Origin of the sequence: Bradyrhizobium sp. B097 (assembly GCF_038957035.1) — a bacterium.
Taxonomy (GTDB): Bacteria; Pseudomonadota; Alphaproteobacteria; order Rhizobiales; family Xanthobacteraceae; genus Bradyrhizobium.
Window position 1 is genome coordinate 4,771,918 of record NZ_CP152412.1, and the last position, 111,080, is coordinate 4,882,997.

Sequence of the window (111,080 nt, forward strand, 5' to 3'; positions counted from 1 at the left end):
CTGCCAGGGCGACGGCGTCATCAAGATCGAGATGCATTTCCTGCCCGACGTCTACGTCACCTGCGACACCTGCAAGGGCAAGCGCTACAACCGCGAGACGCTGGAGGTGCTGTTCAAGGGCAAGAGCATCGCCGACGTGCTCGACATGACCGTCGAGGAGGCCGCCGAATTCTTCAAGGCGGTGCCGCGGGTGCGCGAGACCTTCCAGACCCTGCACCGGGTCGGCCTCGACTACATCCATGTCGGCCAGCAGGCCACCACGCTGTCCGGCGGCGAAGCCCAGCGCGTCAAGCTGGCAAAGGAGCTGTCAAAGCGCGCCACCGGCCGTACGCTCTACATCCTGGACGAGCCGACCACTGGCCTGCACTTCCACGACGTCGCCAAGCTGCTGGAGGTGCTGCACGAGCTGGTCGCCCAGGGCAACACGGTGGTGGTGATCGAGCACAATCTCGAGGTCATCAAGACCGCCGACTGGGTGATCGACCTCGGCCCCGAGGGCGGCGACGGCGGCGGCGAGATCGTCGCCTGGGGCCCGCCCGAGGACATCGTCAAGGCACCGCGCAGCTACACCGGCAAGTTTTTGGCGCCGGTGCTGAAGAAGGCGAACAGCAAGCCGAGGAAGAGCAGCAGCGCAAGCGAGGCGGCGGAGTAATCTGGGAAACCCCAAATCCGGGTCAATCGTGGATATCCTCCGTGCGCCGAAGCGTTTTTGACTGGTCTTAGAATGAGCGTCGACTGGTTTCGCAGGCAGTCTTGGTCGCAAGAGGATCAAACCGAATTTTGGCGGCGCTTGAACAGAGCGCGGGAGACAAATCGGGCGCAGTACGTCTTCATCCAAGGCTTCACTCTGATGGAGATCGGGCAGCGATACGATGCCGATGCGATAGCTCTCTTCAACCACGTGATCGATCGCTACCCTAATTCCATCACCCTCGTGCAAGCGCTCTCTGCAAAAGCCGACTGTCTTTTAAGGTCAAGAGACATCGAGGGCGCGCTGACTTACTATGAGCATGCGATCCAGAGGATGCGCGCCAAGCCGAGCGTCCAGACATGGGCGTGGCTTGAACTTGCGTGGGTCGTCGCGACTAACGAACTCTCGAATCACTATGAGACTGCGCTTGCGGTCCTTGATGAGTTCGGGAGTCGAGCAGGATTGTTTCCCATAGTAGTATTCCGCGTCTACGGAAGCCGTGCCCTTATCATGAGCGCCTGCGGATTGGCCGACCTTGCCGCGAGTAACGCACGTACAGCGCTTAGTGCGGCCAACAAGGAAGAGTCCGGAATTCGATACCATCCGAAGATCGGTGTTGTGGGACCAAGGTACGATGACATCCGGGCGCGTTTAGTGGCAATCGCGTCCGCGTGAAATCCGGTAAAGGGCAAGCTGGTGAGCAAGTAGCCCGGATGAGCGAAGCGATATCTGGGACCGCTCGAAGTCATCGACGTTTGTCCCGCATGTCCCTTCGCTCATGCGGGATACGATGACTGGAGCAGCCCACCTCCGCCCTACACCGCCCAATAATTCGGGTGCGTGTAGGCGTGCGAGCGGTCGCCCCAGTCAAATTCATCGCCGTCGAACTCGGACGGGCCGGTGCGCAGATCGTCCAGCGTCACCTCGGCCTCGAAGGCCTGGCGCGCGGGATCGAATTTCAAGGCTGTCCACCTGACCGGATAATGGTGGTGGCTGCTGAGCACGCCGCCGGTTTTGATCACGGCGTAGGCCACCGTTCCGCTCACCTTGTCGAGCATCAGCCGCTCGATCGAACCGAGTTTTGAGCCATCGCGCCCGAACACGCAGACATGCTCGACGCGGTCGCTGGGCACCAAGGTATGATGCATGGCATCCTCCCTGCTTTCCCTTGTTCGGCCGAGATTATAGCACCGGCGCATGCCGATGTGCAGAGGTCGTCGGGCGGATTGGCGAAGTGTAATCCGCCCTCCGTCACTACCCGAGAAACTGCGGCGGCACGTGGTCAGTCAGCCATACGCCGTTGTCCGCCCGGTAAAACTTGAATCCCTTCCCGTGCATGGCGCCGGCATCGACCTTGAAAATATGGGGCTTGCCGTGACGCTGACCGACGCGCAGGGCTGTCGCTTCATCGGCGGACAGATGCACTTGCTGGCGTGCCTGCGGCTTCAGGCCTTCCACCAGGATCACGTCGACAAACCGCGTCGCGGTCCCGTGATACAGGATCGACGGCGGCTGTTGCGGCGGCAAGCCAAGCTCTACCGATACCGAGTGCCCCTGCGCGGCACGGATCTCGCGGCCATCGGCCGAGATCGAAAACCGCTTCTTGTCGCTGGTCGCGACGACATCGAGCAGGTCGGCGCGGCTAAACCTCGTTCCAGCCGCGTTGGCTTTTTCAACCAGCTCGTCAATGTTGACCCAGCCGTCAGCACTGAGCGTCAAGCCGATCTCATCGGGCTTGTGCCGCAGCACGAAGCTCAAGAACTTGCTGAGCTGGATTTGATCGACCGGCATCGGGTGTTCCTGTCCGGCCGCCTTATACCCAAGGCCAATCGTGACGAGCAAGTCAGCCGGCAAGCGAAGCAATCGTAGGGTAGCCAGCCTACCCTACGCACTTGCTTCGCACCTACTCCGTCCTTCTCAGAAACGCCCCGAACGCCCGCGGGCCGTCGCCGACCTTGACCTCGCCGACCACCTTCAGCTCGGCGGCATCGATCACGCTGAGCGTATTGCTCTCCCAGTTCGCGACCACGATGCGCTTGCCGTCGGCCGTCGCCTCGATGCCCTCGGGGTACTCGCCGACCGTGATCCGCTTCACCGGCTGCAAGGTTGCGAGGTCGAACACGCTGACCTTGCCGTCATACTGGTCGGTGACGAAACCGCGGCCCTGCGCCAGCGCCACGGCATAGGGGCGCAGGCCGACATGGACGCGGCCGATCTCGCTGATGGTCGCGATGTCGATCACGGAGACGTCGTTGGAGCCGACATTGGCGGTGTAGGCACGTTTGCCTTCGGCATCGATGGTGACGCCGAACGGACGGGTCCCGACCTTCACGATCCCTCGCCGCTCGTGGGCGGAAATGTCTGTGATCGACACGCTGTCGTCGTCGCGGTCGGCCGAGAGCAGCAGCCGCCCGTCCGGCGTCACGGCAAGCCCGGACGGCGATGCGCCGACCGCCAGACTGGCGACGACCCGCTGCTCCCTGGCATCGATCACCCGCACCGCGGCGGCGTACCAGTCGGCGACATAGACGGTTGCGCCGTCGGGGGACACCGCGATGCCGAGCGGCCCGCCGCCGACCTCGATCCGGCCGACCACCTTGCGCGCCGACGCGTCGACCACCGTGACCGCCTTGGCATCGGGGCTGGTCACATAGGCGAAGCGGCCGTCATGGCTGACGGCGACGCCGGCGGGCTTGCCGCCGATCGCGATGGTCGCGACCGGCTTCGACGTCGCGAGATCGACCACCGTGAGATCGTCGCTGAGCTGGTTGGTGACGAACGCCTCCTCGGCGCGCGCGCCAGTGAGACCGGCGAGCAGCACCAGCAGCGCGATCACGCGCATGCTCAGCTTCCGCTCTCGATCTTCTTCTTCAGCGCCGCTAGCCCGCCTCGGTAGAGCTCGCTCACTGCTTTCACCGCGGCCTCGTCGTTCAGCTCCGGCGGCGGATCGTTGTTCGGAAAGCCGCGATAGAAGGCGCCGGCCCATTCCAGCTTCGCCTTGCCGCCAGGCGCCGGCGACACCGACAGCGTCGAGGAGTAATTGGTGACCGGCAGCACCTTCACGTCGACCGCCGTGATGCGGTACGAATAGCTCATCATCTCGGGCTCGTATTTGTAGAGCTCCTCGTCGATGGTAATGCCGGGCGCCAGTGTCAACCGCCGCGTGGCGCCGATCTCGTTGCCCTTCTCGCCCTCGGTCTTGGCGACACCGGCAAGCCAGCTCATGTCCTGGAAATTGCCGATCACCGCCCACACCTTGGCCTGTGGCGCATCGATCTCGATGGATTCCCGCACCTTCTGGCGGGTCGGCCCATGGGCCCAGGCGGCCCCAAATACGGCCAATGCCGCCACCACCACGCCAGCCTTCGCGATCGTCAATCTCATCCCTGGTCTCTCCCGATGTCTGTTGGTCATGCGCCGCCTGGCGCATGCCGCAGTCTATGGCTCGGGTTTAGACCGGATCGGGGACCCGCTTCTTGCACCAGAGCGAAGTCGCCGCTGGCGGCTTCCCCGGGAGGCAAGCCCGCCGGGATCGGCGTCACTCCTCGATCGCCGCCTCGACGAACCCCTTGGGGTCGTCGCAGAACTCGCGCATCAGCCGGTAGTGGTCGGTCTCCTGCAGGTTGACCGGCTCGAGCCCGTATTTGCTCAGCCGCAGCAGCGTCGCGTCGGGATAGGCCATCAGGACCGGCGCATGCGTCGCCATGATCACCTGGCAGTGGCCGGTGCCGTTCATCCGGTGCAGCAGCTTGAGGAATTCGATCTGGCGCGCCGGCGACAGCGCGGATTCCGGCTCGTCGAAGATGAAGATGCCCTGCCGCCGGCAGCGCTCCTCGAAGAAGCGCAGAAAGCCCTCGCCGTGGGAATGCGACAGGAAGTCCGGCGGCAACGCGCCGACGTCCTGCGCTGCCTCGTCCAGATATCGTGCAACCGAGAAGAAGCTTTCGGCGCGGAAGAACCAGCCATTGGTGACCTTGGGCAACCAGCTCGCGCGCAGCGCTGACGCCAGCGAACCGCCCATTTTCTCCAGCGCACGACCATGGTCGACCGCGCGATAGCCCTTGCCGCCGCCGGCGTCGTCATAGCCCGCCATCACGGCGATGCCTTCCAGCAGCGTCGACTTGCCGGTGCCGTTCTCGCCGACAATGATGGTGATCGCCTTGTCGAAGCTGAGTTCGAATTCGTCGCGCAGCAGCGGCAGCACGAAAGGATATGCATCGCGATTGGGAATGCGCCCAGGATCGAGCCAGACCCGCCTCAGATACGGCGCCGGCATGTTGATCGGGCGATGTCGTCCTCTGGCCATTCGTCCTGCTTCCGGCACGCCGCGGCGGCGCCAGCCACGATCCCAGATCGAGGCGAATCCGTCAAGAACACAACAAGAACGAGCGGACCAGGCTGGCGCGCACGTCGGCGTACAATGCTAGGTTCAACGTCCCGCGCATACGACGCGGAATCAGCAAGCCTTGTTGGGATTCCCGAAATGACAATCTCGCCTCCGGAAGGGTTCAAGCTCCTGCCGAGCCGCCCAGGGTTCATCGACCACAATGGTCCCTACTACTGTCGCGAGACCGGCGACGCCGCGCCTGAATGGGGGTTTCAGAGCGACGACCGGCACGGCAATCCCTACGGCTATATTCATGGCGGGGCGATCCTCGGCTTTCTCGATACCGCCCTTGGCAGTGCCGTGTTCATGGCAACGAAACGCAAATGCGCGACCGTTTCGCTGGACACCCGCTTCGTCGGCGGCGCCGCACCGGGTCCATGGATCATCGGCCGCACGACCGTGAAAAAGGTGACGCGGACCTTCGCCTTCGTCGATGCTGAGGCCTTCGCCGGCGACAGGCTGCTGGTGACGGCTGCGGCGGTCTTCCGTGTCTTCGACGAATGAGCGGATGCCAAGTCGCAGCTACATGCTTTTCCGCGAGGCGATCCTCACCGAGCAGCAAGTGGTCTGCAGCTATGACGATCGGCCGCGCGAGCTCTGCCCGCATATCATCGGCTACAACAAGAGCGGTGAAGAGGTCGTGCTGGCCTGGCAGTTCGCCGGCGAAAGTTCGGGCAAGCTGCCGGAATGGCGCTGCCTGCGCCTTGCCCAAGTCAGCGCGATCAGCTTGCGCAAGGGCCGCTGGCACGAGGGCGGTTCGCACCGCACCGAGCAGACCTGCGTCAGCGCGATCGACCTCGACATCAACATCCATGTCCGCAAGCGGCGGTGAGCGGCCCTTACCTGTCGCGAGGATGCGGATGTGTGCCCCACTGACCGCGCAGCATATTCGGTGTCGTCCCGGCGAAGGCCGGGACCCATAACCACCGATGTCGATTGATACGCAACGCTCGAACGACGAGTCCATTCAGCAACACCCGCCGCGGAGTATGGGTCCCTGCTTTCGCAGGGACGACGCTCAGAGAGACTGCGAGCCCGCCCCTACGGCCGCTCCGCCTCCTCCAGCACTTCCAGCACCAGCTCCATCGTCATCAGCACGGGATTGTCGCCGCGCACCAGGCGTCCCTCGGCGATGCCGCCGAGATAGTCGACCAGCGCGACGTCGAGACTGGCGCGCACTCGACGATTGGCGTCAGGCGCGATCTGCCCCGCGGTCACCGCGAGCTCGGTCGCGAACGGCACCACGCTGTGGCCATCGCTGAGCACCGCGCCGATGGTCGAGCCGACGCCGCCATGCAGCCGCGCGCGCAGGATGCCGTGCTGGCGGCAGAAGTCTTCCAACGCACAGGCAAAATCCTGGTTCGGGCGCAGCCGCAACGCGAAGGCATGGCTCGTGGCCTTCGCACCCGCCGGCGCGCTTTCGACCGGGCCAAAGAGCTTGAAATTGGTCTCGCTGTCGGGCTCGGCCACAAACGTCGCGCCATCAATCCCGAACGCGCTGACCTCGAACGGCTCGGCGACGATGGTCTCGTCCGGCAGCATGTGTCCGCCGTTGAAGCGGCCGTCGGCCTCGGTCCACAACCCGTGGCAATGGAAGAACGGTGCGCCGTCGCGTTCGCCGAAGGTCAGCGCCGCGAGCTTGAGCCGTGTCACGCCGTCGGGACGGAACGTGTCGCTGTAGAACGCGGCGTTGACGCCGTCCTTCGACAGCGCCGGCATCACATAGGCGAACGGCCCGAGCGCGCCGCCCGTGGCGCTCAGCACGCCGCCGGAAAATCCCTCTGCCGCAAAGCCGCGGCGCACAGCTTCGAGCAAGGGAATGCCGGCCTCCAGCATGAATGAAAATGCGCGGCCGCGCGCGGTGACCCATTGGATGCGCTCGGGTATGGGAGCACCGGGCTGGGCGATGCTGCGCATCGCCTCACGCGCCCGTCGATTTGGCGATCACCTCGAGCAGCCCGCGCGCCTCGAGCTCGTCGCGGATCAGCCGCTTCGGCACCTTGCCGTAGCCGGACTTCGGCAGCGCCTCCCAGAAGAAGAAGCGCTTCGGCATCTTGTAGCGCGGCACCTTCGGCGCAAGGTACGCCGCTAGCTCCGCCTCCGCGACCGCCTCGGTGCCCTCGCGCGCGACGCAGACGGCGACACCGACCTCGCCCCAGAACGGATCGGGCACGCCGAGCACGGCGACCTCGCCGACCGCGGGATGGGTCAAGAGCTTCTCCTCGATCTCGCGCGGATAGATGTTGGAGCCGCCGGAGATGTACATGTCGGAGGCGCGGCCGGTGATGTAGACAAAACCCTCCTCGTCCATGTGGCCGAGGTCGCCGGTACGAAACCAGCCGTCACGGAACGCCTTCGCATTGGCCTCGGGGTTGTCGTAGTAGCCGGCGAACACGCCGGGGCCAATCACGCAGATCTCGCCGGTCTCGTGCGCCTTCAGCTCGCGCCCGTCGTCGCTCTGGATCGAGACCTGCATCCCGGTGCGCTCAAAGCCGCAGGTGCCGATCCGCGCATGCGGTCCGTCCTCGGGATCGTGCAGGCCGGGCGGCAGCACGGTGATGTTGCCGGTGACCTCGCCGAGGCCGAAGTACTGCACCAGCACACCGCCGAGCTTGTGCAGCGCCGCCTTCTGGTCCTCGCGATACATCGGCGCGCCGGCATAGATGATGTAGCGCAGCGAGGAATGGTCGTGCTGCTCGGCGGCGGGGTGCTCGACCATCATCTTCAGGATGGTCGGCACCGTGAACATGTTGCTGACGCGATACCTGGCGATCAGGCGGAACGCCTCGGCGATGTCGAATTTCTCCGACGGCAGCAGGATGGTCGGCACGCCGCGCGCGGTCTGCACCAGCTGGTGCACGCCGGCGCCATGCGACAGCGGCGCCACCACCAGCGAGGCGTCGTCTTCGGTGGTGCCAGGCATCAGGTCGGCGAGATGGTTCGTGATCACGAAAGCCATCTGGCCGTGGGTCAAGACCGCGGCCTTGGAGCGCCCGGTGGTGCCGGAGGTGAAGAAGAACCAGCAGGGATCGTCATACTCGACCGATGTGTTCTCGACCGAGGCGCCGGCATGCTTGGCGATGACGTCGCCGACGGTGGCCTCGCCGAACGTGCCCTCCTCGCCGATCCGCCAGACGAATTCGAGCGCGGGATTGGCGGCCGCCTTGGCATGGTCGGGGAAGTCGGCGTGGCACAGAAACGCCTTGGCGCCGGAGGCCGCCGCCAGATAGGCGACCTCGTCCGGCATCAGGCGGAAATTGGTCGGCACCCAGACCGCGCCGAGCCGGAAGGCCGCGAACATCGACCAGAACATCTCGTCGCAGTTCTTGGAATGCACCAGGATGCGGTCGCCTTTGCCGATGCCGCGCGCGGCCAGCGCCGCCGCCAGCGCCGAGACGTTCTGGTCGATATGGCGCCAGGACCAGGCCTTCTCGTTCCAGATGAAGCCGGGACGATCGCCGTGGCGGCGAGCGTTCTGGGTCAGGATGTAGGCAAGGTTCATCACCCGACGCGACACCCGCGCGATCCCGCCGCGCGGCGCGGTCGCCTCGGTCCCGCTCATCGCCGCCCCGCCGATACGCACAACAGACAGGGCATGATCAGGACGGTCATCGGGTGTTTCCTCGGTCAGAACCGGGCGTCTTCAAGCGCCGCAAGGGATTGGTGCCACCCGGTTTATCGCCAAGCCGCTCGCCTCGGCAAGGCCCGCCGAACGCAGCGCGATGATACCGCGCCGGCGGCCGCCAACCCGACAATGCCTGGCCCGACAATACCTGGCCTGACAATACTTGGCCCGAGACCGCTATTGCGGATGCTTGGCCAGGTCCTGCTCGCTCAGGTTCCAGTCCTGCCAAAGCTGCAAGGCGCCGATCATGGCGACCAGCCCGCCGAGCAGGATGTGCCAGAGCTGCAGCGTCTGGTCTTCCGAATAGCCGAAGATGTTCGGCGACGCGACCAGCCAGAGGCCGAGCACGATGCTCGCCACCTCCTCCCAGCGATGCAGCGCGACATATTCGAGCTGGGCGAGGCCCAGCACCAACATGCCGACCACGAAGCTGTTGAGTACCAGGTGGCTGCGCTCGACATCGACGACGTCGCTGACCTGGATCGGAAACCAGGGCGAGACCATGATCAGCACGCCGAGCAGCATGCCGAGCCAGTCCTCCCAGGGGCGGTGTGTGCCGAAGAAACGATTGTCCGACATGACGAACCTCCTTGCGACAAGGGGCATACGTCAGCGGCCGGCCTCACCACTCGGTACCAGACGACCATTGGGCCGCATCCGGGGGCGTATGTCTGGCAACAAGCCTAATCGAATTGCATCGGCCCGCAAGGCCCGATCGGCGTATGTGCGATGCGGCAGGATCGACGGCTGCGGGCGCCGCGCGTCAGCGGACCCCACCGAGCCGCGCCAGCGCCTCCTTGGCGGACTTCAGATCGGGCTGCAGCTCGAGCGCCTTGCCGAAATCGGCCGCCGCGCCCTTCTTGTCGCCGAGCCGCAGCTTGGCCTGGCCGCGGTTATTCCAGGAATAGACGTCGGCGGGATCGTATTGCAGCGCCTTGTCGTAATCGGCGAGCCCGCCCTTGTTGTCACCCTGGAAGAGCCGGATCATGCCGCGGTTGCGCCAGCCGCGCGCATCGGTCGGCGCGATCTTCGCCGCCTCGCCGTAATCGGCAGCGGCACGATCGAGCTGCTCGGTCTCGCGATAGACATTGCCGCGGTTGAGATAGGCTAGCACGTTGGGCTCGAGCCTGATCTCGGTGGTGAAGTCGGCAATTGCATGCGCCGCATCGCGCTTGCGGTAGTAGACGAAGCCGCGATTGCCATAGGCCGTGGAGAGCTCTGGATTGTACTTGATGGCGAGGTTGAGATCAGCCAGCGCGCGGTCGAGATCGCCCTTGTTGAGCCAGGCATCGCCGCGATTGTTGTAGGCCATCGCAAACGCCGGATCGATCCGGATCGCCTCGTCGTAGTCGGCAATTGCATGATCGAGGTCCTGCTTGAAGGCGTAGACGCGGCCGCGATTGGTGTAGGCGCAGGCAAAGGCGGGATCGAGCTTGATCGCCTCGTTGAGGTCGGCGAGCGCGGCGTCGAGGTCGCGCTTTTCGGTCAGTCCGTGGCCGCGGTTGCAATAGGCCCCGGCCAGCCGCCTGCCGGTCTGGGTCTTGCCGTCGATCACCGCCGTGCAGGCGGTTACGCGGTCGCCTGGGGCCGTCGTGGCGCCGATGCAGGTCTGCCAGTTCGGATCGTCGCCGGCGGCGGCTTGCGGAGGATTTGGCAGCGTCAACGCGGCGCCGAGCAATGCGGCGGTGAGACAGGCCAAAATGCGCATATCGTCAATCCACAAATGTCAATTTGCGGGTTGGTCGCGGCTTTGCACCGGCGGGTTCACGGGCTTAGATCAAGGCCAGTGAATCAACCGGGATTTTGCGATGGCTGCCGTCCGCGACAACAAGGCCGAGAGGCGCTTCGAACTCGACACCGAGGGGGGCCTCGCCTTTGCGAATTACCGGCAGACGCCCCCGGCCGTCATCATCACCCATACCGAGACACCGCGCGCCCTGCGCGGCCGCGGCATCGCATCGCAGCTGGTCAAGGGCGCGCTGGAGCTGATCCGCGCCGACGGCCACAAGGTGATCGCCGGCTGCAGCTTCGTGGTGGACTACCTCGACAAGCATCCGGAATACGCGGATCTTGCGGATTAGCGCCGCGTTCGTCAGACGATCTTGATCGACATGTCGGGCAGGCCCTCGAGCTTGCAGAGCAGCACGTCGCCCTTGACGACCGGGCCGACATTCTCCGGCGTTCCGGAATAGATGATGTCGCCGGCCTTCAGCTCGAAGGCCTCGGACAGTTTTGCGATCTGCTCGGCGACGCTCCAGATCATGTTCTTCAGATCCGAGCTCTGCCGCACCGTGCCGTTGACCGCGAGCGAGATCGCGCCTTGCGTGAAATGGCCGGTCTTATCAGCCGGATGGATCGGCCCGAGTACCGCGGCGTGGTCAAAGCTCTTGCCGATCTCCCACGGCTTCTTCTCCGCGGCCATGCCGTTCTGCAAATCGCGCCGCGTCATGTCGAGGCCGAGCGCGTAGCCATAGACGTGATCGAGCGCCTTGTCGGCGGGGATGTTGGCACCGCCGGACTTCAGCGCGGCGACCAGCTCGACCTCATGGTGATAGTTCTTGGTCAGCGACGGATAGGGATGATCGGCGACCGTGCCGATCGCGACATTCTGGATCGCATCCGTCGGCTTCTGGAAGAAGAACGGCGGCTCGCGCGTCGGATCGGAGCCGCGCTCGATTGCATGCGCGGCGTAGTTGCGGCCGATGCAGTAGATGCGGCGGACCTGGAACACCTCGGTGGCGCCGACGATCGGGATCGTCACGGCCGGGACCGCAAACATCACCTTCGGCGCGGCCTCGGCGTGGGCCGGCACAGATTGCGCGGCGGCGCCGGCCAGTGCGAGGGCGCCGGTCGCAAGCATCGTCCGGCGATCGAGCTCAGTCGTCGGAGTTTTCGTGGGAGTTTTCATGGGCGTTCTCCTTCTTGTCCGCCGATCTATAGATGCTCGCCGGTCCACAAAAAAGGGCCCGCGCTGGCGCGGGCCCTGGCCGTGTGCGGGATGATGATCCCGTCAGTGCTTGATATCCGGGGGCAGCTTGCCGCCATTGGCGGCGAGCTTCGTCATCACCTGCTTGTGCAGCCAGATGTTCATGCTGGCGGAATCGTTGGTGTCGCCGGTGTAACCGAGCTCCTTGGCGAGCTCCTTGCGCGCCGACAGGCTGGAGTCGATGTCGAGCGCCTTCATCAGGTCGACGATCGAGGTCCGCCACTCGAGCTTCTCGCCCTTCGCGGCAACCGCCTTGTCGAGGATGGGGGCGACGTCGACGGACTGCGCGGGCGCCGCGCCGGCGGGCACCGCGGCCGGAGACGGCGATGCGCTACCGGATCCACCGGCGGGAGCTGCGCTTGTGGCCGTTCCGCCGGCGGGCGCGGCGCTGGCGCTACTGCCGAAGATCGCGCCCATGATTTTTCCGAAAATGCTCATCGTTCGCTCCCAAGAGAGTTGAGATGTGAAGGCCACGCGGCAATGCACCGGCTGACCGAGGTCGCAGTTCAAGTGTATCGCTCCCTCAATACCTTGCCAATGCGACATTCACCTAAGCGTGAGTGCTTTTGCCGCGGTTTGGGAGTACCCTCGCTGCACAGTTCGCGACACAGCCAGTTCCCTGCTTTGTCTTTCGCGTCTGGCTTGCTCGTGATCGCTTCGAGAGGCGGTATGTTTGTGCCCGCGCGCCGGGCGTAGAATGCGCCCGCCCAGAGGGAGACAACGACCATGGCCACTCCATACCAAGGCAATGTCACATCGATGACGCAGAGCGGACAAGGCCCCGCATCTGCGCCAGTTATCCGCACCATCGGCCTGTCCGATTTGCATCAAGCGCTGCGTCTCGGCTGGGAAGACTTCAAGGCAGTACCAAGCCACGCCATCATCCTGTGTCTGATCTATCCCGTGCTCGGCATCGTGCTTGCGCGCACCGTGCACGGTTATTCCGTGCTGCCCCTGCTGTTTCCGTTGGCCGCGGGCTTTGCCCTGCTCGGCCCGTTCGCCGCGATCGGCCTCTACGAGATGAGCCGGCGGCGCGAGGACGGCGGTGAGGCATCCGCATGGGACGCCATGCAGGTATTCCGCTCGCCGTCATTCGGCGCGATGCTCGGGGTCGGAACGTTGCTGTTCGCACTGTTCGTGACCTGGATCGCCACCGCGCAGGCGATCTACACTGCGGTATTCGGCTATCAGACCGCGGCTAACATTCCCGATTTTGCCGAGCGCGTGCTGACCACCCCGCAAGGCTGGTGGCTGATCGTGGTCGGTTGCAGCGTCGGCTTTCTGTTCGCGCTGGTCGCGCTGTGCATCAGCGTCGTCGCCTTCCCCATGATGCTCGACCGCCAGGCAAGCGCCGGCGAAGCCATGGTGACGTCGATGCGCGCCGTCGCACAGAACCCGGTGCCGATGGCGGCCTGGGGCCTGATCGTCGCGGTGCTGCTGGTGCTCGGCACGATCCCGTTCTTCCTCGGGCTTGCCGTCGTGATCCCCCTGCTCGGTCACGCCACCTGGCATCTCTATCGCGAGGTCATCGTCAAGGATCCGAACGCACGGCCGGTGATCCCCGAGCCGCGTGAGCGCAAGCCCGCCGCCGACTTCCCGGCCAACCTGTTCCCGTGGCGGCGCAGCGATCGCGGCTAAGCCCCAGTCACCCCGAACGCGTAAACGCCAAAGCAACCGCCGGCCGATTATATTCGGCCGGCGGTTTGTCGTTCCGGATCGTCAAATGGGTGTGAAGTTGGCGTGGCATTTGCAGCATTGCTTGAGATAAACGGCTCGGTCACGAGCCTTGTTTTGGCCGCTGTTGCCGCGAACATACCCGCCGGGTTTCGCGACCAATCGATGACATCGCAGACTCCGGAGTGAAATTGCCTATGACCTCGCGCTTTTCCTTTCACACGCTCGCGATCGGAGCGTGGCTGTTGACCTCGACCGCGTCTGGGCTCGCCGCCCAATGCGGCACGGGCACGTTCGAGTCTTGGCTCGACGACTTCAAGAAAGAGGCTGTGACGAAGGGCATTTCGCAGAACGCGATCCAGGCCGGTTTGAGTGGCGTCACGCAGGACAAGGCGATCCTGGCGCGCGACCATTCGCAGCAGGTGTTCAGCCAGACCTTCGAGCAATTCTCGGGTCGTATGGTGCCGCCGCGGCTCAATCGTGGCTCCGACATGATGAAGCGCTACGGCTCGGTGCTGTCGCGGATCGAGGAGGCCTACGGGGTGCCGGGCGAAATCCTGGTCGCGATCTGGGGGCTGGAGACCGATTTCGGCGTCAACACCGGCAAGTTTCAGACCATGCGCTCGCTGGCGACGCTGGCCTATGATTGCCGCCGCTCCGACATGTTCAAGGCCGAATTGATGGATGCGCTGCGCATCGTCGAGCGCGGTGATCTCGCGCCGCAGGAGATGCGCGGCGCCTGGGCCGGCGAGATCGGCCAGACCCAGTTCATGCCGTCGTCCTACATCAAGTTCGCGGTCGACTTCGACGGCAACGGCAAGCGCGACCTCTTGCACAACGTGCCTGACGTGCTGGCGTCGACGGCGAACTTCCTGAAGAGCTACGGCTGGAAGAAGGGCAAAGGCTGGGAGCCCGGCAGCGAGAATTTCGCGGTCATCCAGCAATGGAACAAGAGCGAGGTGTACGCCAAGACGATCGGCTACTTCGCCACCCAGCTCGCCAAGGCTCCGTAGCGCGGTGGAGGAGTTGCGTAGCGGCGAGAAGCCCGCACGTCGGCTCTGCGTCGATCAGCGCGGCTCCTGTTCGGGCTGAATCAAAAAGGGCCGATTGCCCCAGGCAATCGGCCCTTATGCCATGATCAAAAGCTTACTTCGCCATGCTCTCTTCGGCGGCCTTGCTGAGGTGCGCGCCGCATGCGCCCCACTTGTTGTTCAACATCGCGTCCTGCGCGAGCGAGACTTCCTTCTCCGCCGCGAATTTGACCTCATTGTCAGCCATAGCTTCGACGGCAGCTTCCGTCTTGCCGAGATTGGCGCCGCTGCAGCCGACGCCCATGTGATGACGATGAGCGGCTTGGGCGGGAGCAGCGACAGCATAAGCAACGGCAGCCATGCTGGCTGCGGCGATGAATGTTTTAATCATGGGATGATCCATCTCTTGTTCTTGGACAGATCCCTGCGTGATTGCGGAATCTGCAGCGCAATTATTCGCTGCTCCCGGCGCCGTTCAGAATGAACTTCGCGCGATACGAATGTGATGAGCGCTGCACGCGGATCGCGCATGCGTTGCATAGTGTTTCGATTACATGTCGGTAAGGAAGCGGCGCCGCATTAGCTTTGCTGCCAACGTTCACTTCAATCGAAATGCACTTCCGATAATCCTCAGCACATTCCGCGCGACACGCCGGACGCGACGGAGATCCGCACGACGGCGGAGGACCGAACTACCTCTCGCGTCAATGCGACTGATTGACGCTCCGTCCATTCAGAGGACGCCTGCACCAAATAATGAATTAATAATCATTTCAATGCCATCTTGTCGCATGCGAATCACGCATGGAACACATCGACGTGATCCGGTGAGCGAGGGCGCGAAAAACTTGATTGGACGGTCTTAAATTACCATATATCAAGCGTGATCCGGCCCACCACAGTTCATACAACAAATTGATTTCAATAATGTTTTTCTGATATTCGATGCGGAGACGGAACTTTCGTTTATGGACCCGCTGGGCAAGCGCGAAACGGTTAATCGAAACTTACCGCCGCCATGCGTTTTGGGTCTAGCTGCATCGCACCATTGGAACTACCGCGCTGCACCATATCATCTATATTCACTTCAACGATGAGGCTTTGGAAAAGCTGAATCTGAATTACTAGGAGACTACCATGTTGCTCTCGCTCATCCGCATGATCCAGGCTTTCCGGGATTATCAGCGCAATGTCAGCGAACTGTCCCAGCTCAGCGATCGCGAACTGGCCGATATCGGCCTCGACCGCTCGGACATTCCGCGCGTTGCCGCCGGTACCTACAACGGCTAATCGGCCGCAAGCCATCTGATGAACGGATAACGCCCGCTTCCACAGCGGGCGTTCTCGTTTTCAGAGCCCATCCCGTTCCGACAACATCGGAACGGGATGGGCTCTGATCCTAGGTTTGACATGTTTTCTTCACGCGAACCGGTACCCACTTCGCTTGAAAACGCTCTGCTGCGGTTTCAGATGCATATGGAATCAAAACGCGCTAACGCTGCGCGATGACACCGCATCAATCCTCTTCCCAACCCGTGCACATCGTGGGCGCGGGGCTCGCCGGCTCGGAAGCCGCCTGGCAGGTTGCCAATTCCGGCGTCCGTGCCGTCCTGCATGAAATGCGCCCGCACCGAATGACCGAGGCGCATCGGACCGAAGGCTGCGCCGAACTGGTCTGCTCGAATTCCTTCCGCTCCGACGATGCCGCCAACAACGCGGTCGGGCTGCTGCACGCCGAGATGCGGCGGCTGGGCTCCCTCATCATGCGCTCGGCCGATGCCAACCAGGTGCCCGCCGGCGGCGCGCTGGCGGTCGACCGCGATGGCTTCTCCGCTGCCGTCACCAAAGCGCTGAACGAACATCCGCTGATCGAGATCAACCGCGAGGAAGTCGCGGGCCTGCCACCGGCCGACTGGAGCAACGTGATCGTCGCCACCGGTCCCCTCACCTCGGCGCCGCTCGCCGACGCCATCAGGCAGCTCACCGACGAGAACGCGCTGGCGTTCTTCGATGCGATCGCACCGATCGTGCACAAGGATTCCATCGACATGTCGGTGGCCTGGTTTCAGTCGCGCTACGACAAGGTCGGTCCCGGCGGCACCGGCGCCGACTACATCAACTGCCCGATGACCAAGGAGCAATATGACGCCTTCGTCGCGGCGCTGCTCGACGGCGAGAAGGTCGACTTCAAGGATTGGGAGACCAACACGCCCTATTTCGACGGCTGCCTGCCGGTCGAGGTGATGGCCGAGCGCGGTCAGGAGACGCTGCGCCACGGGCCGATGAAGCCGGTCGGATTGACCAATCCGCACAATCCGACGGTCAAGGCGTATGCGATCGTCCAGCTGCGGCAGGACAACAAGCTCGGCACGCTCTACAACATCGTCGGTTTCCAGACCAAGCTGAAGCATGGCGCGCAGCAGCGCGTGTTCCGCACCATCCCGGGCCTTGAGAACGCGGAGTTCGCCCGCCTCGGCGGCCTGCATCGCAACACCTTCCTGAATTCACCGAAGCTGCTCGATAGCCAGCTGCGTCTGCGCGCACAGCCGCGGCTGCGTTTCGCCGGCCAGATGACGGGCTGTGAGGGCTACGTCGAGTCGGCCAGCGTCGGCCTGATCGCGGGTCTCTGCGCTGCCGCGGACATGCGCGGCACGGCGCTGACGCCACCACCCGCCACCACCGCGCTCGGCGCGCTGCTCGGCCACATCACCGGTGGCCATATCGAGACGATCGACGCGGGTTCGCGCTCCTTCCAGCCGATGAACATCAATTTCGGTCTGTTCCCGCCGCTGGCCAGCGCTCCGACCAAGAAGCCGGACGGCTCGCGGCTGCGCGGCAACGAGAAGACGGTCGCCAAGAAGCAGGCGATCAGCGCGCGGGCACTCACCGACCTCGACCACTGGATCGCAGAGCAACTGCGCGTTGCGGCAGCGGCCTGACAGTCATGAGCTTGCCGAAAGACGACGACGCCACCCTGTCGGCACGATGGAGCCAGGGCGTGCTGCTCAAGCGCGACGTATTCTCGACCGTCGAGCGCGGCCGCTTCCGGAGCGATGGCGGCGAGGTCGAGGGCGTGCTGCGCCGGCTCGATCAGGTGCCGTTCTGGTCGTTCGCCGTGGCGCTGCATCTGTTTTCGCGCGAACGCCGCGCGCTGACCCTGGCGCGCGATCTCGACGTCGGCCCCAAGCTGTTGTGGGCAGGCAGGCGCGCGCTGGTGCGCGGCTTCATCGACGGCGCGGCGCTGCATCTGGCGAAGCCGCATGGCGACGTCGCCTATTTCCGCTCCGCCAAGGTCGCGTTGCGCAAGCTGCATCGTGCCGGCATCTGCCACAACGACCTCGCCAAGGAGCAGAACTGGCTGGTCGGCCGCGACGGCCGCGCCTACCTCACCGACTTTCAGCTTGCTGCCTGCTTCAAGAGCCGAAGCCGGCTGTTCCGCATCGCGGCCTATGAGGATCTGCGGCATCTGTTGAAGCACAAGCGCAGCTACGCGCCGGAGGCGTTGACGCCGAAGGAGCGCAAGGTGCTCGCGAAAAAGTCCGCGGTCGCCAGCGTCTGGCTCAAGACCGGCAAGAAGGTCTATCAGGCGATCACCCGCGGCATCTTCAATTTCACCGACCGCGAGGGCGGCGGCCGGCGGCTGGTCAACGACGCGCCGGTGCTGGTCGATTTGATCCGCAGGAATCCTGACGTGCGCGACACCGCGATCGTCGCCTTTGCCGACCGGCGCGTCGGCGTCGGGCTCTATGCCTTCGTCGAGGCCGACCAGTCCGCGCTGGAAAAGACGCTGCGCAACGAGCTTGCCGCGGCCAAGGGCGTCAAGCCGCCCGAACACATCCAGATCGTGCATGCATTGCCGCGCGATGCGGCCGGCAAGCCGCGCACCGAAATCCTGCAGCTCGTCGCCATGAACCAGATCGACCTGATCGAGCCGATGATGCGCAGCGACGCCGATCGCGAGTTCCTCAAGGACATCCTCGAGCAACGCAAGAATCTGCGCGATCGCTTCAATTTCGAAGTTGCCGAGATGGATCGGCCGGCGGGCCAGGCGCGATGAGATCGGATTTGGTCGACGTCGCGCTTTGGGTTCTTGCTTGAGCGCGATCTCCGCATCGACGCTGCACACTTCCAGGCGCGCAGCTCTCGACAAACGCAGCGCGACGCGCCAATCTTGTGAGGGGGTATCGCGCTCAAGGGACTAGCTTAATGCCACTGACCCGTGGCCGTATCGGGGGATATGATGCCGAGCGGATGGCGTTCGGATTCACCATGATGTACGGCGACCAGGAAATTGAATGCCAGATCAGCGACGCTGCAATGGACGAATTGGCCGGCACGCGCGGAACGGCGAGCATCGCTCGCCAGGCCCAGTTCGTTGCGCTGCGCGACGCCGTCGAACGGATCGCATCCGACATCTTTGACAGCGGCCCGGTGGTCAAAGGCGCGACGATCCGGATCTTCACCAAGCACATCTCGAAAGAACAGAGCTAAAGCGCGATGAGATTGCGTTGAATCATCATCGCGCTTTAGATTCTTGTTTTAGCATGATCTTTTCGGAAAACCGCTTCGCACTTTTCCGGATCATGCTCTAGCGACCGAACTCTTCGGTGCGCGCAGCGCGCCACAACGTCCAGAGCGTGCGCAGGCGCGACACCGGCTTCGGCAGGAACGGATCGTAGTCGGCCCGCCTCGCCCGGTTCAACTCGCGTCTGACGTGCGCGAGCGGCAGGAAGATCGGCCTCACGCCGGACGGCACATCGGCCAGCAGCCCGAACGCGGTCTTGAGATGGCCCTGCGCCTCGTCCGCAAGCTGATCGATCGCGGCACGGATGTTCGGCGTCGGCTTGCCGGCAAACACCTCCTCCTTGCTGCTGCCGTGCTGTTGCAACAGCTGCACCGGCAGGAACAGCTGTTGCCGCGCGGCGTCGCGGCCCAGCGCCGCGATGACCTGCGCCATGCCCTGGGCGAGGCCGGCATGACGGGCCAGGTGATCGATCGCCTCCGACGGCCGCGCCACCACCCGCGTCGCCTGCGAGAACAGCGCCGACGCGGTGGCGTCGAGATAGCCCTCGAGGGCGGCCAGCGACGGCATCGGGTCGTTGTAGAGATCGAACTGATGCTCCTCGACCAGGAGCGAGAACGGCGAGACCGGCAGGCGGTGATTGCGGATCGCATACAGCAGCTCAGCTGCGACCGGATTGCCCTCGACGCCGCCATGTCCGGCCCCGGCCAGCATGTCGGTCCACCATTGCAGCCGCATCTCGCCGGGCAGCGGCTGGCTGACCTGCTCATGCACGCGCGAGACCTCGATGTTGAAGGCGTAGATCGCGAGCAGCGCCCGGCGCTCCGGACCCGGCATGAACAAGGTCGACGCGTAGCGCACGAAGTCATGGGTCCGCACCAGATCGGCGCAGAACGCCGCGCCGTCGGTCGGCGCCTCCGTCGTGCTCATGGCACCGCGATCAGCGCCGCCGCGACGCGACGCCGCTCGCCCAGCATGATGTTGTAGGTGCGGATCGCGGGGCCCGTCTGCATCGGGTCGAGCACCACCCGAACCGCGCGCAGGGCCTCGCGCAGGACCTTCGGCGGCACCCAGACCTCGGTACCGGTGCCGACGATCAGCGTATCGATCGCATTGGCGGCCGCGAATACCTTCTGCAGCGCGTATTCGTCGATCTCCTGCGGCCGGGTCACCGGCCAGGCCCAGATCCCATCGGGCAGGCACAGCAGCGAACCGCGGTGCGACATATCGGCGAACGCGAAGCCGCCCTTGCCGTAGGCCTCGATCGGCGCCGACCTCGGAAGATGGGGAGCGTCCGAGGAGTTGCTCATGACCGGCTACTTCTTGGCTGCCGCGTTCGGCTTCTTCTCCGATTCACCGTCGGCGGCGTCGCGCCTCGTGGTGCCGACGCCGAGATAGATCAGGATCGGTGCCGCGATGAAGATCGAGGTGTAGGTGCCGACCAGCACCACGCCGAACATCATCACGGCGGTGAAGCTGTGAATCGCCTGGCCGCCGAACAGCAGCAGCGCAAGCAGCGCCAGGGTCACGGTGACGTGGGTGATGATCGAGCGTGACAGCGTCGAGTTGATCGATTCGTTGAGCAGCTGCGGCATCGGCATCTTCTTGTAGCGCCGCAGCATCTCGCGGATACGGTCGTAGATGACGACGGTGTCGTTGAGCGAGTAGCCGAGAATCGTCAGCAGCGCCGCGATGCTGGTGAGATCGAAATCGACCTGGGTGATCGACATGAATCCGATCGTCAGCACGATGTCGTGGACGTTGGCGATCATGGCGCCGAGCGCGAACTGCCACTCGAACCGGAACCAGAGATAGATCAGGATGCCGACGATCGCGAGCATCAGGCCGAGCATGCCGTAGGCGAGCAATTCGCCGGAGACGCGCGGTCCCACCACTTCGACGCGGCGGTAGTCGACGGAATCGCCGAGCGCGCCGCGAACCTTCGTCACCGCGTCCTGTTGCGCCTGATCGCCGCCGGGTTGCTCGGCGACGCGGATCAGGACTTCGGCCGGACCTCCGAACTGCTGCAACTGCACCTCGCCGAGACCAAGGCCGTTTAAGGTCGTGCGCATCGCGGCGATGTCGGCGGTGCCGGACTTGGCCCGCACTTCCAGCAACGTGCCGCCCTTGAAGTCGATACCGAAATTCAGGCCATGGGTGAAGAACAGCGTGATCGCGACGATCGAGAGCAGCGCCGAGATCGGGAAGCTGATGCGGCGAAAGCGCGTGAAGTCGAAATGCGTGTCGTCGGGCACGATGCGCAGCGCCGGCATCAGCCCGAGCGCCGCGACCACGGTCAGCACGGCGATCAGGATGCCAAGGCCAATCAGAACGGTATGAGTCACAATAGGCCTCTCAGATCGGCACGGTTTGCGGCCGCTTCCACCGCACCCATGCCGCGACGATCAGGCGCGTCAAGGTAAAGGCGGTGAACACCGTGGTGATGATGCCGATGCCGAGCGTCACGGCAAAGCCGCGCACCGGTCCGGTGCCGATGTAGAACAGCACGGCGGCGGCGATGAAGGTGGTGATGTTGGAATCGAGGATGGTTGCCAGCGCCCGCTTGAACCCGGCGTCGATCGCCGAGATCGCGTTGCGGCCGCCGCGCAATTCCTCGCGGATGCGCTCATAGATCAGCACGTTGGAGTCGACCGCGATGCCGACCGTCAGCACGATGCCGGCGATGCCGGGCAAGGTCAGCGTGGCGTTGAGCAGCGACAGCAGCCCGAAGATCATGGCGACGTTGATCGCCACCGCGATGTTGGCGAACACCCCGAACAGCCGGTAGGTGATCAGCATGAACACGATGACCAGGACCGAGCCGACATAGGCCGCAAGCTCGCCCTTCTCGATCGAGTCCTGGCCGAGGCCGGGACCGACGGTGCGCTCCTCGACCACGGTCAGCGGTGCCGGCAGCGCGCCGGCGCGCATCAGGATCGCCAGATCGTTGGCCGACTGCACCGTGAAGCTGCCCGAGATCTGGCCCTGTCCGCCGGTGATCGGCTCGCGAATCACGGGTGCCGAGATCACCTTGTTGTCGAGCACGATCGCAAACGGCTGGCCGACATTGTCGGCGGTCGCCTGCGCGAATTTGCGCGCGCCCGAGGTATTGAACTTGAAGCTGACGATCGCCTCGCCGGTACGCTGATCAAAGCCGGGCTGGGCGTCGGAGAGTTCACTTCCGGAAACCAGCACCTGCTTCTTCACAATGTAAGGAACCGGTGGCGGCGACGCGCTCACGAGCCGCTCCGAGTCCGCCGGCACCGTGGCCTGATCGGGCGACGCCGTGGTGTCGACCATGCGGAATTCCATCTTCGCGGTCTTGCCCAGCAGCTCCTTCAGATGGGTCGGGTCCTGCAGGCCCGGCACCTGCACCAGGATGCGGTCGGTGCCCTGACGCTGGATCAAGGGCTCGACGGTGCCGAGCTCGTTGACGCGACGCTCGACGATCTGGATCGACTGCTCGATGGTCTTGCGCATCCGCTCGATCATCGCGGGCTGCGACACGGTCAGGCGGATCAAGCCGCCGCCCGCGTCCGTCACATCGACATCGCGCTGGCCGCCGGAGCCGAGCAAGCCGCCGATCGGCTGCGCGATCTCGCGAAGTTTCGCCAGCGCCGCCGGAACATCGGCTTCCTTCGCGATCCGGGCCTCGACGGCGTCGTTGCGGATCGTGATGCCTCCGGTGAAGCCGATCCGGGCATCACGCAGCGCCTTCCTTGTGTCGTCGCGAACCTGTTCGAGCTTTTCCTTCTTCACATAATTGGCGTCGACCTCGAGCAGCAGATACGAGCCGCCCTGCAAATCGAGGCCGAGGACGAGGCGTCGCTGCGCCCAGGCCGGCCAGGTCTTGACCTGCGCTTCGGGGAAGAAATTGGGCACGGCGCACAGGCAGACCACCAGCGCTGTCAGGATAATCCCCAGCGCTCGCCACCGCGTGAAATACAACATCGAATTGACCTGTCAGATTCGGCAAAGGGCTCCGCGGCAATCAGCTCGCGGACGCCTCGTCCTTGGCATCGCCCTTCGCCGGCTCACCCTTGGTCCGCACGCCCGAAATCATCTGGCGCATCTGCCGCACGCGAACGCCGTCCGAAATCTCGAACTCGATCTGGTCGTCGTCGACCACCTTGGTCACCTTGCCTACAAGGCCGCCCGTGGTCACCACGGTATCGCCGCGGCGGATGTTCTTCACGAGGTCCGCATGATCGCGCACCTTCCGCTGCTGCGGGCGCAGAATCAGGAAGTACATGATGACGAAGATCAGCGCGAATGGCAGCAGCGACATCAACATGCTGTTGGTATCAGTGCCAGCTCCAGCCTGAGCAAACGCAGGAGTAATCAGCATTCAGACGATCCTCGGATAAGACGGGAAAGGACCGGCAGCGCCCTCGGGTTCGGGGCGGTATGGCGGTCCGGACAAATTCGCGCGGACTATAGCGGCCGCGGTCCCAATTGCAACGTTAACGGACCGTCATTTAGGGCGCTTGCGGGACCGCCGCCAGCCCGATAAGGCTGCGCCGTCAGGAACTGGACAAATGCCGAAAAAAGCCAAGAAAACTACCAGTAAAACAGCCCGCAAAACCGTCCCTCAAGCTGCCGCCAAGCGTGCCGTAAACGCCGCGACAAAACGCCCAGTAATGCCGCTCGACGGCGCCACTGCCGAGCGGATCGCGAACGCCCTGGAGACCATTGCGAGCCGCCTTGTGGCCGCCTCCCCGGCCCCCGATCCGGCCGAGTCGTTCGGTGCCGCGGACGCGTTTGTCTGGCATCCGGACGGACGCCTCGCCCCGGTGCCGCGCGTCAGCCGCGTCGAGATCGGCCTGCTCAAGGGCGTCGACCGGATGCGCGATATCCTGATGGAGAATACCGAGCGCTTCGCCAACGGACTGCCCGCCAACAATGCGCTGCTGTGGGGCGCCCGCGGCATGGGCAAGTCGTCGCTGGTCAAGGCGACGCATGCCAGTCTCAATGTTGACCGCAAGCCGGCCGACCGGCTGAAGCTGATCGAGATCCACCGCGAGGACATCGAGAGCCTGCCCGGCCTGATGGAGCTGCTGCGCAGCTCCTCCTTCCGCTTCATCGTGTTCTGCGACGACCTCTCCTTCGACGGCAACGACGCCTCCTACAAATCGCTCAAGGCGGTGCTGGAAGGCGGTATCGAGGGACGCCCCGAGAACGTCATCCTCTATGCGACCTCGAACCGGCGGCATCTCCTGGCGCGCGAGATGATCGAGAACGAGCGCTCGACCGCGATCAATCCGGGCGAAGCGGTCGAAGAGAAAGTGTCGCTGTCGGACCGCTTCGGTCTCTGGCTCGGCTTCCACCGCTGCAGCCAGGACGAGTACCTCGCGATGGTGAAGGGCTATTGCGACCATTTCGGCATCAAGATCGCCGAGGACGAACTCGAGCGCGAGGCGCTCGAATGGTCGACCACCCGCGGATCACGCTCCGGCCGCGTCGCCTGGCAGTACACGCAGGAACTCGCCGGCCGGCTCGGCGTGCGGCTGAGCGGCACATAGCGCGAGCCGCACGACCGCTAGTCACAGCCCTTCTGGATTCGGTGCGGCATGGGTACACTCGACGCATGCCGGCCGAACCCAGCACGACTGCGAGACAATGTGGCGAGTGCACCGCGTGCTGCGATGGCTGGCTGAAAATCCGGATACGTGGCCATGACGTCCATCCGGGGCAGCCGTGCCCGTTCAGCAGTGCGGGCAAATGCACGATCTATGACGAGCGTCCGCTCGATCCGTGCCGGAAGTTCGTCTGCGGCTGGCTTACGCCGACAAGCCCGCTGCCCGACTGGATGCGTCCGGATAGATCCGATGTCATCTTTCTTCCGGCAAGCTTTGTCTGGCGCACAATTCCGGTCGACGTTGCGGTTGCCATCGGCGCTCATCCGAAAGCCAAGGCGCGCGCGTGGCTGGAGGCCTTCAGCCGCGACGCGCGCCGTCCGCTGCTGCTGCAATCGGACGGGGATTGGCACGCGTTTGGACCGCCGCAATTCCTGAGCGACATGGTCGAGCGTCTCTCAGACGAGCGAGCCCCCTGGCAGCCGGTCTAGGCCTCCGACCAGACGCGAATTCGCTTCGAACTCGGCAGAATCTGGCATCCATTATTCCAAATCAACCCTCTTTTCCGCACTGCAATATTCTATGTCAGCATTGCTGTCCTACTTTTGTGATTGAATTTCTGACCCGAAATTCAACCATATACATGTAAGTCAAATCTTATTCCAAAATCCAAGATGCGACAAATTGATGCAGCGCAATAGTATCATAGTACCATTTAAGTCACATCGGGTGTTTATCTGCCTTAGCTCACCCGCATCCATGTATCTGGTGTGTGGTATACATTAACGTTCCTCCACTTTGTGACCCTCAGCACACCGCTGAGGCGCTCTGACAAAGGGGGGATAGATGAAGAAGGGACTTCTCGCCGGAACCGCGCTCGCGGCAATCGGCCTGGCGCTCACGCAACAGCCGGTGCAGGCAGCAACGCTCGACGACGTGATGGCGCGTCTGGATGCGCTCGAACGAAACAATGCGAAGCTCGCGAAGGAGAATGCACAGCTCCGGGATCGCGTGAACAACATCGCAAGCCGCAGCGCCGCGCCCCCTGCGGCAACCACAACGCCAAAGGGCAACCCGGTGCAGCATGCCGGCGTCGCCCCCTCCCCGGCCCCCGCCCCGGAGCACGCCGTCGTCAGCATCGGAGGCGCGCCGCTCTACAGCAAGGCGCCGGGCGGCAACGCCTTCGTCGACAACACCACCGTCACGCTTTACGGCCACGTCGATCTATCCGGCGACGTCTTCAACGCCGGCGTGTTCGATCAGGGCACCAAGTTCGGTGTGGCAAGCAACCTCACCTTTTTCGGCGTCCACGCGCGTCACGATCTCGCACCGTATGGCTTCGCCGGGTGGGCCGCCGTCGCCCAGTTTGAATCCCTCGTCGAGGTCGCCGCGGTGCCGACCGAGCGTGCCGCGCTCGGAACGCGCGACAGCTTCATCGGGATGGCAACGCCGTGGGGCGCGATCAAGGCTGGCAAATCGGATACGCCCTACAAGAAAGCCACATCGAAGTTCGATCCGTTCTCGGCGACGCTCGGCGACTACAACTCGATCATGGGCAATACCGGCGGCGACCTGCGCGCGGAGTTCGATTGGCGTGCAGCCCATGCCCTCTGGTACGAATCGCCGGTCTGGAACGGCTTCCAGACCACGCTGATGATCTCGCCCGGGCAGAACACCGCAAAGGACAACAGCGATTTCGCGCTCGGCGACTTCAACTGCCCCGCCACGTCCGCGCGCGGCAGCGGCAGCGGCTTCCCGCTGACCTCGGCGCCCGAAGGCTGTACCGACGGATCGTACGGCAACCTCTACAGCGCGTCGCTGACCTACAATCAGGGGCCGTTCACGGCGGTCGCCGCCTACGAGCTGCATGAGGGCACCAACCGCACCGGCGATGAAGCCGTCACGCCGTTGAGCAACGGCGGCGTGCTGATCGTTCCGCCGGGGTCCGTCGGCATCGCCAACGAATGGGCCGCGAAGATCGGCGCCGGATATCGCCTCGACGACGGCATCGGCAAGCTGCAGCTCTACGGCATCTACGAGGTGATGCGGCGCGAGAACACCGTGGCCGACTTCAACGAGCGGTCGCGCGACGGCTACTTCCTCAGCGCCACCCAGAGCGTCGGCGCCTGGGACGTCAGCGCGTCATGGGCCCACGCCAACGCCTCTCCCGGCTCGCCCGGCACCGGCATATTCAACAACTACACCGTCGCTCCGGCACCGGGATCGGCCGACTTTGCGCTCAACTCGGTGGACAGCAGCGCCGATCAGTATGCGGCTGGCGTCAAGTACCACTTCAGCCCGTTTGCGACCTGGTATCTTGTCGGCAGTTACCTGCGCAACGGCCCCGGCGCGCATTACTGCCTCGGCGTGAGCGGTCATGGCTATGGCATATGCGGCCGCGACGCCAACAACAACGTGGTCGCCGGCAACAAGGCCTCGGCGGTCACAACTGGCATGACGTTCGACTTCTAGATCAAACAAAACGGGGGAGGCTTACGCCTCCCCCGCTGTCTTTGTTGTGAGACTTGGAAGTCCCGGCGCGCAACCTACGCGCCGTTGAGGAACTGGAGCGGATCGACCGGAGACGATCCCTTGCGAATTTCGAAGTGGAGCTGCGGTGAGCCCGCCTCACCCGACTGGCCCGACTTGGCGATCACCTGGCCGCGCTTGATGGTATCGCCGCGCTTCACCAGGATTTCGCTCGTGTGGGCATAGGCGGTGACGTAGCCGTTGGAGTGGCGAACCAGCACGAGATTGCCGTAGCCCTTCAGCTCATTGCCCGAATAGGCGACGACGCCGTCCTCGGCCGCCTTGACCGGAGTGCCTTCGGGCACCGCGACGTTGATGCCGTCATTGACCTTGCCGTTGGTCTTCGAGCCATAGGCGGTGATGACCTTGCCACGCACCGGCCAGCGGAACGTCGGCAATGCGCCGGTGGCTTCGCTCGACTTGGTGACAACGGGCGCTTCTGCGGCGGCCGCCGGCTGTTCGACGGTCGCGGTCGGCTGAACCAGCCGCGCGCTCTGCTGCGGCAGCGCAGTGGCGACGACCTTCGGGGCCACCATCGCCGGTGCCGGGGCAACCGCAACCGGTGCGGCAGCAACGCCTTGTGCAACCGGCGCCGGAGCCGCCATCGCAGTCTTGGCGCCCGGCACCACCAGCTTCATGCCGAGGCTGAGCCGTGCCGACTGATCGAGATTGTTGGCGCGGGCGAGCTCAGCCACGGGAATGTGGTGCTGGCGCGCGATGCTGTGCAGCGTGTCGCCGCGATTGACAAAGTGGACGCCGGCGGGCGCGGCCGCCACGGCAACGGGCCGCGTCGCCGGCGCTGCCATCGCCGGCGCTGCGGCGGCGGCCATCGGGCGCGGAATGACCAGTTGCTGGCCGGGCGACAGCGCGCGCGGTCCCTTGTAGCCATTGGCGCGCAGGATCTCGGCGGTCGAGACGTTGTAGCGGCGTGCCAGCACTTCGAGCGTATCGCTGGTGCCGACGATGATGGTGGTGCCGCTGTGTCCGGCGTGCGCAGCAGCGACCGATTGCGGAACGGTGCCGGTGGCCTCGATCTGCGGGCGTGCAGGCGGCGGCGTGTAGGACGAAAGCCCGCGCCCTCCTCCGGAGACGCCCGCGTTGGCGACCGGGTAGGACTGCGGCGCAGCAACCGGCGGCGGCAACGGCTGTGACTGATACTGTGAATATTGCGGCTGCGTTCGCGGCCGCGCGTATTGCGGCAGCTCGCGCGGCGGCTGTGCCTGCACGGTGCCGGTCGGCTGCGGATCAAACGCAAACGGATTTTGCGAGTAGGAGTTTTGCGAGAAGCGCGACGACATGTCGGCGCTGCAACCGGCAAAAGCCATGGACATCAGCGTCAGCACCGCAACCTGCGGTACGCGACGCGAGCGAAGCAACTCGACAACCCCAGACATGGTTACTCACTCGTACGCAACAAAAGACTGTTTTGAGTAAACACCTCGCGAGTAAATAACCGCTTAACCCTGCGAATAAGGCGTTGGCGCCAAGCGGCAAATCGCCGAATTACAATTCGCGGGCAATTCCCGGCAGCGCCGGCACAAAGCGGACGTCGACCAATTCCTTGCGCTCGAAGCCGCTCTGCGTCCGCACCACGCGGACTAGGGTCTGGGTACCCTGATGCGGCCCGACCGGGGCGATCAGAACGCCGCCGGGATCCAGCCGCTCCAGCAGCTTCTCGGGGATCTGCTCCATCGCCGCGGTGACGATGATGCGGTCGAAATCGCCAGCCCCGGCTGGAACGTCGAAGCCGTCGCCGAGCAGCACCTCGATGTTGTAATAGCCCAGCTTTTCGAGGCGCTTGCGGGCACCGTCGGCCAGCGTCCGGTAGCGCTCGATGGTCAGAACCTGCTTGCACAGCCGGGACAGCACGGCCGCCTGGTAACCTGAGCCGGTGCCGATCTCAAGCACGCGGTGGTCCTTCTGCAACTGCAGCTGCTCGGTCATGTAAGCGACGACGAAAGGCTGGCTGATGGTCTGCCCGCAGGCGATCCCAAGCGCACTGTCGCGGTAGGCCTCGTTGCGATCGCGCGGATCGACGAACACCTCGCGCGGCACCTCCTCCATGGTGCGCAACACCGCCTGATCGCTGACCCCTCGCCGCCGCAGGGTGAGCTGAAACATCATCTTCTCGGTCGGATCGGGCTTCACGGCCATGTTCATCAGCGTCTCTAGGCGGCAGCGCGGAATCTTGCCCTGGCTTGATGCCATTGAAATCCGAAATACCGCGTTAAGGAAAAATTTCCCGTCACCATTTGTTCCCAGTCAGGAACCAGCAGTCCGATTTCGTGTTGGCGCCAACACGGCAGCTTCCCATATAATCGACAGCGATGCGCGGCCAGCACCAGGCGCGCCGGGGCTCTGGTTGTACGGTTTGCACCCGGTCGGAGTCTGGACGAATCCTGCGCAACGAGACAGTCAGAACGATCCGGCGACGCAGCGTCGCGCGCTGGAAACCGACCAATTCCTAAACGTTTGCATTGCGCCTTATAGTGTTATTTGCGAGCCTATTTCAGGGACGGGCAAGGATTCCATCATGACAGCGATACGGCCGGCGGGCTGTTCAGTTTTCCTCGTGGAGGACGAGGTCATGATCCGGATGATGGTCGCCGATATGCTGGAAGAGCTCGGCCATAGCGTCGCGGCCGAGGCCGGCGAGATCGGCGAAGCGGTCAAGCTCGCGCAATCGATCGAATTCGACCTCGCGATCCTCGATGTCAACGTCAATGGCAAGGTGATCACCCCGGTCGCCGAGCTGATCAACGCCCGCAACCGCCCCTTCATCTTCGCAACCGGCTATGGCTCGTCCGGCCTGCCCCCGGAGTATCGCGATCGTCCGGCGCTGCAAAAGCCCTTCCAGCTGGAAACGCTGGCGCAGGTGATCTCCAGCGCGATGCGGAGCGCGCCGGTCTAGGTCTCACCCGCATTCGTAGCCCGGATGCAGCGAAGCGCAATCCGGGACCGCTCTCTATGCTCTAAAGATCCCCGGATTTCGCTGCGCTTCATCCGGGCTACAGATCTCACGGGATCACTTCAACGTCGCGGTCAGCGCTTCCGAAAACGCTTCATCGGTGCGGTCGAGCCGCAGCGGCGTCACCGAGACGTAGCGCGCGGCAAGCGCGGCAAGATCGGTGCCTTCGGCCGGCGCATCCATCATCGCCGCGCGCTCGAAGCCGATCCAGAAATACGGATTGCCGCGTCCGTCGTGACGGCGATCGATCTTCAGGAAACCCTGATTGCGCTTGCCCTGCCGTGTGATCCGGATGCCCTTGACGTCGTCGGGCATGCAGGACGGGAAGTTGACATTGATGACGGTGTTCCGGGGGACACCTGCGCCGATCACCTTACGGATGATGTCGGGTCCGAATTTCAGCGCGGTCTCCCACAGCGGCGCGTTGCGCGTCTCGATCGAGAACTCCTGCGACAGCGCAAATGACGGAAAGCCCAGGATGGTGCCTTCCAGCGCGCCGGCGATGGTGCCGGAATAGACCACGTCCTCGGCGACGTTGCGGCCCTTGTTGACGCCGCTCAGCACGAGATCGGGCAGCTTGTCTCCAAGGATGTGGCGCGCACCCATGATGACGCAATCGGTCGGCGTGCCGCGCACCGCGAAGTGACGCGGGCTGACTTCGCGCAGACGCAGCGGGTCGTTGAGCGAGAGCGAATGCGAGACGCCGGACTGGTCGAGCTCGGGGGCGACGATCCAGACGTCGTCGGACAATGAGCGTGCGATCTGCTCGACGACCTGCAGGCCGGGGGCGTGGATGCCGTCATCGTTGGTGCAGAGAATTCGCATCCGTCAAAGTGCCTCTTGTTCCGATACGACACGGATTTCTTGAATTGCGGTTTCTTGAGTTGCGGTGTCTTGAGTTGATTGCCGTCTTAACCGGCTAGGGCCGCGGAGGCAAACCCGGCCCGTGCCATCGTGCCGACGTGACGCGCCACGGATGCACGAATCTACCGCTGCCGGCGATCTTGCGGTCGAACACCGGCCAGGCCGGTCGGGCTGGCCGCCGAACAACCGCAACAATGGACGCCAGCGGCACTGCCTCGAGTTTTTGGGCCGGCGCCGCCTGACGCACTTCGGACTTGGGAGCTTCGGACTTGAGGGGCTCAGTCTTCGCAGGTTCAGCTTTGGCGGGTTCGACCTTGGCAGCTTCCGGCTTGGGAGCTTCAGGCTTGGGAGCTTGGGCCCTGGACGATTCAACCTTGGGCGGTTCACTCCTCCGAGCTTCGGGCCTGCGCGGCTCGACCGGCGCAGTCTGGCGAAGCTCCGCTTTGGAGACCTCAGCCCCGGTGGGTTCGATCTTGCCAGATGCAGACGTGAGTGCGTCCGGCCTGAGCGGCACCGGCTTCGCGGCCTCAGCCCTCGGGGCTTCGACCTTCCGGGATTCAGGCTTGAGCAGCTCGGGAGCCGAAACCGCCTGGAGAAGCTCCGGCCTCGGAGCCTTCGGAAGCTCCCCTTTGGGGAGCTCGGATCTGACGGGTTCAACCTTGCGAGGCTCAAGCTTCGGCACATCAGGCTTGGGCGTTTCGAGTCTGCGCGGTTCGGGTTTGAGCGGCGGTGCGGGCGCCCCCTCGGCCGGCTTTGCGACGGGCGCGGCCGCAACCGATTTCGATTTCAGCCTAGCCAGCAGCTCCTCGATCGAGGGCACCGATTCCGCGTCAAGCGGAGCCCGCGGCACGGCCGGCGGCGTCGCGCGGACCGGAGGTGGCGGTGGCGGCGCGGCCGCTGGTGACCAATCGGCCGGCGCCAATTCGATGAACCTTGCGCGCGCGAGATCCAGCGCCTTGTCGAAGTCCGGCCGGTCGATCCAGGCCTTCGTTTGCACCTCGGTCACGCGCGCGTCCCACAGGCGCGCGGCCTCGATGTCGTAATAGCCCATCTGCTTCTGATTGATCAGCTGCAGACCGTGGCCCGTGACGGCCCATTGTCGACCAAGCCAGTGGATGTCACGGTGCAGCGGCATCACACTGGCCCTCGCCTCACATGCCGTGCTCGATGACCTTGAGCCCGCCCATATAGGGCTGCAGCACATCGGGCACCGCGATCGAACCGTCCTGCTGCTGGTAGGTCTCCATCACGGCGATCAAGGCGCGCCCGACCGCCGTGCCGGAGCCGTTCAGCGTGTGCACGAAGCGCGGCTTGCCGTCGGGACCGCGATAGCGCGCGTCCATGCGACGCGCCTGGAAATCACCGCACACCGAGCAGCTCGAGATCTCGCGATAGGCGCCGCCATCGCCTTGCCCCGGCATCCAGACCTCGATGTCGTAGGTCTTCTGCGCGGAGAAGCCCATGTCGCCGGCACACAGCGTCATCACGCGGTAGTGCAAATCGAGCTTTTGCAGCACCTGCTCGGCGCAGGACAGCATGCGCTCGAGCTCATCCTTGCTGGCTTCCGGCGTCGTGATCGACACCAGCTCGACCTTGGTGAACTGGTGCTGGCGGATCATGCCGCGCGTGTCGCGGCCGGCCGCGCCGGCCTCGGCGCGGAAGCACGGCGTCAGCGCGGTGAGCCGCATCGGCAGCTCCTTTTCGTCGAGGATGGATTCGCGCGCGAGGTTGGTCAGCGAAACTTCCGCAGTCGGAATCAGGCCGAGGCGCTCGCTGCGCAGATCGGCATTCGGCGTCGACAGCAATTCGCCCTTGATCGCCCAGAACTGATCGTCCTCGAATTTCGGCAACTGGCCGGTGCCGAACATCACGGCGTCGCGCACCAGCAGCGGCGGATTGATCTCGGCATAGCCGTGCTCGCTGGTGTGCAAATCGAGCATGAACTGCCCGATCGCGCGCTCGAGCCGTGCCAATCCCTTCTTCAGCACCACGAAGCGCGCGCCGGACAATTTCGCCGCCGCCTCGAAATCCATAAAGCCGAGCGCGGTGCCGAGATCATCATGCAGCTTCGGCGCAAAGCCGTAATCGCGCTTCTTGCCGAACACATGGTGCTGGACGTTGCCGTGCTCGTCGGTGCCGTCGGGCACCTCGTCGAGCGGCAAGTTTGGAATGGACGACAGCTCTTTCGTCAGCTCGTCGTCAAACGATTTCGCCGCGGCCTCGAGCTCCGGCATCGTGGTCTTCAGCTCGGCGACCTCGGCCATTAGCTTGGCCGCGCGCGCCTCGTCCTTTGCCTTCTTGGCGTCGCCGATCTCCTTCGAGGCCGCATTGCGCCGCGCCTGGGCCTGCTCCGACGCCAGGATCGCAGCACGCCGCTTCTCGTCGATCGCCAGCAGCGACGGCGACAGCGCCCCAAGTCCGCGGCGCTTCAGGCCGGCGTCGAAGGCTGTCGGGTTGTCGCGGATCGCTTTGATATCGTGCATGGCGGGGAGTCCTAACGTCGCGCTTCAAGATAACGTTGCATGTCAACGTTTGCGGCGTGCCTCAACTAGCACAAGTGTCATCGCCCGCGAAGGCGGGCGATCCAGTATTCCGGAAACATCAGTGTGTCGCCGGGAAGCCGCGGCGTACCGGATACCCTGCTTTCGCGGGGTATGACGCCCGGATCTGTGACGAAATCACCCTACTCGGCCGGATTGGTCGCCGACGGCGCGCTCGAGGTCGTGGCCTTCTTCTCCACGATCCCGACCGCGATGATGGCGCCCTCGTAGAGCAAGAGCAGCGGGATCGCGAGCGAGGCCTGGCTCAGCACATCGGGCGGCGTCAGCACGGCGGCGATGATGAAGGCGATCACGATGAAATAGCGCCGCTTCTCCTTCAGCATCTTCGAGGTGACGATGCCGATGCGGCCGAGCAGCGTCAGGATCACCGGCAGCTGGAACGCGATGCCGAAGGCGAAGATCAGCGACATCATCAGCGAGAGATATTCGCCGACCTTGGGCAGCAACTGGATCTGCGCCGTCTCCGAGCCCGCCGACTGCTGCATGCCGAGCGAAAAGCGGGTCAGCATCGGGAAGACCACGAAATAGACCATCATCGCGCCAAGCACGAAGAACACCGGCGTCGCGATCAGATAAGGCAGGAACGCGTTGCGCTCATGCTTGTAGAGCCCGGGCGCCACGAACTTGTAGATCTGCGTCGCGACGATCGGAAACGAGATGAAGCCGGCGCCGAACAGCGCGAGCTTGAGCTGCGTCAGAAAATATTCCAGCAGCGCGGTATAGATGAATTTGGAATTTTCCGGCCCTGCCACCCAGATGAAGGGCCAGACCAGGACGTTGAATATCTGCTTGGCGAAGAAGAAGCAGATGATGAAGGCCACGCCGAAGCCGAGCAGCGCCTTGATCAGCCGCGAGCGCAGCTCGATCAGATGATCCATCAAGGGGGCCTTGCTGGCCTCGATATCTTCGGCGCTCATGACGCCCTCGCGTCCTTGAGCACGTCAGGCTGTGGCGGTGTCTCGTCCTGCGCAGGCACCGGCTCGGGCTTCACCTCGCCGGTGATCGCGAGCGGCTCGCCGGCGGTAGCGTGTGTCTCGGCCTCGACGAAAGTTTCAGGTGTCGGTGCTGCAGGTGTAGTGGGTGTCACCGGTGCGTCGCTTGACGTCACCGGCGCGTCGATTGCGGAGGCGACCTGCGCATCGACCGGCTTGTCGATCTGCAGAGCGTCACTGACATCCTTCTGCAGCGAGGTCATGATGTTGCCGCTGGCGATGCCGGTTGCGGCTTCCCTGACCTCGTCAAAACTCTTCTTGATGTCGGCCATCTCGGCCTCGCGCATGGCTTCCTGGAACTGGCCCTGGAATTCAGAGGCCATTTTCCGGGCCTTGCCCATCCATTGCCCGACCATGCGCAGCACGCCCGGCAGCTCTTTCGGGCCGATGGCGATCAGCGCGACGACCGCGATGACGACCAGTTCACTCCACCCGATATCGAACATGAATTGTTCCGCCTAAGCGCGCCGCCATCGGCCCCATTGGATGTGGGGCTGCCGGCGCCTTTTCTCAATCGGCGTCCATAGCGCTTCCGAGCGACGGCGTCACCGTTTCGCGCAAAGAAAAACGTCGAAATATGCGTCAGTACAAGCGCGTTAGACGGCCTTGCTGCCGACATCCTGGCGCGCGGCCGACGGCGCCGCATTGTGGTCGATCGCCTTGGTGGACTCCGGCTTGTCCGCGACCTTGTCGTCGTCCTGCATGCCTTTCTTGAAGGCCTTGATACCTTGGGCGACGTCACCCATCAGGTCCGAAATCTTGCCGCGTCCGAACAGCAGCAGGACCACTGCGATCACGACGATCCAGTGCCAAATGCTAAGCGAACCCATCCTGCAACCCTCCAGAAATGGCCGGCGGACCGGCCTGAACTTTGCCGGAAGTTAGGCCCGCGGGGTGTCAAAAACAAGGACCTCGGCCGCGGCAAATCGCTGTCGCGGCTACGTAATATTGCTAGGCTTAACCGGGAATATTCCGGGCTATTCGCCCTTCTCCTCGGCGCCCTCGTCGTCGATGCGCTCGTCCGGCTCATCAGCGTCAGGTTCGGCCACGTCAGCTTCGGCCGCGTCCACCTCGGCGGCAGCTTCCGCTCCGAGGTCGGTTTCGGCCTCGGCTGTCGTTTCGACCTCGGCAGTCCCAACCTCGGCAGCCTCGACCTCGGCAACCGCTTCACTCTCGGTCTTCGGTTCCTCGGCTTCCGGCTCGACCGCCGGCGCGAGCAGCAGTTCCAGCGTGTCGCCGGGCTCGAGCGGCTCCTCGTCCTCGCGCAACGTCGCATCATCCGATGGCGAGGGAACGGAAAAGCCGGTCGGCAGGCGCGAGTCGAGCAGACCGGTGCCCTTCAGCTCCTCGAGTCCCGGCAGGTCACCGAGCGCTTCCAGGCTGAACTGCGACAGGAAGGCATCGGTGGTTCCGAAGGTCAACGGACGGCCCGGCGTCTTGCGGCGGCCGCGCGGACGGATCCAGCCCGTCTCCAGCAGCACGTCGATCGTTCCCTTCGAGGTGACCACGCCGCGAATCTCTTCGATCTCGGCGCGGGTCACCGGCTGGTGATAGGCGACGATCGACAGCACCTCGATCGCTGCACGCGACAGCTTCCGGGTCTCGGTGCTCTCGCGCGTCATCAGCCACGACAGATCGCCGGCGGTGCGGAACGTCCACTTGTTGGCGACCCGAACCAGGTTGACGCCGCGCGGCGCATATTCCGCCTGCAACTGTGCGAGCGCCACCTTGATATCGACGCCGTCGGGCATCCGCTTTGCCAGCGTTGCCTGATCGATCGGCTCGGCCGATGCGAACAACAGGGCTTCAAGGAGCCGCAATTCCTCAGGACGCGCTACCGGATGATCCATAGGAGAAACCTCCTCCTCGGGCTCGTCTCTGCGCACTTCCGCCAAGCTTGCCATGGGCTTGCTCTCCCTCTTCCACTTACTCAACCGACAGGTCCGGCGCAGCCATTGCGGCCTGCGCTTGACGCTTTCGGAAATAGATCGGCGCGAACGCCTGCTTCTGGTTGATTTCCATCTCGCCCTCGCGAACCAGTTCGAGGGCAGCAGCGAAGCTCGATGCGAACACCGTGGCCTTCTGCTTGGGATCGGCGACGTAGTTCATCAGGTACTCGTCGAGGCAGCTCCAGTCCTCGGCGAGGCCGACCAGCCGCTCCAGCGAGGCGCGCGCTTCCGCCAGCGACCACACCGTCCGCTTCGCCAGATGCACAGAGGTCAGCACGCGCGACGCGCGCTGCGTGGCATAGGCCGACAGCAGGTCGTACAAGGTCGCGGTGAACTTCGGATGCTTGATCTCGGCGATCGATTCCGGATTGCCGCGCGGAAAGATATCTCGCTGGAACTGCGGCCGGTTCATCAGCCGGTTCGCCGCCTCGCGGATCGCTTCCAGACGGCGCAGCCGGTTGGCAAGCGCGGTCGCCATTTCCTCGGCGCTCGGCCCCTCCGCGCTCGGCGGTTCGGGCAGCAAGAGCCGCGACTTCAGGAAGGCAAGCCAGGCCGCCATCACCAGATAGTCGGCGGCAAGCTCGAGGCGGATTTTGCGCGCGGCCTCGATGAACGACAGATATTGGTCGGCGAGCGCAAGAATCGAAATCTTCGACAGGTCGACCTTCTGCTGCCGCGCCAGCGTCAACAGCAGGTCGAGCGGGCCCTCATAGCCCTCGACGTCGACCACCAGCGTCGGTTCGCCCTCGGCGAGGTCGGCCGGCCGCCCGGTCTCAAACGATAGAATTTCAGCGGTCATGCCGTCCCTACCCGATCCAACAACGCATCCAGTTCAGCCCGCACCGCCTGCCGGTCGAGTGGCTCAGGCTGTTTCCGCGCGGCGAGCGTCGCCTTGGCCCGCTCAAGCGCCTTGCCGGTCAGTTCCGGCGTCTCCCGCGCGACCTCGCGCATTTCGTCGATATTGCCGTTGCAGTGCAGAACCATGTCGCAACCGGCGTTGACGATGGCGCGGGTCCGTTCGGCAATTGATCCGGCCAGCGCATTCATCGACACGTCATCACTCATCAACAAACCCTGGAACCCGATCAGGCCGCGAATCACCTGTTCGATGATTGTCGCAGAAGTCGTCGCCGGATGGACGGGGTCCAGCGCGCTAAACACAACATGCGCAGTCATCGCCATCGGCAGGTCCGCCAGTGGCTGGAACGCGGCAAAATCGGTCCGTTCCAGCTCGTCTCTCGCGGTATCGACCGTCGGAAGCCGGAAATGGCTGTCCGCGGTGGCGCGGCCATGGCCGGGAATATGCTTGAGAACCGGCAGCACGCCGCCCTGTTCCAGCCCGTCCGTGACCGCACGGGCGATCGCCGCGACCTTGTCCGGCTCGGTTCCATAGGCCCGATTGCCGATCACCGCATCTGCGCCTGCCACCGGAACGTCGGCCAACGGCAGGCAATCGACGGTAATTCCGAGATCGATCAGGTCGGCCGCAATCAGCCGCGAGCTGAGCCGGGCCGCCGTCAGGCTGAGCTTCGGGTCGATGTCGTAGAGCGCGCTGAAGCTCGCGCCGGGCGGATAGACCGGCCAGTGCGGCGGTCCGAGCCGCTGCACCCGCCCGCCCTCTTGGTCGATCAGGACCGGCGCATCGGCCATGCCAGCCGCCGACCTGAGTTCCCCAACAAGAGCGGCCACTTGGGCAGGACTCTCGATGTTGCGCTTGAACAGGATGAAACCCCATGGCCGCTCGGCGCGAATGAATTCGCGTTCAGCGTCGTTGAGGATCAGCCCGGCTACGCCCGTGATGAATGCGCGGTTCGTCATTCGGCCGATTAGGCCGTATGCAGCTCACGGGTCAAGGAAACGGCCTTTAATTTCTTTGGATGAGGCACTGCGGCCCACCAGCCGACATCAGGCTCCGGCACAGTTGGTTCGCCTCTTCCGACGACGCGAACGGGCCGGCAAAGGCGCGGTAATAGACGCCCTTCTCGCCGAGATCGACGCGTTTCACTACCAAAGGCTGCGAACCGAGCACGTTGCGATACTTGCCCTGCAGCGTCCGATAGGACGATTGCGCGTCCGCCTCGTTCTTCTGCGACGATACCTGGACCAGATATCCGCCACCGCCGACAGAAGCGGTCGTGGTCGACGCCACTCGGGTCGGAGGCGCGGCCGGGGCCGTGGCTGCGTCAGCCTGTCCGGGAACCAGCGACATTGGCGCGTTCACGCTAGCATTGGCTGCGGCCGGGTTGCCGCGCGACACCGGAGGCTTCGCAGCGGCCGCAGGCTTGCCCGGCACGGCGGCCGCGGCCTGCGCGCCATCGGGCGAATCGCCCTTGACGGCGAGCGTGCGAACCCTGCGCGGCTCGTTGTTCGGCAGCGTCCCGTTTGCGGTGATCGGCGCCGGCGCGGGCTGCGCCGTCTGCACGGTTGATGCCGGCGGCGGATTCGCATTCGCGTTCAGCGGCGGAAACACGACGCGCGGTCCGGCGGTCTTCGAATTGACGTCGACCGGGGTCTCTTCACGCGACACGATCTTCTCGGTGCCGTCACCCGCTGCCATGCGATCCGGCGTCTTGGCCGGCGCATCGGCCTGGGCCGGGATCACCTTGGTCGGCGTGTTGTCGGCCTTGATGATCGGCGGCTCACCGCTGCGGGGCGAGCCGACATAGGTCCGGTAGGCGTACGCGCCACCGACGCCGAACACGCCAAGCGCGAGCACCGCGGCGACCGTCATCAGGCCGCTGCTCCGCCGGCGCGGTTCAGGCTCTTCCTCGTCGGCCTCATACGCATAGGGATCGTCCGGGTAGGATGGATCGCGCTGCAGATCCTGTTCGCCGGCTTCCAGCTGACCGTAAAGCGCATCGTCATAGCGCGACGGATCGTGGCCCTGATCGCCACTCTGATAGGTCGGCTCGTCGTCAAAGGCCTCAGGCTGCCGCGGAGGCTCGACCGGCCGATAGGTTGCGACCGGTTCGGGCGCAGGCGGCTGCGCCTGCTGGGCCGCATAGCGATGCAACGGATGCACCGGCTTCGGCTGGTAGTCCTGTTCGGGCTCTTCGTACTCGGTGTGCTGCACGGGCGGCGGAGCGACGGTCTCCTGCCGCGCGCGCTGCATCCAAGGCGGCGGGCCCGCGGGCGGCGCATCCTCGTCCTCGGCCTGCGGATCATATTGTTGCGGCCGCGCATTGGCGCGCGACTGCAGCGGACGCGGCGGCGGCTTGTTCGCGGAGCCGAATGGATCCGTCTGGCCGATCAGCCGGGCCAGCTCGGCGAGCGGATCGGTCTCGGCCTTGGGTGCCGCGTCGGTGGAAAAATGTCGGTCCTGATATCGATCAGCCATCGTGATGATGCATCCCCTTCGGGACAGCGCCAAGATCGCCGGCACAGCCGGTCCGAACGAGTTGGCCCCTGCCAGATGCCCTCACAAATCCCCACTCGTGAGGGCCTAATGCCCCTGCCTACCGCATCTCGGTTGGAGCGTGGACGCCTAGAACAGCTAAGCCCGATGCCAGAACCGAGACGACGCCCTGAACCATTGCCAGTCGCGCCCTCGTGATCTCTGCATCATTATTGATAATGAAGCGTAAATAGGGCAAATCGCGCCCCTTGGTCCACAGCGCATGAAATTCACTGGCCAAATCATATAGATAAAAAGCGATTCGGTGCGGCTCGTGGGCCACCGCGGCAGCTTCGATCATCCGCGGATAGAGCGCAAGCTGCTTGAGCAGGTTGAGCTCGGCCGGATCGGTCAGCCGCTCAACCGCAGCGTTCCGCAGATAGGCCAGTCGGGCCTCGTCGGTCTCGGGCAGATCGGGAACCGCCTCCTCCCGCGCATTGCGGAAGATCGAATGGCCGCGGGCGTGACCGTACTGGACGTAGAAGACGGCGTTGTCCTTTGACTGCTCGATCACCTTGGCGAGGTCGAAATCGAGCACCGCGTCGTTCTTGCGGAACAGCATCATGAACCGGACCGCGTCCGAGCCGACCTCGTCGACCACTTCGCGCAGCGTGACGAATTCGCCGGAGCGTTTCGACATCTTCACCGGCTCGCCGTCACGCAGCAGCTTGACGAGCTGCACGATCTTGACGTCGAGCGTGGCTTTGCCGGCGGTCACCGCCTTCACCGCCGCCTGCATCCGCTTGATGTAGCCGCCGTGGTCGGCGCCGAACACGTCGATCAGGTTGGTGAAGCCGCGCTCGAACTTGTTGCGGTGGTTGGCAATGTCGGACGCGAAATAGGTGTATGAGCCGTCCGACTTGATCAGCGGACGATCGACGTCGTCGCCGTAGGCGGTGGCGCGGAACAGCGACTGCTCGCGGTCTTCATAATCCTCGACCGGCTTGCCCTTCGGCGGCGGCAGGCGGCCCTCGTAGATGTCGCCCTTGGCGCGCAGGAAATCGATCGTCTCGGCGACCTTGTTGTTACCGGACGTGATCAGCGAGCGCTCGGAGAAGAACACATCGTGATGGATGTTGAGCGCGGCGAGATCGACCTTGATCATTTCCATCATCATGGCAATCGCCTTGTCGCGCACGATCGGCAGCCACGCGGCTTCGGTCATGTCGAGCAGCTTCTCGCTATATTCCTTTGCGAGCGCCGCGCCGACCGGCACGAGGTAGTCGCCCGGATAAAGGCCTTCCGGGATCGCGCCGATGTCCTGGCCGAGCGCCTCGCGGTAACGCAGGAACGCCGAGCGCGCGAGCACGTCGACCTGGGCGCCGGCGTCGTTGATGTAATATTCGCGGCAGACGTCGAATCCCGCGAATTGCAGCAGGCCGCACAGTGCGTCGCCGAACACGGCGCCGCGGCAGTGGCCGACATGCATCGGCCCGGTCGGGTTGGCCGAGACGTATTCGACATTGACCTTCTCGGCCTTGCCGATGTCGCTGCGTCCATAGGCCGAGCCGGCGCCCAGCACGGCGCGCAGCGCGTCCGCCCAGACCTGCGGCTTCAAGGTCAGGTTGATGAAGCCGGGCCCGGCGACATCCACGGACGCCACCAGCGCGTCGGCACGCAGCCGCTCGGCGATCTTGTCGGCGAGCTCGCGCGGCATGGCCTTGGCCTCCTTGGCGAGCACCATCGCGGCATTGGTCGCCATATCGCCATGGCTGGCATCGCGCGGCGGCTCGACCACGACGCGGGACAGATCGATGCCCGCGGGCCAGTTATCCTCGGCAGCGACAGCGGCACAGATCGCGTGCACGCGCGCCAGCATGTCAGCAAAAAGGTGTGGTGTCGCAGGGGTGTCGGCCATGGCAGGGCGCTAACGCAAATCCGGGGTCGAGTCAAAAAGCCTTTGGTGCTCGATCAGGGCGAAACGGTCGGTCATTCCGGCAATGAAATTGCCGATCCGCCTGTTCCGCGCGCTGCCGGTCTCCTGCACGCTTCCCTCGATCCATTCCGCCGGCAGGTCGCCTGGCGATTGCCGGTAGCGCTCATAGAGATTGCGCACCACCTGCTCCGCCTCCCGCATGACCAGCATCACCCGCCGGTGGCGATACATCCGCCGGAACAGGAACGCCTTGATCGCCGCCTCCTGCTCGGCCACCTCGGGCGGAAACGCGATCAGCGGCGCGCTGTGGTGGCGCACATCCTGGGCCGATTGCGGCTGCGCGACCGCAAGCCGCCGGGTCGCCTCGTTGAAGACAGCGCTGATGAAATGTGAGATCAGCTCACGCACCAGTTCGGCACCGCGGCGGACCTCGTCGAGCCCGGGATAATGGCGATCGATCTCGGCGATGATCGCTGATGTCAGCGGCATCTCCTTGAGGTCGTCGACCGCAAACAGGCCGGCGCGCAGGCCGTCGTCGATATCATGGGCGTCATAGGCGATGTCGTCGGCGAAGGCCGCGATCTGCGCCTCGAGCGAGGCATAGCTCCAGAGCTCGAGGTCGTAGGTCTGGTTGTAGTCGGCGATCCCGATCGGAAGGCCGCTGTCGAGGTAGCGGCCGGTGGGCGCGCCGTTGCGTTCGGTCAGCGGGCCGTTGTGCTTGACGATTCCTTCAAGCGATTCCCAGGTCAGGTTCAGCCCGCCGAATTCGGGGTAGCGATGCTCCAGCGAGGTCACGACCCGTAGCGCCTGCGCATTGTGGTCGAAGCCGCCATCACCCTTGAGGCAGTCGTCGAGCGCCCGCTCCCCGGCATGCCCGAACGGCGGATGGCCGAGGTCGTGCGCCAGGGCCAGCGTCTCGGTCAGATCCTCGTCGACCCCGAGCTGGCGCGCCAGCGCGCGGGCGATCTGGGCGACCTCCAGCGAATGGGTCAGCCTGGTGCGATAGTGATCGCCCTCATGGAAGACGAAGACCTGGGTCTTGTGCTTGAGGCGGCGGAACGCGGTCGAATGGATCACCCGGTCACAATCGCGCCTGAACGGGCTGCGGGTCCGGCTCGGCGGCTCCACGACCAGCCGGCCGCGGCTGCGGTCGGGGTCGCAGGCATAAGGCGCGCGGGGGGCAGCCATTCCGACCGACACGGTATTTTAGTCCTTATCCATTTGATTCCATGGTCCGACGCACTTAACTATGACTGAGGCGGCCGACCAAATGAATTGGGCATGACGCCGGGCATGATCCGATCAGATCGTGCGCAGATTGGGTTTCGGAGACCGACCATGACTGCTGCCATCACCGTCAGCGAACGGGCCGCCCGCCGGATCGGGCAGATCCTCAGCAAGGAAGGCGACGGCGCCAAGCTGCGCATTTCCGTCGAGGGCGGCGGCTGCTCCGGTTTCCAGTACAAATTCGACGTCGAGCGCACCCAGGCGGATGACGACCTCGTGATCGAGCGCGACAGCGCGGTGGTGCTGATCGACCCCGCCTCGGTCCCGTTCCTCGCGGGCTCGGAAGTCGACTTCGTCGACGACCTGATCGGCGCCTCGTTCCGCGTCGTCAATCCGAACGCCACCGCCTCCTGCGGCTGCGGCACCAGCTTCTCGATCTAACGCTTCCTTGCCCGACGCGGCTGCTCCGCGCGAACCGGTGACCGGTTCGCCGGAGACGCTACCTTATTCGGCCGCGACCACCTGCGGGCGCTCGACGTCGCCGCCCGCCTCCGCCTGCGGATCGAGCTTGCGGCGCAGCCTGCGGTCGATGCGGTCGAGATAGATGTAGATCACAGGCGTGATGAACAGCGTCAGCAGCTGCGACACGCAGAGGCCGCCGACCACCGCGACGCCGAGCGGCTGACGCAGTTCGGCGCCGGCGCCCGCGCCGAGCGCGATCGGCAGCGTGCCGAAGATCGCCGCGAACGTCGTCATCATGATCGGGCGGAAGCGCAGCAGCGCCGCCTCGCGGATCGCGTGCTCGGCGCTGAGGCCGACGCGGCGGCGCTCCAGCGCGAAGTCGACCATCATGATCGCGTTCTTCTTGACGATGCCGACCAGCATCACGATCCCGATCATCGCAATCACCGACAGCTCCATCCCGAACAGCATCAGCGTCAGGATCGCGCCGATTCCTGCCGACGGCAGGCCCGAGATGATGGTGATCGGGTGGATGAAGCTCTCGTAGAGAATGCCGAGGATCACGAAGGCCGCGAACACGGCGGCGAGGATCAGCACGCCCTGCCCGCGCAGCGAATCCTGGAACACCTGCGCGGTGCCGGAAAATCCGGTCGCGATCGTCGGCGGCAAATTCGCGGTCTGCTCGAGCTCGGTGATCTTGTCGACGGCATAGCCGAGCGAATTGCCGGGCGCGAGATTGAACGAGATCGTCACCGCCGGCTGCTGGCCCTGATGGTTGATCTGCAACGGTCCGACCGTCGGCACCAGCTTCGCGACCGCATCCAAGGGAATGGTCTGGCCGTTCGCGGTCTTCATGTAGAGCTTCGACAGATCGGACGGATCGACGCGGAACTGCGGCTGCACCTCCAGGATGATCTGGTAGTCGTTCGACGGCATGTAGATGGTGCCGACCTGCCGCGAACCGTAGGCGTTGTAGAGCTGGTTGCGCACCTGATCGACGGTGACGCCGTAGACCGCCGCCTTCTCGCGGTCGATGTCGACCGTCATCTGCGGGTTCTTGATGTAGAGGTCGGTGGTGACGTCGAGCAGGCCCGGAATCTTCTCGATCTTGTCGCGCATCTCCGGCGCCAGCCGGTACAGCGCCTCGGTATCGCCGCTCTGCATTACATACTGATACTGGCTCTTCGAGATGCGGCCGCCGATGTTGAGGTTCTGGACGCTCTGGAAGAACGCCTGCATGCCCGGGATCTCGCGCGCCTTCTGCCTGAGACGGCCGATCACCACGGCGGCGTTGTCGCGGGTCTTCTGCGGCTTCAGCGCGATGAACAAGCGGCCATAGTTGGTGGTTGGATTGGGACCGCCCGAGCCGACGGTGGAATTGATGTAATCGATCGCCGGATCGGTCCGCATCACCTCGACCAGCGCCTGCTGGCGGACCTTCATCGCCTCGAACGAGGTGTCGGTCGCAGCTTCCGTCACGCCGATCAGGAAGCCGGTGTCCTCCTGCGGGAAGAAGCCCTTCGGCACGATCATGTAGAGATAGACGGTGCCGCCGAGCGTCGCGAGCGTCACCAGCAGCATCAGCGCTTTCTTGGCCAGCACCCAGTCCAGCGCCCATTCATAGGCGCGTAGCCAGGCCTCGAACATCGCCTCGAACGCCCGCAGCACGATGTTCGGACGCTTGGTCGCATCATGGGCGCGCAGCACCCGGGCACACAGCATCGGCGTCAGGGTCAGCGACACGAAGCCGGAGACGATGATCGCGACCGAGATCGTGACGGCGAATTCGCGGAACACGCGGCCGACGATGCCGCCCATCAGCAGCACCGGGATGAACACGGCGATCAGCGAAAAGGTGATCGAGATGATGGTGAAGCCGATCTCGCGGGCGCCCTTCAGCGCCGCCTCGAACGGCTTCATGCCGTGCTCGATGTGGCGGACGATGTTCTCCAGCATGACGATGGCGTCGTCGACCACGAAGCCGACCGAGAGCGTCAGCGCCAGCAGCGTCATGTTGTTGATCGAGTAGTCCAGGGCGTACATCGCAGCGCACGTGCCGAACAGCGAGATCGGCACCGCGAGCGCCGGGATGAAGGTCGCCGACGCCGAGCGCAGGAACAGGAAGATCACGAGGATCACCAGCGCGATCGCGATCAGCAGGGTCTCCTCGACGTCGCTGACCGCCTGCCGGATCGAGACCGAGCGGTCCATCATGACCTGCATGGTCACGGAGGGCGGGATCGCAGCGCGCAGCGACGGCAATTTCGCCAGCACGGCATCGACGACGGCCACGGTGTTGGCGTCGGGCTGCTTCTGGATCGCGAGCACGATCGCCCGCTCATCGTTCATCCAGGTCGCGATCTTGTCGTTCTCGACGCTGTCATAGACCTTGGCGATCTCGTCGAGGCGAACCGGCGAGCCGTTGCGCCAGGCGACGTAGATCTGGCGGTAGTCGGCCGCCTTGTCCATCTGGCCGGAAGCCTGCAGCGCGACGTCCTGCTTGGGCCCGTTCAACGTGCCGACCGGAGTCGAGGAATTGGCGCGCGACACCGCGGCGCGGATGTCCTCCATCGAGACGCTGCGGGCAGCCGCGGCCTCCGGGTCGGCCTGGACGCGGATCGCGAACTTCTGCGCGCCGTAGATCAAGACCTGGGCGACACCCGGCAGCTGCGACAGCGCCTGCCCGATCGTGATGTCGCCGTACTCGTTGACCGCCGACAGCGGCAGCGTCGCCGACCCCAGCGAGACGAACAGCACCGGGAAATCGGCCGGGTTCACCTTCCGGAAGCTCGGCGGAATCGTCATCTCGATCGGCAGCCGGCGCTGGGCGATGGTCAATGCCGTCTGCACGTCGAGCGCGGCGGCATCGATGTTGCGGTTGAGGTCGAACTGGATGGTGATGACGCTCGTGCCCTGCGAGGAGTTCGAGTTCATCGAGGAGATGCCGGCAATGGTCGAGAGCTGGCGCTCGATGATGCCGGCGACCGAGGCGGCCATGGTGTCGGCGCTGGCGCCCGGCAGCGTCGCGGTGACCGCGATGGTCGGGAAATCCACCTTGGGCAGCGCCGAGACCGGCAGCAGGCGGAAGCCGAACACGCCGAATGCGATGATCGACGCCGTGATCAGCGTCGTCATGACCGGGCGGCGGATGCAGAGCTCGGAGAGCGTCATCGGTCAGGCTCCGGCCTTGCGTGCCCGCAGCTCGACCCGCGATCCCTCCGACAGCAGCAGCTGGCCATCGACGACGATGCTTTCATCGCCCGCCAATCCGTCAGAGATCACCGATGAGCCCTGGAATGTGCGATCGACCTTGACCGGCCGGACCTTGGCGACGCCGTCCTGGACGACGAAAACGAAATTGCCGTTCTGGCTGCGCTGCACCGCGACCGTCGGCACCACGACCGCGTCTTCGCTGCGGATGATCAGCTTGGTCTGCACGATGGTGCCGGGCCACAGCGTCTCGCTGGCATTGTTCATGATGCCGCGCACCGTGACCATGCCGGTGGTCGCATCGACGGCGTTCTCGACCATCGCGACCTTGCCGCTCTCGGAACGCTGATGGCCGGGAATGGTCGCGATCACCTTGGAATCGCCCTTCCCCATGGCGTCGCGCAGATCGACCAGCGCACGCTGGGGAATGGCGAAGGTGACATAGACCGGCGCCATCTGGTTGATGACGGCCAGCGGCAGGGTGTCGGCGGGGCGGACGAAGTTTCCGACCTTGACGTTGGCGGCGCTGATCCGGCCTGCGAACGGCGCGCGGATCACGGTGTAGCTCTTCTGGACGCGGAGGTTCTCCAGCGCGAACTGGTCGGCCTTGATCGTGCCTATCAGGACGTCGGACTGGGTCTTGGCGTTGTCGAGGTTGACCTGCGTGGTCGCGCCCTTGCCGACGAGTTCGGTATAGCGGCGGAGGTCGCGCTGCGCGCCCTCGAGCTGGGCCTGGTCGCGGGCCAGCACGCCCTCGGCCTGCTCGATCTGGGCATCGATCTGCCGCGCGTCGAGCATGAACAGCAGGTCGCCCTCATTGACCCGTGCGCCGTCCTCGAAATGCACCGAGACGATGGTGGTCTCCAGCCGCGACTTCAGCGCCACGCTGGAGATCGGCGTGACCTGTCCGATCGCGTCGACATCCACCGGCACCGATTTGCGTTCGGCCTTGGCGAGATCCACCGAGACCACGCGCGGCCGCGGCGTCCCCTGCGCGGTGGCGGCACCGCCACCCATCCATGAAGCGCGGGTCATGTAAGCCGCCCCGGCCGCAATGCCGAGAACAGCGACAGTCAGAACCAAATTCCGTTGTTTCATAAGTCTTGCACGTGCGCCGCCCGCTTCCCTTCAGGGCCGGGACGCTTCGCAACTCCCCCATCGGCAATTGTTACGCCTTGTTTCCGGAGAGGGTTAGCACAGGCGGATCGGCCATGGTATGCCGCCTAAGTAAAATCCCGCGGCTTCAATCCGGTCACTTGCATGCGCATCGCTACGTGGAACGTCAACTCGGTCCGGCAACGGATCGAACTTCTGGTCGCCTGGCTGAAGGAGTGTTCCCCCGACATCGTGTGCCTGCAGGAGATCAAATGCGTCGACGACGCGTTTCCGCGGCTGGAGGTCGAGGCGCTCGGGTATAACGTCGTCACCCACGGCCAGAAGACCTTCAACGGCGTTGCGCTGCTGTCCAAGCTGCCGTTCGACGAGACCAAATCGGGCCTCGCCGGCGACGACGAGGACGCCCACGCCCGCTTCCTGGAAGGTGTCGTCACGTTGAAGCAGGGCGTGGTGCGGGTCGCGTGTCTCTACCTGCCCAACGGCAACCCCGCCAACACCGACAAATATCCGTACAAGCTCAAATGGATGTCGCGGCTTCTTGAGTACACGCGGGAACGGCTTAAGGCCGAGGAGCCGCTGATCCTGGCCGGCGACTTCAACGTCATTCCGGCGGCCCGCGACGTCTACAATCCGGCCGCTTGGACCGACGATGCCCTGTTCCGCCCTGCGACCCGCGAGGCCTTCCAGTCGCTGCTCGGCCTCGGCCTCACCGATGCGCTGCGCGCGGTCAATGACGAGCCCGGCCAGTACACGTTCTGGGACTACCAGGCCGGCGCCTGGCAGAAGAACTGGGGCCTGCGCATCGACCATCTGCTGATGTCACCGCAGGCCAGCGACCGGCTGATCGACGTCGGGATCGATAGCTATGTCCGCGCCTGGGAGAAGCCGTCCGACCATGTCCCGGTCTGGGCCGATCTCGATTTCGCGACCGCCTGAGCCCGCCGGCCGCGGGGGATATCAATCCCGGCGGCCTCTAATCGCGACGACCCTGCACCCAGTGCTCGAGCATCTGCAGCGCCATCGCGCGGTCGTCCTCGGACGCCTTGGCGATCGCCCGGTTGTAGCTTTCCTTGATCCAGGCCTCTTCCGGCGTCGCGCTGTCGCGCGCCAGGGTCAGCCACATCAGGCCACGGGCCCGCTGCGGCGGCAGCCGGTCGCCGTTGAACAGCATCTGGCCGAGCAGCGCCTGCGCCTGATGCTGGCCCTTCTGGGCGGCAAGCCCGAGCCAGCGTGCGCCATAGCGGAAATCGTCCCGCGAGGCGTCCGGCGTCTTCAGGTAAAGCCGGGCAAGGTCGTACTGGGCGTCGGCATTGCCGAAATAGGACGCGGCATAGGAGAACATCTCCCGCGCCCGTTCGGTGTCCGCCTTCACCTTGGAATTGGGAATGCCGCTCAGATAATACCGGCCCAGCGCCACGAAGGCGTTGGCCACGATCGAGGCCTGCGGCGCCGACGGCGAATCCTCGGCATGCGCATTGGCGATCCGGCTGAAATACTCGAAGGCGCGCATGTCGTCCTGGATGACGCCATCGCCCTCGGCGTACATCTTGCCAAGCTTCCACTGCGCGACGGGGTGACCGCCCTCGGCCTGGTACTGCAACGTGCTGAAGGAGGAGGTCGGCGAGGTCGCCGCAGGGGCAACCGGGGTCGTGGCCCGCTTCAGCGCACCGGCCGTGCCGGGCTGCGGAGCGACCACCGGAAGAACGGTATCCTGGGGGCTGACCGGGGCGCCGTCGAATCCGAATCCGGGGCCCGCCACCGGAATGGCCCCTAACGCAAACGCAAATATCGCACGCTTAAACGTCCGCATAACACTGTTTCTCGTACGCGCCACCCGGATGGGTGACTGCGCCATCCACCGCCGGCCCCACTTGCTCGGCGTACTTCCACAGCGCACCAGATGTATGGTTCGTCGCGCGAGGGGCCCATTTGGTCTTACGATTTGCGAGTTCGGCGTCGCTCAATTTTACGTTAAGGGTGCCGGCGACCGCATCGATCTCGATGATGTCGCCGTCTTGCAACAACCCGATCGGCCCGCCGACGGCCGCTTCAGGTCCAATATGTCCAATGCAGAAGCCACGGGTGGCGCCGGAGAACCGGCCATCGGTGATCAGGGCAATCTTGCCGCCCATCCCCTGCCCGGTCAGCGCCGCCGTGGTCGCCAGCATCTCCCGCATCCCGGGACCGCCCTTCGGTCCCTCGTAGCGGATCACAATCACTTCGCCTTCCTTGTAGGTGCGCTTCTGCACCGCCTCGAAGGCGTCTTCCTCGCGGTCGAAGCACCGGGCCGGACCGGTAAACTTCAGGTTGGACATTCCCGCGACCTTCACGATCGCACCCTCCGGAGCGAGATTACCCTTCAGTCCGACAACGCCACCTGTCACGGTGATCGGATTGTCGGCGGGCCGCACCACGTCCTGGTGCGGATTCCATTTCACGCTTTTGAGGTTTTCGGCGATCGTTCGGCCAGTGACGGTCAGGCAATTCCCGTGCAGGTGGCCATTGTCGAGCAGCGTTTTCATCAGCAGCGGAATGCCGCCAACTTCAAACATGTCTTTGGCAACATAACGGCCGCCCGGCTTCAAATCCGCGACGTAAGGAGTCTTTTTGAAGATTTCGGCAACGTCGAACAAATTGAATTTAATACCGCACTCATGGGCGATCGCCGGCAGGTGCAGCGCAGCATTGGTCGAACCACCTGAGGCTGCAACCACGGCCGCAGCATTTTCAAGGGCTTCCCGGGTGACGATGTCGCGCGGCCGGATGTTTTTCTCGATCAGCTCCATCACCTTCTCGCCGGCGGCAGCGCAGAAGGCGTCACGGATCTCGTAAGGCGCCGGAGCCCCGGCCGAATACGGGAGTGCGAGGCCGATCGCCTCGGAGACGGTCGCCATGGTGTTGGCGGTGAACTGGGCGCCGCAGGCACCGGCCGACGGGCACGCCACCCGCTCGATTTCGTCGAGGTCCTCGTCCGACATGGCGCCGACCGAGTGCTTGCCGACCGCCTCGAACATGTCCTGCACGGTCACCGGCTGCCCGCGGAAGTTGCCGGGCAAAATCGAGCCGCCATAGATGAAGATCGACGGCACGTTGAGACGGACCATCGCCATCATCATGCCCGGCAGCGACTTGTCGCAGCCGGCGAGCCCGACCAGCGCATCATAGGAGTGACCGCGGACGGTGAGCTCGACCGAATCGGCGATGCATTCGCGCGACGGCAGCGACGAGCGCATGCCGTCATGGCCCATCGCGATGCCGTCGGTGACGGTGATCGTGCAGAACTCGCGCGGCGTGCCGCCAGCCGAAGCCACGCCCTTCTTCACCGCCTGCGCCTGGCGCATCAGCGAGATGTTGCAGGGGGCAGCTTCATTCCAACATGAAGCAACGCCGACAAACGGTTGATGAATCTGGGTTGTCGTCAGCCCCATCGCATAGAGATAGGACCGATGCGGTGCGCGCTGGGGCCCTTCCGTCACGTGACGGCTCGGCAGCCTGCCCTTGATGTTCGTCTTGGCGTCCATCGCGACCCTGTTCCCAGCGCTGTTTCCTCCAACAACGCCGGAACCGATCAAAAGTCCCGTCGTCGCGAGCGCTGGCTATTCAGCTACGTGAATATCCTTTCATGTCAGGGTGTGGCTAAAAAGCGGCGCGACTACGGACTGGCTGTGTTTAGGGTTAAATGGCGATTCACTGTTGCGACGACGCAACAATCGTGGCTCCCGGGCAACCATGTATTATCGCTCCTTATGGGAACCTGACACGTACCTGACCAAATAGCCGTGAAGTTGCCGTCTCGCGACGGAACTCGCTCGAGTTGCGGACTGATTGTCGCCCTCTCTTGAGCAGAGGGCGCGGGGAAAGCTGGGTGCCGGTCGGATGGCTATCGCTTCCGCCTTGCTGTTCGAGCTACGGCGCACGAGTCGCTCCACCCTTCCTGCAATCTACTCGGCCGCAAGCTTCGGTGGCGCCGGAGGCGCCCAGCACTCGACACGATTCCGGCCGTGCTCCTTGGCCTGGTAGAGCGCGGCATCGGCGGCCTTCATCAGCGCGTCGATCCCCGGCATGCTGGTGAGAGCCTCGGCAACGCCGACGCTCACAGTCAGTCGCACGGGACGACCATCCGCCGCCAATGCCAACCCTTCCGCCCTCTTGCGAATGCGCTCGGCGACGGTCCGAGCGCGCGACAATGTCGTTTCCGGCAGCAGAACCGCGAACTCCTCGCCTCCGACACGTCCAACGACGTCGGACTTGCGCTTGCCGCGAATGCAGATCCCGGCAACGGCCTTGATGGCCTCGTCACCGGCCGCATGACCGAGCCGGTCATTGATGCTCTTGAAGTAGTCGATATCGACCATCAGCACGGAGACGGAGCGATAGTAGCGCTGGAACCGGCTCCACTCCGCGTCCAACGTCGTCAGGAACTGCCTGCGGTTGAACAGTCCGGTGAGCGGATCGGTGGTCGCGAGCACCTCGAGCTGTCGCGCATTACCGACAAGATCGGTCACGTCGACAAAGGTCAGCATCCGGCCGCCGTTTGCCATCGTCGAGCAATGGATCCTGATGTTGCGGCCGTCGGGCGTCTGGACGTCGCGCTTGTGATCGCCCGCCTTGATCTCGGCGATCCGCTTCGCCGGAAAGGCTTTGATTTGCTCCGGGGTCGAGCCGGTCGGGACTGCCCGGCGGCCGCGCGTGAGAAGCGTGACGTATGCCGGATGCCGCGCCACCTCCTCCTCGCTCACCTCCCAGAATTCCCGCATTCTCCGGTTGAGGAAAATCACATTGAGATCGCAATCAAGCAGGACGACGCCGTCCTCCACGTTCTCGAGAGCGCCGGTCAGCACCTTCAACTTGTCCGATGCGCGCACGATGTCGGTCACGGGCGTGTAGCTCACCATCCGGCCGCCGTCGGGCAGCGGCGTGCACTGACAGCGAACCACATCGCCATTGCTGCGCCTGAGATCGATCGGATTTGCATCCCCCGCGCTCACGAGGCGCACCCGTTCGGCAACATAGGCTTGAAGCTGCTCAGCCGGCAGCTCATAGGCCATGGTCTTGCAGCCGTGAAGCATCAGATCGGTGAAAGTGGGATTGCGGTCGGCCACCGCGTCCGGAAGCTGCCACATGTTCCGGAACGCGCGGTTGATGAACAAGGCTTTCAGCTCCGCGCCCAGGAGCAGGATGCCAACCGGGATCTGATCGAGCGCTGAGCGCAGCGCCAGCATGTGCCCGCGCAGAATTTCGCCGCTGCGCCGCTCCGGAATGGCTGATGGCGCAGGGGCGGCAGGCACGGCAGCAACAGGCGCGGGAGCCGCCTGCTGCGCCTCAAACACCAGGCCGAGCTGGCGGTCCGATTGCCACAGCCGTTTGCATGGCCTCACCTGATTGGTGCCGACAATCAACAGCTGGACCTGGTCGGGAATGCCAACCACACTTTCGAGTTCCACGGTCGCTCCCGTATCGGTGAGCTGCCGGACCGTGCAATCGAAGGCCGACCGACCGAAATTGAAGACGATCTTTCCGGCCAAAAACGTTCGGCCGCGGGAAGCTGACACCTGTCCGGACATGGCGAGAGGCACCTGGAGCAATTGCGAGCCCCCTCACCTCAGCATGTTTGAGTCACCAAGCCATGAACGCTTTCGAGGGGTTTTGAGCGGGAGCAGAGAACGAAGGCGGTGTGCGCTGCGAAACCGGCCGGTTCCATCCTGCGGTTCCTGGAACCGTGCCGCTACGATCCGCTCAGCCGCTTCCGTTTCGCGTTCAGCGCGGAGGCGACGCGGCTGACCGGCGGACGGCCGAGCAAACCGGCGACCTCGTTGGTCGCAGCCAGCAGCTTCTCCATGTCGACACCGGTTTTCACGCCCATGCCCTCGAGCATGTAGACGACGTCCTCGGTCGCGACGTTGCCGGTGGCGCCGGGCGCATAGGGACAGCCGCCAAGGCCGCCGGCGGCGGCATCGATGACGCGCACGCCCTCCTCCATGCCGGCATAGAGATTGGCCAGCGCCTGGCCGTAGGTGTCATGGAAGTGCATCGCGAGGTTGGCGACCGGAAGCTCGGCGCCGACCGCGCGCAGCATCTGTTTGGCCTTGAGCGGCGTGCCGACGCCGATGGTGTCGCCGAGCGAGATCTCGTAGCAGCCGAGATCCCACAAGGTCACGGCGAGGTCGGCGACCGCCTTCGGCTTGATCTCGCCGTCGAACGGGCAGCCGAGAACGCAGGAGATATAGCCGCGCACCTTGACGCCATCGGCCTTGGCGCGCGCCAGCACCGGCCTGAAGCGCTCGATCGATTCCGCGATCGAGCAATTGATGTTGGCGCGCGAGAAGCCTTCGGAGGCCGCCGCGAACACCGAGACGACCTGGGCACCGGCCGCGCGCGCGGCATCATAGCCCTTCTCGTTCGGCACCAGCACGTGGAATTCGGCGTCCTTGATGTGGCTGACGCCGCGCAGCACCTGGTCGGAGCTTGCCATCTGCGGGATCGCCTTCGGCGACACGAAGGCGCCGACCTCGACGGTGTTAAGCCCCGCCGCCACCAGTGCCTCGACGAAGGCGATGCGCGCCTCGACGCTGACCGGCGTCTTCTCGTTCTGCAGGCCGTCGCGCGGCCCCATCTCGACGATGTGGATCTGATCGCTCATGACGCGGCCGTGGGCTCCACTTCGGCAAGCTCGACGCCCTCGCCGACGATGTCGCCGACCTTGCATTTGAGCTTCTTCAAAACGCCGGCATAGGGCGCGCGCAGGGTCTGCTCCATCTTCATCACTTCGAGGGTGAGGATCGGTGCGCCCTTCTCCAGCGTCGCGCCCTCCTCGGCCAGCAGCGCGACCACGGTGCCCGGCAGAGGTGCCACGATCTTGTCCTCACCGACCTGCTCCTCGCTCTCGCCGCCGAACGGATCGACCCAGTGCAGGTCGAAACGGCCGTTGCGGGTGCGCAAGTAAAGCTCGTGGCCCTCGATCACCGATGCGACGCGCGACTTGAGGCCGTCGAGCGTCAGGTCGAAGCCATCCTCGCGGGGCGACGAGATGGCAAACGCAAGCTCGCGCCCGCCGATCGAGAGCGTCGACGGTCCGTTGCCGTAGTGCAGCGTAATGGTGTGAGCGGGCTCGTGGCCCTGCCGGAACGAGAACACCCGCTGACGGCGGCCGACCGGCATCCAGCCGAACGCCTGCCAGGGTGAGTTCGCCTCGCGCCGCGCCGCTTTCTGTTCATCGTTGACGATCGCGGCCACCGCCGCGCAGAGTTCGAATTCACCGGCGGCACCGGTGCCTGATGTCAGGTTCTTCAGCTCGCGCTCGATGAAGCCGGTATCGATCGCATTGGCGCGCGTCTCCGGATGCGTCACCAGCGCCGACAGGAACGGGATGTTGGTGACGATGCCGCGGACGTCGGTTTGCTCCAGCCCGCGATTGAGCTTCTCGATCGCGTCCTCGCGCGTCGGCGCCCAGGCGATCACCTTGGCAAGCATCGCGTCGTAGTACGGCGAGACGTTGTCGCCGCTGCGATAGCCGGCATCGATGCGCAGGCCGTCGCCTTCCGGCGGCGTGCGCCAGGTCATGATGCGGCCGACCGAGGGCATGAAGTTCTTCTGCGGGTTTTCGGCGTAGACGCGCGCCTCGATGGCGTGTCCGTTCAGCCTGATCTCGTCCTGCTTCAGCGGCAGCGCCTCGCCGAACGCAACGCGCAGCTGCCACTCGACCAGATCGACGCCGGTGATCAGCTCGGTGACGGGATGCTCGACCTGCAGGCGCGTGTTCATCTCGATGAAGAACACGTCCCTGCCGTCGGAGACGAACTCGATCGTGCCGGCGCCGACATAGTTGACCGCGCCGGCCGCTTTTCGCGCGGCTTCGCACACCGCGTCGCGCTGCGCGGCGTTCAGCGTCGGCGACGGCGCCTCCTCGATCACCTTCTGGTGCCGGCGTTGCAGCGTGCATTCGCGCTCCCACAGCGAGAGCAGATTGCCGTGGCTGTCGCCGATGATCTGCACCTCGATATGGCGCGGGTTCTGCACGTACTTCTCGATCAGCATGCGGTCGTCGCCGAACGCCGCCTTCGCTTCGCGCTTGGCGCTGGTGATCGCGGCCGACAGCTCGCCCGCCGAATTGACCACGCGCATGCCGCGGCCGCCGCCACCGGCCGACGCCTTGACCAGCACCGGGAAGCCGATCCGGTTGGCGGCCTCCGCCAGGATCGCCTCGTCCTGCGCCTCGCCGTGATAGCCGGGCACCAGCGGCACGCCGGCCTTCTCCATCAAGGCCTTCGAGCCAGACTTGGAGCCCATCGCGGTCATCATTCCGGCGGTCGGGCCGACGAACACCAGGCCAGCATCAAGGCAGGCTTGTGCGAATTCGGCGTTCTCCGACAGGAAGCCGTAGCCGGGATGCACCGCTTCCGCGCCGATCGCGCGGGCGGCTGCGATGACGTGCTCGATGTTGAGATAGCTGTCGCGCGCCCGGGCGGGCCCGAGCAGCACGGCCTCGTCGGCGAGCGCGACGTGCATCGCGTCGCGGTCGGCCTCGGAGTAGACCGCGACGGTACGCAGCCCCATGGCGCGCGCCGAGCGGATGACGCGGCAGGCGATCTCGCCGCGGTTGGCGATCAGAAGCGTGCGGAAGCGCCGGTAGAGTTTTGAGCGGTCCATGATCAGATCCTGGGTCACATCCTGAACAGGCCGAATTTCGTCGGCTCGATCGGCGCATTGGCGGCGGCCGACAGGCCGAGCCCGAGCACCAGGCGGGTGTCGGCGGGATCGATCACGCCGTCGTCCCAGAGCCGGGCGGTCGCGTAATAGGGATTGCCCTGCTTCTCGTATTGCGCGCGGATCGGCTCGCGGAACTTGTCTTCCTCCTCCGCCGACCAGCTCTCGCCCTTGGCCTCGATGCCGTCGCGCCGCACCTGGCTCAGCACCATCGAGGCCTGCTCGCCGCCCATCACGGAGATGCGGGCGTTCGGCCACAGCCAGAGGAAGCGCGGGCTATAGGCGCGGCCGCACATGCCGTAATTGCCGGCGCCGTAGGAGCCGCCGATCACGACGGTGAATTTCGGCACGCCGGCGGTCGCAACCGCCGTCACCAGCTTGGCGCCGTCGCGCGCGATGCCGCCGGCCTCGTATTTCTTGCCGACCATGAAGCCGGTGATGTTCTGCAGGAACACCAGGGGAATGCCGCGCTGGCAGCACAGCTCGATGAAATGCGCGCCCTTGAGCGAGCTCTCGCTGAACAGAATGCCGTTGTTGGCGATGATGCCGACCGGATAGCCCCAGATATGGGCGAAGCCGCAGATCAGCGTGGTGCCGTAGAGCTTCTTGAATTCGTCGAATTCGGAGCCGTCGACGATCCGCGCGATGATGTCGTGCACGTCGAACGGCTTGCGGCCGTCGGCGGAGACCACGCCGTAGATTTCTTCGGCCGGAAACAGCGGTTCCTGCGGCGCCTTCATGTTGAGCGGCGCCTTCGCCGGCTGCTTCAGCGTGCCGACGATGCGCCGCGCGATCCCGATCGCATGCGCATCGTTCTGCGCGTAGTGATCGGTCACGCCCGACTGCCGGGAGTGGACGTCGGCGCCGCCGAGCTCTTCGGCGGTGACGACCTCGCCGGTTGCTGCCTTCACCAGCGGCGGACCGCCGAGGAAGATCGTGCCTTGATTGCGCACGATGATGCTCTCGTCCGACATCGCAGGCACATAGGCGCCGCCCGCCGTGCAGGAGCCCATCACGATCGCGATCTGCGGGATGCCCTGCGACGACATCTGGGCCTGATTGTAGAAGATGCGGCCGAAATGCCGCTCGTCGGGAAAGATCTCGTCCTGCAGCGGCAGGAAGGCGCCGCCGGAATCCACCATGTAGACGCAGGGCAGATTGTTCTGCCGCGCGATGTCCTGGGCGCGCAGATGTTTCTTCACCGTCAGCGGGTAGTAGGTGCCGCCCTTGATGGTGGCGTCGTTGGCGACGATGATGCATTCGCGCCCCGAGATGCGCCCGACGCCTGTGATGACGCTCGCCGAATGCACGTCGCCGCCGTACAGCCCGTTGGCGGCGAGCGGCGACAGCTCGAGGAATGCGGTGCCGGGGTCGACCAGGAGATCGACGCGATCGCGCGCCAGCATCTTGCCGCGCGAGGTGTGCCGCTTGCGCGAGGTCTCGCCCCCGCCGCCGGCGACCTGCTTGAGCTTGTCGCGGAGCTCCGCGACCAGGCTGCGCATCACATCGGCGTTGCGGGCGAATTCAGAGGATGTGGGATCGATCGTCGAATGAAGCGGCATCGCTGTTGCACGTTTCGTTGGAGTGGCCGACAGGATTTTTGGGAAAAGCGGGCCGCCGCGCCGGAGGCGCGACGGCGTGTGCGCAGCTCAGGCCGTCTTCGCGAACAGCTCGCGGCCGATCAGCATGCGGCGGATCTCGCTGGTGCCGGCGCCGATCTCGTAGAGCTTGGCATCGCGCAGCAGCCGGCCGGTCGGATAGTCGTTGATGTAGCCGTTGCCGCCCAAGAGCTGGATCGCATCCAGCGCGCATTGGGTGGCCTTCTCGGCGGCATAGAGGATGGCGCCGGCGGCATCCTCACGCGTGGTCTCGCCACGGTCGCAGGCCTTCGCTACCGCGTAAACATAGGCGCGCGAAGCGTTCATCGTGGTGTACATGTCGGCGATCTTGCCCTGCACCAACTGGAACGAGCCGATCGGCTCGCCGAACTGCTTGCGCTCGTGGACGTAAGGCAGCACGACATCCATGCAGGCCTGCATGATGCCGATCGGTCCCGCCGCCAGCACCGCGCGCTCATAGTCGAGACCGGACATCAAGACGTTGACGCCGCGGCCGACCTCGGAGAGCACGTTCTCCTCCGGCACCTCGCAATCCTCGAACACCAGCTCGCAGGTGTCGGAGCCGCGCATGCCGAGCTTGTCGAGCTTCTGCGCGGTGGAAAATCCCTTCATGCCCTTTTCAATGATGAAGGCGGTGATGCCGCGCGGGCCGGCATTCGCGTCGGTCCTGGCATAGACCACCAGCGTCTCGGCATGGGGACCGTTGGTGATCCACATCTTGCTGCCGTTGAGCACGAAGCGGTCGCCCTTCTTGTCGGCGCGGGTCTTCATCGAGACCACGTCCGAGCCGGCGGAGGGCTCCGACATCGCCAGCGATCCGACATGCTCGCCGGAGATCAGCTTGGGCAGATATTTGCGCTTCTGCGCCTCGTTGCCATTGCGGCGGATCTGGTTGACGCAGAGGTTGGAATGCGCGCCGTAAGCCAGCCCGATCGACGCCGACGCACGCGAGATCTCCTCGACCGCGATGCAGTGCTCGAGATAACCGAGGCCCGACCCGCCATACTCCTCCTCGACCGTGATGCCGTGCAGGCCGAGCGCGCCGATCTTCGGCCAAAGGTCGCGCGGAAAGGTGTTGGAGCGATCGATCTCGGCGGCGCGCGGCGCGATCTCGTTGGTCGAGAAATCATGCACCGTCTCGCGGATCGCATCCGCGGTCTCGCCAAGGTCGAAATTGAAGATTGCCGCCTGGTTCGAGGCCATGATCCCTCCCGTGAGATTCATCTTGCAATTAAACGATCATACGTTTTTTTCTTGGCTTCGCAAGCGACTGTGCTATGGTTTGCATGTGAAATCCGCAGTTCATTGAATTTACTGGGATTTCATGCGATATACATACGGTCGTTTGCTTGTTTCCGGCACTCCCTGGCAAGCCAACATCCCTCCGAGGCCCCGATGGCACGCACGATCGGCTCACATGGCCCCACGACGCTGGAGGCGATCCGCAAGGCCGGCGTGCGCCTGATCTTCGAGCGCGGCTACGAGGCGATGAGCCTCCGCCAGCTCGCCGCCGAGGTCGGCATCCAGGCAGGCTCACTCTACAACCATATCTCAACCAAGCAGGACCTGCTGTTCGATCTGGTGCAGGAGCATATCAACGATTTGCTGCGCGAGCTCGATCTCGCGCTGGAGGGCAAGGCCGATCCGGTCGAGCAGCTGCGCGCCTTCGTCGCCTTCCACGTCAGCTATCACATGACCCGCAAGCGCGAGGTCTTCATCGCCAATTCGGAGCTGCGCAGCCTCGAGGCCAAGAACTACGACGTCGTGGTGGCGTTGCGCGGCGCCTATGAGCAGCGGCTGGCGCAGATCCTCACCGAGGGGGTCTCGGACGGCGTGTTCGAGGTCGGCGACATCCAGGTCGCGACCTTCGCCATCATCGCGCTGCTGACCGGTCTTTGCACCTGGTACCGCCCCGGCGGCCGGCTGACCCGCGACGCCATCATCTCGGCGCATGAGAAGCTGGTGCTGTCGGGCGTCGCACCGCAGGCCGCGCTCGGTCGGGTCGGCAGCAGCAAGAGCCCGCGGACTGCGGTAGCGGGCTCGTGACGGTGACAGAGCGCCCACAGCTCGATGACATCGATTTGCGGATCCTGTCCGAATTGCAGCGGGACGGCCGGATCAGGATCAACGAGCTCGCCGAACGCGTCGGCATCACCGCCCCGCCCTGCCTGCGCCGGGTCCGCGCCTTGCGCAGCCGCGGCGTGGTGCAGGCGATCCGCGCCACGCTGGACGAACGGTTATTGGGCTATGAGGTGACGACCTTCGTCCTGATCCAGCTGGACAGCCAGAACCTGGTTGCGATCGAGGCGTTCGAGGCGGCGGTCGCCGCCGTGCCGCGCTTCCTGCAATGCTGGCGGATCTCGGGCGATGCCGATTTCATGTTGAGATGCGTCGCACCCAGCGTCGACGATATGCGTCAGCAGCTGCTGCAGTTCGCCGGCCTGCCCAACGTGCGTAAAATTCGAAGCTTTCCGGTGCTCGGCGTCTCCAAGGATGCGCCGCTGCCGATCCCGGGCGCCCTCGCCGCGCCCGCGGTGATCTGATCGGCCGGGACCCAATCCGCATGGACTTCAGTGAGTCCAGAACGAGGCCGTCAACTCATCAATCTGGAATGTGCAAAAGTCGGTCTTTCGGCAAGCGCGGCTGATAGGTCGCAGGGGGCGGAAAGCGATCTTGGCTGCCCCGCTCAACGGGAACGAGCTGACGGTTCAGGAGCAACCGAGGATGAGTCTTCCGCCGCCTTGGCTAACTCTGCCATTGCCTGCCTTACCGATCGAAGCCTTTTTTCGCCGAGGCGACGCGACAGTTCCCCTTTAGCCCAAGTCCATACCGGGAAGGCATCGACCATCAGGCGGCGACCGGAACTCGTCAAGCTTAGCCGCTTTCCTGCGCGGCCACGTCCGCCTTCGGCGCAGACCAAACCTCTCTCCTCGAGGTTCCGAACATTTCGGCTGAGCGTGGTCGTATCGACACCTGCGCTAACCGCGAGATCAACGAGCGTGGCCGGTTCGGACGCCCCAATCCCGACCAAGAGGCTGAACTGCTCGGCCGTTAGCCCAAGCGGCTTAAAGCAGGCATTGTAAAAGCGCGTGACTGCACGCGCCGTCGCGCGAGCCTGAAAGCCCGGGCACTCCGCGGCAACGGCCTTCAACGATTCTCGATCAAACCCACTCACGTCCGCACCCTTGACAGCCCGGTAGCGCACAATAATGTATATGCATTATTTGGAGATGATGTCATGCCAGCCTACGTGCATATCAATCTGCGCGTTATCGACCCAGCCAAGCAGGCCGCGCTCGCTCCTCGCTTTCAAGCGGCTCTACATGAGGCAGGTGGACGGGTTCTGCATTTCGGTCGTATTGCGGAAGTTCTTGAAGGGGATGAGGCGCCCCTGCCAATGGCTGGCGTATTTGAGTTTCCAACCCTGGCCCAAGCGCTAGCCTTCTACAATTCCGAAAGGTACGCACCGATCAAGGCCGAACGCCGGGAAGCGCAGCAAGCAAGGATGTTCGTTGTCGAAGCCGGCTGAGACGCCTACGCCAGACGCCGAAGCCTCACAACTTGCGCCCGCACGTCGGGTACAAGTCCATCGTTCAGGCCAGGTTCGCGCTATATCTGGTGAGCTCGATCACTGCGACTAGGCCTTGCTCCTGCTGCCGCGCCCCACCTTAGTGCGTCCACGGCTCCCAGCGGCGGAACGCGAAATTGTCGGCATAGGCGACCTGGCGGTGCGCCGAATCCTTCGGCTCGATCACCTGGTAGGCGATGCCCTTGCGCTCGCAATAGGCGACCGCCTCCTCCTTGGTCTCGAACTGCAGCGTGAGCTGCTGCTTCATGTCGGTGGACGAGGTCCAGCCCATCAAGGGCTCCACGGTGCGCGGCTGCTCCGGTTCGTAGTCCAGTTGCCACTCTTTGGTCTTGGCACGTCCCGATTGCATCGCGTTTTTGGCGGGCTTAAAAATGCGTGCGGTCATGGATGGTCGGCCCCGTGGGATGTGCGATATGGAAGCGATTTGAAGGAAACCGCCGGGATAGTATAGAGACACCGTTCAAGGAACTGATCGGTGATTCCTCGATCTCGGAGGGAGCCTTCGCCGGACCGGTATAGTCATTCTACCGCGCTGTGACAATCTGGCCTCGGGGGCTTCGGTTTGGAGCCCCTTGGGCCCGCGGCGCGGCCTTCTCGACAGCATCATCTCGAGGAAGCGGCGCCCCATGGAAATCCACGCTCACCTGCCCGACAAAGGACGTGACCTCCGGCTCGACCTGTTCCGCGGGATCGCGAACTGGGCGATCTATCTCGATCACATCCCCGACAATATCGTGAACTGGATCACGACCCGAAATTACGGCTTCAGCGATGCCGCGGACCTGTTCGTCTTCATCTCCGGCTACACCGCATCCTTCGTCTATGCCCGCATGATGCTGGAGCGGGGCTTCATCGTCGGCGCCACAAGGCTGACCAAGCGGGTCTGGCAGCTCTATGTCGCCCACATCATCCTGTTCGTGATCTACATCGCCTCGATCAGCTATCTGGCGCTGCGCTTCGGCGATTCCGAGATCATCAACGAGTTCAACGTCGCGGGCCTCGTCGACAACGCCACCGAGACGCTGCGCCAGGGCCTGTTTCTGAAGTTCAAGCCGGTCAATCTCGACGTGCTGCCGCTCTACATCGTGCTGATGGGGCTGTTCCCGCCGGTGCTGTGGTTCATGCTGCGGCAGCCGAACTGGACCATGCTGGCCTCGCTCGCGCTGTGGCTGGTGTCGCGGCACATGGGCTGGAACCTGCCCGCCTACCCGGCCGGAACCTGGTACTTCAACCCGTTCGCCTGGCAGGTGCTGTTCGTGTTCGGCTCGTGGTGCGCAATGGGTGGCGCGCGGCAAAACATGCACATCATCAATTCGCGCTACACGCTGTGGTTCTGCGTCGCCTACCTGATCTTCGCGCTGATCATGACGATGGCCGGCCGCTTCCCGGACCTCGGCGCGATGTTCCCGGACTGGCTGTATTCGACCTTCAACCCGAACGACAAGACCAACCTCGCGCCGTACCGCTTCCTGCACTTCGTGGTGATCACGGTGCTGGTGATCCGCTTCGTCCCGAAGGACTGGTCGGCGCTGGAGTGGAAGGTGTTCGATCCCCTGATCGTCTGCGGCCAGCAGTCGCTCGCGGTGTTCTGCGTCGGCGTGTTCCTGTCCTTTGTCGGACATTTCGAGCTCTCGATGAGCTCGGGCTCGCTGTTCGCGCAGATCTTCGTCAGCATCTCCGGCATCGCGATCATGACGATCGTGGCCTATTACATCTCGTGGTCGAAGCGGCAGGACAAGCCGATCAAGCCGCCGGCGCAGAAACCGGCGGCACCGGCAAAGGCGGCCTGATCCCCTTGTTGAGCATGGTCTTATCGGAAAACCGCTTCGCACTTTTCCGGACCATGCTCTAGGAGCCGCCCCGGCTGCCGTCCTGCGTGGTCGAGGAGACGATGGTGGCGACGTCGCCGAACGTCGTCATCACGGGCGTGACGACCTTGTGCATGGCGGTCTTCGCCACCAGCGTGTCGTGCAGCACGAGGTTGTCGATCCCGGTGGTGAGGAAGCAGCTCACCGCATCCTGCGGCGTCTCGATGATCGGCTCGCCCTTGACGTTGAACGAGGTGTTGATCAGCACCGGCACGCCGGTCAGCGCCTCGAACTCCTTGAGCAGGCGATACAGCACCGGGTTGGTTTCCTCCCGCACGCTCTGCACCCGCGCCGAACCGTCGACATGCACGATCGCCGGGATCTTGTCGCGCCATTCGGGACGCACCGGCTTGGCGATCAGCATGTAGGGCGAGTCCTCCTCGCCCTCGAAGATCTCCTTCATCCGCTCGGCCAGCACGATCGGCGCGAACGGGCGGAAGGCCTGGCGGTGCTTGACGCGGCTGTTGAGAATGTCCTTCATCTCGGCCCTGCGCGGATCGGCAATCAGGCTGCGGTTGCCGAGCGCGCGCGGACCGAATTCAGAGGGCCCCTGAAACCAGCCGATCACGCGCTGGTCGGCGAGCAGCTTCGCGGTATCGCGGCAGATGTTGTCGCTGCGCCTGGCGTCGATCTGGATGCGCACCAGGAAGCTTTGCAGCGCGGCCGCCACCTCGGCGTCGCTGTAGCGCCGGCCGACATAGGCGTGGTCCATCACGAACGAGCGGCGCTGCTTGAGGATCTCCAGCCAGCCGTAATAGGCGCAGCCGATGGCTATGCCGTCGTCGCCGGCGGCGGGCTGGATCCAGACGTTCTCGAAGCCGGCCTCGCGCGCGATGCGTCCGTTGGCCACGCAGTTCAGCGCGACGCCGCCGGCGATGCAGAGGTTCTTCGCGCCGGTGGTCTCGCGCAGCCAGCGCGCCCGCGCCAGCAACACGTTCTCGGTGTCGTCCTGCACCCGCCAGGCGATGTCCTCCCAGTGCCGCATCGTGGGGCTCTTGTCCCAGCTGCCGCTGTCGAGCACGAAGGGCTGCTGGTTGTCGGCGCCCCAGAACGGCACATGCAGTCTGCCGTCCTTCATCTCGAGCAGATGGCCGACCTGCTCGCGGCGGCCATAGGGCGCGAGCCCCATCAGTTCGCCGCACTTGTTCCAATCGCCGAACACATAGGTCGAGACCCGGCTGTACAGCGCGCCGAGACCCGGCATGTTGTAGAACTCGTCCGACAGGAGACCGCGCGCCGGCTCCATAAAGACCTTCTTCAGGCATTCGAGCCTGGTGTCGTCGAACCTGTAATAGCTCTCGGACTCGCGGGCGAGCGGCGACGCCCCATCCTGCGGATAGGTTTCCATCGCGTCGGCCTGATAGTTGCCGACGCCGTCGACGATCATCACGACGCCGTCCTTGAACGGCGACACCGCGAACGCGCTGTAGGCATGCGCGAGGTGATGCGAGATCGACACCACCTTGTCGGACTTCGCGCGAAACAGCGAATGCTTGATCGCCTCGTTGCGCTCGGCGATCGGCAGGAACCCCGGCATGTCCTGGTGGAGCATCCGCTCCTCCATCTCGGGCACCGGCAGGATGTAGCTGTTGCGCACCACGAGAGCGACGTCGTCGAGGGTGATGCCCTCGGCGGACAGGCAGTAGTCGATGACTTCCTTGTAGAAGCCGGAGGCGTGCTTCTCGCGGGTGATGCGCTCCTTGGAGATCGCATAGGCGATCGCGCCGTCACGCAGCAGGCAGGCGCTCACGTCATGGTCGTAGACGTTGAGACCAAGGACGTAGGTGTGTTGTTTCGGCATGGGCACTCTTCAGGGAGGATTCTGAAACGCTCAGAGAACATGATCGTGTCGACTTCAAGTTCTCGACGGCATTTTCCGCGGCTCGCAAACCTCTGCTTCTGCGATGCACAAATCAGATCGGCGCAATGCAAGATGAACAGAATGAACGGTGGATGAACGACAAGATGAGCGTAGCAACCACATCATCCTTTGCAGGCGGGACTGTAACTTGACCTTACCTTTTGGTCTCAATAGAGTCGTTAAAGCTCGCAAGAACCTTAGTGAAAATATTGTCTTAGCATGCTCGAACCGGACGCCGGTCTCGCGCGTCTAAGCGAGACAGCCAGCATCGGTTCAGATGTTTGGAAGTGACTGGAGATCTTCAGAATGACTAAACGCTACAATATCCTGACTCGTTGCCTCGCAGCAGTCGCTTTGTTGTTCGTCTATGTCGCAAGCACCTCCGCCATCCTGGTCGGCGCCACCACGTCGTCTGCGCAGGCGCAATGGCGCGGACGTGGCTATGGGTATCGCGGCGGCTGGGGTCGCGGACGCGGATGGGGTTATGGTCGCGGATATGGTTATGGCCGCGGCTATGGCTACTACGGCGGTTATGCCGGCCCCCGTTGCTGGTGGACCCCGCGTGGTGTTCGCGTTTGCCGGTGGTAACAACCGCCCGGCCAATAGAAGCGATATTGAGGACATGAATCAGGTGCGTCGGTCCCGGCGCACCTGATTTTCTTTTGGGGCTTGGTTGTCCTGCCGGGGCTTGGCTCACCTGCCGCGCGCAAGAAAGAGCCCCGGGAGACGCCGGGGCTCTAGTCACGGGAGAGAACGCTTCAGAAATCGGGACGCGAGGACGAGCCGCCGGCCCGACCACCCAATGCATCTACGACGTGCATGAGAGCAGATTCGGTTCCCTCTGGCTGTAGCCATGCCGCAACAACCTGCCGTAATGCACAGCATGTCCACGGGTTCCCGATCTGGGGCGAAACAGTCCGAAGGCGCCTGGAGCCTTTCCCGTTCCGATGGAATCGGAACGGGGCTCCAGGTTTTGTCTCGACGCGTTTTCTTCACGCGAACCGGTATCCACTTCGCTCGAAAACGCTCTAATCGTCGAGGATCGCAACCGCCCTCGTCCACCCCGCCGATGCGCGCTCGATCTTCACCGGGAAGCACGACACCATGAACCCGGTCGACGGCAGCTGCTCGAGATTGTGCAGCTTCTCGATGTGGCAGTAGCCGATGTGGCGCCCGGCCTTGTGGCCTTCCCAGATCAGGCTGGCGTCCCTGGTCTCGGCGTATCGCTTCGCGGTGAAGACGAACGGCGCGTCCCAACTCCACCCGTCGATGCCGGTCAGCCGCACGCCGCGCTCGAGCAGATACATCGTCGCCTCATAGCCCATGCCGCACCCGGAATTAACGTAGTCGGCCTGGCCGTATTTCGCGCCGGCACTGGTGTTGACGACGACGATCTCGAGCGGCGACAGCGTGTGGCCGATCCGCTTCAGCTCGGCTTCGACATCGCCTGCGGTCGCGACGTAGCCGTCAGGCAGATGGCGGAAGTCGAGCTTGACGCCCGGCTGAAAGCACCATTCCAGCGGCACCTCGTCGATCGTCCACGAGCGTTCGCCGCGGTTCATGGTCGGATGGAAATGCCAGGGCGCATCGAGATGCGTGCCGTTGTGCGTGGAGAGCGAGACCTGCTCGACAGCCCAGCCCTGCCCGTCAGGCAGATCCGCAGCCTTCAGCCCATCGAAGAACTGCAGCATGCGCGGTAGCCCCTGCTGGTGGTCGATATACTGGATGGTCGGGTGATTGCCCGGCGGATCGGCCGGAACGTCGTTCTGCAAGGGAACGGAGATGTCGATCAGTCTGCGCGCCATGGTGCTTCCTCGCGGATTGGTCTTGTCAGGCCGAACCAACCTGCCAGTCCGCGCGCACCATCGGCAAGCCACATCCGCTCGAGATCAGGCCACGGTCTGCCCCCGGTTGCGACAGCGGCAAGGCGCCGCGACGTTGAACCTATTTCCCGCGCGGACGACCCATGGGCACTGGGGATTTCAGGGCCCAGTATTCGGCGACGCCGTCTGGACGATCCATATTCCGCCCAGGCGGCGTTGTTGCGTCAGGCGATACATCCTGGCCGAAGCGTGGTTGCCCGTGCCAGAACGCTGTTCACGCACAGAGAGCCACAGAAACAATCCGTGTCCTCATGTCGGGCGGATTGCTGGTGGTGTTGCCACGGCGATACAGAGATACCCTTACAACGATGCTAACCAACCAGCATCTGAATCAAGACGGGGTTGCGTCGTGTCGGGATTTGATCACTGGAACGGTGCAAATAGGGCTTACGCGTCCGCCGAAACGCCACATCTGCGCGATGAGCAGCAGCAGTTCGACCGCTATCACAAATTCGACGACGCCATCCCGCGACCGTCGGAGAGTGGCTCAAGAACCGTGATCTTGGATCGCTACAACCCGCCGGCCCGTTGATCCGGTCAGCGCCCGAGCGGCTGAAGTTGCGGGGAGCGGAGCGTTGGGGCTCCGGTCCGGCGCTTGCTCTTTCAGAATGCCAACTGACCGCGATTTGTGGATCAGCGGACCTGCGTGATGTGCCTGTCGCTAACCACAGGCTGGTTCGGATCCCACACATTGGCAGGCCTGATCAGCAAGAGCATGTCGGGTAGGTTCGACGGACTTGTCCAGGGCGCCGCCCTCTTCCTTCCATGCCCTTTCCAGACGCAAAATCCGGGAAGCAAAAGGCCTCGAAAAACCTATCAAGTCTTTGATTTGAATGGTCGGGGCAGCTGGATTCGAACCAACGACCTGCAGTACCCAAAACTGCCGCGCTACCAGGCTGCGCTATACCCCGACATTTCCGAGAAGCCCCGTGGATACACGCTTCAGCCAGCGCCAGCAAGGCGCCGGTGCGGGACTTCCGGCTGGGAAATCGGCGACGATTTCCGTCCAGAAACCGCAAGGGAACAGAGAGCTAGTGGCCGCCGAACAGCGGGTGGCCGACCCGGTCGCCGGGCTGGATGCCGTATTTCTGCGCGGTGCCGGCAATCACCTCGAGGACGCCCCTGGCGAGCCCCCGCGACGGAATGATCTTGGTCGACATCGGCTCGGTGTTTTCGGCGATCCGCAGGATGCGGCCGTCGGCGCGGATGAAGATCATGTCGAGCGAGATGTAGGTGTTCTTCATCCACATCGACACTTCCTGCTCCGGCGTGAAGTCGAACAGCATGCCTTTGCCGTCCGCGAGCTCCTTCCGGTACATCAGGCCGGTCTCCTTCTCCTGCTCGGTGGTCGCCATTTCGACGGAGAAGACGTGCACGCCTGACTTGGTGACGATCTCGAGCGGCTGGACGCTGGCAGCCTGCGCGGCCGGGGCCAGCAGCGCGCCGCACATCATGATGAGGGAGGCCAACAGCCACGGGCGAAGCCGCCCAACCATGCGATCGAAATCCATCGACAAATACTCACACCGGGGAAGATTTTCCGGCGGACCCTAACCCGATGATTGCGGCAAATGCCAGAGCCCTGGCGGCTCGCCGGCGGCTCACGTTTCCGTCAGGGAGTCCGGCTCGGGGCTCAGTGCGACGACAGCGCCGACGGACCGGTCTCCGGGTGGATCTCGGCGGCCATCATGCCCTTGGAGCCGGGCCCGAACCGCACCAGCACGTACTGGCCGGGCCGCAGCTCGGTCATGCCGAAGCGGCGCAGCGTCTCCATGTGCACGAAGATGTCGGGCGTGCCCTCCCCGCAAGTCACGAAGCCGAAGCCGCGCAGCCGGTTGAACCACTTGACCTGTGCACGCTCGAGCCCGCTGGTCGCCGTCACGGTGACATGGGTTCGCGGCGGCAGCATCTGCGCCGGATGGATCGCGGTCGACTCGTCCATCGAGACGATGCGGAAGGCCTGGTAGCCCTTCGCGCGCTGCACGCACTCGACGACGAGCCGCGCGCCCTCATAGGCGGTCTGATGACCGTCGCGCCGCAGTACCGTCACGTGCAGCAGGATGTCGGGCCAGCCATTGTCGGGGACGATGAAGCCGTAGCCTTTGGAGGCGTCGAACCATTTGATGACGCCGGAGACTTCGACGAGGTTGGCCGCGGCGTCGCCGAGACCGGAGAAGGCATCGATCGCCGGATCGCGCGGCGCGCTGCCGTACTCGCCTTGTGCAATCCTGCTTTGCCCAACTCCGCCTATCGGCGGTCCGCCGAGCTTCTTGGACTCAAATCCGTCCGACCCCATGACCCCGGACCCCACACATCAAATGCAGAGCGCCGACGTTGCGGCGCACCCTGTACACGCTGCTCTCCATGACCAACTCACTTGGACAAATCATCTGGACGCTGCGCGAATCTCTCAACCAAACGATAACACTCCCGCTTGCCGGGCATAGCTAAAAAACGATTCTTGCGGGAACTATGAACAGGCTTGCACAGCCGCGAATCAATCAGGCGTCAATTGCCTACGAATGGACCAAGCGTGTCGCCGATGTCATGCCGGATCACCAGGTCGGCGATGTCGTCCTGATCGGTCGGCTCGTTGTTGATGATCACGAGCCGCGCGCCGCTCTCCTTCGCCATCATCGGAAAGCCCGCGGCGGGCCATACCACCAGCGATGAGCCGATCGCCAGGAACAGGTCGCAGTGCCTTGCGAGTTCCGCCGCGCGACGCATCGCATCCTCGGGCATCGACTGCCCGAACGAGATCGTCGCGGTCTTCACCGGATCGCCGCACTCCGCGCAGTCGGGCGCACCACCGGTCTTGTCGAAGTGCAGCTTCACCCATGCGAGGTCGTAGTCCTTGCCGCAACCGATGCAGCGGGCGTAGGTGGTGTTGCCGTGCAGCTCGATGACGTCATCGGCCTTGAAGCCCGACGCCTGATGCAGATTGTCGATGTTTTGCGTGATGATGCCGGGAACCTTGCCTGCCCGGTAAAGCGACGCAAGCGCGCGATGCCCGCGCCCCGGCTTGGCGGCCGCAAATGCCGGTTCCATCGCGAAGCGCCGGCGCCATGACTCGTCGCGCGCCTCCTGACTGGCCACGAACTCGTCGAACGGGATCGGCCGGTTGCGCGTCCACAGACCGCCAGGCGAACGGAAGTCGGGAATGCCGCACTCGGTGGAAATACCCGCCCCGGTGAAGGGCACGATCGACGATGCCTCGGCAATCATGTTGCCGAGATGCTCGACGCCGCTGCGCAGATCTTTTGCAATCACTGGGAATGATCCGGTTGGCCGGCCGCGACTATAGCATGGCCGGCGCGATTGCGAGCTCAACCATCACGCGAGCGATCGGCGGTGAGGCCGCGGCGATCGGGTTGCGTTGGCGACCTGCCCCGCCGGTGCGTCAGCCTCGTCGCTCTTCCGCTGCCTCTTCCGCTGCCTTGGCTTCATCACAATCCTGCAAAGCCTGCTCCGCATTGACGCCCAATTCACTGATGCCAATGCGCGGCGGGGATAGGACCACGACGAAGAGGATGGGCAATGGCCGATCAGAAAGACAGTGCTGCGCGGGAGCGCGAAGAGATCGTCGCACGCGTTGCCAGCTTCCGCGCGACGCAGCAGAAGTTCGAGCGCGATCGCCAGGAATATTACGACAACACGCTCGGCAATGTCTGGAGCGGATTGCAGCGCAAGAGCGCTTGATGTCGAGCCGACCGCGTGCGTTCGCCGGACGGCCGATGCGAACACACGCACGCGCGATCACATCATGATACGCATGAGAAGCCCGGAGCGATGTGCTCCGGGCTCGTTGCCGTTACCAGTAGTGGCGATAGTAGTGGTGCCGATAATACGGGCCGCGATAGTAGGCGTAGCCGTCATCGTAGTAGCCGTAACGCGGGCCATAATAACCGTAGCCGGGCCCGTAATAGCGTGGGCCGTAGTACGCGCCGGCCGCGCCTGCAGCGAGTGCACCGGCGGCCAGACCGAAGGCCAGGCCAGGACCGATTCCGCGCGCCTGGGCCGGCGCCGTGACCATCGTCGCACCAACCGTCGCAACCGTCGCCAAAACTGCCAATGTCCTTTTCATGGGGAACCTCCTCACGTGGTCATGTCGACCAACACCGGCGCAGTGGGATGGTTGCAGCTAAGCGCCTGTTCGGGTTCCGCAGCTATGCGATAGCGCAAAGCTACCATCGGTTAGTGCTGGAACAAAAACACAACCTCAATGATTAGTTTGCCGTGAGCGAGGTTGGCATCGATGCCCGCGTGGATGGAACTGCTGCTGAATGTGATGGGCTTTGCCGGCTTTATCGGCATCGCGATGTATCACAAGCATCCGAATGGGAAGCTGCCGGACTGAGCGCCGGGGCGCGGCTGGGCTTGCCGATTCCAGTTCGATTTCCGCTCTAGTTTGACTTCCGCGGCTCTCCCGCCGTGCGGACCAGCCGGTCCGCCTTCACCAGCACCTTGCCGCTCTCCGGCTGCGGCCGAAGCCAGAAGCTGACCGCGACAAAGGCGGAACAGAGCAGCAAGCCCACCACCAGCACGCGCCGGTGGGTCGGTCTGTCAGCGCTATGGAACGATGGCGTCATGGCTGTCACCTGCAACCATCCCTACCGCAATCACAGGTGGTGACAACGCAATGCTGCCCTTAACCTAACCCGGTAGGGTTAGCGGTGGCCCGGTAAGGCGGCGTTGGAAGGCCTCAGGCCGCAGCGACATCCACAACGATATCCCGCGTTTGTCCGCAGCAAATCCACAGCCGCGACAGGTCGATTTGCCAAACAGAATGCGATGCTTGCTGCGCACTCGTCCACAGCCTTGCCGCAATCAGGCGTCTGCCAGCCTTTTCAGGGTTGCCTGGAAGCTCAGGCTGCGGGTTCCAACCAGCACGGTCCCGAACACTTCGGCCTGGTCACCGCTGAAGGTGCCGGAAAATCCGCTCGTCACCTCCTGGCCGGCGAACAGCGGCCGGGCGAACGGATCGGAAAACGGGGAATGCTGATTGGTCCTGAGATGCCCCTTCCACGTGCCCTCGCCGGCCGTGTAGGCCCCGATCGACCAGAAATGCGGGCCGCCGCCGATCAGCAGACCATCGCGCAGGATCAGGACGCCGCTGTCGCGGCCCCGCACGCCATCCATCATATGGATATGGATCGAATAGAGCCCGTTCCTCATCGATCGCGCCGTCCGGTCCCAATGGCCCACAGTATGGCGCCAAGCAGGGCGGCAGGCGAGCGGGGCCGATACCGCCCGGCCGCCGATTCGAACCGAAAGCGCGGGGCAGGCGCTTACAAATCGTTAAGAAAGCCCTGACAGGGTTCGATGGCCGGAGGGAGAGAGCCATGCTCGTTTACCCCGTACCTGTCGAAGTGACACAAGCCAGAGTGCAGCTGGTCGTCGATCAAACGGCGAAGCAGCAGCCGCGTATCATCAGCGAGGATGTGCTCGACGTCTTCGCCGCCAAGAACAAGGCCGACCGCGATGCCGTCGAGACCATTCTCGACATCAAGGTGTGAGATCGCAACCGGCCAATGGCGTTTGCATTGCACACGCGGCGGCGCACGCCGGCGCATGTCGCGCGTGATCCGGGGCCCAGCGCGAGGCCAGCCCTGAAGGCCGCCGCAAATCCCCTCGCCGGACTTTTCCTTTGAACCTTTTACGCAGCGCCAAGACAAAACTGCGCTGGGGATTTCAGGGCCCAGCGTTTGGCGCAGCGCTGTGGGACGAGCATATTCCGTCTACGCGGCGCTGTTGCATTTTATAAATTCAACCTTAAGTTTGGCCCCCAACAGTTGACGGCTCACGCCCTGAGAGATCCCCAGTCCGTCAACTGGGAAAGCCCCGCATCCAGCCTGCGGGGCTTTCTATTTTCGGGATGCTGGAACCTGCCGCCGCGCGCACCGCTAGATGGCTGGTTGCCGGCACGATCTCCCCAAGGCCCGCCGGCATCAGACCTCGCGAGTCCACTCGCGGGGTTTTGCTTTTTTAGAGCAGGTCCAACCTCGCGCGTCCTTGATTGGCGGTGATGTGCATTCGATGAGATAGAGGGCCGTGCCTCCAAGGCTCGACCACGAAAGCCCCGTTCCAGAATTTTCCTGGGCGGGGCTTTCCCGTATCGCGCGCTGCATGAGCGTGTCGCAGGTCGCTCAATGCGAAGGCTCGCGAAAGCTTGAGAACGCAGCCGCCCGGAGCGGTCGCAAAAGTCGTGCAGGCCCCTGCCCCGCGCCGCGTTTTGCTGCTATTTCTTGGCGCGTCTCGCCCGAGCCAAAACAAAATCTCTGAATTCCCAGGAGGACAAGAAAATGCGCTATCTGCACACCATGCTGCGCGTCCGCAATCTCGATGTCGCGATGAAATTCTATCAGGACGCGCTGGGGCTGAAGGAAGTGCGCCGCATCGACAATGACAAGGGCCGCTTCACGCTGGTGTTTCTCTGCGCCGAGGAAGATCTCCATCTGCTCAAGTCGCTGCCGCAAAGCCGCGGCGCGCCGCTGGTCGAATTGACCTACAACTGGGACGAGGAGAAATACGGCGAGGACCGCCATTTCGGCCATCTCGCCTACGAGGTCGACGACATCTACGCGACCTGTGAGAAGCTGATGAAGATGGGCGTCACCATCAATCGTCCGCCGCGCGACGGCAACATGGCGTTCGTGCGCTCGCCCGACCTGCACTCCATCGAGATCCTGCAGAAGGGCGATCCGAAGGCGCCGGCCGAACCATGGGCCTCGATGCCGAACACCGGGCACTGGTAAACGCAGCGCCCGCGCGCACGTTCCTAATCCGTGTTTCTCCATCGGCGAAGCGCGGAGCGATCGCGAGGAACATGACGGAGCAGTTGCCGTTGCCTCCTCACACGAATGCGAGGAGGCGAGGAGATGGGAAAAGGACTTTTGCTTTGGCTGTTGGGTGTGCCGATCCCGGTGATCATCGTGCTGTGGTTGCTGTTCGGTCACTGACTGCGCTTTGACTGCTATCGACGAGGCTCTGCCGCATCGCGGCAGAGCCTCTTTTTTTGCGCTCGGTACAATTCACCCCGCGCTTTTCCCCGACGGTTCGGCTAAGAACGCGCGCAAAGCGCAACAGCGGAAAGAAAACGCGTCATGGACAGCAAGCCGCAACTGACGATCTGGGGCCGGGCCAATTCGGTCAATGTGCAGAAGGTGCTCTGGTGTCTGGCCGAGCTCGACCTGCCCTATCAGCGCATCGATGCCGGCATGCAGTTCGGCAAGAACGATCAGGCGGACTATCTCGCGATGAATCCGAATGGCCGCGTCCCGACGCTGGTCGACGGCGACTATGTGCTGTGGGAATCCAATTCGGTGATGCGTTATCTCTGCCTGGCCTACGGCCAGAGCTCGCCGGTGTATCCGCAGGCGCCAAAGGCGCGCGCGGCCGTCGACCGCTGGCTCGACTGGACGCTGTCGACGCTGCAGCCGGTCGAGCGCCCGCTGTTCTGGGGACTGGTGCGCACGGCGCCGGAGAAGCGCGACATGGTGCAGATTCAGAAGGACGCCGATACCGCGGGCGCGGCGTGGCGCGTCGTCGAGGCGCAGCTTGCAGGCCGCCGCTACGTCGAGGGCGATCAGTTCACGATCGCCGACATCGCGCTCGGCGCCTTTGCGCGGCGCTGGTTCGGTGTCGAGGGCGTCACGAAGCCGAAGCTGCCCCATCTCGAACGCTGGTTCGGCGAGATCGCGCAGCGGCCGGCCTTCGTGCGCATCGTCGCGCCGCCGATGTCGTGAGCGGCAAGCCGCTCAGCGTCCGCTGGACACCCCTGCACCGACACTGATGGCGCCACCTAACCTCACGCAGGTGTCGGAGCCCTCGACCTTGACGAAGCCCGGCCCGTACGACGCGCAGGAATTGCTCCGCGTCGCGGACTTCGACGGCAGGGTTCTGCCAGCGTCGGGCGGCGTCTGGAAATTGCGGCGGTCGCCGGCTTGCGCGAACGCAGCGGCGGGAAGCAGGACGGCGATGACGGCGAAGCAGGTCTTGCGCATCCGGCCTTTTATCGCGCGCGGCCGGATCAGGCTAGCGCACGAATCTGACGCCGAACGTCTTGCCCTCGCGCCAGACCACTTCGCAGGCGCGCCCGGTGCGGGCGTCGCGTGAAAACGCCAGCCGCAGCTTGGCCGGCAGCGTGTTGTTGTCCTGCACGGTGATTTTTGCGCCCGACGAGGACATGTCCTCGACCACGCACGGCCGCACGGCGAATCCGCCGTCGAGCGTGATCCAGCCGGATTGGCGCAGCGATTTGCGCGTTTCGCGCTTCTTCGATCCCAAAGCCATCACATCATCCCCGGCTCAGCCGTATCGCCGCGGGCTTACCAAAGGGTTGCGAAATCGCGGCGGATTGCAGCGATCCGGGAGATGTGCACATCCTCCGGAGACTGCCCGCCAAGCGTCCGAACGGCTCTCGCTGAATGATTGCGATATCCTAGAAGGCGAGCAGATCTGGAACCTGCAGCGTCAAGTTGTCACATGATTTTGTTGCAAGCGTCGCCATTGCGGCCAGACGCGAGTGCAATCAGGAACAACGCGATCGCACTCCACGGTCTATGGCCGGCATCGCACCACTGGAATTCGTGGCCGCAGGTGACGACATCCCGCCAGTGCAGACGGTCCAGCGTCCCTGATGCGAGGCTCGCATCGCGCGCTTGAGGGCTGAATCATGGGCGCATCGCTGCGCACCCGAGCAAGGCAGACATCAGCTGATCGTTTGTTTTGGTGGAGAGTCCGGCGCGGCTTGGGCCGCAGCGCATGTCAGGTCGCTAAACCACGCACTTGTTCGGGGTGGCCGCGGTGGGTATGCTTTCGCTTTGATCAACGGGAGTGGGCGACTGCTGCGCATCTCTTTTCCATTTGCTGGGCCTCAATCTGCTTTTTTTTAAGACGGTAGAGCGCCAACTGCAGAGGAAAAACAATGGACGGTCTTTCGCCAACCACCATCCGACAGCTTTACGAACACGCTCTCGATGCGCCTGGTCCAAAGACGTGGTGGATCACGCGGCTCGCGATGTACAAAGCGCTCCATCGCGCTCTATCCGAACATGACGGAAACGAAAAAACTTGCCTGTCGATATCCGGATCAAAAGGGCTCGGTGTTGAGCTGGGGTTGACCAAGACCAAATACACAGAGGTCAGCTATCCCGATGCCAACTTCATAGATTTGCCATTCGAGAGCGGCACTTTTGACTTCTGTATCTCGGACCAGGTTCTCGAACATGTCGAGGGCGATCCACAAAAGGCATTCTCTGAATCAATCAGAGTTGTGAAGCCGGGCGGCTACGTCTGTCACACCACATGTTTCGTCAATGGCATTCACGCCGCGCCGAAGGACTTTTGGCGTTTCACTCCGGAATCGCTACAGCTGATATCCGGAAACGCAAACGCCGAGTCGATTCTTTGTGGAGGGTGGGGCAACCGCGAAGTTATCGGGTTGATGGCATCCCCGCTCCGGATGAAACCCATCCCGGACGACCCGTCCAATCCAATTTACCAATTGGCACTACGAAATGAGCCGAGCTGGCCAATCGTCGTGTGGATCATTTCCAGGCGAAATTGATCTGGCAAATTCTGACGGCTCCGAGCGGCGCCAATCGCGATCGCAAGCGGATGGTCCCGCTCGCCATCACTTGGCACGGCAGGCACCCGAGCGCACCAGTCCTCAGGTCGCCACCCAGGCCTGAACGAGACGAGAACGGACAGCCTTTTTCACGCGTCCAACAATACGTCCAACACGAAGAACGCCGCCCCGCTAACAGCCTGAAATCACTATCTGATTTTTCGTGGATTTGCGCGATGGCGCTCCCTAGCGGAATCGAACCGCTCTCTCCACCGTGAAAGGGTGGCGTCCTAACCGATAGACGAAGGGAGCAAAACTCCCGGCAAATCAATACGTTAGACGTGAGATGTGCCGTACTGGCCGCTACCGGCGAACGGCCGCGACGGGCGAACGTATAGTGGCGATTGGCCGGACGGGCAAGCGTCGAGACAACGCTTTTCCCGGATGCCGGGCCGGCCCCCGACAGCAGATCACCTGCAGGACAATCCGGCCTCGATCGAGGTCCAGAAGCCGCAATGCGACGGCACATGCGCGTGTGCCCGCGAGCCACCGGCATGAATCAGGATGGCGACGGCAAGCGCGACGACGGCGGCGGGAACGATGAATCTGCGGAGCGACATAGGGCTGCGCATCGAACGATATCGTGGCCTAACTAAGGCCAGCGGACATGGATCGATAAGTGGGACCGACTCACTCCCCGTCGTTGTTCAAGCACGCGCTAATGATTGCTCGCGACGTCCTGGCGATTGGTCGGCTGCGCCGCGGCCGCCGCCACCGGCGTCTGCTTGATGCAGGTGCTGCAGATCACGAGCTTGCGCGCCAGCCGGTCGTCCGCATCCGCCTCCGACAGTTGCGCCTCCGGCGTCGCGGGCGACACATTCCGCGCATGGCGTCGTGGCTGCGGCTGATTGGGATCCTGCCCAGCGCCATCCCAGGCCAACGGACCTGTTCCCGGCGAGGGAGCGGTCATGCTGTATTGCTGCGAGTATTGCGCGCAGGCGCCGAGCGCGATCGGAAGAAACAGCACGGCGGCCTTGCGAGCCCAATTCCTGAATGCAGACATGATCACACTCACACGCTATTCGTACCGCGACATCAGTTCTGCGAACTAAGAGCAGAACCGCTAAGAAATCGTTCACCCTGATTGTTCCGTCGCATCCAACCGCGACCGCATCAAGACGGGATTGCGGCACCAAGACGCTAATCCGGAGTAGTCCAACCATGCTAGGCATCAACGGTCGCTTCGACGGCAAGCGCGTGCTCGCCGATCTCAATTCGCTGCGCGCGATCGGCGCCTACAAGACCGGCGTGCACAAGCCGACATTCTCGGAGCCGCATCTGCGCTCGCTGGACTGGCTTGCGGCACACCTGCCCGATGCCGACCTCACCGCGACGATCGACGGCATCGGCAATGTGTTCGGCACCAGCGCGAAAGCAGGACCGAAGCTGCTCGCGGGCTCGCATCTCGAAAGCCAGAACCATGCAGGCTGGCTCGATGGGCCGCTCGGCGTGATCTATGCGCTGGAGGCCGCGCGCGTCATCAACGGCGATCCCGGCATCGACGGCGCGGTCGAGGTCGCCGCATGGTGCGACGAGGAAGGACATTTCGGCAGTTTCCTCGGCAGCCGGTCGTTTGCCGGCGCCGTGACCGAAGCCGACATCGATGCGGCGCGCGACCGCTCCAGCGATCGCACCATGCGACAGGCGTTGCGCGATGCGGGCTTCGCCGGCCGGCCGCGCCTTACCGCCGAACCTGGCCGCCATATCGGCTACCTCGAAGCCCATATCGAGCAAGGCGACACGCTGGAAGCTAGCCGGCTCAAGATCGGCGTCGTCACCTCCATCGTCGGTATCTGGCAATATCGCATCACGTTCACAGGCGAGCAGAACCATGCCGGCACCACGCGGATGGCGGTGCGCAGGGATGCCGGCCTGGCGCTGGCGCGGTTCTGCGTCGCGATCGACGACGGCTTCCCTGCGCTGTGCGGACCCCGCACGGTCTGGACCACCGGCCGCATCACGCTGGACCCGGGCGCGCCGAGCATCATCCCCGGCCACGCCGAGATGCTGTTCCAGATCCGCGACGACAATCCCGAGGTGATCGCACGGCTCGAGGCGCATCTGCATCGCCTGGCAGAAGAAGCCACCGCGCAGGGCCGCTGCGGCGTGAAGGTCGAGCGGATCCGCACCGGCGTGCCCGCGATGATGACGCCTGCGTTCCAGGATGCGATCGAGGCCGCGAGCGCAGTCTGCGCCGGCGGCAAATCAATCCGCATGCCGAGCGGCGCCGGCCATGACGCCCAGGTCCTCGCCACCATCATGCCGGCCGCGATGCTGTTCGTGCCGTCGATCGGCGGCATCAGCCATCACTGGAGCGAGAACACCGACGACGCCGATATTGTCACCGGCGCCGAGGTGTTCGTCGAAACCTGCCGCCGCTTGCTGGCAGGTTAGAGCGTTTTCAAGCGAAGTGGACCACCGGTTCGCGTGAAGAAAACGCGTCAAAAACGAGAATCTAGAGCTTCGGTTCTGATCCGATGAGAACCGAAAAGCTCTAGCCACCTTGCGAACGCCGCCCCGCGGCATTGTCGCCGTCGGGTCGGGCCGCCCCGATTCCGGATCTCAGCGGAGCCAACGCGTGCGGGTTCTGCGCGGTCCCTCTCCGCGCGGTGAAGAACACATACAACAAGCAGACGTCGATCAGGATCGTCCCGGCCATGACGCTGTAGGCCCACGGGCTTTCCATCAGCTCCACTTCGATCAACACGCGCGACAGGCCGAATCCCACGACCCACGCATCAAAGCTCATGCAGATCCGGCGAAACGTCTCGGCATCCAGCCGCCGGATCAGCCAGGCACCGAACGGTATGCCGGCGACCACGCAGGGAACGAGCACGAACAACATGCTCCGGCTCTCTTCGATGAACAGACCGAGCTTGTAGTACGCGATCGCGGTCAAGCCGGACTCTGTCACCCGAACCAGTGCGAGACCGGCCCGAAACTCGTCTTTGACAAGGCCCTGATTGTTGAAAAGGATCGCCAGCGGCGGTCCCGAGATGGTCGTGACCGAGTACAGGACTCCGAGCGCCGTTCCAAAGGGCAAACCAACGAGCCATTTCGACTGGATCGGCTTCCGCCAACCGGCCGCCTGCAGCAGGATAAGCGGCAGAATGATCGAATAGGTGGCGAATTTGGTCCAGCCGGGTTGAAGTGACGTCAGAGCAAAGGCGCCGACCGCGATGCCGGGCAGCATGCCGATGAGAATAGGAAGCACGCGCCGCCACACGGCCGGAACGCCGCTCAGATTGATGCACAGAACATACAGGTTGACGAAGACTTCGACGATGACGACCGCAGGATTGAGAACGCGGTTGGTGTAAAAGACAAGCGCGACCGGCACGGTGAGCGAGGAAAACCCGTAACCCAGCGCACCGTTTACAAACGCCGCAAACAGAGCGACCACGGCAAGAACGATCACAGCAGAATCAATCGAAGGCATCTTTGGCTTTTACCGGATCAGTCGCTTTGCCCGCAGCATTATAGCCCATGGAAAGGGACGCGGTGCCGAAACTTGCCGCCGCCACGTCGCGCGACGGCCACGCGCCGTGGAGTTTCGCCCCATCTGCGGGCGGCGATCTCGTCAGGCCGTGAGCGACCTTGTCGATGCGCCCCCCAATCGCACTCGGACACGCCAGCGCCGCGCGGCTCGCGACATTCAGGCAAGGATCCACAGATCGTCACCCGTTCACAGTTCGGATACTGAACGCCCCACGGGGGCGTTTCGCCGCCAGGAACTGCCGGCAGCCGGTCGTCGCCCTCTGCCTTGAGCCGATCGAGGACCGCACAGCGCTTTCGCCGGCTACCGTGGCATATCGGACACAAGAACGGCTTCAGTCGAGCCAATTCCGCCAAATGCCCGATTTGCAATCCGCTGAACTTGCTGCCATTTCTTCGGTACGCATCGCTTTGGTGCCATAAAAGGGGCCGTCCGGCTCATGTTGTTGCTTGAGTCGCTTCCGACTGTGATTGGCGCCGCCGCCATCGCGCCCGCGCTGCTGGTGCTGTGGCTGGTGATTGCCGCCGACGAGCGCCCCGGACCGCCGGTGCAGGTGTGGCTCGCCTTCGTGCTCGGCGCGGCCAGCATCTCGCTGCTCGGCCTGGCGCGGATTCCCTTCAATGCGCTGCTCGCCATCCCCGACAATCCCTGGGCGACCCAGGCGGTCCGCGCGGCGTTCGGCGTCGCGGCGCCGGAGGAGATCGTCAAGGTTCTCGTCATCGTCGCCATCTCGACACGCCGCCGTGCCTTCGCCGATCCGATGGATACGGTGGTCTATGGCGCGGCCGCGGGCCTCGGATTTGCGGCTTACGAGAACCTCGCCTATCTCGTCCAGCACAAGGACATGTGGCGCGCGCTCGCGGCGTTGCGCAGCGTGCTGACGGTGCCGTTTCACGGCGCGCTCGGCATCATCGCCGGCGCCTACCTTGCGATCGCGCGCTCCGGCGGCGCGCTCGGCGCCTACCGGGGCCACCGCGACTGGGCGCGCATCACCAACTGGGCGCTGGTGCTGGTCGCACCGGTCGCGTTGCACGCGGCGTTCGATTTTCCGCTGCTCGCGCTCCAGCGCATCCCCGATCTCAGCTCGACCACGCGGCTGCTGCTCGGGTCAGCCAGCGTGCTGATCGGCTTCTCCTCGATCGGTTTTGCAATCCGTCTGGTGCGCCGCCTCGGCAGGCATCATGCGCCGCGCACTGATGTCGCGCGCGAGCGGCTGAGCCAGCTGCGGCGGATGTGGGCGCTGCTGCTGGTCGGCGGCGGCACCGGCTTTGTCGGGGTCTCCTTCCTGCTCACCTCGCTGCATCACTGGTACGTCAATCCCGAGCGCAATGCCTCGTTCATCCTGGTCCCGATCGGCTTCACTTCGATCCTGATCGGACTGGCGCTCTTGATCGCGACCACCGCGGTCTATTTCCTCGGCCGCAACCGGATGCGGACCGCCGCGGAGGGCTTTCCGTCGGCGCCGGGCCAGAGCTAGGATACGCCACACGCTCGCAGACTTTACCGTTGCAGACTTTTCGGTTGCAGACTTTTCGGTTGTAGATTTGGAGAGCCGCGATGACCTTGTCCAACGATCTCGACAGACTGCGATCGGAGATGAAGGCCGCGGTCAAGCAACACTGGAAGGCGTTCCTGTTCGAAGGCATCCTGCTCGTGATCCTCGGCATCGCGGCGATGATCGTGCCGACATTCGCGAGCCTCGCCGTCACCATCTTCCTCGGCTGGATGTTCCTGATCTCAGGCATCGGCGGGCTGATCGTGACCTTCTGGGCGCGCAACATGCCGGGCTTCTGGTGGTCGCTGATCTCGGCCGCGCTCGCCGTGCTGGCCGGCATGGTGCTGCTGGCGCGCCCGATGCAGGGCGTGCTGACGCTGACCATTGTCATCGGCGCCTATTTCGTCGCCGAGGGCGTCGCCACCATCATGTATGCGCTGGAGCACCGCCGCGAATTGTCGGGACGCTGGTCCTGGCTCCTGATCGCCGGCCTGATGGATGTCGTCGTCGCCTTCTTCATCATCGCGGGCCTGCCGGAGTCGGCGGGATGGGCGATCGGCCTCCTGGTCGGCCTCAATCTGATGTTCGGCGGGGCGACCCTCATAGGTATGGCGTTGGCGGCGCGCAACACCTGACGGCCAACTGGCTCCCCTCGCGGATTTGGGGGGTGACAGGCCGATATCCGTCGGGTATAGAGCCCGCCATGATCACCGTCGCCACCAGCTATTTTTGGTACTTTAGCTACGACAGCTCGCTGGCGGCAGGAGGATCGCGCTCAATCTAAAGAATTGCAGCAAACGTCCAAAACAAGCCGCCAGACCTGGCGGCTTTTTGTTTGCCGGCAGGTCCCGAAATCCAAAGGAGCCAGCCGTGTTGAGTACGACAGACGATCTTCGCATCAAGGAACTAAAAGAGCTCAGTACGCCCGAAGAGGTGATGCGGGAGGTCCCCCGCACCCTGACGGCGACCCGCGTCGTGATGGGCGCCCGCAACGCCATCCACGCGATCCTCAACGGCACCGATGACCGCCTGCTGGTCGTCGTCGGCCCCTGCTCCATCCACGATCCCGCGGCGGCCGTCGATTACGCCGAGCGTCTCGCCGGCCTGCGCGAACAGCTCGCCGACCGCCTCGAGATCGTGATGCGGGTCTATTTCGAGAAGCCGCGCACCACCGTCGGCTGGAAGGGGCTAATCAACGATCCCGATCTCGACGGCAGCTTCGACATCAACAAGGGCCTGCGGCTTGCACGCAACGTGCTGTCGGCCGTGAACAATCTCGGCCTGCCGGCCGGCACCGAATTCCTCGACATGACGACGCCGCAATACATCGCCGATCTGGTCTCCTGGGCTGCGATCGGCGCGCGCACCACCGAGAGCCAGATCCATCGCGAGCTGGCGTCCGGTCTGTCCTGCCCGGTCGGCTTCAAGAACAGCACCGACGGTGGCGTGCGGATCGCAGCGGACGCGGTGAAATCGGCGTCGCACCCGCATCATTTCATGGCGGTCACCAAGGGCGGTCGTTCGGCGATCGCCGCGACCAGCGGCAACGAGGACTGCCACGTCATCCTGCGCGGCGGCCGGGTGCCGAACTATGATGCAGCGAGCGTCGATGCGGCCGCCGCCGAGCTCGGCCACGCCGGTGTCGCGCCGCGGCTGATGATCGACACCAGCCACGCCAACAGCAGCAAGAAGCCGGAGAACCAGCCGCTGGTTGCCGCTGACATCGCACAGCAGGTCGCAAGCGGCGAACAGCGCATCATCGGCGTGATGATCGAGAGCAACCTTGTCGCGGGACGCCAGGACGTCGTGCCGGGCAAGCCGCTGACCTACGGCCAGAGCATCACGGACGGCTGCATCGACCTCGCGACGACGGCTGACGTCTTGAAGCAGCTGGCCGATGCCGTCGACGCCAGGCGCGGCGTGCGGCGTGATGGCTTGCAGGAGCGTTCGGCCTGAGACGGTCGAACGGATTGAGCGTTGCCGGCGGGGCGGATATCGCGCTCCGCCGGTCGCTTCCGTGGCCTAGCAGCCGCGGCAGATGCTCTTGATCTTCTTGTCGAGCGCCGCGTCTTCCTTGTTGGCCTGACTGTTCGGATCGCTGATATTCTTCTCGTTGCCAACGTCGCCGCGGCGTGGCTGACGATGTCCGACCGGCGCCTCCGGCAGCGGCGCGTTCTTCTGCATGGAGGACGATCCGCCCTGTTGCTGCGCCCATGCCTGGGACGTTCCAACCTGGGGCGCTCCAACCATCATCAGAGCCATCAACAAAACAGTCTTCCGCATCTCGCGTCTCCGCTTCTCAACCCTATTGCGCCCGTTCCGGCACCTCGACGGTAGCACAGTTGCGTCGCCCCTGCGCTGCGCAATCCTGAACCTTCCGTATATCGGCCATGGTGCCAAGGAGCCAGATTCCCGCGGCGACCAGCACCACAAAGAAGCCGAACATCACAGCATTTTCGACGCCGCGGCTGCCCTCGCCCTCGGCCGGCTCCTGCCGTCCGTCCCCGGCCCCGCGCATCGCAGGCTCACGGTTGCGGCGGGTAAAGATGAACGTCACCGCAATAATCGACGATACGGTACCGCCGCTCCACCGGATCCTCACCTTCGCGGGAAGCTGGCTGCGACAAATAGGTCGGGCCGATCGGCGCCTTGCCATAGCCGCCGGGGATGTCGAGCACATAATCCGGCTGGCACAGTCCGGAGACGCGCCCGCGCAACGCGCGCATCAATTCCTGCCCGGCTTCGATCGTGGTGCGCAAATGCGCGGTGCCGGGTGCAAGGTCGCCGTGGTGCAGATAATAGGGCTTGATCCGGCACTCGACGAAGGCGCGCATCAGCGCCGCGAGGGTCGCGGCATCGTCATTGACGCCGCGCAACAGGACGGACTGGCTGACCAACGGGATGCCGGCGTCGGCAAGGCGCGCGCACGCGGCGCGGGCATTGGCGCCCAGCTCGCGCGGATGGTTGGCGTGGATTGCGATCCAGGTCGTCGCCCCGTCGACCCGCAGCGCCGCGACCATGTCGGAATTGATGCGTTCGGGATCGGCGATGGGAACGCGGCTGTGAAGGCGGATGATCCTCACATGATCGATGGCAGCGAGATCGGCCATGATCTCGGACAGCCTGCGCGACGACAGCATCAAGGGATCGCCGCCGGTCAGGATGACTTCCCAGACTTCCTGATGGGTACGGATGTACTCCAGTGCCCCGCGGTAGGCATCGTCGGACAAGGCCGAGGCCTTGCCCGGCCCGACCATTTCGCGCCGGAAACAGAACCGGCAATAGACCGCGCAGACATGGACGAGCTTCAACAACACGCGGTCCGGATAGCGATGCACGATGCCGGCGACCGGCGAATGCGCATCGTCGCCGATCGGATCGGCGTTCTCGCCCGGCTGCTCCACGAGCTCGTCAGCGCTCGGGATGAACTGCCGCGCGATCGGGTCATTGGCGTCGGCCGGATCGATCAGCGCCGCGAGTTCCGGCGTCACCGCGACCGCGTAGCGCGCAGCCACCTGTTCGAGCTCGGCAAGGGCTGCGACCGGCACGAGGCCGGCATCGGCCAGCTCGCGCGGCTGGCGCAGCGTTGCCGCCAGTTTCGGATCGATCCTGTTCATGGCTCTCCTGCAGGCGGCGTCCAGACCACCTGGTCAATTCGTGGCGCGCCGCTCGCCAGCATCACCAGCCGGTCGAAGCCGAGCGCGACGCCGCTCGCCTCGGGCATCTGGCCGACGGCGGCAAGGAAATCGTCGTCGAGCGGATAGCGCTCGCCGTAACGGCGGGCCTTCTCGTCCATGGCTGCGGTGAAACGATGGCGCTGCTCGGCTGCGTCGGTCAGCTCGCCAAAGCCGTTGGCGAGCTCGACCCCGCAGGCATAGACCTCGAAGCGCTCGGCGACGCGTGGCTCGCCCGCCTTGGTGCGCGCCAGCGCGGCCTCCGGCGACGGGTATTCGAACAGCACCGTCAGGCGGCCCTGTCCGAGGTTGGGCTCGACATGCTCGACCAGCACCTTGCTGAAGATGTCCGACCAGGTGTCGTCATCGGCGATCCGCACCCGCTCGCGCGCGGCTGACGCCAGCGCCGCGCGGTCGCCCTCGCCGCCCGAGATCGTCGCCAGCAGGTCGATGCCGGCGAAGCGCTCGAAACCTGCGGCAACCGTCAGCAGCTCCGGCTCGGCAAAGGGGTCGGCGATCGTGCCGCGGAAGGAAAACCGCCCGATCCCGGTCGCCTGCGCAGCATGGGCGATGACGACGATCGTGTCGGCCATGATGGCGTCGTAACCGGCATTGGCGCGGTACCATTCCAGCATGGTGAATTCGGGCAAATGCAGGTCGCCGCGCTCGCGATCGCGGAACACCCGCGCGAACTCGTAGATCTTGGGCTCGCCGGCCGCGAGCAGCTTCTTGCAGGCGAACTCGGGCGAGGTGCGCAGATAGCGTGGCGCAGCTGAGCCATCGGCTTGCCTGAGTTCGGTACGGGGGGCGTGCAGATGGGTCTCGTTGCCAGGCGAGATCTGCAGAATGGCGGTCTCGACCTCGGCAAAGCCCTGCTCCTCGAACCACGCGCGGAGCGCCCGCGTGATCGCGATCCGCGCCTGCAGGAATGGCCTGCGATCAGCGTAGCGTGACGGCGTCCACCAGGGCGAGGGCCGGTCAAGCGCGGTCATCGGTCGGCCGTCCCTGCGGATGCGGATTCAACATCAACAAGCCACCGCCTCGATTGAAGAGCCGGGCGCAAATCCTTGATTCCATACAAATACATGGTCGACACGGCCTTGGTCTCAGTGGAACGCGGCGAAGCTGATCCCTTCTTGTCGAAAGAAGCCGGCATTGTCCATGTGCAGCCTCGGCTGAACCTGGGCAAGCGGCCCGAATTCGGGCGGCGGGAACGGCCGGCAAACTGCCGAATTCGGCCGCAAAAGACTGGCATCTCAGGGACAAATCAGTATGTTGCAGCCCGAAATCGCCGCCACGGCCGAGGGGCTGCCGGTCCGGTTTGCGCCCCCGTTCTCAAATTCAGGAAAACACCTTTGAAAGTCATCGCCAGTTCCATCCGCAAGGGCAACATCATCGAGCAGGATGGCAAGCTCTACGTGGTCCTCTCCGCCGAAAACATTCATCCCGGCAAGGGCACCCCCGTCAGCCAGATCGAAATGCGCCGCATCGGCGACGGCGTGAAGGTGTCGGAGCGCTACAAGACCACCGATCAGGTCGAGAAGGCCACCGTCGAGGACCACAATTACAACTACCTCTACGAGGACGCCGACGGCTTCCACTTCATGAACAACGACAACTACGACCAGGTCCAGGTCTCCAAGGAGATCGTCGGTTCGTCTGCGCCGTATTTGCAGGAGAACATGACCGTGAAGCTGTCGATGCACGACGGCAATCCGGTCGCAATCCAGCTGCCCCAGCGCGTGACGCTGGAAGTGGTGGAGACCGAGCCCGTGACCAAGGGCCAGACCGCCTCGTCGTCGTACAAGCCCGCGATGCTGTCCAACGGCATCCGCACCGGCGTGCCGCCGCACGTGTCCACCGGCACGCGCATCGTCGTCATGACCGAGGACGGTTCCTACGTCGAACGCGCCAAGGATTGAGGGGCCGAGCGCGGTGACAGTCGTCATGAACCGTTGTCGCACATCAGGTTGTTGTTTAACCTCAAACTTTCCGGAAAACTGCTACACACTTTTCCGGAACTTGCTCTAATCTCTCGCGATCAGACATGAACCGGGGAGTGCAGTGAACAGGAAGGTCGTCAGCTTCATCAGTTGCTGGCTGGCAGCCCTGCTCTTGCCTCCTCCCGGCGCTCATGCCGATGAATTCCGGACGCCTTCGATCTCGGCCATGCGGGTCGAATGGCGCTCCGCGCTCGACCAGCTCCGGCAAGAGATCACCACCCGCCCGGCCATCGCCTCCAGCTTCACATTCGCCGGACAGCGCCGCGTCCCGGCCACCGATCCGCGGTCGACGCCCGCGCTGGTGCAGCTGAACGCAGTGACGTTGCCGCTCTTCCCCCGCATTGCGCGCAGTCCGATCCCGGTGCTGCTGCCTTTCGATCCCGCAAGCTATCTCGACGCCCGGCAGAACGGCGCACCGGACAGCCTGCCGGTTGCACGCTACCAGGCCGACTTCCGCGCGGCCGATGTCTTCCATGCCGGCGCGTCCGGCTATGACGCGGTGTTCTCGCTCGACCCGGGCGCCGGCGACGGCATGCCGCCGCGGACGTTCGCAAAACCGGTCGAGGTGCAGATCTCGGGCTCGATCCTCGTCTACGACCTCGCCGACCGGCTCGGCGGCAAGGGCGAGCCGGTCAAGACGCTGGCCGCGCAGTTTCCGGACCTGCGCCGCTTCATCCGCGAAGGCTATGTGCGCTATGCCTTCACCCGCTTCGGGATTCCCTATGTCGTCTCGATCCAGTGCCTCGACAGCGCGCCGCGGCCGAAGCGGCTCGCCTGCCGCGAGGCCTATCCGGTGGCCGAGCGCTTCCTGAAGGCATTGCGCATCGCCGGCGGGCAACCGTCGCGGCCGCGCAGCGACATCGCCTCCGACATCGCCGAACGGCCGATCGCGCAATCGGCTGATTTCACCTACCGCCCGAGCGGCGACATCGTTCCGGGCAGCGGCGGCCGCAGGCAGCAGGGCGGCCATGCCGACTTCACGGTCTATTCGCAGATCCGCTTTCCGCTCGACAAGGCGCCGGCCTTCGCGCACTCGCAATCCTTCGCAAGGCGCAAGGCGGGCGCCACGGTCGACGAGTATCCTTGGCAGGACAATTTCTGCGAAGCGCGCAGCTTCGAGGTCGGCCAATGCGCCAGCGGCTATGGCCATCAGGGCCAGGATGTCAGGCCCGGCGCGTGTCCGGCCGACAGCAAGGACGGTTGCGACCCCAGGCAGCAGGCGGTCGTTGCGGTGCGCGACAGTGTCGTGATCCGCTCGGCGCAGCAGCAGGCCGCGACATTGCAGGTCAACACCCGCACCGAGCATGTTCGTTTCCGCTACATGCACATGAACCCGTCCGTGATGGACGCGGACGGCCTGCTCAACGGACGCCGCCTCAGCGAGGGCGAGAAGATCGGCGTGGTCTCGAACTATCTCGACCATCCCAACGGCACGTCACGGCATCTGCATTTCGACGTGCAGGTGTTCACGCGCGACGGCTGGCTCTGGGTCAATCCCTACACCACGCTGGTGTCGGCCTATGAGCGGCTGATCCGCGGCCGCGGCCGCGAGATCGGACCGGAGCCCGGACCTGCGGCCGCCGTGGCCCATGCCCTGCCCGACGACGTCGTGCATCGCATCGACACCCAGGAAGGCGGCGGCAATTAGCGCGAGTGAAGTGGAGACCGCGGTTCGCGGGCGCACTGCCAAAATATCGAAAACAACCCCATGCAAAGTAGCCGGCGGCTGCCGTCATCAGGCACGACAACTTGACACGTCGGGCAACTCAGCGGCATAATTCCATTATTCCGAAATCGTGCAAACGCCGCCCGCCCTTGAGGCCATGGCGCTCCGCGCAACATCGGTCGCGTCATTGCGCGGATTAGGAAGCTGCACCGTGTTGCGATAGGCCGCCTACTTCTTCCAGGGCGTATCGCCGCGTGCCGCGGCGTCCGCGAAGATGCCCTGCTCGTAATCGATGAAGGCGCGCACCATTGCGCGATAGGCAGCTTCCGCTACCTTGGGCGACAGCCCGTCCGCTTCCGCAAGCGCCATCGCCTTCTTCACGACAGCCTCGGCGCGCTCCGGCGCTTCGACCTGTGCTGGGTTGGCCTTGAAGCGCGCGGCTTCATGGACGTAGCGGCCGCGCTCGGCCATCAAGCGCACGATCTCGCGGTCGAGCCGGTCGATGTTGCTGCGCACCTCGCCGAGCGTCTTGCAGCAGGCGCCGTTGTCGACGGTGGGGCTGCCCCACAACGCCGGCGCGTTGGTCACGGGCTCCTCGGCCCACACCACCGCAGGGATCAGGAGCATCAACAGAACCACCGGCAATCGCATCGAACGCCTCCCCAGAAAGCCGAGCACGACGGGCGATTGTTATGCCGATTTTGCGCGCTGATGGAAGCCGCGATAGCGATGGAACGACCGCGAATTCCATCGCGAACCTGATCGATGCGATCAGCGGATCTCCATTCCGGCCAACACCTCACCGACCTTCTTCTGGGCGTCCGGGGGCAACGGCAGGATCGGACGCGGAGGCTCGGCCGCGCAGATCCCTCTAAGATTGGCGATCGCGTAGACGACCCGCAGGCTCGAGAATGTCTTCAACAGCTGCCAGACCGGTTGCAGCCGCGCGTCAAGCTGCCGCGCCTTGGCCGCATCCCCACTTGCCGCGGCGCGGACGATGTCGACGCAGACCTTGGGGAAAACTCCTGCGAGAACGCTGTACCAGGTCTCGCCACCCGCCAGCAGCGCCTCGGTGCAATTCCAATCGGCACTGTAGCCGAGCGAGAAACCGCTCGGCACCACAGCCCGCAATTCGGCGATGTGGCCAGGCACCGCGGCAGCGTCCAGCGCAGGACTCTTCACTGCCACGATTCCCGCAACGTGACTCAGGCGGCCGACCAGGTCAGGCGTGAATCGAAAATGCGTCGTGCCCGGATTGTCGTAGATGCAGATCGGCAATCCGCTTTCACGCGCCACCGTTTGAAAGTGCTCGAACACCTCATCATCGGTCAGCGGCGTATAGGACACCGGCGCCAGCAGGCCTGCCGCCGCGCCGGCATCACGCGCATCCTGCGCCAGCTTCACCGCATCATCGGTGCGCAGCGCGCCGACGCCGACCAGGATCGGCGTCTTGCCCTCTGCGAGAGCGGCAGCCGCCTGCACGGCACGCCGCCGCTCATCGCGGCTGAAATACGGATATGAGCCGGTGCTTCCGAGCAGCCCGATCGAATCCACCTTCGCCGCAATCAACGGCTCCAGCAATGTGCGAAGCGCTCCCGCATCGACCTGCCCGTCTCTATTCGAGGGGGTGATCGGGAAAGCGGAAAGCCCCTTGAGATTGACCATCGGTTGCTCCTGTTCGGTGGCCGCCGCGCAAGCGGCGAAATCGCATTGCGGTCGTCACCGCCGCGCCATCAATCACCGCGCCCAATTGCGCTTGCAAGGTCCAGTTTGCTGCGGACTTCACAGCAAACTGGTCCAGTGCGCGGCGGCGCGCGCGATCTGCGGAATTGGACCGGTGTCGATCGGAATTGCCGGCGGCTATTCCAGCATCGTGGTCAGCTGCGCACCTTCATCCGCGACGAACACCGCGATCAATTCCGCCGGCTCCGTGGTGCTCGCATTGGCCGAGACCATGTGGGTCGAGCCCGGCGGCTCGAAGAAGGATTGGCCGACCTTGAAGGTTTCGACCGGCCCGCCGCCGAGTTGGGAGCGGATCTCGCCCTTGGTGATGTAGGCGGTCACCGAGCCGGAATGGTGGTGCGGCGGCGTGAAGCCGCCGGGACCATAGAACACGCGCACGACGGTGACGCGCTTGCCCGCCACGTTCGGCAGCGCATGCGAGGTGATGACCTCGACCTTGTCGAGCGGCGATGCCGCATTGGCGCTCGCGCAGAGTGGCGCGATCACCGCGGAGATCGCATCCATCGGGGTCGGCAGCGCCTTGCCGATCACGAAGGCCGAAGCCAGTCCCGCAAGCACGGCCAGCAAGACCGGCCGCGGCGGCCGCGCGCATGAAACAGATGGTGTCATCGCCATCGAACTCATCGGTTGTCCTCCCCTGTCAATTGCCGTTCGATCCGTCTCACGAAGCCACCGCGGCTGCACGCTGCCGGCGCGGCGGCGGCGTCCAGCGATAGGCGGCGCCGAACCGGTTCCAGACATTGATCGAAGCGATCGCCGAGGTCAGGTAGGTCAACTCCTTTTCGGAGAACTCAGCAGTGGCCTCCGCATAGACCTCGTCGCTGACGCCGTTCGGCAGGGTCGTGAGCGCCTCGGTCCAGGCCAGCGCTGCGCGCTCGCGCGCCGAGAACTGCGGCACCTCGCGCCACACCACAACGAGGTTGAGCTTGTCGACGGGGACGCTGAGGCTCTCGCCTTGCAGGATGTGATACTGCACGCAGAAGGCGCAGCCGTTGATCTGCGAGGCGCGCAGCTTGACCAGTTCGAGCAGCTGCTTGTCGAGACCGGCCTTCGCCGCGAACTGGCCGAGGTCACGCACGACGGCGAAGACATCGGGGGCGAGCTTCTCGAAGTCGGTGTATTCCTTGCGGGCATGTGACATTGGCTTGGCCTCATGTTATCAGTGCACTGACATATTATCAGAGCTCTGATCTTGAGCAAGACGCAGACATTCGCAAAGGCAACATGGCGGGAATGCAGAAACGAGGGAAATCCGGCGCAACCGGGCGGCGCCCGGCGGGGAAAGCGGCGGCGGGCAAGGTTGCGATCGGGGCAGGATCAGTCGCAGACGCCCTGCCCACCTCCGCCGTCCCGCCGCCCGGCGAAGGCAAGCGCGGCGAACAGGGCTATCTCGCCTACCTGCTGCGCCAGGCGAATGCGGCCTCGCGGCTGTCGATGGAGCGTGAGCTGGCAAGCCTCGGCGTCACCTCCCCGCAATTCGTCGTGCTGACGATGCTGAAAGCCTATCCGGGCCTCTCGGGCGCCGATCTGGCCCGGGTGGCATTCCTGACGCCGCAGACCGTCAGCGTGATCATCCGCAACCTCGAGCGCGACGGCGCGATCCGCAAGACGCCGCACCCGGTCCACGGCCGGGTGCTGCAATGGACGCTGACCAGCCATGGAACCGCGCTGCTGGAGAAATGCAGGCATATCGCCCAGGCCCAGGAGCGCCGGCTCGCCGCCGGCCTCAACGCCAAGTCGGAACAGATTGTCCGGCAATGGCTGTCAAAAATCGCCACAGATTTGCAAGATACATAGCTCCTGCGGCGGCGTGGCTTTTGGCTCACCCGATCGGCGCCGCTACACTGGCCCGATGAAACAGCCTGATTCTTTGAAATCCCCTGCCCGCCGCGCCGTCCTGAAGGCGGCGCTCGCGGCTGGCGTGACACTGGGCACTCCGCTCGGCGCGCTGGCCGCCGCGCCTCCGGGCTTCGACCAGTGGCGCGACAATTTTCGCGCTCGCGCATTTGCAAAAGGCATCTCCGAGGCGACCTGGAATCGCTGCATGGGTCGGGTCGAGCCCGACATGAGCGTGTTCAAGCAGATGCGCAACCAGCCAGAATTCCACGAGCAGATCTGGCAGTACATCAACCGCCGCGTCTCGGACTGGCGCGTCATCCACGGCCGCGAGGCGCTGAAGAAGAACGAGGCGCTGTTCGCCCGCATCGAGCGTGACTTCGGCGTCGAGCGCGGCACGCTGCTCGCGCTGTGGGGCGTCGAGTCAGCCTATGGCGATCCGCTGGTGCAGCAGAACCACATGACGCCGGTGTTTCCCTCGCTTGCGGCGCTCGCCTGGAACGAGCCGCGCCGCAAGGCCTATTGGGAGACCGAGCTGATCAACGCGATGAAGATCGTGCAACGCGGCTGGAGCACGCCGGAGGAGATGAACGGCTCCTGGGCCGGCGCGATGGGCCATTCGCAGTGGATGCCGGAAGTCTGGCTCAATGTCGGCTTCGACTATGACGGCGACGGCAAGGTCTCGCCGTTCGGCCGCCCCGACGACGCGCTCGGCTCGACCGCGAAATATCTGGTCAATCGCGGCAAGTGGCACCGCGGCGAGCATTGGGGCTACGAGGTTCGCGCGACCGGCGGCGCCAGCGGCAGCCGCACCTACGCGGCCTGGGCCAGCGCAGGGGTGACCCGCGCCGATGGCCAGCCGTTTCCGCAGCCGAACGCGTCGGCGCAGCTCTGGATCCCGGTCGCGGGCGGCCCGGCCTTCCTGCTCGGCCCGAACTTCAATTCGGTGAAGAGCTACAATCCGTCGATGAACTACGCGCTGGCGATCTGCCATCTCGGCGACCGCTGTCTCGGAGGGCCGCCCTTCATCCAGCCGTTCCCGGGCTCGGAGCGCGCGCTGACGCTCGCCGAGGTGCAGGAGATGCAGACGCGGCTGACCAAGGCCGGCTTCGACACCGGTGGCACCGACGGCCGCGTCGGCAACGACACCATGCAGGCGATCAAGGATTTCCAGACCAGGACCGGCCTGTTGCCCGCCGACGGTTACGGCGGGCTCAAGGTGCTGGCGCGCCTGCGGCAGGGCGGTTAGCTCGCAGCACATACTCCGCGTCGTCCCTGCCTAGTGCGCAATTGCGCACGGGAGCAGGGACCCATAACCACAAATGATGATTGTTGCACACCGCTGGAACAACAAGTCCCGTTCACAACATCGGCCGCGGAGTATGGGTCCCTGCTTTCGCAGGGACGACGACGGTTGGGATGCGAATCGCCGCTCAACTCCTCGCAATAACGGAGACTATTTCGGTTGCCGCACCACGCCGCCGGCATTCATGCCGCCGTCAATCACGAGCTCGGTGCCGGTGACGTAGCGCGACGCATCCGAGGCGAGATAGAGCACGCCTTGCGCGATCTCGATCGCCTGGCCGGCGCGGCCGAGCGGCGTGGCGAACCTTGCGCGCTCCTCCGGATCGATCGGTGCGTTCTGGCCGGCGCCCGTCGCGCCGGTTGGAATCTTGCCCCAGATCGGCGTGTCAATGATGCCGGGATGCACGGAGTTGACGCGGATGCCGTCGTTCACCTGCGCGCATTCCATCGCGATCGATTTGGCGAACAGCCGCACGGCGCCCTTGGTCGCGCTGTAGCCGGAGAGCGTCGCCGCACCGCGCAGGCCGGCCAGTGACGACATCATGATGATCGAGCCGCCGCCATGCTTGCGCATCAGCGGCAGCGAATGCTTCACCGACAGGAATACACCGTCGAGATTGATGGCGGTCTGCCGGCGCCAGTCTGCGAGCGACATCTCGACGATCGACGGCGCTCCGATGCCGATGCCGGCGTTGGAGGCCATGATATCGAGGCGGCCGTAGCGCTTGCCGATATCGGCGACCACCTCGATCCAGCGTTCCTCGCTGGTGACATCCTGCGGCAGGAAGACGACCTCGCGACCAGCCTTCTTGAGCCGCGCGGCGAGCTCGGGTCCCCTCAACTCGTCGATGTCGGTCGCAACAACCGTCGCGCCTTCCTGCGCGAACAATTCGACGATGGCCTCGCCGATACCCGACGCGCCGCCAGTCACCAGCGCGACCTTGCCTTCAACCTGTCCTGCCATGTCCACTCCCAACGTTTCTTATTTGATCACCGCCGGGCCCTGATCCGGTACCGCGACGTCGAGCACACGGAATTGCACACGTTCGGTGCCTTGCCAACGGTCGACTGCAAGGGAGCCCGCCACGTGCAATTGCTGGCCGCGATTTTGCGTCAAGGCGCTGCCGAGCTTCTGTCCGACCGAGCGGAATGCGATACCGTTGACGATGGAACCGTCGCCGGACTTGAAGCGCAGCCGCAAATGCGCCTGCCCGACCTCGTCGGCATAGACCAGCTGATGCGACGGCAGCGCGATCACCGGCTCGGGATTGGCGGCACCGAACGGACCTGCGCGATTGAGCGTCGCGGCGAACTCCGGCGTCACCGCGCGCGCGGTGACGGCGCCATCGATAAACAGCTCGTTCTCGTGGCGCGAGTTGGCGACGTCAGCCGCCAGCGCGCTCTCCATGTAGGCGCGGAATTCGGCGAGCTTCTCCTTGCGCAGCGTGACGCCGGCCGCCATTGCGTGCCCGCCACCTTTCATCAGCAGTCCGTCATGCACCGCCTGCCGCACGGCCTTGCCGATATCGACGCCGCCGATCGAGCGGCCCGATCCGGTACCGATGCCGCCCGGCTCCAGCGCGATCGCAAAGGCCGGCCGCGCGAACTTCTCCTTCAGCCGCGCCGCGACCAGCCCGACCACGCCGGGATGCCAGCCTTCCGCCGCTGTGACGATCACCGCGCCCTTGTCCTCGAGGCCGAGCGAGGCCAGCGCTTCGGCTTCGGCCTGCGCCTCGGCCGCCTGCTCGATCACCCGCCGTTCGCCATTGAGGCGATCGAGTTCGGCCGCGATCCGCGCCGCCTCCGAGACATCGCCTTCGAGCAAAAGCCGCACGCCGAGATCGGCACGACCGATGCGGCCGCCGGCATTGATGCGCGGGCCCAGCATGAAGCCGAGATGCCAGGCCTCCGGCGGGCCATTGAGCCGCGCCACATCCATCAGCGCGGTGTGGCCGACATGGTCGCGGCGGCGCATCGCGATCAGGCCCTTGGCGACAAAGGCCCGGTTCAGCCCGATCAGCGGCGCCACGTCGGCTACGGTGCCGAGCGCGACATGATGCAGCACGCTGAGCAGATCGGGCTCCGGCATCTCGCGGGTCCAGAAGCCGCGCTGGCGCAGCTCGCGGTTCACGGCGACCAATGTGACGAACACCAGGCCGACGGCCGCGAGGTGGCCGAGGCCCGAGAGATCGTCGGGCCGGTTCGGATTCACCAGCGCGTCGACCTCGGGCAACTCATCGCCGGTCTGGTGATGATCGATCACCACCACCGACATGCCGAGCTTCTTGGCTTCCGCCAGCGGCTCGATACTGGTGGTGCCGCAATCGACCGTGACCAGCAGCGTCGCGCCCTTGGCCGCCAGGGCGCGGACGGCGTCGACATTCGGACCGTAACCTTCGAAGATGCGGTCGGGAATGTGGATCAGTGGATCCAGCCCACAATGGCGCAGATGCCAGGTCAGCAGCGCCGCCGAGGTCGCGCCGTCGACGTCGTAGTCGCCGAAGATCGCGACCTTCTCGCCGCGCACCGCAGCGTCGGCGATCCGCTTGGCCGCATGCTCCATCTCGGTGACGGTGTGCGGGTCCGGCATCAGCTTGCGGATGGTCGGGTCGAGGAAGTCGGCGACCTCGTCGAGCGCGACGTCGCGGCCGGCCAGCACGCGCGCCAGCATTTCCGGCAGATTGTGCCGCTGCACGATCGCGAGCGCCCGCGCCGCCCCGCGCGCGTCCAGCCGGTCGCGCCAGAGCTTTCCGGTCAGCGACCGCGCCACGCCAAGGAACGCCTGTGGCGCCTCGACGGGCAGTGCGGATGCGTGGAGCGTCATGATCCCTTCTGGAGCCAGAGCGTGTTCGAGCGAAATGGGCGGCGGTTCGCGTGACGAAAACGCGTCAAAACAAGTCGAGGGCTTCGGTTCTGCCCAATCAGAACCGACCCTCCAGGACGGAATCGTAACGCTTCGATGACGAGCAGACCAGTTCTAGCAGCCCATTCGGGTGGCGATTTCCCCGAAATCCTTGGCCACGATGTCCCATTCGCCGGTGGCTTCGAAATCGACTTTCTGCAACGGACCGTATTCGGTCGGCCGCGCGACGAACGCCGTCTTCAGGCCGTGCTTCTGCGCGTGCTTGAGATCGTAATTATGCGCGGCAACCATCATCACCTGCTCCGGCGGCAGGCAGAGCAGCTTCGCCGCGCCGAGATAGGTTTCCGGATCGGGCTTGTAGTGCTCGAACAGCTCGGCCGACATCACGAGGTCCCACGGCAGACCAGCGAACTTCGCCATGTTGGTGAGCAGCGCGACGTTGCCGTTCGACAGCGGCGAGATGATGTATTTGCTCTTCAGCCGGGTCAGGCCGGCGACGCTGTCGGGCCATCCGTGCAGCCGATGCCAGCCCAGCGTCAGGTGGTGCAGGTCGGCCTCGGTGAGCCCCTTGACGTCGAACTGCGCGACCAGCTTCTCCAGCGAGCGGCGGTGCAGGACGTCAAGGATGACGTAGCCGTTCTGCGGGTTCTTGCGCACCTCGTTCATCGAGGCCGCATAGACCGCGCGCCAGCCGTCGACCAGCGCGGTCCAGTCGGCCTTGATGCCTGACGTCTCGCCCCATTTGGTGAAGTCGTTGATCAGACTGGTGCGCCAGTCGACCACGGTTCCGAACACGTCGAACACCAGTGCCTTGACGCCGGAAAGATCGGACATGGGTGCCTCGCGCTTTTGTTGTTCTTATTTCTTGGTCGTCATTCCAGGGCGCGCGCAAGCGCGAACCCGGAATCTCGGGGTTCCGGGTTCGATGCTGCGCATCGCCCCGGAACGACAGCAGTCATCAATCCAGGTGGAATTTCTCCAGCTGGCGGTGCTCGGCCTTGATGTAGCGCACGGTGCCGGTGACCGAGCGCATCACGACCGTCTCGGTCTCGATCACGTCCTTCTTGAACTTCACCCCTGAAAGCAGCGAGCCGGTGGTGACGCCGGTGGCGGCGAACAGGCAGTCGCCCCTCGCCAGATCCTCGATGCCGTAGATCATCTTCGGATCGGTGACGCCCATCTTGTGCGCGCGCGCGCGCTTCTCCTCGGTGTCGAGGATCAGGCGGCACTGCATCTGGCCGCCGATGCAGCGGAGCGCGACCGCGGCCAGCACGCCCTCGGGCGCGCCGCCGGTGCCGATATACATGTCGACGCCGGTCTCATCGGGCTTGGCGCAGTGGATGACGCCGGCGACGTCGCCGTCGGTGATCAGCTGCACGGCAGCGCCGGTCGAGCGCACGCCGTTGATGATGTCGGCATGGCGCGGACGGTCGAGCACCAGCACGTTGATCGCGCTGGGATCGACACCCTTGGCCTTGGCGAGCCGGCGGACATTGTCGGCCGGCGGCGCGTCGAGCTCGATCACGTTCTTGGCGTAGCCCGGGCCGATCGCGATCTTCTGCATGTAGACGTCGGGCGCGTGCAGCAGCGTGCCGCCATCGGCCATCGCCATGGTGGCGATCGAGCCCGGCATGTTCTTGGCGCACAGCGTGGTGCCTTCGAGCGGATCGACGGCGATGTCGACCTTGGGACCGGCATTGAGGCCGACCTTCTCGCCGATGAACAGCATCGGCGCCTCGTCGCGCTCGCCCTCGCCGATCACGATGGTGCCCTCGATCGGCAGCTTGTTGAGCTCGCGGCGCATCGCGTCGACCGCGGCCTTGTCGGCAGCCTTCTCCTGGCCGTGGCCGCGCAGCCGCGCGGCCGACACCGCCGCGCGCTCCGTCACGCGCACGATTTCGAGCGTCAGGATGCGCTCGAGCAGCATCTGCGGCGGAACGGAAATATGGGTCGACATCGGCGTACTCCTTAAAGCCTCGGGGACAGGCCAGCCTGCCCGCATCAATCGTCTCACGCCCGACCCGTTCAGGTCATGCGTTAGTTTTTCTCGATCCGGATCACCTGCGGCCGGCCGCTGATGACCTTATCGCGCTGCACTGCGGCCAGCGCACGATGCACCGCATCCTCGCTGGTCGCGTACGTAATCAGAATGACCGGGACCGGTGAAGGTTTTTTGGCTGCACCGTTCACATCGACGCCATCCGGATGCCGTTGCACGATGGACTCCAGAGATATCTTCTGTTCCGCGAGCCGCGTGGCGATTGTTGCGGCAGTGCCTGCAAGATCGCGCGCCATCAGGCGGATATAGTAGCCACCCTCGTGGCGTTCCATCGGCGCCTTGGTGGTGTCGCGCAACCGCTCCACCGGACGCCCGAACGGCTTGGCACGAATGCCGCGGGCGACATCGGCGATGTCGGCGACCACGGCCGAGGCCGTCGCGCCGCCGCCGGCACCGGGACCGACCAGCGTGATCGGGGGAATCCCCTCGCCGTCGATCGCCACCGCGTTGGTCACGCCCATCACCTGCGCTATCGAGGATGATTTCGGCACCATGGTCGGATGCACGCGCTGCTCAATGCCCTTTGCCGTGCGCACGGCAACGCCGAGCAGCTTGACGCGGTAGCCGAGTTCCGCGGCGGCCTTGAGGTCTTCCGGCGTGATCGAGGAGATGCCTTCGACATAGACCGCGCTTTCGGCGACCTTGGTTCCGAAGGCGAGGCTCGCCAGGATCGCAAGCTTCTGCGCGGTGTCGTGACCATCGACGTCAAATGACGGGTTGGCTTCGGCGTAGCCGAGACGCTGGGCGTCCTTCAGGCATTCTTCGAACGACAGGCCCTCCTGCTCCATCCGGGTTAGGATGTAATTGCAGGTGCCGTTGAGGATGCCGTAGACGCGGTTGACGCTGGTGCCGGCGAGGCCCTCGCGCAGCGTCTTGATGACCGGGATCGCCGCGCCGACCGCCGCCTCGAAATTCAGCGCACCGCCGTGCTTTTCGGCGGCGGCGGCAAGCCGCAACCCGTGCTTGGCGATCAGCGCCTTGTTGGCGGTCACGACCGACTTGCCGGCCTTCAGCGCGGTCTCGATCGCGGAGAGCGCGGGATCGCCGGCGCCGCCCATCAACTCGACGAAACAGTCGATATTGGGATCCTCGGCCAGCGCCTGCGGGCTCTTCGCCCACGCGATGCCGCGCAGGTCGAGGCCGCGCTTCTTGGCTTTCGAGCGCGCGGTGACGGCGACGACGCGAATAGCGCGGCCGCTGCGCTCGGCCAGCGCCCGTCCTTGCGTTTCGATGAGGCGGACGACATCGGCACCGACGGTGCCGAGCCCCGCTATGCCCACGTTCAGGGGTGCGACCATGGATTTAAGGGACCTGGAGATTAAGCAACCTGGAGGATTAGCGCCGGTTGGCGAGAGGAACGACGTTGTGCAACGTTTCGATGCCGCTTTCAAGGAAGCGGCGTACGCCGCGCGCGGCCTGCCGGATGCGCTGCTCGTTCTCCACCATCGCGATGCGGACATAGCCTTCGCCATGCTCGCCGAACGCGACGCCGGGCGACACCACGACGCCGGATTTCTCCACCATCAGGGTTGCGAACTGCATGCTGCCGACCGCCTCGAACGCCTTGGGCAGCGGCGCCCAGGCGAACATCGAGGCCTGCGGCGGCGGAATGTCCCAGCCGGCGCGGCCAAATGACTCAACCAGCGCGTCGCGGCGCTTGCGGTAGGTGTCGCGCATCTCGCGGATGCAGTCCTCGGGACCGTTCAGCGCGGCGGTCGCCGCCACCTGGACCGGCGTGAAGGCACCGTAATCGAGATAGGATTTGACCCGCGCCAGTGCTGCGATGATGCGCTCATTGCCGACCGCAAAGCCCATGCGCCAGCCGGCCATCGAGAACGTCTTCGACATCGAGGTGAATTCGACGGTGACGTCGAGCGCACCGGGAACCTGCAGCACCGACGGCGGCGGATTGTTCTCGTCGAAATAGACTTCTGCGTAGGCCAGATCGGACAGGATGAAGATGTCGTGCTTCTTCGCGAACGCGACCAGATCCTTGTAGAAGTCGAGGTCCGCGACATAGGCGGTCGGGTTCGACGGATAGCAGACGATCAGTGCGATCGGCTTCGGAATCGAATGCTGGATCGCCCGCTCGACCGCCTCGAAGAACTGCGGCGTCGGCTCCGACGGCACCGAACGGATCACGCCGCCCGCCATCAGGAAGCCGAACGCATGGATCGGGTAGCTCGGATTCGGGCACAGCACGACGTCGCCGGGCGCGGTGATCGCCTGCGCAACGTTGGCAAACCCCTCCTTCGAGCCGAGCGTCGCGACCACCTGGGTATCGGGGTTCAGCTTGACGCCGAAGCGGCGGCCATAATAGGCGGCCTGGGCCTTGCGCAGGCCGTTGATGCCACGGGAGGCCGAGTAGCGGTCGGTCCGCGGCTTGCCCAGCGTCTCCTTGAGCTTCTCGATCACATGCGGCGGGGTCGGCAGGTCCGGGTTCCCCATGCCCATGTCGATGATATCGGCCCCGGCATTGCGCGCGGCCGCCTTGGCCTGGTTGACCTTTTCAAAGACGTAAGGCGGCAGACGGCGAATGCGGTAAAAATCTTCCATGGGACCCTTGCTCCGACAACCGCAATGCCAGAATCGTCCCCCTTTGGTTCGCTGCCGAAGCCGGCTCGGCCTCTTACAGAAATCGCACTGAATCAATGATTTAGAGCGAATTCAGGCGCACGGTCTGGGGACAGCGGCCGGATCTGCGGTTGAATTGGGTTTCTTTTAGCACGGACGCCGGGCGGCGCCAGCGCTGATCGGCCGATCTCGCGCGCTCACTTCCCGCTTTGGGCTGCCGTCGCGGCCTGAGCCTGGGCCTGGCGATCACGCGCGGCAACCAGCTCCTGCTCGATCTTGGCCTGATCCGCCGGCTTGATCGTCGGATCGGCGCGGTCGGGTGGAATATCGTGCACCGGGAGGTAGCCGTTGGCATCCTTTTGCCGCGCCGGCGCATCGGCCGGCATGGCCATATCGGCGATCATGCTCGAGCACCCGCTCAGCGCCAGCATCGACGCGAGCAGCGCTGCGGCCGCGAGCCCCCTGTTCATTCGATCGATCGGCATGCGCCGAATTGTCCCCAACAAGCTAGCGCGCAGGTCGCACATTGCCGACACGGGTCGCACTGGTACGAGCCTTGCAGCGTCCCCGCTGCATCTAATCCTGGCTTTAGCCGTTTCAAACCATTGTCGCCCGAAACGCTTAAAGCGTGAACACCAAAAGCGACCCCTGAGGCTTCAATATGACGGAACAAAGATTTTTTTATCGCACCGCAACAGAGCGAAACATCGGCTTTTGACCGATTCTCGCTACCGCACCGCGCGATGACGCCCTCCAAACGACGCGATATTGTCCCTCAGATGAGCAACGTCAGTACCGACACCCAAGCCGCCCCGAAATTCAACGCCGAAGCCTTCGCCATGAACATCGCGCGGGCGATGGAGAGCAGCGGCCAGGCGCTGGCAGCCTATCTCAAGCCGCGCCAGACCGGGGAAGTCCGCGACAAGCCGCCGAACGAGCTCGGTGAGGTCATCAAGACCTTCAGCGTGATCGCCGAATACTGGCTGGCCGACAAGGAGCGCGCCTCCTCGCTGCAGATGCAGCTCGGCAAGGATTACCTCGATCTCTGGGGATCGGCCGTGCGCCGCATGGCCGGCGAAGCCGATGCCAAGCCCGCGATCGCGCCGGCCCCGCGCGACAAGCGCTTCCAGGATCCGGAGTGGAAGTCGAATCAGTTCTTCGACTTCATCCTCCAGCTTTATCTGCTGACCGCGAAATGGGCGCAGCAGCTGGTCCACGATGCCGACGGAATCGATCCGCATACCCGCAAGAAGGCCGAATTCTACGTCCAGCAGATCACCAACGCGCTGGCGCCGTCGAATTTCGTGCTGACCAATCCGGAAGTGCTCCGCGCCACGGTCGAGACCAATGGCGACAATCTGGTCCGCGGCATGAAGATGCTGGCCGAGGATATCGAGGCCGGCCACGGCACGCTGCGGATCCGCCAGTCCGATTCGGCCAACCTTGAGGTCGGCATCAACATGGCGACGACGCCGGGCAAGGTGATCTACCAGAACGAACTGATGCAGCTGATCCAGTATTCGCCGGCGACGGAGAACGTGCTGCGCACGCCGCTCCTGATCGTGCCGCCATGGATCAACAAGTTCTACATCCTCGATCTGCGCCCTGAGAAATCCTACATCAAATGGTGCGTCGACCAGGGCATCACGGTGTTCGTGATCTCCTGGGTCAACCCGGACAAGGAGCTCGGCAAGAAGACCTGGGCCGATTACATGGCCGAAGGCCCGCTCATGGCGATGGACGTAATCGAGAAGGTCACCGGCGAGATGAAGGTGCACACCGCCGGCTATTGCGTTGGCGGCACCATGCTCGCCTCGACGCTCGCCTATCTCGCCGAGAAGCGCCGCCAGCGCGTGACGTCGGCGACGTTCTTTGCCGCGCAGGTCGACTTCACCCACGCCGGCGACCTTCTGGTGTTCGTCGACGAGGATCAGATCTCGGCGCTGGAACGCGACATGCAGGAATCCGGCGTGCTCGAGGGCAGCAAGATGGCGATGGCCTTCAACATGCTGCGCTCGAACGACCTGATCTGGTCGTATGTCGTGAACAATTATCTGAAGGGCCAGCCGCCCTCCTCGTTCGACCTGCTGCACTGGAATTCGGACGCGACGAGGATGCCGTCGTCGAACCACTCCTACTATCTGCGCAACTGCTATCTGGAGAACCGGCTGTCGACCGGCACGATGGTGCTCGACAACACGCTGCTCGATCTGTCGAAGGTGAAGGTGCCGGTCTACAACCTCGCCGCACGCGAGGATCACATCGCGCCGGCGGAATCGGTGCTCTACGGTTCGCAGTTCTTCGGCGGCCCGGTGAGATATGTGCTGTCCGGCTCCGGCCACATCGCCGGCGTGGTCAATCCGCCCGCATCGAAGAAGTACCAGTACTGGACCAACGACAACATCAGGGACATCAAGCTCGCCGACTGGCTGAAGGGCGCCGAGGAGCACAAGGGTTCATGGTGGCCCGACTGGCGCGGCTGGCTGGAAAGCCATGATCCGGAGACGGTGCCGGCGCGCATCGTGGGCTCGAACGGGGTGTCGGCGCTCGAGGACGCTCCGGGCAGCTATGTCCGCGTCCGCGCGTAGCGCCAAGTCTTCTCGTAACGTAAAGTCTTCGCGTAGCGCCAAGTCTTCCGCTCAGCTATAAACAGATGATCCCGACGGTCGGGAATCGAATTGACGTGAGGGGGAGACGATGACGCGCGAACTGTTCTGGCTGTCGCTGACGGTGATCCTGACCGGGCTGCTGTGGATTCCCTACATCATCAACCGCTGCCAGGTGCGCGGCCTCTCCGGCGCCATGGGCAATCCCACGCGCAACGACAAGCCACACGCGGAATGGGCCAACCGGCTGATGTTCGCCCATGACAACGCGGTCGAGAATCTCGTGATCTTCGCGCCGCTGGTCTTGATCCTCAACGCGGCCGACTATTCCACCAAATGGACGGTGCTGGCCTGCGCCGTCTATTTCTGGGCCCGCGTCGCGCATCTGATCGTCTACACGCTCGGCCTGCCAGTGTTCCGCACCCTGGCCTTCACGGTCGGCTTCATCGCCCAGGCGGTGCTGGCGCTCGCGATCTTCAAGATCGTCTGAGCAACACATTCGCGCCGGCGGCGGTGACGGCCGCGCCGGCGCTACTCCTCGCCCTTGCGCACCACGATATGCAGCATCGTCGCGGGCGCCTCGTCGAAACTCTTGATCTCGCTGGTGTCGGACGAGACCTGGACCCACGCCCCTGACGCGGCGTAGGTCGCCGCCAGCCAGTCGGCCGCGGGATAATTGTAGTAGCGGCCGATGCTGTCGCGGCCATCGCCATGGCCGATCTTGTAGCTCGCGTAGAAGATGCCACCGGGTTTCAGCGCGCGATGGATGCGACCGAGGATGCCGGCCAATTCGTCGCGCGGCACATGCAGCAGGCACGCGCTGGCCCAGACGCCGTCATAGGCCTCCAGGTCCTCGAGCTCATCGAACAGCATCGCCTCGACGGGATGGTTGATGCGCCGCGCCGCGACCTCAGCCATCTCGGGGGACCCGTCGGTCGCGCGCAGCACGAAGCCCTCGGCAAGCATGACGGCGGCATGATTGCCGGCGCCGCAGCCGAGTTCGAGGATCGCGCCGCCCGGCGGCAGCAGCTTGAGAAAACCGATCAGCCGGGCGGACGGTGCTTTCGCCCACCCGGCATAGGCCTCGGCATTGCGCCGGTAGAATTGCAGCGTGGCGTCATCCACGATGCGCACCTCGCCGTCAGCTGTCGGCCAGCCCGAGCATCAGCCGCATGTTCTGGACCGCGGCACCCGAGGCGCCCTTGCCCAGATTGTCGAGCCGGGCGACCAGCACGGCCTGGCGGTGCTTGTCGCTGGCGAAGACATAGAGCTCGAGCTGGTTGGTCTCGTTGAGCGCTTCCGGCTCGATCCGCCCGTCCTTCGCCGCTTCGTTTTGCAGCGGCATCGCCGAGACGTATTTGCTGCCGGCATACCACTTCGCCAGAACAGCCTGCAGGTCGGCACCAGTCGGCTTGCCCGGCAGCGCATCGAGTTGCAGCGGCACCGAGACCAACATGCCTTGCCTGTAGTTGCCGACCGACGGGATGAAGATCGGCCGCCGCGTCAGATGCGAGTAAAGCTGCATCTCCGGCACGTGCTTGTGCTCGAAGCCGAGGCCATAGAGCTCGAAGGCCGGCGCCGAGCCGTCCTCGAAGCTTGCGATCATCGACTTGCCGCCGCCCGAATAGCCGCTCACCGCGTTGACGGTGACGGGATAATCCGCAGGCAGCAGGCCGGCATCGACGATCGGCCGCAGCAGCGCGATCGCGCCGGTCGGATAGCAGCCCGGATTGGAGACTTTCCGCGCGTTGCGGATCTTGTCGGCCTGGTCGGGCGCCAGTTCGGCGAAACCGTAGGCCCAGTCGGGCGCAACGCGATAGGCGGTCGAGGCATCGAGCACCTTCGGCGCCGAATTGCCCATCGTGTCGATCAGCGCGACGGTCTCCTTGGCGGCCTCGTCAGGCAGGCAGAGGATCACGAGATCCACCTCCTCCATCAGCGCACGCTTGGCGCCTGTATCCTTCCGCTTGTCGTCGGCGATGTGCTTCACCGCGACGTCACCGATCGCGTGCAGCCGCTCCTGGATGCCGAGGCCGGTGGTGCCGGACGCCCCGTCGACGAACACGGTTGCCTTGGTCGCACCGCTCTTGGTTTTCGGCTGGTTGGTCTCGGTGACGGTCATGGCATGCTCCTTTCGAGTTCGTTCGTTTCGTTTGCTAACACATCTGGCCGCATCTGCGCCGCCAATCCGGGGCTGTTATCGCTAGATTGAGCGCGTCCTCGTCCACGACAACAACCCCCGCTCACGGAAACAGCGCGATCTGCTCCAGCCCGGTGGTTTCGGGCAAGCCGAACATCAGATTCATATTCTGGATCGCCTGTCCGGCCGAACCCTTCACAAGATTATCGAGCGTCGAGAGCACGATGGCGCGGTTCTTGATCCGGTCGGCGACGACGCCGATCTGAACGTAATTCGAACCGCGCACGTTCTGCGTCTGTGGCAGCACGCCCTTCTTCGTCACATATATGAACGGCTCGTTGGCGTAGGCCTTTTCCAGCTCGGCGCGCAAATCGTCCGGCGTAGCCCCGTTCAGCTTGACGTAGGATGTGCAGAACTCACCCCGCGCCATCGGAATGAGATGCGGGGTGAAGTTCACTGTCACAGCCGAGCCAGCGGCTGCGCCGATCTCCTGCTCGATCTCCGCCGAGTGTCGATGGCTTCCGATCGAATAGGGCGACAACCCTTCGCCGGCCTCGCTGAACAGCGTGTTCTGCTTCAGTCCGCGCCCGGCGCCGGTGACGCCCGACTTAGCGTCGATGATGATATCGTCGACGTCGATCAGCTTTGCCTTCGCCAGCGGAACAAGCGCCAGCAGCACCGCCGTCGGATAGCAGCCGGGACAGGCCACCAGCCGCGCGGCCGTGACCTTCTCCCGATAGAGTTCGGTCAGCCCATAGACGGCCTCGTCCTGCAATTCGAGCGCCCGGTGCTCGTGGCCGTACCATTGCGCGTAGCTGTCTTTGTTGCGCAGCCGGAAATCCGCGGACATATCGAGGATCTTGATCCTGGGATTGGCTTTCAGCACCGCGGCGATGATCTCTTGCGTCGTCCCATGCGGCAGTCCGCAGAACGCGGCATCGAGCCGCGTCCAGTCGACTTTTTCCCATTCCACGAGTTTTGGCAGGTCGAGCATGAAGAAGTGAGGAAACACCTCGCTCATCGCCTTGCCGGCATGGGTGTTAGCGGTAAGCGCGGTGATTTCAGCATTCGGGTGCCGCGCCAACAGGCGCACCGCGTCGGCGCCGGTGTAGCCGGACGCGCCTAAAATTCCGATTTTCTTCTTCGTCATTGCTCGCTCCTCGGAAGCGTAGTCATCTCGGCCTGTATCATCGCGAAAGCCTGCGGGCGCACCTCGCGCATCAAAGCCGCGATGTTCCGGGCACCCGCTTCGGCCTGCAATGCGAGCATGTTGCCGACCGCCGCGAAATCGGTCTCAGACTTGTGCTGGTTCAGCTTGAAACTGCCCTCCACCTCTTCCACCGTCATCTCGAAGCCCACGATGGCCTTCTTCATTGCTTCCAGCCGCGCGGCGGTCATCTTGCCCGACACCCACGGCTTTTTCGGCAGCAGCCGGTCCTCGAACTTGGCGCTCAGCACGTCGATCTGAACGGCAAGTTCCTCGTCCGACAGGGTCCGCACCGGCCCGGTCAGATGCACGGCCTGATAAAGCCAGGTCGGCACTTGATCGGGCGACACATACCAGTCCGGCGACACATAGGCATCCGCGCCGGTGACGGCCAGCAGCCAGGGGCCCCCGTGCGCCAGCTTTACCAGCGGATTGTGACGGGCAACATGAAACAGCGCCCGCGGCGTGCCGTCGGCGGCGTAGCTCAAATAGAACGGCAGCGCGGAGGCGATCGGCTTGCCGCCGTCGCACGCGCAGACGATGCCGAAACCGCGCGCTTCCGCGAACGCAAGGCTCGCGGCGCGGTCAGGCTTGAAGGGCGGTGGCGTATACATGATCGAAACTCCTGCGTGACGAAGGAGCCGCCAGATCGAACCGCGTGTCTTTTTTCAGGAGAGCGCCGCGGGAGAATATCCGGCGGCAGAGGCGATGGTCTTAAACGCGAGCGACCGCCGATACCGCGAAAATGCGGCGGCGGCGGGCGATGATGATGGTCGCGGCGTTGATCATGGGCGCGGCTATAAGGCCGCGCCCGTTTTGCGTCAAGGTTTGCTTTCGCAATTCCGGGGCGCGCCCTGCGCGCGAACCTCAGATGCGCAATTGCGCATCGGGGAATCCAGGGATTGCGGCGCGAGATTCCGGGCTCGATGCTAAGCATCGAGCCCGGAATGACGAACCTAAATCGACGGATTCCACGGCGCCGGCACGACGCGGTAGCCGTTGCCGTCCTTGACCACGTTGCCGAGGCCCGGGAACGGATAGTGATAGCCCTGCACCTGGAGCCGCTCCGCGACCACCATGTCGTAGATGCGGCGGCGGGTCTTCTCCGCCACGTCGCCGTCCTGGTCGAAGAACGCATGCCAGCCGGGATTGGCCGCGAACAGGTTCGGATTGTTGGTGACGTCGGACTGGATGAAGACCTTGTCCGCCCCCGAAGCCAGCACGTAGGAGGTGTGGCCCGGCGTGTGGCCGACGGTCTCGACCGAGGTCAGGCCCGGTGCGATCTCCTTGCCCCACTCGTAGGGCGTGACCTTCTTCTTCAGGCCGGCCTCGAAGATATTGCGGTTGTTCTTGAACAGGCCCTGCATGCGGCCGGCCGGCGCCCGGCTCATCTCGCCGTCATCCATCCAGAACTTCCATTCGGTCGCCGGCACCAGCACTTCGGCATTCGGGAACGCCGGCGTGCCCTCGGCCGTCAGCAGGCCGTTCACGTGGTCGGTATGGAAGTGCGAGATCACGACCATGTCGACATTCTTCGGGTCGAAGCCGGCCGCGGCGAAATTGTCGGCGAACTGGCCGCTAGCGCCCTTTGTGCTGGCTTTCGCCAGCGCGCCATTGCCGGTGTCGATCACGACCAGCTTGCCGCCGGTGTTGAGCACGAGCGGCGCGTACCAGATCGACACCAAGTCGCGCGGCATGAAGGCCTTCTCCAGCGCCGCGTTGATATCGTCCCGCTTCGCATTCGGGATGAAGGAATCTTCCAGCTTGAAGACATTCTTGCCGTCCGACACCGCGGTGACCAGCATGTCGCCGACCTTGTAGCGATAGAAGCCGGGCGCCTGCTTGTCGGCGGCGGGCGCTGCGGCTACCGCGGGAACGGCGGGCAACAACGGTGCGGCGGCGATGCCGGCAGCGCCTGCGAGAGCGTGGCGTCGTGTCAGTTCCATCTGATGTCCTCCCAGTGTAACAATGCTGCGCCCGGCGGAGCCGCGTCCGCCGCGGTGAGTTTTGCTCAGCGTTTTGACAGTCGTGCGAAGACGGTTGTGCAAGCAATTGTTCTTCCGCCTAACCCCTGCATCGTAGCGATATTCCTGAAGTCGTTACACCGCCCGCCACATCCACTCGACGACCTGGCCGATGACGTCGCCGAACAGCAGCAGCGCGGCCGACCAGACCAGCGCCGAGACGAAATTGGCGATCTGGAATTGCCAGTACGACATCTCGAAAATGCCGGCGGCAAGCGGCACCGAGGCGCGCAGCGGGCCGAAGAAACGGCCGATGAAGATGCTGGGCACGCCCCAGGTCTTCACGAAGGCCTCGCCGCGCGGCAGGATCTCCGGATAGCGCGACAGCGGCCACATCTGCGCGACCTGCTCCTTGTAGCGATAGCCGAACCAGTAGGAGACCCAGTCGCCGAGCGCGGCGCCGATGCCGCCCGCGATCCAGATCGGCCAGAAACTGATCCCGCTGACGCCGATCAGGGCGCCGATCGCGACCAGCGCACCCCAGGCGGGCACCAGCAACGAGATGAAGGCGAGCGATTCAGCGAACGCCAGCAGCATGACGATCGGAGCGGCCCAGGCCTGGTGATGGCGGACGAATTCGGCCAGGGCCCGCGCAAAGTCTTCCATCTCGTCGAGTGCCCTCCGCTGCGTTGAAAACTGAATGAACCTTTGTAGCGGCACACAGCCTAAGAACAGGTAAGCCAGCCCATTGCGTGACATCAAGTCACAAAGGCGGGGATCAAACGTGATTTCCGGTAAGGCCCCTGCGGTCCGGGCTGGCTGGCACCTCCCTCATAAGAAAAAGGAATCACTGGATGATCGGGTCACTGATGATGTGCGTCGGCGTTCTCGTCTTGTTGTTCGGAATGCTCGCGGGCATCGCCATGGGTATCCAGCACGACTTCACGTTGGGGCCGGCGCATGCGCATCTCAATCTCGTCGGCGGCGTGCTGCTGTTCCTGTTCGGCCTGTACTACCGGCTGGTGCCGGCGGCAGGAACCATGTTGCTCGCCAGGATCCAGGGCTGGCTGCATATCGTCGGCGGCATCCTGTTTCCGGCTGGCGTTGCCGCCGTGTTGCTGAAGGGTCCGGCGTTCGAGGCGGCGCCGATCGTGGGATCGCTGATGGTGGTCGCCGCCATGGCCCTGTTCACGGTCGTTGTATTCCGCACCGCGCGGGCGTAATCGCAGGCTCCTATCTACACAGGCGGCCGGGCCCTCACGGCGCGGCCGCCCCCATTTGGCAGCCCATCCGTGGCATAGTCAGAGCAACCGATTCGCTGCGCCCAGATCGGCGCACCACTTGAAAAACCATGTCCAAACCACTGAAATCAAACGCCAAAAGTAAATCTGCCGACGATCTGTTTGGCGCCCCGGAGCCGAAGGGACGCGCCCCGGCGAAGGCTGCTTCCCGGCCCACGGGAAGCGCCGAAGCCGGCTACACGGCGGCTGATATCGAGGTGCTGGAAGGGCTGGAACCGGTCCGCCGGCGGCCCGGCATGTATATCGGCGGCACCGACGAGAAGGCGCTGCACCATCTGTTCGCCGAGGTGATCGACAACTGCATGGACGAGGCCCTCGCCGGCCACGCCACCTTCATCGACGTGGAGTTGACCACCG

Annotated in this window: 115 protein-coding genes and 2 tRNA genes (2 of these 117 only partly in view); 39 read left to right on the forward strand and 78 right to left on the reverse strand. The window is 64.4% G+C overall.

Features of this window, described 5'->3' with window-relative positions:
- Both uvrA and AAFG07_RS22485 read left to right on the forward strand, forming a co-directional pair.
- On the forward strand, nt 1-652 hold the final stretch of the coding sequence (uvrA, locus tag AAFG07_RS22480; protein WP_342722078.1) for an excinuclease ABC subunit UvrA. Its footprint begins 2,327 nt before the window's first position; only the last 652 of its 2,979 coding nucleotides appear in the window; its start codon lies off the left edge, out of view; its stop codon occupies nt 650-652.
- Nucleotides 653-724: 72 nt separating this feature from the next.
- On the forward strand, nt 725-1,366 hold the full coding sequence (locus tag AAFG07_RS22485) for a hypothetical protein (RefSeq protein WP_342722079.1): 642 nt from the start codon (nt 725-727) through the stop codon (nt 1,364-1,366).
- Nucleotides 1,367-1,506: 140 nt separating this feature from the next.
- Here the strand turns inward: AAFG07_RS22485 and AAFG07_RS22490 are convergent, their stop codons facing one another.
- The 5 genes from AAFG07_RS22490 to AAFG07_RS22510 all read right to left on the reverse strand — a co-directional run bounded on the left by AAFG07_RS22490 (nt 1,507) and on the right by AAFG07_RS22510 (nt 4,997).
- Nucleotides 1,507-1,839: a PRC-barrel domain-containing protein gene (locus tag AAFG07_RS22490; protein ID WP_092114058.1), complete on the reverse strand. Its 333-nt coding sequence runs from the start codon at nt 1,837-1,839 to the stop codon at nt 1,507-1,509.
- 106 nt (nt 1,840-1,945) lie between these two features.
- Entirely contained in the window at nt 1,946-2,482 is a 537-nt protein-coding gene (locus tag AAFG07_RS22495) for an RNA 2'-phosphotransferase (RefSeq protein WP_342722080.1), read from the reverse strand.
- A gap of 112 nt (nt 2,483-2,594) precedes the next feature.
- On the reverse strand, nt 2,595-3,533 hold the full coding sequence (locus AAFG07_RS22500; protein WP_342722081.1) for a cytochrome D1 domain-containing protein: 939 nt from the start codon (nt 3,531-3,533) through the stop codon (nt 2,595-2,597).
- A gap of 2 nt (nt 3,534-3,535) precedes the next feature.
- The gene (locus AAFG07_RS22505) at nt 3,536-4,075 is read right to left on the reverse strand and encodes an SRPBCC family protein (RefSeq protein ID WP_342722082.1); all 540 of its coding nucleotides are present in this window, start codon (nt 4,073-4,075) and stop codon (nt 3,536-3,538) included.
- A 154-nt stretch (nt 4,076-4,229) separates the two neighbouring features.
- A complete protein-coding gene (locus AAFG07_RS22510; RefSeq protein WP_342722083.1) occupies nt 4,230-4,997 on the reverse strand; it encodes an AAA family ATPase in 768 nt (255 codons plus the stop codon).
- 177 nt (nt 4,998-5,174) lie between these two features.
- On the opposite strand from AAFG07_RS22510, the gene AAFG07_RS22515 reads away from it, so the two are divergent.
- On the forward strand, nt 5,175-5,582 hold the full coding sequence (locus tag AAFG07_RS22515) for a PaaI family thioesterase (RefSeq protein ID WP_342722084.1): 408 nt from the start codon (nt 5,175-5,177) through the stop codon (nt 5,580-5,582).
- Nucleotides 5,583-5,586: 4 nt separating this feature from the next.
- Nucleotides 5,587-5,910 (forward strand): hypothetical protein, encoded by a 324-nt coding sequence (locus AAFG07_RS22520; protein ID WP_342722085.1) that lies wholly within the window; start codon nt 5,587-5,589, stop codon nt 5,908-5,910.
- 209 nt (nt 5,911-6,119) lie between these two features.
- On the opposite strand, the gene AAFG07_RS22525 is transcribed toward AAFG07_RS22520, so the two are convergent.
- The 4 genes from AAFG07_RS22525 to AAFG07_RS22540 form a co-directional block, all read right to left on the reverse strand.
- Nucleotides 6,120-6,995 (reverse strand): DUF296 domain-containing protein, encoded by an 876-nt coding sequence (locus AAFG07_RS22525; protein ID WP_342722086.1) that lies wholly within the window; start codon nt 6,993-6,995, stop codon nt 6,120-6,122.
- A 4-nt stretch (nt 6,996-6,999) separates the two neighbouring features.
- Entirely contained in the window at nt 7,000-8,640 is a 1,641-nt protein-coding gene (locus AAFG07_RS22530; protein ID WP_342722087.1) for an acyl-CoA synthetase, read from the reverse strand.
- Between the two features lie 240 nt (nt 8,641-8,880).
- Nucleotides 8,881-9,282, reverse strand: a complete 402-nt coding sequence (locus tag AAFG07_RS22535) for an SPW repeat protein (RefSeq protein ID WP_342722088.1) — start codon at nt 9,280-9,282, stop codon at nt 8,881-8,883.
- A 184-nt stretch (nt 9,283-9,466) separates the two neighbouring features.
- Nucleotides 9,467-10,411 carry a tetratricopeptide repeat protein gene (locus AAFG07_RS22540; protein ID WP_342722089.1) on the reverse strand — a complete coding sequence of 315 codons (945 nt, stop codon included), beginning with the start codon at nt 10,409-10,411 and terminating at the stop codon, nt 9,467-9,469.
- A gap of 100 nt (nt 10,412-10,511) precedes the next feature.
- On the opposite strand from AAFG07_RS22540, the gene AAFG07_RS22545 reads away from it, so the two are divergent.
- Nucleotides 10,512-10,784 carry a GNAT family N-acetyltransferase gene (locus AAFG07_RS22545; RefSeq protein WP_342722090.1) on the forward strand — a complete coding sequence of 91 codons (273 nt, stop codon included), beginning with the start codon at nt 10,512-10,514 and terminating at the stop codon, nt 10,782-10,784.
- A gap of 11 nt (nt 10,785-10,795) precedes the next feature.
- On the opposite strand, the gene AAFG07_RS22550 is transcribed toward AAFG07_RS22545, so the two are convergent.
- Together AAFG07_RS22550 and AAFG07_RS22555 are read right to left on the reverse strand one after the other, a co-directional pair.
- A complete protein-coding gene (locus AAFG07_RS22550) occupies nt 10,796-11,563 on the reverse strand; it encodes a fumarylacetoacetate hydrolase family protein (RefSeq protein ID WP_342729217.1) in 768 nt (255 codons plus the stop codon).
- Between the two features lie 150 nt (nt 11,564-11,713).
- On the reverse strand, nt 11,714-12,127 hold the full coding sequence (locus AAFG07_RS22555; RefSeq protein ID WP_092114034.1) for a DUF3597 domain-containing protein: 414 nt from the start codon (nt 12,125-12,127) through the stop codon (nt 11,714-11,716).
- A gap of 288 nt (nt 12,128-12,415) precedes the next feature.
- On the opposite strand from AAFG07_RS22555, the gene AAFG07_RS22560 reads away from it, so the two are divergent.
- Both AAFG07_RS22560 and AAFG07_RS22565 read left to right on the forward strand, forming a co-directional pair.
- Entirely contained in the window at nt 12,416-13,327 is a 912-nt protein-coding gene (locus AAFG07_RS22560) for a DUF2189 domain-containing protein (RefSeq protein ID WP_342722091.1), read from the forward strand.
- 233 nt (nt 13,328-13,560) lie between these two features.
- On the forward strand, nt 13,561-14,376 hold the full coding sequence (locus AAFG07_RS22565; RefSeq protein WP_342722092.1) for a lytic murein transglycosylase: 816 nt from the start codon (nt 13,561-13,563) through the stop codon (nt 14,374-14,376).
- A 133-nt stretch (nt 14,377-14,509) separates the two neighbouring features.
- Here the strand turns inward: AAFG07_RS22565 and AAFG07_RS22570 are convergent, their stop codons facing one another.
- Nucleotides 14,510-14,797: a hypothetical protein gene (locus AAFG07_RS22570; protein ID WP_342722093.1), complete on the reverse strand. Its 288-nt coding sequence runs from the start codon at nt 14,795-14,797 to the stop codon at nt 14,510-14,512.
- A 734-nt stretch (nt 14,798-15,531) separates the two neighbouring features.
- Here AAFG07_RS22570 and AAFG07_RS22575 point away from each other — a divergent pair.
- The 4 genes from AAFG07_RS22575 (at nt 15,532) to AAFG07_RS22590 (ending at nt 18,885) form a co-directional block, all read left to right on the forward strand.
- Nucleotides 15,532-15,684 carry a DUF1127 domain-containing protein gene (locus AAFG07_RS22575; RefSeq protein ID WP_016846063.1) on the forward strand — a complete coding sequence of 51 codons (153 nt, stop codon included), beginning with the start codon at nt 15,532-15,534 and terminating at the stop codon, nt 15,682-15,684.
- Between the two features lie 215 nt (nt 15,685-15,899).
- Nucleotides 15,900-17,333: a methylenetetrahydrofolate--tRNA-(uracil(54)-C(5))-methyltransferase (FADH(2)-oxidizing) TrmFO gene (trmFO, locus tag AAFG07_RS22580; protein WP_342722094.1), complete on the forward strand. Its 1,434-nt coding sequence runs from the start codon at nt 15,900-15,902 to the stop codon at nt 17,331-17,333.
- Between the two features lie 5 nt (nt 17,334-17,338).
- Nucleotides 17,339-18,451: a serine/threonine protein kinase gene (locus AAFG07_RS22585; RefSeq protein WP_342722095.1), complete on the forward strand. Its 1,113-nt coding sequence runs from the start codon at nt 17,339-17,341 to the stop codon at nt 18,449-18,451.
- 212 nt (nt 18,452-18,663) lie between these two features.
- Nucleotides 18,664-18,885, forward strand: coding sequence for a hypothetical protein (locus AAFG07_RS22590; protein WP_342722096.1), 222 nt, complete (start codon nt 18,664-18,666; stop codon nt 18,883-18,885).
- 97 nt (nt 18,886-18,982) lie between these two features.
- Here AAFG07_RS22590 and AAFG07_RS22595 read toward each other — a convergent pair whose 3' ends face one another.
- From AAFG07_RS22595 to yajC, 5 genes are read right to left on the reverse strand one after another with little or no spacing between them, the layout of a single operon-like run.
- The gene (locus AAFG07_RS22595; RefSeq protein WP_342722097.1) at nt 18,983-19,846 is read right to left on the reverse strand and encodes a phytoene/squalene synthase family protein; all 864 of its coding nucleotides are present in this window, start codon (nt 19,844-19,846) and stop codon (nt 18,983-18,985) included.
- Nucleotides 19,843-20,226 carry an MTH938/NDUFAF3 family protein gene (locus AAFG07_RS22600; protein ID WP_342722098.1) on the reverse strand — a complete coding sequence of 128 codons (384 nt, stop codon included), beginning with the start codon at nt 20,224-20,226 and terminating at the stop codon, nt 19,843-19,845. Before AAFG07_RS22600 ends, AAFG07_RS22595 begins: the two co-directional genes overlap by 4 nt.
- Nucleotides 20,227-20,232: 6 nt before the next feature.
- Nucleotides 20,233-21,261 carry a protein translocase subunit SecF gene (gene secF / locus AAFG07_RS22605; protein ID WP_342722099.1) on the reverse strand — a complete coding sequence of 343 codons (1,029 nt, stop codon included), beginning with the start codon at nt 21,259-21,261 and terminating at the stop codon, nt 20,233-20,235.
- 10 nt (nt 21,262-21,271) lie between these two features.
- Nucleotides 21,272-22,867 carry a protein translocase subunit SecD gene (gene secD, locus AAFG07_RS22610; protein ID WP_342722100.1) on the reverse strand — a complete coding sequence of 532 codons (1,596 nt, stop codon included), beginning with the start codon at nt 22,865-22,867 and terminating at the stop codon, nt 21,272-21,274.
- A 40-nt stretch (nt 22,868-22,907) separates the two neighbouring features.
- Nucleotides 22,908-23,264, reverse strand: coding sequence for a preprotein translocase subunit YajC (gene yajC, locus AAFG07_RS22615; RefSeq protein ID WP_212319607.1), 357 nt, complete (start codon nt 23,262-23,264; stop codon nt 22,908-22,910).
- A gap of 292 nt (nt 23,265-23,556) precedes the next feature.
- Between yajC and AAFG07_RS22620 the strand changes: the two genes are divergently transcribed.
- From AAFG07_RS22620 to AAFG07_RS22630, 3 genes are all read left to right on the forward strand, one after another.
- On the forward strand, nt 23,557-24,438 hold the full coding sequence (locus tag AAFG07_RS22620; protein ID WP_342722101.1) for an ATP-binding protein: 882 nt from the start codon (nt 23,557-23,559) through the stop codon (nt 24,436-24,438).
- 65 nt (nt 24,439-24,503) lie between these two features.
- Entirely contained in the window at nt 24,504-24,983 is a 480-nt protein-coding gene (locus AAFG07_RS22625; protein ID WP_342722102.1) for a hypothetical protein, read from the forward strand.
- 355 nt (nt 24,984-25,338) lie between these two features.
- Nucleotides 25,339-26,964, forward strand: a complete 1,626-nt coding sequence (locus tag AAFG07_RS22630) for a porin (protein WP_342722103.1) — start codon at nt 25,339-25,341, stop codon at nt 26,962-26,964.
- A gap of 74 nt (nt 26,965-27,038) precedes the next feature.
- Here AAFG07_RS22630 and AAFG07_RS22635 read toward each other — a convergent pair whose 3' ends face one another.
- Both AAFG07_RS22635 and AAFG07_RS22640 read right to left on the reverse strand, forming a co-directional pair.
- Nucleotides 27,039-28,415, reverse strand: a complete 1,377-nt coding sequence (locus AAFG07_RS22635) for a LysM peptidoglycan-binding domain-containing M23 family metallopeptidase (RefSeq protein WP_342722104.1) — start codon at nt 28,413-28,415, stop codon at nt 27,039-27,041.
- 109 nt (nt 28,416-28,524) lie between these two features.
- Nucleotides 28,525-29,181 (reverse strand): protein-L-isoaspartate(D-aspartate) O-methyltransferase, encoded by a 657-nt coding sequence (locus tag AAFG07_RS22640; protein ID WP_342722105.1) that lies wholly within the window; start codon nt 29,179-29,181, stop codon nt 28,525-28,527.
- A 373-nt stretch (nt 29,182-29,554) separates the two neighbouring features.
- Between AAFG07_RS22640 and AAFG07_RS22645 the strand changes: the two genes are divergently transcribed.
- Entirely contained in the window at nt 29,555-29,932 is a 378-nt protein-coding gene (locus AAFG07_RS22645; protein ID WP_342729219.1) for a response regulator, read from the forward strand.
- A gap of 114 nt (nt 29,933-30,046) precedes the next feature.
- Here the strand turns inward: AAFG07_RS22645 and surE are convergent, their stop codons facing one another.
- The 12 genes from surE to AAFG07_RS22705 form a co-directional block, all read right to left on the reverse strand.
- Nucleotides 30,047-30,814: a 5'/3'-nucleotidase SurE gene (gene surE, locus AAFG07_RS22650; protein WP_092113995.1), complete on the reverse strand. Its 768-nt coding sequence runs from the start codon at nt 30,812-30,814 to the stop codon at nt 30,047-30,049.
- A gap of 94 nt (nt 30,815-30,908) precedes the next feature.
- Entirely contained in the window at nt 30,909-31,988 is a 1,080-nt protein-coding gene (locus AAFG07_RS22655; protein ID WP_342722106.1) for a hypothetical protein, read from the reverse strand.
- A gap of 16 nt (nt 31,989-32,004) precedes the next feature.
- Nucleotides 32,005-33,336: a serine--tRNA ligase gene (serS, locus tag AAFG07_RS22660; RefSeq protein ID WP_342722107.1), complete on the reverse strand. Its 1,332-nt coding sequence runs from the start codon at nt 33,334-33,336 to the stop codon at nt 32,005-32,007.
- 200 nt (nt 33,337-33,536) lie between these two features.
- The gene (tatC, locus tag AAFG07_RS22665; RefSeq protein ID WP_342722108.1) at nt 33,537-34,331 is read right to left on the reverse strand and encodes a twin-arginine translocase subunit TatC; all 795 of its coding nucleotides are present in this window, start codon (nt 34,329-34,331) and stop codon (nt 33,537-33,539) included.
- Nucleotides 34,328-34,852, reverse strand: a complete 525-nt coding sequence (gene tatB / locus AAFG07_RS22670; protein ID WP_342722109.1) for a Sec-independent protein translocase protein TatB — start codon at nt 34,850-34,852, stop codon at nt 34,328-34,330. The genes tatC and tatB overlap by 4 nt, the downstream gene beginning before the upstream one ends.
- A 150-nt stretch (nt 34,853-35,002) precedes the next feature.
- Entirely contained in the window at nt 35,003-35,236 is a 234-nt protein-coding gene (locus AAFG07_RS22675) for a twin-arginine translocase TatA/TatE family subunit (protein WP_050400528.1), read from the reverse strand.
- Nucleotides 35,237-35,383: 147 nt separating this feature from the next.
- The gene (gene scpB / locus AAFG07_RS22680; protein WP_342722110.1) at nt 35,384-36,256 is read right to left on the reverse strand and encodes an SMC-Scp complex subunit ScpB; all 873 of its coding nucleotides are present in this window, start codon (nt 36,254-36,256) and stop codon (nt 35,384-35,386) included.
- Between the two features lie 76 nt (nt 36,257-36,332).
- Nucleotides 36,333-37,154, reverse strand: a complete 822-nt coding sequence (locus AAFG07_RS22685; RefSeq protein WP_342722111.1) for a ScpA family protein — start codon at nt 37,152-37,154, stop codon at nt 36,333-36,335.
- Nucleotides 37,151-38,173, reverse strand: a complete 1,023-nt coding sequence (nagZ, locus tag AAFG07_RS22690) for a beta-N-acetylhexosaminidase (protein WP_342722112.1) — start codon at nt 38,171-38,173, stop codon at nt 37,151-37,153. Before nagZ ends, AAFG07_RS22685 begins: the two co-directional genes overlap by 4 nt.
- Before the next feature lie 46 nt (nt 38,174-38,219).
- The gene (locus tag AAFG07_RS22695; protein WP_342722113.1) at nt 38,220-39,692 is read right to left on the reverse strand and encodes an SPOR domain-containing protein; all 1,473 of its coding nucleotides are present in this window, start codon (nt 39,690-39,692) and stop codon (nt 38,220-38,222) included.
- 118 nt (nt 39,693-39,810) lie between these two features.
- On the reverse strand, nt 39,811-41,607 hold the full coding sequence (gene argS, locus AAFG07_RS22700) for an arginine--tRNA ligase (protein WP_342722114.1): 1,797 nt from the start codon (nt 41,605-41,607) through the stop codon (nt 39,811-39,813).
- 9 nt (nt 41,608-41,616) lie between these two features.
- Nucleotides 41,617-42,825 carry a deoxyguanosinetriphosphate triphosphohydrolase gene (locus tag AAFG07_RS22705; RefSeq protein ID WP_342722115.1) on the reverse strand — a complete coding sequence of 403 codons (1,209 nt, stop codon included), beginning with the start codon at nt 42,823-42,825 and terminating at the stop codon, nt 41,617-41,619.
- 138 nt (nt 42,826-42,963) lie between these two features.
- On the opposite strand from AAFG07_RS22705, the gene erpA reads away from it, so the two are divergent.
- A complete protein-coding gene (gene erpA, locus AAFG07_RS22710) occupies nt 42,964-43,293 on the forward strand; it encodes an iron-sulfur cluster insertion protein ErpA (protein WP_021081206.1) in 330 nt (109 codons plus the stop codon).
- Nucleotides 43,294-43,356: 63 nt separating this feature from the next.
- On the opposite strand, the gene AAFG07_RS22715 is transcribed toward erpA, so the two are convergent.
- The gene (locus AAFG07_RS22715) at nt 43,357-46,485 is read right to left on the reverse strand and encodes an efflux RND transporter permease subunit (RefSeq protein WP_342722116.1); all 3,129 of its coding nucleotides are present in this window, start codon (nt 46,483-46,485) and stop codon (nt 43,357-43,359) included.
- Nucleotides 46,486-46,488: 3 nt separating this feature from the next.
- Nucleotides 46,489-47,622 (reverse strand): efflux RND transporter periplasmic adaptor subunit, encoded by a 1,134-nt coding sequence (locus AAFG07_RS22720; RefSeq protein ID WP_342722117.1) that lies wholly within the window; start codon nt 47,620-47,622, stop codon nt 46,489-46,491.
- Between the two features lie 162 nt (nt 47,623-47,784).
- Between AAFG07_RS22720 and xth the strand changes: the two genes are divergently transcribed.
- The gene (gene xth / locus AAFG07_RS22725; protein ID WP_342722118.1) at nt 47,785-48,576 is read left to right on the forward strand and encodes an exodeoxyribonuclease III; all 792 of its coding nucleotides are present in this window, start codon (nt 47,785-47,787) and stop codon (nt 48,574-48,576) included.
- A gap of 37 nt (nt 48,577-48,613) precedes the next feature.
- Here xth and AAFG07_RS22730 read toward each other — a convergent pair whose 3' ends face one another.
- From AAFG07_RS22730 to AAFG07_RS22760, 7 genes are all read right to left on the reverse strand, one after another.
- Complete coding sequence (locus AAFG07_RS22730; protein WP_342722119.1) at nt 48,614-49,450, reverse strand: tetratricopeptide repeat protein; 837 nt, start codon at nt 49,448-49,450, stop codon at nt 48,614-48,616.
- Nucleotides 49,437-51,161 (reverse strand): dihydroxy-acid dehydratase, encoded by a 1,725-nt coding sequence (gene ilvD, locus AAFG07_RS22735; protein ID WP_342722120.1) that lies wholly within the window; start codon nt 51,159-51,161, stop codon nt 49,437-49,439. The genes AAFG07_RS22730 and ilvD overlap by 14 nt, the downstream gene beginning before the upstream one ends.
- A 420-nt stretch (nt 51,162-51,581) precedes the next feature.
- Entirely contained in the window at nt 51,582-53,084 is a 1,503-nt protein-coding gene (locus AAFG07_RS22740) for a diguanylate cyclase (protein ID WP_342722121.1), read from the reverse strand.
- A gap of 281 nt (nt 53,085-53,365) precedes the next feature.
- Nucleotides 53,366-54,280: a hydroxymethylglutaryl-CoA lyase gene (locus AAFG07_RS22745; protein ID WP_342722122.1), complete on the reverse strand. Its 915-nt coding sequence runs from the start codon at nt 54,278-54,280 to the stop codon at nt 53,366-53,368.
- Entirely contained in the window at nt 54,277-56,286 is a 2,010-nt protein-coding gene (locus AAFG07_RS22750) for an acetyl/propionyl/methylcrotonyl-CoA carboxylase subunit alpha (protein ID WP_342722123.1), read from the reverse strand. Before AAFG07_RS22750 ends, AAFG07_RS22745 begins: the two co-directional genes overlap by 4 nt.
- Nucleotides 56,287-56,300: 14 nt before the next feature.
- The gene (locus AAFG07_RS22755) at nt 56,301-57,905 is read right to left on the reverse strand and encodes a carboxyl transferase domain-containing protein (protein ID WP_207839632.1); all 1,605 of its coding nucleotides are present in this window, start codon (nt 57,903-57,905) and stop codon (nt 56,301-56,303) included.
- An 87-nt stretch (nt 57,906-57,992) separates the two neighbouring features.
- On the reverse strand, nt 57,993-59,165 hold the full coding sequence (locus tag AAFG07_RS22760; protein ID WP_342722124.1) for an isovaleryl-CoA dehydrogenase: 1,173 nt from the start codon (nt 59,163-59,165) through the stop codon (nt 57,993-57,995).
- A gap of 192 nt (nt 59,166-59,357) precedes the next feature.
- Here AAFG07_RS22760 and AAFG07_RS22765 point away from each other — a divergent pair, with 192 nt between their 5' ends.
- Together AAFG07_RS22765 and AAFG07_RS22770 are read left to right on the forward strand one after the other, a co-directional pair.
- Nucleotides 59,358-60,008 carry a TetR/AcrR family transcriptional regulator gene (locus tag AAFG07_RS22765; protein ID WP_342722125.1) on the forward strand — a complete coding sequence of 217 codons (651 nt, stop codon included), beginning with the start codon at nt 59,358-59,360 and terminating at the stop codon, nt 60,006-60,008.
- A 2-nt stretch (nt 60,009-60,010) separates the two neighbouring features.
- Nucleotides 60,011-60,505 carry an Lrp/AsnC family transcriptional regulator gene (locus AAFG07_RS22770; RefSeq protein ID WP_342722126.1) on the forward strand — a complete coding sequence of 165 codons (495 nt, stop codon included), beginning with the start codon at nt 60,011-60,013 and terminating at the stop codon, nt 60,503-60,505.
- A gap of 143 nt (nt 60,506-60,648) precedes the next feature.
- Here the strand turns inward: AAFG07_RS22770 and AAFG07_RS22775 are convergent, their stop codons facing one another.
- Nucleotides 60,649-61,167, reverse strand: a complete 519-nt coding sequence (locus AAFG07_RS22775) for a MarR family transcriptional regulator (RefSeq protein WP_342722127.1) — start codon at nt 61,165-61,167, stop codon at nt 60,649-60,651.
- Between the two features lie 33 nt (nt 61,168-61,200).
- On the opposite strand from AAFG07_RS22775, the gene AAFG07_RS22780 reads away from it, so the two are divergent.
- Nucleotides 61,201-61,491 (forward strand): DUF1330 domain-containing protein, encoded by a 291-nt coding sequence (locus tag AAFG07_RS22780; protein WP_342722129.1) that lies wholly within the window; start codon nt 61,201-61,203, stop codon nt 61,489-61,491.
- A gap of 139 nt (nt 61,492-61,630) precedes the next feature.
- On the opposite strand, the gene AAFG07_RS22785 is transcribed toward AAFG07_RS22780, so the two are convergent.
- On the reverse strand, nt 61,631-61,936 hold the full coding sequence (locus AAFG07_RS22785) for an ETC complex I subunit (RefSeq protein WP_097672209.1): 306 nt from the start codon (nt 61,934-61,936) through the stop codon (nt 61,631-61,633).
- 241 nt (nt 61,937-62,177) lie between these two features.
- On the opposite strand from AAFG07_RS22785, the gene AAFG07_RS22790 reads away from it, so the two are divergent.
- Entirely contained in the window at nt 62,178-63,341 is a 1,164-nt protein-coding gene (locus tag AAFG07_RS22790; RefSeq protein ID WP_342722130.1) for an OpgC domain-containing protein, read from the forward strand.
- A gap of 58 nt (nt 63,342-63,399) precedes the next feature.
- Here the strand turns inward: AAFG07_RS22790 and AAFG07_RS22795 are convergent, their stop codons facing one another.
- Entirely contained in the window at nt 63,400-65,220 is a 1,821-nt protein-coding gene (locus tag AAFG07_RS22795; RefSeq protein ID WP_342722131.1) for a carbamoyltransferase C-terminal domain-containing protein, read from the reverse strand.
- A gap of 366 nt (nt 65,221-65,586) precedes the next feature.
- On the opposite strand from AAFG07_RS22795, the gene AAFG07_RS22800 reads away from it, so the two are divergent.
- Nucleotides 65,587-65,868, forward strand: a complete 282-nt coding sequence (locus AAFG07_RS22800; protein WP_342722132.1) for a hypothetical protein — start codon at nt 65,587-65,589, stop codon at nt 65,866-65,868.
- Between the two features lie 440 nt (nt 65,869-66,308).
- On the opposite strand, the gene AAFG07_RS22805 is transcribed toward AAFG07_RS22800, so the two are convergent.
- The 5 genes from AAFG07_RS22805 to AAFG07_RS22825 form a co-directional block, all read right to left on the reverse strand.
- Entirely contained in the window at nt 66,309-67,085 is a 777-nt protein-coding gene (locus AAFG07_RS22805; protein WP_212317330.1) for a cyclase family protein, read from the reverse strand.
- A 912-nt stretch (nt 67,086-67,997) separates the two neighbouring features.
- Nucleotides 67,998-68,074, reverse strand: a tRNA-Pro gene (locus AAFG07_RS22810).
- 120 nt (nt 68,075-68,194) lie between these two features.
- Nucleotides 68,195-68,674 (reverse strand): DUF192 domain-containing protein, encoded by a 480-nt coding sequence (locus tag AAFG07_RS22815; RefSeq protein WP_342722133.1) that lies wholly within the window; start codon nt 68,672-68,674, stop codon nt 68,195-68,197.
- Between the two features lie 122 nt (nt 68,675-68,796).
- A complete protein-coding gene (locus tag AAFG07_RS22820; protein WP_092113928.1) occupies nt 68,797-69,459 on the reverse strand; it encodes a cold-shock protein in 663 nt (220 codons plus the stop codon).
- A gap of 212 nt (nt 69,460-69,671) precedes the next feature.
- Nucleotides 69,672-70,433, reverse strand: a complete 762-nt coding sequence (locus AAFG07_RS22825; protein WP_342722134.1) for a Sir2 family NAD-dependent protein deacetylase — start codon at nt 70,431-70,433, stop codon at nt 69,672-69,674.
- A 267-nt stretch (nt 70,434-70,700) separates the two neighbouring features.
- On the opposite strand from AAFG07_RS22825, the gene AAFG07_RS22830 reads away from it, so the two are divergent.
- Entirely contained in the window at nt 70,701-70,862 is a 162-nt protein-coding gene (locus AAFG07_RS22830; RefSeq protein ID WP_171947559.1) for a hypothetical protein, read from the forward strand.
- Between the two features lie 112 nt (nt 70,863-70,974).
- Here AAFG07_RS22830 and AAFG07_RS22835 read toward each other — a convergent pair whose 3' ends face one another.
- The 3 genes from AAFG07_RS22835 to AAFG07_RS22845 all read right to left on the reverse strand — a co-directional run bounded on the left by AAFG07_RS22835 (nt 70,975) and on the right by AAFG07_RS22845 (nt 72,338).
- Nucleotides 70,975-71,247, reverse strand: a complete 273-nt coding sequence (locus tag AAFG07_RS22835; RefSeq protein ID WP_342722135.1) for a hypothetical protein — start codon at nt 71,245-71,247, stop codon at nt 70,975-70,977.
- A gap of 319 nt (nt 71,248-71,566) precedes the next feature.
- Nucleotides 71,567-71,752, reverse strand: coding sequence for a hypothetical protein (locus AAFG07_RS22840; RefSeq protein ID WP_342722136.1), 186 nt, complete (start codon nt 71,750-71,752; stop codon nt 71,567-71,569).
- A gap of 238 nt (nt 71,753-71,990) precedes the next feature.
- On the reverse strand, nt 71,991-72,338 hold the full coding sequence (locus AAFG07_RS22845) for a GrlR family regulatory protein (protein ID WP_342722137.1): 348 nt from the start codon (nt 72,336-72,338) through the stop codon (nt 71,991-71,993).
- 167 nt (nt 72,339-72,505) lie between these two features.
- On the opposite strand from AAFG07_RS22845, the gene AAFG07_RS22850 reads away from it, so the two are divergent.
- The 3 genes from AAFG07_RS22850 to AAFG07_RS22860 all read left to right on the forward strand — a co-directional run bounded on the left by AAFG07_RS22850 (nt 72,506) and on the right by AAFG07_RS22860 (nt 74,908).
- Entirely contained in the window at nt 72,506-72,679 is a 174-nt protein-coding gene (locus AAFG07_RS22850) for a hypothetical protein (RefSeq protein WP_342722138.1), read from the forward strand.
- A 786-nt stretch (nt 72,680-73,465) separates the two neighbouring features.
- Complete coding sequence (locus AAFG07_RS22855; RefSeq protein WP_097672220.1) at nt 73,466-73,918, forward strand: VOC family protein; 453 nt, start codon at nt 73,466-73,468, stop codon at nt 73,916-73,918.
- 348 nt (nt 73,919-74,266) lie between these two features.
- Nucleotides 74,267-74,908 carry a glutathione S-transferase family protein gene (locus AAFG07_RS22860; protein WP_342722140.1) on the forward strand — a complete coding sequence of 214 codons (642 nt, stop codon included), beginning with the start codon at nt 74,267-74,269 and terminating at the stop codon, nt 74,906-74,908.
- A gap of 12 nt (nt 74,909-74,920) precedes the next feature.
- Here the strand turns inward: AAFG07_RS22860 and AAFG07_RS22865 are convergent, their stop codons facing one another.
- Complete coding sequence (locus AAFG07_RS22865; RefSeq protein ID WP_212317342.1) at nt 74,921-75,166, reverse strand: hypothetical protein; 246 nt, start codon at nt 75,164-75,166, stop codon at nt 74,921-74,923.
- Nucleotides 75,167-75,197: 31 nt separating this feature from the next.
- Nucleotides 75,198-75,455: a PilZ domain-containing protein gene (locus AAFG07_RS22870; protein WP_342722141.1), complete on the reverse strand. Its 258-nt coding sequence runs from the start codon at nt 75,453-75,455 to the stop codon at nt 75,198-75,200.
- A 634-nt stretch (nt 75,456-76,089) separates the two neighbouring features.
- Here AAFG07_RS22870 and AAFG07_RS22875 point away from each other — a divergent pair.
- Entirely contained in the window at nt 76,090-76,731 is a 642-nt protein-coding gene (locus AAFG07_RS22875; protein ID WP_342722142.1) for a class I SAM-dependent methyltransferase, read from the forward strand.
- Nucleotides 76,732-76,968: 237 nt separating this feature from the next.
- Here AAFG07_RS22875 and AAFG07_RS22880 read toward each other — a convergent pair.
- The 3 genes from AAFG07_RS22880 to AAFG07_RS22890 all read right to left on the reverse strand — a co-directional run bounded on the left by AAFG07_RS22880 (nt 76,969) and on the right by AAFG07_RS22890 (nt 77,794).
- A tRNA-Glu gene (locus AAFG07_RS22880) sits at nt 76,969-77,043 on the reverse strand.
- A 158-nt stretch (nt 77,044-77,201) separates the two neighbouring features.
- Nucleotides 77,202-77,351, reverse strand: a complete 150-nt coding sequence (locus tag AAFG07_RS22885; RefSeq protein ID WP_342722143.1) for a hypothetical protein — start codon at nt 77,349-77,351, stop codon at nt 77,202-77,204.
- A gap of 98 nt (nt 77,352-77,449) precedes the next feature.
- Complete coding sequence (locus AAFG07_RS22890; protein ID WP_342722144.1) at nt 77,450-77,794, reverse strand: hypothetical protein; 345 nt, start codon at nt 77,792-77,794, stop codon at nt 77,450-77,452.
- Between the two features lie 158 nt (nt 77,795-77,952).
- Here AAFG07_RS22890 and AAFG07_RS22895 point away from each other — a divergent pair, with 158 nt between their 5' ends.
- Nucleotides 77,953-79,185 carry a Zn-dependent hydrolase gene (locus tag AAFG07_RS22895; protein WP_342722146.1) on the forward strand — a complete coding sequence of 411 codons (1,233 nt, stop codon included), beginning with the start codon at nt 77,953-77,955 and terminating at the stop codon, nt 79,183-79,185.
- A 100-nt stretch (nt 79,186-79,285) separates the two neighbouring features.
- Here the strand turns inward: AAFG07_RS22895 and AAFG07_RS22900 are convergent, their stop codons facing one another.
- A complete protein-coding gene (locus AAFG07_RS22900) occupies nt 79,286-80,230 on the reverse strand; it encodes a sulfite exporter TauE/SafE family protein (protein ID WP_342722147.1) in 945 nt (314 codons plus the stop codon).
- Nucleotides 80,231-80,726: 496 nt separating this feature from the next.
- On the opposite strand from AAFG07_RS22900, the gene AAFG07_RS22905 reads away from it, so the two are divergent.
- The 3 genes from AAFG07_RS22905 (at nt 80,727) to AAFG07_RS22915 (ending at nt 83,738) form a co-directional block, all read left to right on the forward strand.
- On the forward strand, nt 80,727-81,764 hold the full coding sequence (locus AAFG07_RS22905; protein WP_342722148.1) for a PrsW family glutamic-type intramembrane protease: 1,038 nt from the start codon (nt 80,727-80,729) through the stop codon (nt 81,762-81,764).
- A gap of 80 nt (nt 81,765-81,844) precedes the next feature.
- Nucleotides 81,845-82,417 carry an HdeD family acid-resistance protein gene (locus tag AAFG07_RS22910; protein WP_342722149.1) on the forward strand — a complete coding sequence of 191 codons (573 nt, stop codon included), beginning with the start codon at nt 81,845-81,847 and terminating at the stop codon, nt 82,415-82,417.
- A gap of 235 nt (nt 82,418-82,652) precedes the next feature.
- On the forward strand, nt 82,653-83,738 hold the full coding sequence (locus AAFG07_RS22915) for a 3-deoxy-7-phosphoheptulonate synthase (RefSeq protein ID WP_342722150.1): 1,086 nt from the start codon (nt 82,653-82,655) through the stop codon (nt 83,736-83,738).
- Nucleotides 83,739-83,804: 66 nt separating this feature from the next.
- Here the strand turns inward: AAFG07_RS22915 and AAFG07_RS22920 are convergent, their stop codons facing one another.
- From AAFG07_RS22920 to epmA, 4 genes are read right to left on the reverse strand one after another with little or no spacing between them, the layout of a single operon-like run.
- Nucleotides 83,805-84,065, reverse strand: a complete 261-nt coding sequence (locus AAFG07_RS22920; protein WP_342722151.1) for a hypothetical protein — start codon at nt 84,063-84,065, stop codon at nt 83,805-83,807.
- 22 nt (nt 84,066-84,087) lie between these two features.
- Nucleotides 84,088-84,339 carry a hypothetical protein gene (locus AAFG07_RS22925; protein WP_342722152.1) on the reverse strand — a complete coding sequence of 84 codons (252 nt, stop codon included), beginning with the start codon at nt 84,337-84,339 and terminating at the stop codon, nt 84,088-84,090.
- A complete protein-coding gene (locus AAFG07_RS22930; RefSeq protein ID WP_342722153.1) occupies nt 84,308-85,399 on the reverse strand; it encodes a lysine-2,3-aminomutase-like protein in 1,092 nt (363 codons plus the stop codon). Before AAFG07_RS22930 ends, AAFG07_RS22925 begins: the two co-directional genes overlap by 32 nt.
- Nucleotides 85,396-86,448, reverse strand: coding sequence for an EF-P lysine aminoacylase EpmA (gene epmA, locus AAFG07_RS22935; protein ID WP_342722154.1), 1,053 nt, complete (start codon nt 86,446-86,448; stop codon nt 85,396-85,398). The genes AAFG07_RS22930 and epmA overlap by 4 nt, the downstream gene beginning before the upstream one ends.
- A 363-nt stretch (nt 86,449-86,811) precedes the next feature.
- On the opposite strand from epmA, the gene efp reads away from it, so the two are divergent.
- Together efp and AAFG07_RS22945 are read left to right on the forward strand one after the other, a co-directional pair.
- Nucleotides 86,812-87,378 (forward strand): elongation factor P, encoded by a 567-nt coding sequence (gene efp / locus AAFG07_RS22940; RefSeq protein WP_092125602.1) that lies wholly within the window; start codon nt 86,812-86,814, stop codon nt 87,376-87,378.
- 142 nt (nt 87,379-87,520) lie between these two features.
- Nucleotides 87,521-89,107: a M23 family peptidase gene (locus AAFG07_RS22945; RefSeq protein ID WP_342722155.1), complete on the forward strand. Its 1,587-nt coding sequence runs from the start codon at nt 87,521-87,523 to the stop codon at nt 89,105-89,107.
- A gap of 246 nt (nt 89,108-89,353) precedes the next feature.
- Here the strand turns inward: AAFG07_RS22945 and AAFG07_RS22950 are convergent, their stop codons facing one another.
- The 4 genes from AAFG07_RS22950 to AAFG07_RS22965 form a co-directional block, all read right to left on the reverse strand.
- Complete coding sequence (locus AAFG07_RS22950; RefSeq protein WP_342722156.1) at nt 89,354-89,776, reverse strand: chorismate mutase; 423 nt, start codon at nt 89,774-89,776, stop codon at nt 89,354-89,356.
- 120 nt (nt 89,777-89,896) lie between these two features.
- A complete protein-coding gene (locus AAFG07_RS22955) occupies nt 89,897-90,790 on the reverse strand; it encodes a dihydrodipicolinate synthase family protein (RefSeq protein ID WP_342722157.1) in 894 nt (297 codons plus the stop codon).
- A 195-nt stretch (nt 90,791-90,985) separates the two neighbouring features.
- Nucleotides 90,986-91,492 carry a cupin domain-containing protein gene (locus AAFG07_RS22960; protein WP_342722158.1) on the reverse strand — a complete coding sequence of 169 codons (507 nt, stop codon included), beginning with the start codon at nt 91,490-91,492 and terminating at the stop codon, nt 90,986-90,988.
- Nucleotides 91,493-91,529: 37 nt separating this feature from the next.
- Nucleotides 91,530-92,009 carry a carboxymuconolactone decarboxylase family protein gene (locus AAFG07_RS22965; protein ID WP_342722159.1) on the reverse strand — a complete coding sequence of 160 codons (480 nt, stop codon included), beginning with the start codon at nt 92,007-92,009 and terminating at the stop codon, nt 91,530-91,532.
- 83 nt (nt 92,010-92,092) lie between these two features.
- Here AAFG07_RS22965 and AAFG07_RS22970 point away from each other — a divergent pair, with 83 nt between their 5' ends.
- Together AAFG07_RS22970 and AAFG07_RS22975 are read left to right on the forward strand one after the other, a co-directional pair.
- Complete coding sequence (locus AAFG07_RS22970; protein ID WP_342729220.1) at nt 92,093-92,665, forward strand: MarR family transcriptional regulator; 573 nt, start codon at nt 92,093-92,095, stop codon at nt 92,663-92,665.
- A 55-nt stretch (nt 92,666-92,720) separates the two neighbouring features.
- Nucleotides 92,721-93,953: a lytic murein transglycosylase gene (locus AAFG07_RS22975; protein ID WP_342722160.1), complete on the forward strand. Its 1,233-nt coding sequence runs from the start codon at nt 92,721-92,723 to the stop codon at nt 93,951-93,953.
- 207 nt (nt 93,954-94,160) lie between these two features.
- Here AAFG07_RS22975 and AAFG07_RS22980 read toward each other — a convergent pair whose 3' ends face one another.
- From AAFG07_RS22980 to AAFG07_RS23010, 7 genes are all read right to left on the reverse strand, one after another.
- Nucleotides 94,161-94,973, reverse strand: a complete 813-nt coding sequence (locus AAFG07_RS22980; protein WP_342722161.1) for a glucose 1-dehydrogenase — start codon at nt 94,971-94,973, stop codon at nt 94,161-94,163.
- An 18-nt stretch (nt 94,974-94,991) separates the two neighbouring features.
- A complete protein-coding gene (recJ, locus tag AAFG07_RS22985) occupies nt 94,992-96,833 on the reverse strand; it encodes a single-stranded-DNA-specific exonuclease RecJ (protein WP_342722162.1) in 1,842 nt (613 codons plus the stop codon).
- A gap of 153 nt (nt 96,834-96,986) precedes the next feature.
- Nucleotides 96,987-97,706 carry a haloacid dehalogenase type II gene (locus AAFG07_RS22990; RefSeq protein WP_342722163.1) on the reverse strand — a complete coding sequence of 240 codons (720 nt, stop codon included), beginning with the start codon at nt 97,704-97,706 and terminating at the stop codon, nt 96,987-96,989.
- 124 nt (nt 97,707-97,830) lie between these two features.
- Nucleotides 97,831-98,829: a class II fructose-bisphosphatase gene (gene glpX / locus AAFG07_RS22995; RefSeq protein WP_173643387.1), complete on the reverse strand. Its 999-nt coding sequence runs from the start codon at nt 98,827-98,829 to the stop codon at nt 97,831-97,833.
- Nucleotides 98,830-98,909: 80 nt separating this feature from the next.
- Nucleotides 98,910-100,229, reverse strand: coding sequence for a homoserine dehydrogenase (locus tag AAFG07_RS23000; protein WP_342722164.1), 1,320 nt, complete (start codon nt 100,227-100,229; stop codon nt 98,910-98,912).
- Between the two features lie 37 nt (nt 100,230-100,266).
- Nucleotides 100,267-101,487 (reverse strand): LL-diaminopimelate aminotransferase, encoded by a 1,221-nt coding sequence (locus AAFG07_RS23005; protein ID WP_342722165.1) that lies wholly within the window; start codon nt 101,485-101,487, stop codon nt 100,267-100,269.
- Nucleotides 101,488-101,702: 215 nt separating this feature from the next.
- Nucleotides 101,703-101,990, reverse strand: a complete 288-nt coding sequence (locus tag AAFG07_RS23010) for a hypothetical protein (protein WP_342722166.1) — start codon at nt 101,988-101,990, stop codon at nt 101,703-101,705.
- A 294-nt stretch (nt 101,991-102,284) separates the two neighbouring features.
- Between AAFG07_RS23010 and phaC the strand changes: the two genes are divergently transcribed.
- Together phaC and AAFG07_RS23020 are read left to right on the forward strand one after the other, a co-directional pair.
- Nucleotides 102,285-104,093 (forward strand): class I poly(R)-hydroxyalkanoic acid synthase, encoded by a 1,809-nt coding sequence (phaC, locus tag AAFG07_RS23015; protein ID WP_342722167.1) that lies wholly within the window; start codon nt 102,285-102,287, stop codon nt 104,091-104,093.
- Between the two features lie 109 nt (nt 104,094-104,202).
- Nucleotides 104,203-104,601, forward strand: a complete 399-nt coding sequence (locus AAFG07_RS23020; RefSeq protein WP_212317462.1) for an MAPEG family protein — start codon at nt 104,203-104,205, stop codon at nt 104,599-104,601.
- A 41-nt stretch (nt 104,602-104,642) separates the two neighbouring features.
- On the opposite strand, the gene AAFG07_RS23025 is transcribed toward AAFG07_RS23020, so the two are convergent.
- From AAFG07_RS23025 to AAFG07_RS23050, 6 genes are all read right to left on the reverse strand, one after another.
- Nucleotides 104,643-105,236, reverse strand: coding sequence for a class I SAM-dependent methyltransferase (locus AAFG07_RS23025; protein WP_342722168.1), 594 nt, complete (start codon nt 105,234-105,236; stop codon nt 104,643-104,645).
- Between the two features lie 16 nt (nt 105,237-105,252).
- A complete protein-coding gene (gene argC, locus AAFG07_RS23030; protein WP_342722169.1) occupies nt 105,253-106,233 on the reverse strand; it encodes an N-acetyl-gamma-glutamyl-phosphate reductase in 981 nt (326 codons plus the stop codon).
- 121 nt (nt 106,234-106,354) lie between these two features.
- On the reverse strand, nt 106,355-107,401 hold the full coding sequence (argC, locus tag AAFG07_RS23035) for an N-acetyl-gamma-glutamyl-phosphate reductase (RefSeq protein ID WP_342722170.1): 1,047 nt from the start codon (nt 107,399-107,401) through the stop codon (nt 106,355-106,357).
- Nucleotides 107,398-108,072 carry an FMN-binding negative transcriptional regulator gene (locus AAFG07_RS23040; RefSeq protein ID WP_342722171.1) on the reverse strand — a complete coding sequence of 225 codons (675 nt, stop codon included), beginning with the start codon at nt 108,070-108,072 and terminating at the stop codon, nt 107,398-107,400. The genes argC (AAFG07_RS23035) and AAFG07_RS23040 overlap by 4 nt, the downstream gene beginning before the upstream one ends.
- Before the next feature lie 342 nt (nt 108,073-108,414).
- Nucleotides 108,415-109,404, reverse strand: a complete 990-nt coding sequence (locus AAFG07_RS23045; protein ID WP_342722172.1) for an MBL fold metallo-hydrolase — start codon at nt 109,402-109,404, stop codon at nt 108,415-108,417.
- Nucleotides 109,405-109,557: 153 nt separating this feature from the next.
- Nucleotides 109,558-110,088, reverse strand: a complete 531-nt coding sequence (locus tag AAFG07_RS23050) for a DedA family protein (RefSeq protein ID WP_212317468.1) — start codon at nt 110,086-110,088, stop codon at nt 109,558-109,560.
- Nucleotides 110,089-110,276: 188 nt separating this feature from the next.
- Between AAFG07_RS23050 and AAFG07_RS23055 the strand changes: the two genes are divergently transcribed.
- Nucleotides 110,277-110,645, forward strand: coding sequence for a hypothetical protein (locus tag AAFG07_RS23055; protein ID WP_342722173.1), 369 nt, complete (start codon nt 110,277-110,279; stop codon nt 110,643-110,645).
- A gap of 128 nt (nt 110,646-110,773) precedes the next feature.
- Nucleotides 110,774-111,080, forward strand: partial view of a DNA topoisomerase IV subunit B gene (gene parE, locus AAFG07_RS23060; RefSeq protein WP_207839516.1) — the start only. It continues 1,754 nt past the right edge of the window; only the first 307 of its 2,061 coding nucleotides appear in the window; its start codon is at nt 110,774-110,776; the stop codon falls past the right edge of the window.

Coding starts and splice junctions, on each gene's coding strand:
- AAFG07_RS22485 (WP_342722079.1), top strand. CDS start 725: ATGAGCGTCGACTGGTTTCGCAGGCAGTCTTGGTCGCAAGAGGATCAA.
- AAFG07_RS22490 (WP_092114058.1), bottom strand. CDS start 1,839: ATGCATCATACCTTGGTGCCCAGCGACCGCGTCGAGCATGTCTGCGTG.
- AAFG07_RS22495 (WP_342722080.1), bottom strand. CDS start 2,482: ATGCCGGTCGATCAAATCCAGCTCAGCAAGTTCTTGAGCTTCGTGCTG.
- AAFG07_RS22500 (WP_342722081.1), bottom strand. CDS start 3,533: ATGCGCGTGATCGCGCTGCTGGTGCTGCTCGCCGGTCTCACTGGCGCG.
- AAFG07_RS22505 (WP_342722082.1), bottom strand. CDS start 4,075: ATGAGATTGACGATCGCGAAGGCTGGCGTGGTGGTGGCGGCATTGGCC.
- AAFG07_RS22510 (WP_342722083.1), bottom strand. CDS start 4,997: ATGGCCAGAGGACGACATCGCCCGATCAACATGCCGGCGCCGTATCTG.
- AAFG07_RS22515 (WP_342722084.1), top strand. CDS start 5,175: ATGACAATCTCGCCTCCGGAAGGGTTCAAGCTCCTGCCGAGCCGCCCA.
- AAFG07_RS22520 (WP_342722085.1), top strand. CDS start 5,587: ATGCCAAGTCGCAGCTACATGCTTTTCCGCGAGGCGATCCTCACCGAG.
- AAFG07_RS22525 (WP_342722086.1), bottom strand. CDS start 6,995: ATGCGCAGCATCGCCCAGCCCGGTGCTCCCATACCCGAGCGCATCCAA.
- AAFG07_RS22530 (WP_342722087.1), bottom strand. CDS start 8,640: ATGAGCGGGACCGAGGCGACCGCGCCGCGCGGCGGGATCGCGCGGGTG.
- AAFG07_RS22535 (WP_342722088.1), bottom strand. CDS start 9,282: ATGTCGGACAATCGTTTCTTCGGCACACACCGCCCCTGGGAGGACTGG.
- AAFG07_RS22540 (WP_342722089.1), bottom strand. CDS start 10,411: ATGCGCATTTTGGCCTGTCTCACCGCCGCATTGCTCGGCGCCGCGTTG.
- AAFG07_RS22545 (WP_342722090.1), top strand. CDS start 10,512: ATGGCTGCCGTCCGCGACAACAAGGCCGAGAGGCGCTTCGAACTCGAC.
- AAFG07_RS22550 (WP_342729217.1), bottom strand. CDS start 11,563: ATGCTTGCGACCGGCGCCCTCGCACTGGCCGGCGCCGCCGCGCAATCT.
- AAFG07_RS22555 (WP_092114034.1), bottom strand. CDS start 12,127: ATGAGCATTTTCGGAAAAATCATGGGCGCGATCTTCGGCAGTAGCGCC.
- AAFG07_RS22560 (WP_342722091.1), top strand. CDS start 12,416: ATGGCCACTCCATACCAAGGCAATGTCACATCGATGACGCAGAGCGGA.
- AAFG07_RS22565 (WP_342722092.1), top strand. CDS start 13,561: ATGACCTCGCGCTTTTCCTTTCACACGCTCGCGATCGGAGCGTGGCTG.
- AAFG07_RS22570 (WP_342722093.1), bottom strand. CDS start 14,797: ATGGATCATCCCATGATTAAAACATTCATCGCCGCAGCCAGCATGGCT.
- AAFG07_RS22575 (WP_016846063.1), top strand. CDS start 15,532: ATGTTGCTCTCGCTCATCCGCATGATCCAGGCTTTCCGGGATTATCAG.
- trmFO (WP_342722094.1), top strand. CDS start 15,900: ATGACACCGCATCAATCCTCTTCCCAACCCGTGCACATCGTGGGCGCG.
- AAFG07_RS22585 (WP_342722095.1), top strand. CDS start 17,339: ATGAGCTTGCCGAAAGACGACGACGCCACCCTGTCGGCACGATGGAGC.
- AAFG07_RS22590 (WP_342722096.1), top strand. CDS start 18,664: ATGATGTACGGCGACCAGGAAATTGAATGCCAGATCAGCGACGCTGCA.
- AAFG07_RS22595 (WP_342722097.1), bottom strand. CDS start 19,846: ATGAGCACGACGGAGGCGCCGACCGACGGCGCGGCGTTCTGCGCCGAT.
- AAFG07_RS22600 (WP_342722098.1), bottom strand. CDS start 20,226: ATGAGCAACTCCTCGGACGCTCCCCATCTTCCGAGGTCGGCGCCGATC.
- secD (WP_342722100.1), bottom strand. CDS start 22,867: ATGTTGTATTTCACGCGGTGGCGAGCGCTGGGGATTATCCTGACAGCG.
- yajC (WP_212319607.1), bottom strand. CDS start 23,264: ATGCTGATTACTCCTGCGTTTGCTCAGGCTGGAGCTGGCACTGATACC.
- AAFG07_RS22620 (WP_342722101.1), top strand. CDS start 23,557: ATGCCGCTCGACGGCGCCACTGCCGAGCGGATCGCGAACGCCCTGGAG.
- AAFG07_RS22625 (WP_342722102.1), top strand. CDS start 24,504: ATGCCGGCCGAACCCAGCACGACTGCGAGACAATGTGGCGAGTGCACC.
- AAFG07_RS22630 (WP_342722103.1), top strand. CDS start 25,339: ATGAAGAAGGGACTTCTCGCCGGAACCGCGCTCGCGGCAATCGGCCTG.
- AAFG07_RS22635 (WP_342722104.1), bottom strand. CDS start 28,415: ATGTCTGGGGTTGTCGAGTTGCTTCGCTCGCGTCGCGTACCGCAGGTT.
- AAFG07_RS22640 (WP_342722105.1), bottom strand. CDS start 29,181: ATGAACATGGCCGTGAAGCCCGATCCGACCGAGAAGATGATGTTTCAG.
- AAFG07_RS22645 (WP_342729219.1), top strand. CDS start 29,555: ATGACAGCGATACGGCCGGCGGGCTGTTCAGTTTTCCTCGTGGAGGAC.
- surE (WP_092113995.1), bottom strand. CDS start 30,814: ATGCGAATTCTCTGCACCAACGATGACGGCATCCACGCCCCCGGCCTG.
- AAFG07_RS22655 (WP_342722106.1), bottom strand. CDS start 31,988: ATGCCGCTGCACCGTGACATCCACTGGCTTGGTCGACAATGGGCCGTC.
- serS (WP_342722107.1), bottom strand. CDS start 33,336: ATGCACGATATCAAAGCGATCCGCGACAACCCGACAGCCTTCGACGCC.
- tatC (WP_342722108.1), bottom strand. CDS start 34,331: ATGAGCGCCGAAGATATCGAGGCCAGCAAGGCCCCCTTGATGGATCAT.
- tatB (WP_342722109.1), bottom strand. CDS start 34,852: ATGTTCGATATCGGGTGGAGTGAACTGGTCGTCATCGCGGTCGTCGCG.
- AAFG07_RS22675 (WP_050400528.1), bottom strand. CDS start 35,236: ATGGGTTCGCTTAGCATTTGGCACTGGATCGTCGTGATCGCAGTGGTC.
- scpB (WP_342722110.1), bottom strand. CDS start 36,256: ATGGATCATCCGGTAGCGCGTCCTGAGGAATTGCGGCTCCTTGAAGCC.
- AAFG07_RS22685 (WP_342722111.1), bottom strand. CDS start 37,154: ATGACCGCTGAAATTCTATCGTTTGAGACCGGGCGGCCGGCCGACCTC.
- nagZ (WP_342722112.1), bottom strand. CDS start 38,173: ATGACGAACCGCGCATTCATCACGGGCGTAGCCGGGCTGATCCTCAAC.
- AAFG07_RS22695 (WP_342722113.1), bottom strand. CDS start 39,692: ATGGCTGATCGATATCAGGACCGACATTTTTCCACCGACGCGGCACCC.
- argS (WP_342722114.1), bottom strand. CDS start 41,607: ATGGCCGACACCCCTGCGACACCACACCTTTTTGCTGACATGCTGGCG.
- erpA (WP_021081206.1), top strand. CDS start 42,964: ATGACTGCTGCCATCACCGTCAGCGAACGGGCCGCCCGCCGGATCGGG.
- AAFG07_RS22715 (WP_342722116.1), bottom strand. CDS start 46,485: ATGACGCTCTCCGAGCTCTGCATCCGCCGCCCGGTCATGACGACGCTG.
- AAFG07_RS22720 (WP_342722117.1), bottom strand. CDS start 47,622: ATGAAACAACGGAATTTGGTTCTGACTGTCGCTGTTCTCGGCATTGCG.
- xth (WP_342722118.1), top strand. CDS start 47,785: ATGCGCATCGCTACGTGGAACGTCAACTCGGTCCGGCAACGGATCGAA.
- AAFG07_RS22730 (WP_342722119.1), bottom strand. CDS start 49,450: ATGCGGACGTTTAAGCGTGCGATATTTGCGTTTGCGTTAGGGGCCATT.
- ilvD (WP_342722120.1), bottom strand. CDS start 51,161: ATGGACGCCAAGACGAACATCAAGGGCAGGCTGCCGAGCCGTCACGTG.
- AAFG07_RS22745 (WP_342722122.1), bottom strand. CDS start 54,280: ATGAGCGATCAGATCCACATCGTCGAGATGGGGCCGCGCGACGGCCTG.
- AAFG07_RS22750 (WP_342722123.1), bottom strand. CDS start 56,286: ATGGACCGCTCAAAACTCTACCGGCGCTTCCGCACGCTTCTGATCGCC.
- AAFG07_RS22755 (WP_207839632.1), bottom strand. CDS start 57,905: ATGCCGCTTCATTCGACGATCGATCCCACATCCTCTGAATTCGCCCGC.
- AAFG07_RS22760 (WP_342722124.1), bottom strand. CDS start 59,165: ATGGCCTCGAACCAGGCGGCAATCTTCAATTTCGACCTTGGCGAGACC.
- AAFG07_RS22765 (WP_342722125.1), top strand. CDS start 59,358: ATGGCACGCACGATCGGCTCACATGGCCCCACGACGCTGGAGGCGATC.
- AAFG07_RS22780 (WP_342722129.1), top strand. CDS start 61,201: ATGCCAGCCTACGTGCATATCAATCTGCGCGTTATCGACCCAGCCAAG.
- AAFG07_RS22785 (WP_097672209.1), bottom strand. CDS start 61,936: ATGACCGCACGCATTTTTAAGCCCGCCAAAAACGCGATGCAATCGGGA.
- AAFG07_RS22790 (WP_342722130.1), top strand. CDS start 62,178: ATGGAAATCCACGCTCACCTGCCCGACAAAGGACGTGACCTCCGGCTC.
- AAFG07_RS22795 (WP_342722131.1), bottom strand. CDS start 65,220: ATGCCGAAACAACACACCTACGTCCTTGGTCTCAACGTCTACGACCAT.
- AAFG07_RS22800 (WP_342722132.1), top strand. CDS start 65,587: ATGACTAAACGCTACAATATCCTGACTCGTTGCCTCGCAGCAGTCGCT.
- AAFG07_RS22805 (WP_212317330.1), bottom strand. CDS start 67,085: ATGGCGCGCAGACTGATCGACATCTCCGTTCCCTTGCAGAACGACGTT.
- AAFG07_RS22815 (WP_342722133.1), bottom strand. CDS start 68,674: ATGGATTTCGATCGCATGGTTGGGCGGCTTCGCCCGTGGCTGTTGGCC.
- AAFG07_RS22820 (WP_092113928.1), bottom strand. CDS start 69,459: ATGGGGTCGGACGGATTTGAGTCCAAGAAGCTCGGCGGACCGCCGATA.
- AAFG07_RS22830 (WP_171947559.1), top strand. CDS start 70,701: ATGGCCGATCAGAAAGACAGTGCTGCGCGGGAGCGCGAAGAGATCGTC.
- AAFG07_RS22835 (WP_342722135.1), bottom strand. CDS start 71,247: ATGAAAAGGACATTGGCAGTTTTGGCGACGGTTGCGACGGTTGGTGCG.
- AAFG07_RS22840 (WP_342722136.1), bottom strand. CDS start 71,752: ATGACGCCATCGTTCCATAGCGCTGACAGACCGACCCACCGGCGCGTG.
- AAFG07_RS22845 (WP_342722137.1), bottom strand. CDS start 72,338: ATGAGGAACGGGCTCTATTCGATCCATATCCATATGATGGATGGCGTG.
- AAFG07_RS22850 (WP_342722138.1), top strand. CDS start 72,506: ATGCTCGTTTACCCCGTACCTGTCGAAGTGACACAAGCCAGAGTGCAG.
- AAFG07_RS22855 (WP_097672220.1), top strand. CDS start 73,466: ATGCGCTATCTGCACACCATGCTGCGCGTCCGCAATCTCGATGTCGCG.
- AAFG07_RS22860 (WP_342722140.1), top strand. CDS start 74,267: ATGGACAGCAAGCCGCAACTGACGATCTGGGGCCGGGCCAATTCGGTC.
- AAFG07_RS22865 (WP_212317342.1), bottom strand. CDS start 75,166: ATGCGCAAGACCTGCTTCGCCGTCATCGCCGTCCTGCTTCCCGCCGCT.
- AAFG07_RS22870 (WP_342722141.1), bottom strand. CDS start 75,455: ATGGCTTTGGGATCGAAGAAGCGCGAAACGCGCAAATCGCTGCGCCAA.
- AAFG07_RS22875 (WP_342722142.1), top strand. CDS start 76,090: ATGGACGGTCTTTCGCCAACCACCATCCGACAGCTTTACGAACACGCT.
- AAFG07_RS22885 (WP_342722143.1), bottom strand. CDS start 77,351: ATGTCGCTCCGCAGATTCATCGTTCCCGCCGCCGTCGTCGCGCTTGCC.
- AAFG07_RS22890 (WP_342722144.1), bottom strand. CDS start 77,794: ATGTCTGCATTCAGGAATTGGGCTCGCAAGGCCGCCGTGCTGTTTCTT.
- AAFG07_RS22895 (WP_342722146.1), top strand. CDS start 77,953: ATGCTAGGCATCAACGGTCGCTTCGACGGCAAGCGCGTGCTCGCCGAT.
- AAFG07_RS22900 (WP_342722147.1), bottom strand. CDS start 80,230: ATGCCTTCGATTGATTCTGCTGTGATCGTTCTTGCCGTGGTCGCTCTG.
- AAFG07_RS22905 (WP_342722148.1), top strand. CDS start 80,727: ATGTTGTTGCTTGAGTCGCTTCCGACTGTGATTGGCGCCGCCGCCATC.
- AAFG07_RS22910 (WP_342722149.1), top strand. CDS start 81,845: ATGACCTTGTCCAACGATCTCGACAGACTGCGATCGGAGATGAAGGCC.
- AAFG07_RS22920 (WP_342722151.1), bottom strand. CDS start 84,065: ATGCGGAAGACTGTTTTGTTGATGGCTCTGATGATGGTTGGAGCGCCC.
- AAFG07_RS22930 (WP_342722153.1), bottom strand. CDS start 85,399: ATGAACAGGATCGATCCGAAACTGGCGGCAACGCTGCGCCAGCCGCGC.
- epmA (WP_342722154.1), bottom strand. CDS start 86,448: ATGACCGCGCTTGACCGGCCCTCGCCCTGGTGGACGCCGTCACGCTAC.
- AAFG07_RS22950 (WP_342722156.1), bottom strand. CDS start 89,776: ATGCGATTGCCGGTGGTTCTGTTGATGCTCCTGATCCCTGCGGTGGTG.
- AAFG07_RS22955 (WP_342722157.1), bottom strand. CDS start 90,790: ATGGTCAATCTCAAGGGGCTTTCCGCTTTCCCGATCACCCCCTCGAAT.
- AAFG07_RS22960 (WP_342722158.1), bottom strand. CDS start 91,492: ATGAGTTCGATGGCGATGACACCATCTGTTTCATGCGCGCGGCCGCCG.
- AAFG07_RS22965 (WP_342722159.1), bottom strand. CDS start 92,009: ATGTCACATGCCCGCAAGGAATACACCGACTTCGAGAAGCTCGCCCCC.
- AAFG07_RS22970 (WP_342729220.1), top strand. CDS start 92,093: ATGGCGGGAATGCAGAAACGAGGGAAATCCGGCGCAACCGGGCGGCGC.
- AAFG07_RS22975 (WP_342722160.1), top strand. CDS start 92,721: ATGAAACAGCCTGATTCTTTGAAATCCCCTGCCCGCCGCGCCGTCCTG.
- AAFG07_RS22980 (WP_342722161.1), bottom strand. CDS start 94,973: ATGGCAGGACAGGTTGAAGGCAAGGTCGCGCTGGTGACTGGCGGCGCG.
- recJ (WP_342722162.1), bottom strand. CDS start 96,833: ATGACGCTCCACGCATCCGCACTGCCCGTCGAGGCGCCACAGGCGTTC.
- AAFG07_RS22990 (WP_342722163.1), bottom strand. CDS start 97,706: ATGTCCGATCTTTCCGGCGTCAAGGCACTGGTGTTCGACGTGTTCGGA.
- glpX (WP_173643387.1), bottom strand. CDS start 98,829: ATGTCGACCCATATTTCCGTTCCGCCGCAGATGCTGCTCGAGCGCATC.
- AAFG07_RS23000 (WP_342722164.1), bottom strand. CDS start 100,229: ATGGTCGCACCCCTGAACGTGGGCATAGCGGGGCTCGGCACCGTCGGT.
- AAFG07_RS23005 (WP_342722165.1), bottom strand. CDS start 101,487: ATGGAAGATTTTTACCGCATTCGCCGTCTGCCGCCTTACGTCTTTGAA.
- AAFG07_RS23010 (WP_342722166.1), bottom strand. CDS start 101,990: ATGCCGATCGATCGAATGAACAGGGGGCTCGCGGCCGCAGCGCTGCTC.
- phaC (WP_342722167.1), top strand. CDS start 102,285: ATGAGCAACGTCAGTACCGACACCCAAGCCGCCCCGAAATTCAACGCC.
- AAFG07_RS23020 (WP_212317462.1), top strand. CDS start 104,203: ATGACGCGCGAACTGTTCTGGCTGTCGCTGACGGTGATCCTGACCGGG.
- argC (WP_342722169.1), bottom strand. CDS start 106,233: ATGACCGTCACCGAGACCAACCAGCCGAAAACCAAGAGCGGTGCGACC.
- argC (WP_342722170.1), bottom strand. CDS start 107,401: ATGACGAAGAAGAAAATCGGAATTTTAGGCGCGTCCGGCTACACCGGC.
- AAFG07_RS23040 (WP_342722171.1), bottom strand. CDS start 108,072: ATGTATACGCCACCGCCCTTCAAGCCTGACCGCGCCGCGAGCCTTGCG.
- AAFG07_RS23045 (WP_342722172.1), bottom strand. CDS start 109,404: ATGGAACTGACACGACGCCACGCTCTCGCAGGCGCTGCCGGCATCGCC.
- AAFG07_RS23050 (WP_212317468.1), bottom strand. CDS start 110,088: ATGGAAGACTTTGCGCGGGCCCTGGCCGAATTCGTCCGCCATCACCAG.
- AAFG07_RS23055 (WP_342722173.1), top strand. CDS start 110,277: ATGATCGGGTCACTGATGATGTGCGTCGGCGTTCTCGTCTTGTTGTTC.